We start from the raw sequence: 112319 nt of genomic DNA, 5'->3' as shown, positions 1-112319 counted from the left end.
CCGGGGCGAGCTTACGGAGGTGAAGCCCTATCCCTCGGGCCACATCTACATGTCGCTCAAGGACGAGAACGCGAAGATCGAGAGCGTCGTCTGGAAGAGCGCCGTCTCGCGACTCGGGCTGAAGCCGGAGAACGGGCTGGAGGTGATCGCCACCGGCCGCGTCTCCACCTATGGCGATCGCTCGAAGTACCAGCTCATCATCGAGAAGCTGGAATATGCCGGCGAGGGCGCCTTGCTGGCCCGGATCGAGCGGCTGCGGCTGGCGATGCTGAAGGAAGGCCTCTTCGACGCCGACCGCAAGAAGCCCTTCCCGCTGCTGCCCGATGTCATCGGCGTGGTGACCAGCGAGCGCGGCGCGGTCATCCAGGACATCCGCACGACGCTCGCCCGGCGCTTCCCGCGCCACCTGATCCTCTGGCCGGTCCCGGTGCAGGGGGAGGGCTCGGCCGAGAAGATCGCCGCGGCCATCCGCGGCTTCTCGGCGCTGCGGCATGGCGGGCCCGTGCCCCGGCCGGACGTGCTGATCGTGGCGCGCGGCGGCGGCTCGCTGGAGGACCTGATGGCCTTCAACGAGGAGGTCGTGATCCGCGCGGTGGCCGAATGCACCATCCCGCTGATCTCGGCCGTCGGCCACGAGACCGACACGACCCTCATCGACTTCGCCTCCGACCGGCGCGCGCCCACCCCTACCGCCGCCGCCGAGATGGCCGTGCCCTCCCGCGTGGAGCTGGCGGCCGACATCGCCCAGCGCGGCTCGCGCATCGCGAGCCGCATCGCCGCCGTGATGCGCGAGAGCCGGCTGCACCTGCACCGCGCCGCCCTCGGCCTGCCCGACCTGCCTTCGATGGTGAACCAGCTCCGCCAGCGCCTGGACGACCGGGGCGAGCGGCTGCGCGTGGCGCTGCCCGGCTTCGTCCAGGCCAAGCGCCAGGAGGTGGCCCGGCTGGGCGCGCATCTGCGCCACCCGCGCGAGGCCATCGCCACCGGCCGCAATGCCAGCCAGGCGCTGGACCAGCGCATGAACGCCGCCTGGGCGCGGGCCCTGGCGCGGCGGCAGGCGGCCCCGGCCCTGGCCCGGCTTTCCCCCGCCCCGGTGCTCGGGCTGATCCGCGAGCGCGCCGCCCGCGTGGAGGGCCTCGCGGCCCGGCTGGAGGCGGTCAGCTACAACGCCGTGCTGGCGCGCGGCTTCGCCCTCGTCCAGGGCGCCAGCGGCCAGACCATCACCGCCGCCGCCGAGGTCGCGCCCGGCGCGCGGTTGACCCTGACCTTCCAGGATGGGGCCGTCGACGTCTCGGCCACGCCCGCCAAGCCGGTGCAGGGGCTGCTGTTTTGAAGCGTCGCGCGGCCTTGGCGCTGCCGGCGCTGCTGCTGGCCCGCCCGGCCGCCGCGCTGGAATGGCGCGGCAATCCGGCCCAGGGAGCCATGCTCCTTGGCCGGGGGGCGGCCGGGGCGCGGCTGGCGCTGGACGGGCAGGCGGTGCGCGTCTCGCCGGAGGGGCTCTTCGTCCTGGGCTTCGGGCGCGATCATGGCGCCCGTTCCACCCTGACCGAGAACGGCGCGGCCCGGATCCTCGAGGTCGCGCCGCGCCGCTGGGACGTCCAGCACATCAACGGCCTGCCGCCCGCCCAGGTGACACCGGACCCGGCCATGCTCCAGCGCATCCTCGCCGAGCGCGAGCGGCTCGCCGTGGTCCGTGGCCTCGATACCCCTCGCACCGACTTCGCGTCCGGCCTCGCCTGGCCCGCGCGAGGGCGGATCAGCGGGGTCTATGGCAGCCAGCGCATCCTGAACGGCCAGCCCCGCCAGCCGCATTCCGCGCTCGACATCGCCGGGCCGGTCGGCACGCCCATCCAGGCGGCCTGTTCCGGGCGCGTGACCCTGGCCGCCGAGTTCCATTTCTTCGGCAAGCTGCTGGTGCTCGACCACGGGCATGGGGTGAACACCCTTTATGCCCATCTCTCGGCGATCGAGGTCCGCGAGGGGCAGGAAGTCCGGGTGGGCCAGCGGATCGCCGCGATGGGCGCGACCGGGCGCGTCACCGGGCCGCATTTGCATTTCGGGCTGAGCTGGTACCGGCTATGGCTGGACCCCCAGCCGCTCCTCAGCTGACGAACGGCATTCTGTCAGAGGTTTCAGCTTTGGGGGAAACGCCGCAAAGCGCCATTCGGCGTTAACCCCTAGGGCGCGGCGACCTGGGTGTCGACAAAAATATTAACAGATATTCATCTTCCTTCGCTATGCTGTCTGTTCAGCTTCGGTTAATGTGGGGCCTCCATCGCGAGGCCAAGTCGCGACATAAATTCGGCTGGCCTAATCCCTTCAGCGAGGATGGTTCGGGACATTCATGAACGTGATTCATCAGGAACCGCCCAAGCTCGACCAACGGGAAGAGCCGCAGGCTTCCGCATCCTCGGCCGAGACCACCGCGGCGGTGGGTCCCAAGCGCCGGCTTCTCCCTTGGCTCGGTCTCGCGGTCCTGCTGGGGGGCGGCGCCTATTACTACCTGAATCATGTCGAGCAGGCGGCCCCTGCCGGGGCGGCGACCACCGCCGCGCTGCCGGCCGGCCAGTTCCAGCTGAATGAGAACGAGATGCGCGCCTTGCGCATCGAGCCCGTCGCCGCCCGCGAATTCCGCCCCGAGCGCATCGCCGAGGGCCGCATCGCCTATAACGACGACCGCTCCACCCCCATGCTCTCGCCCTATACCGGGCGGGTGATACGCGCCTTCGCCCGCGTCGGGGACCGCGTCCAGGCCGGCGCACCGCTCTATGAGATCGAGACGCCGGACGTGACCGGCGCCGCCAACGACCTGCTCGGCGCGCTGGACAACGTCCAGAAGGCCAATGTCGCCTTGGCCCAGGCCCGGCGCGAGGATACCCGCCAGGCCTCGCTCTTCTCCGCCCGCGCCACCTCGCAGCGCGAGGTCGAGCAGGCGCGCGCCGCCTCGGCTTCGGCCGAATCCGACCTGCGCAGCGCCAATGCCCAGGCCGAGGCCAATCGCGACCGCCTGCGCGTGCTGGGCCGCACGCCCGAGCAGATCGCCGAGATCGAGCGCACCCGCCAGGTCAGCGGCGTCATCACCGTCACCGCGCCGCTTGCCGGCACCGTCACCCAGCGCCGCGCCGGTCCCGGCCAATGGCTCACGGCCGGGCAGGGCGATCCCGTCTTCACCATGGCCGACCTCTCGACCATGTGGCTCGTGGCCAATGTCCGCGAGATGGACGTGCCGCTGATCCAGGTGGGCCAGCGCGTGGACGTCACCATCGGCGCGCTGCCCGACCGGCACTTCGACGCGCGGATCGTGCGCACCGCCGCCGGCCTGGACGCGACCACCCGCCGCCTGACCGTGATGGCCGAGGTCGCCGATCCCAATGGCGAGCTCCGCCCCGAGATGTTCGCGACCTTCCGCATCGAGGTCGGCGAGGCCAGCACCTCTCCGGCCGTGCCCTCCAGCTCCGTCATCTTCCGCGGTGCCGAAGCCAATGTCTGGCTTGCCTTGCCTGACCGCCGCTTCGTCATGCGGCGCATCACCCCGGGCATTCGCTCGGGCGATCTGATCGAGGCTCGCGAAGGCCTCACCGCCGGTGACCGGGTGGTGACCGGGGGTGCTCTCTTCATCGACCGCGCCTCTCGCATCGACTGAGAGAGCAACCGTAGTATGCGTCAGCTTGTCGCCATCTCGCTCCAGCAGCGGGCGCTGGTCATTCTCATGTTCATCGTCTTCGTGGCGGTTGGCGCCTATAGCTTCCTCAAGCTGAACATCGAGGCCTATCCCGACCCGGTTCCGCCGCAGGTCGTGATCATCACGCAGAACCCCGGCGCCTCGGCCGAGGAGATCGAGCGCTACGTTTCCATCCCGGTCGAGCTCGCCATGGCGGGCCTGCCCAACATGAACTCCGTCCGCTCGACGAGCCTCTTCGGCCTCTCCGACGTGCGCGTACAGTTCACCTTCGCCTTCACCTATGAGCAGGCGCTGCAGCAGGTGCTGAACCGCCTCGCCACCCTGCGCGACCTGCCGGACGGCGCGAATCCGACCATCAGCCCGCTCTCGCCCATCGGCGAGATCATGCGTTACCGCGTGGTCGGCCCGCCCGGCTTCTCGTCCGACGATCTCAAGACGCTGCAGGAATGGGTGCTCGAGCGCCGCTTCAAGCGCGTGCCGGGCGTGGTGGACGTCACCAGCTTCGGCGGCCGCAGCAAGTCGTACAACGTGACGATCGACCTTTCCCGCCTCAACGCCTACGGGCTGCAGCTGCCGGCGGTGATCGAATCCGTCCGCTCGGGCAACAACACCGTCGGCGCGGGGACGATCAATATCGGCCCGCAGGCGGCCGTGGTGCAGGGGATCGGGCTGATCCGCAGCATCGAGGACATCCGCAACATCGTCCTCACCGCCTCGGCCGACGGCACGCCCGTGCTGCTCTCCGATGTCGCGGCCATCGAGATCGGCAGCCTGCCCCGCCTGGGCATCGCCGGTCATGAAGGCGACGACGACGTGGTGCTGGCCACGGTGCTGATGCGCCGCGGCGAGCAGACCCTGCCCACCATCCGCGGCGTCCAGCAGGAGGTCGAGCGGATCAATGCCGGCGGCGTGCTGCCGCCCGGCGTGCACGTGGTGCCCCTCTACGACCGCGAGGACCTGGTGAAGGTCGCCACCCACATGGTGGTGCACAACATCATCGTCGGCGTGGTGCTGATCCTGGTGATCCAGTGGCTCTTCCTGGGCGATCTGCGCGGCGCCGTGGTCGTCGCGGCGACCATTCCCTTCGCCTTCTTCTTCGCCGTGCTGGTGATCCTGGCGCGGGGCGAGAGCGCCAACCTGCTCTCCATCGGCGCGCTTGATTTCGGCCTGCTGGTGGATGCGACCATCATCATGGTCGAGAATATCTACCGCCACCTGGCGCTCGCCCGACGAAACCCGCATCTCTATGCGAATCCGCAGGCGGCGGGCGGGCTGTCGGGCATTTCGCTGACGGTGCTGCGCGCGGGCAGCGAGGTGGGCAAGCCCATCCTCTTCGCGCTGCTCATCGTCATCGTGGCCTTCATCCCGCTCTTCACGATGGGCGGCATCGAGGGGCGCATCTTCGGCCCGATGGCCAAGACGTATGCCTATGCCATCGGCGGCTCGCTGATCGCGGCCTTCACCATCGTGCCCGCGCTCTCCGCCGTGCTGCTGCGCGAGGACAGCCAGGAGCGCGACACGCCGCTCGTGCGCGCGCTGCGCTGGGCCCATGGCAAGATGTACGTCCTCGCCATGGCGGCGCGGGAATTCGCGCTGGTCGTCGCGGCGGTGCTCGTCGCGCTGTCCATCTTCGTGCTCTCGCATCTGGGCGCCGAGTTCCTGCCGACGCTGGAGGAGGGCAATCTCTGGGTCCGTGCCACCATGCCGGGCACCATCTCGCTGGAGGAAGGCAATCCCACCGTCCAGGGCATCCGCGCGACGCTGATGGAATTCCCCGAGGCGATCACCGTCACCTCGCAGCAAGGCCGCCCGGACGACGGCACGGATTCGGCCGGCTTCTTCAATGCCGAGTTCTTCGTCCCCCTGCGCGCGCCCGACCAGTGGACCACCGCGCACAACCGTGACGGCCTGGTCGCCGCCATCAACGAGCGACTGTCGCAGCGCTTCCTCGGCGTGCAGTTCAGCTTCGCCCAGGCCATCAGCGACAACGTGCAGGAGGCCGCCTCGGGGGTGAAGGGCGCCAATGCCATCAAGGTCTATGGCCCCGACCTCGACGTCCTGACGGCGCGCGCGGAGCAGATCCGCGTGCTGCTGACCCAGGTGCGCGGGCTGACGGACGTGGCGATCTTCCCCACGCTGGGGCAGCCGACCGTCTCCGTCACCATCGACCGGGCGCGCGCCGCGCGCTTCGGCCTGCAGGTGGACGACATCAACGAGGTGGTTCAGGCCGCCATCGGCGGGCGCGAGGCCGGTCGGCTCTACGAGCCGGGCGGGGACCGCAACTTCCCCATCACCGTGCGCATGGCCGCGCCGTATCGCAACACCATCGAGGCGATCCGCCGCATCCCCGTGGGCGGGGCGCGCGGCGCGACGCTGGCCGATGTCGCGGAAATCCGCCTCTCCTCCGGCACGGCCTATGTCTATCGCGAGGAGGGCACGCGCTACGTGCCCATCCGCTTCTCCGTGCGCGGCCGCGACCCGTCGAGCGCGGTGCAGGAGGCGCAGGCGCTCGTCGCGCGACAGGTCCAGCTGGAGCCGGGCTACCGGCTCGACTGGCTGGGCGAGTTCCGCAACCTGCAGGAGGCGGTGGCGCGGCTGCTGGGCATCGTGCCCGTCGCGCTCATGATCATCATGGTCCTGCTCTACGTGCAGTTCGGAAATGTGCGGGAGATGCTGCTCGTCATGGCGATGGTTCCCCTCTCGCTCGTCGGTGGCATCATGGCGCTGGGCGTGGCGGGGCTGAACTTCTCCGTGCCGGCGGCCATCGGCTTCCTGGCCCTCTTCGGCATCACGGTCATGGAGGGGATCATCATGCTCTCGCACTTTAATCACCTCCGGCATGAGGGCATGGCCTGGAAGCCCGCGCTGGACCAGTCCGGCCAGGATCGCCTGCGCCCGGTCTTCATGACCTGCTTCGCGAGCTTCTTCGGATTGCTGCCGATGGCGCTGGCCACCGGCATCGGCGCGGATGTGACCAAGCCGCTGGCGATCGTGGTGGTGGGCGGCATCGGCCTCGTGCCGATCTTCATCCTGGTGATCTTCCCGGCGCTGATCGACCGGCTGGGCCGTCCGGGCGACCTTGCCCGGCAGGAAGCGGCGCTGGCCGCACGACGCGAGAGGGCGGGACTTCCGGCATGAGACATTTCGTTGTTCTGGCGGCCCCCATCCTCGCGATGGTGTGCTCGGCCGCCCCGGCCCTGAGCCAGACGCCGGCCCGCGCCCCGGCCGCCGTTGGCGCCGGCATGCAGCCGCTTCCCTTGCCCGGCCAGACCCGCGTGCTGACCATGGGCGAGGCCGAGCGCCTGCTGATCGAGCGGAACCTGACCGTGATCGCCGCCCAGCGCGGCATCGACATCGCCCGCGCCCAGCGGCTCGTCGCCTCCTCCCTCCCGCCGGCCCAGCTCAGCGTCAGCAACATGCCCGGCGAGTTCAACGAGACCCAGCGCAACGGCATCCGGGGCGCGCGCTTCCATGGGCCGGACAACAACGTCAATGTCGGGCTGCAGGTTCTGGTGGAGCTCGGCGGCAAGCGCGAGCTGCGCACCCGCTACGCCAATGAGAACATCGCGGTGGCCGAGGCGCAGGTGCTCGATGCCCTGCGCAACCAGATCTTCGCGCTGCGCCAGAACTTCATCGCCGCTCTCGCCGCGCGCGCCAATCTCGAGGTCGCGCTGGCCAATCGCGGCAGCCTCGACCGCACCGAGGCGCTGCTGCGCCGCCAGCTCCAGGACGGCGCGCTGCCCGAGGGCGACCTGCTCCGCTTCCAGGCGAGCCGCGTGCCCTTCGAGGCCGACGTGACCACCGCCGCCCAGGCCTATGCCGCCGCGGTGGCGCAGGTGGCCGTGTCCCTGGCGCTCGACGCCGCCGCCTCCGTGCGGGCTCCGGGGCCGAGCCGCGACCCGATGCGCGTGGCCCTGCCGGCTCTGGCCATCGACGTGCGCGGCCGCTTCGACACCGTGCCCGATATCGGCGTCTCGCGCGGCACGCTGGGCGATGCGGTGCAGAGCCGCGCGGATGTGGTCGTGGCCTCGCGCCAGGCCTCGGCCGCCGGCGCCAATACCAGCCTTACGGAAGCGCAGCGCTGGCGCGACGTGACGGTCAATGGCGGTTGGGGACGTACGCGGCTCTCCCAGGACCTGCCGAACTCCGAGCAGCCCCTGATCGCCAGCAACCAGTTCACCCTCGGCCTGTCGGTGCCGCTGTTCACCAGCCGCATCACGCGCGGCAATATCGGCGCGGCCCAGGGCCAGCAGGCGCAGAGCGAGGCTCAGGCGCAGAACGCGCTGCTCCAGGCCCGTGCCGATTTCGCCACCGCCTGGTCCGCCTATGAGCAGGCGCGCGCCCTGCTGCGCCTCTACACCGGCGGCGCGCTGAGCCGAGCCGAGCTGGCCTATCGCAGCTCCGAACAGGCCTATCTCGCCGGCGGCCGCAACCTGCTCGATGTGCTGGACGCGCTGCGCACGCTGAACGCGACGCGGGTGGCGGCGAACAATGCGCGGGCGCAGTACCTGACCGCGCTGGCGCAGCTGGAATTCGCCACCGGTGTGGGCGGATTGTCGCCGCGCCTTTGAGGCAGCGTTCTTCTCCGGCCGGGGAAGAACTCGTCTGACGCGCAGACGGGGTTACTCCCATGACGCGGAATGCAGACCGGGTGTCCGATGAAGGCTTTGCCGTAAAGTCGCGCCGATTACTGGGAGAAGCGCTCGCTTCGGTTGTGAAAGCCTGACAGCCTGTGTTTCTCGGTTGTGGCGCCACGCGCCCCTTCCGCACAGACAGACGGGGCGTCGCATGCACACCATCCTGATGATCGGCGGCGGCCTTGTCCTGCTGGCGGGCCTCCACGTCGCGGGGCGCGCGGTCGATGCGCCGGCCACCACGCTGAAGCTCTTCCTGCTCATCTGGCTGGTCGTCACGGGGGTGAACATGTGGATCGGCGTCAGCCGCGCGGGCTATTCCGTGATGCAGGAGCTGCCGATCGCGCTGGTCGTCTTCGCGGTGCCGGCTTTGGTGGCGCTGGCGCTGCTCTGGCGACTCAGGAGCTGAGCTCGGCGGGGGCGCGGCCAGAACATCATCGCGGCCAGAGGCAGCAGCCAGACGACCCGCGCCTGATAGCGATGATGCGGCATCGAGAGCGCGCCGGTCGCCAGGGCATTGCCCGTGAGCCCGACGAGGAGGCAGAGCAGCAGCCCCAAGGCGCGCGGATCGCGCGTCCGATGCGCCCGCCGCCAGGCGAGCAGCACGAGGGGCGTTGCGAGCAGGAGCACGATCGAGAAGAGCGGATTGAACATCCGCCCGATCGGTTTCAGCGCGTCGCGCCCCTGCAGCGAGGCCTCGAACCGCGCGAGCTCGGCCGAGGGAAAGCCCTTCGCGATCTCCGACCCGGCGCTCATTCCCATATCGTGACGCGAGAGCGTGTCGCCGATCTGGTTGCGCCGGAGCTGGGCGACGAAGTTGGCGAGGCCGTTGCGCATCACCGCCAGCGGCTCGCGCCGCAGGGTTTCGGCGATGATCGCGCTGGCCTCGGGCGCCAGGATCATGCCGCCGAGGAAGATCGGCGTGCCGTCGGGTGCGCGGTTCACCGGGCTGTCCGGCATCCAGAGGAAGACGTCGGAATTGGTCGCGAGCCGTCCGGCGAAGGCGCAGAGATACCAGCCGGATTCGGGGCAGCGCGCCGCGATGGTGCGCGCGCCCGGCCCGTCCGCGATCAGCCGCGCGAGGAGAAAGGTGCTGCCATAGGGCGAGAGCGCCAGCCGCCCATGCCCGACGAGGTTGGTGCCGAGCAGCAGCGACACCGCCCCCGCCAGTGGAACTGCCACGCGCAGGACGGCGCCCCCTCCGGCGCGGAGCATCGCGGCGAGCACGACCAGCGCGAAGATCACCGGCAGGTTGGACAGATGCGCGGCCGTCGCCACGCTGCCCAGCAGGATCAGCCAGGCGCGCTCGGCGCGGCCCAGCCGGTCCCATCCCCAGCCGAGCAGAGCCGCGCAGAGCACGGCGACCGGCGTCAGGATGTCGGGCATCACCAGCGCGACCGACCAGGGCGCGGCGGTGAGGAGGGCCAGCGCCGCGCAGACCGCCACATGTCGCCACGCCGTCGCGCGCCCCAGCACCCGCGCCAGCAGCCAGACGAGATGCGAGACGATCACCCCCTGCGCGACCACCGTGCCCCAGAGCGTGACGTGCTGGTGGAAGACCCAGGCGAAGGGCCCGTAGATCCAGGGCTTGTCCCAGATCATCAGCGGCTGGACCGTCTGCGCCAGGAAGGCGCCGCTGTCGCTGAAGAGGAGGGGGATAGCCGTTCAGGAAAGCCGGCCAGATGAGCAGCAGGCCGCCCGCGAGGACGGCCAGGGCGGCACTCACCACCGATCGGCCGCGGCGTCGTCCCCGGCCTTGGCCTCGACCCAGCGCGTCTCGCCGGAGGCGAATTCCTCGCGCTTCCAGAAGGGCGCCTTGGTCTTCAGCCAGTCGATCAGGAAGGCGCAGGCTTCGAGGGCCGCCGCGCGATGCGCGCTCGCCGTCAGCACCAGCACGATGGGCGCGCCCGGCTCCAGCCGGCCGACCCGATGGATAACGGTGCAGCCGGTCAGCGGCCAGCGCTTCTGCGCCTCGTCGACGAGGCGGCCCATGGCCCGCTCCGTCATCGCCGGATAATGCTCGAGCACGAGGGCGCCGAGCGCGTCGTCGGCGCGGCACAGCCCCACGAAGCTCGCGATGGCGCCCACATCCGTGCGGCCCTGCGACAGCAGCGCGGATTCCGCCGCGAGGTCGAAGGGCGCTTCCTGCACGGCGATGCGGGCCATGGTCAGCCGCCCGTGACGGGGGGGAAGAAGGCGACCTCGTCGCGATCGGCGACGGCATCCCCGGCGGTGGCGAAGTCCTGGTTCACCGCCGCGCGGATCGCGGAAGGATTGGCGAAGGCCTCGGCATGGCGCGGGCTCAGCGAGGCGACATGCCGCATCAGGGCGCCGATGGTGCGGACGTCCTCGGGCAGCGCGATCTCCTCCCCCGCCGCTCCGACCTTCTCCCGAACCCAGGCGAAATAGAGCAGCTGCATGGGATCAGCGCGGCGTCGGAACCTGCTGGACGTCGCCGCCCGGGCCGATGATCGTGGTGGTGTTGCCGTCGCGGATGGCGACGCCCGAGCCCTGGGGCGAGATCGTCGTCTGCACGCGGCTGCTGCCGCCGGTGGTGGTGACCGGACCCTGGGGCGTGAAGATCGTCTGGCCGTCGACGCGGGGCGCGTCGGTACGGTTCGCGCGCGGCGGCAGGGCCGGCGGCGGATCGAAGGCGGGCTGGGGCGGTATTCCGGTCACGACGGGATCGGCCGGGGCGGCGCTGCCGCGGGCGCGGCGAGGGGGCGGAATCTCCTCGCCGGTGCGGAAGCCGCGCAGGGCCTCTTCGGGATTGGCGAGGGTGGCGCGCGGCGCCTCCTCGCGCGGCCAGACGTCGCCGGGCTCGGTCCGCAGGGCCGGGAGCACCTCGGCCGTGCCGCGATTCTGGATGCGCTGAACCGTCAGGCTGTCCGTGGGCATGGCGGGGCGCATGCCGCCCCAGCTCGGCCCATAGCTCTGGGACATCCAGCCCGTCGTCGAGGCGAAGCCCGACTCGAACCGCGCGCAGCCGGACAAGGCCATGCCGAGACCCAGCAAGAGCACCGCTTTCGGTCCCGAACTCATCAACCGCATCATCAAACTCCCGAAACCCCGTCGCAATGCAACATGCGCTCAGGTGCCCACAGTCTCAAGGTCTCGCCCCGGGACCCTTCGTCGAATCCATCGCTGCGGCAGCCTCGCGCTCCGAGACGTGATGTAGGCCGGCAATCCAATAATCCCAGCCCGTCACAAGCGTGAGACCCGCTGCAGTCCAGAGCATGATTTCCCCGATCAGCGAGACCGGCAGGAATCCGAGGCCCACGACCTGCGCGCCACTGTCGCCGGCAATGAGCGTGCCGAGCGCGCCCATCTGAAAACCGGTCTTCCACTTGGCGAGCGACGTCACGGGAAGGCCGACATTCAACCCGGCCAGATATTCGCGCAGGCCCGAGACCAGGATCTCACGCAGCATGATCACGATCGCCGGCAGCAGTGACCAGTTGGGCAGGCGCCCGAAGCCGGCCAGCAGCATCAGCGCCGCGCCGACCAGCAGCTTATCGGCGATCGGGTCCAGCATGCGACCGAAATCGGAGACGATCTTGCGGTTCCGCGCGATCTTGCCGTCGAAATAATCGGTGATGCCGGCCGCGCCGAAGACGACGCATGCGGCGAAGTCCGCCCAGGGCGCGCTGATCGCGACGCAAAGGACCAGAAGGGGGATCGCCAGGATCCGCGAGATGGTCAGGAGGTTTGGAAGGTCGGTCGGCACGGCCCCTATGTAGCTTGCCCTGAGCCAGGGTGGAAATGCTGGTGAATCCGGCGGGCCAGGGCGGGGCCGACGCCGGGGCATTGGGCGAGGTCCTGCTCGCCCGCATTGCGCACGCCGCGCGCCGATCCGAAGTGATTCAGCAGCTCGCGCTTCACCTTGGGGCCGACGCCGGGGACGTCGTCGAGCTCCGAACGGGTGAGCGCCTTGGCCCGGCCGGCGCGGTGGGTGTTGATGGCGAAGCGGTGCGCCTCGTCGCGAAGTCGTTGCAAATAGTAGAGAACCGGGTCGCGCGGGGGCAGCTGGAAGGCCTCGCGGCCGGCCATGTGGAACCATTCGCGCCCGGCATCGCGGTCCACGCCCTTGGCGATGCCGACCAGCGGGACGTCGTCCAGGCCGAGGCCGGCCATGATCTCGCGCGCCGAGGAAAGCTGGCCGATGCCGCCGTCGATCACCACCAGGTCGGGCCAGCCGGGCTCGGCGCGGGCGGGGTCTTCCTTCAGGGCGCGGCCGAATCGGCGCTCCAACACCTCGCGCATCATCGCGAAGTCGTCGCCCGGCGTGAGCTGCGACTTGATGCTGAACTTGCGATAGGCGCCCTTGTTGAAGCCGTTCGGCCCGCCGACGATCATCGCGCCATAGGCGTTGGTGCCCATGATGTGGCTGTTGTCATAGACCTCGATGCGCTCCGGGCGCTCCGGCAGGTCGAAGAGCTTCTGCACCCCGTCCAGCAGCTGTCCCTGGGCGGTGGATTCGGCGAGCCGCCGTTCCAGCGCCTCGCGGGCATTGGTCTCGGCATGCTGGACGACGTCGCGCTTGTCGCCGCGCTGGGGGCGATGGAGTTCCACCTTGCGGCCGGCCTTCAGGGCCAGGGCCTCGGCGATCAGCGGCGCCTCCTCGACCTCGTGGCTGAGCAGGACCAGGGGCGGAGGCGGCAGGTCGTCGTAGAGCTGGGCGAGGAAGCTGCCCATCACCTCCTCGGGGGTGATGTCGGTGCGGGCATGGGTGAGGAAGTAGGGCCGGTTGCCGTTGTTGCGGCCGCCACGGAAGAAGAAGACCTGCACGCAGGACTGCCCGGCCGCCATGTGCAGCGCCACCACGTCGGCATCGCCCACGCCGTCCATGTTGATGCGGCTGTTGCCCTGGATCTGGGTGAGGCCGCGGATGCGGTCGCGCAGCGAGGCCGCGCGCTCGAATTCCAGGGCCTCGGCCGCCTGTTCCATCTCGGCGGCCAGGCGCTTCTGGATGGTCGGCACCTCGCCGGCGAGGAACTGCTTCGCCTCGGTGACCAGCGCGCCGTATTCCTCCCTGGAGACACGTTCGACGCAGGGCGCCGAGCAGCGCTTGATCTGGAAAAGCAGGCAGGGCCGGTCGCGCGTCTCGAAGACCGTGTCGCGGCAGGTGCGCAGCAGGAAGACCCGCTGCAGGGCCGTGATGGTCTGGTTCACCGCCCAGACGCTGGCGAAGGGGCCGTAATAGGCCGCGCCCTTGCGGCGCTCGCCCCGGTGCTTGGCGATCTGCGGGAAGGGGTGGTCGTCGCTGACCAGCAGCCAGGGATACGACTTGTCGTCGCGCAGGACGATGTTGTAGCGCGGCCGCAGCTTCTTGATGAGGTTGGCTTCGAGCAGCAGCGCCTCGACCTCGGAGGAGGTGGTGATGACCTCCAGGCGGCGGGTCTCGAACACCATGCGGCGCAGTCGCTCGGGCAGGCGCGCGGTCTGGGTGTAGCTGGTGACGCGCTTGCGCAGCGCCCGCGCCTTGCCGACGTAGAGCGCGTCGCCCTTGCCATCGAGCATGCGGTAGACGCCGGGCGACAGCGGCAGCGACGGGAGCGCCGCCTCGATCACGGCCAGGCCGTTCGTTTCCGTCTTGGGCTCGGAGCGGTCGTCAGGGCCTTCCATGCGCGATGGCATATCGGTCGGGGGTGGTTCGCTCAAGGCTTGGAACTATCCCCGATCCCTGTGGATAAAGCTGTGGGAGACAAGGTGCCCATGGCGGCAACCTCGGCCTTTATCCTGGGGTTAGGTCGATATGCCTGAATCGAAAGCATTTTTCTAACAGGCTGGTTTAATTGGATTTCTTCGTTTCACCTCTTTGCTCAGAGGTTGGAATGTGGAGAATCTGTTGCAGAATCAAGGCTTCCCGTACTCGCTTCCGGAGCGGTGGATGAATCTGAGCCGCGACAAGCGAGTTTGCTTGACTCTGCCTTCCAGGCCGGGGGTGGTGCCGGAAAACGGCCCTTGTCAAAAAATGGTAGCTTTAGCGTCCCGCAACCTGAATGCCGCCCCGCAGGATCGTCATGGATGGTCCGGTTTCCGCTCGGGAGGCCCGTTTTTCCCCAACGGTGATTCTATCCCCGATCTTTGTGGGTAAGGCTGTGGGACACAGCGCCGGAGGCAGCGGAACGCCACGGATGAACTGGCATTTAATCGATGTGCTGAAATACCGGGCACCGCTGCAACGCGATGATCCGGACGGGATAAGAGCGCGGAACAGAAAGGGATCATCCGAAATCGGGCGCGGATGATCCAGACAAATCCAGGTCAGCCCCCGGAATTTGTCAGGGCTGGGCCGGGCGCGACTCCTCCTGCCCGTGGCTTGACGTGCCGCGGCCCCCAGAGTCCCGCGCTGGCGCGATGGCAGCGACGTCGGTCGGCCCCGCCAGCCATGCGCTTGGCGCGGTCGGTCGGGAAAACCAGCGATCTATCCCCCGTTTCTGTGGGTAAGCTTGTGGGGCATGCCGCCCCAGGCGCCGCAATGCGGCCTCAGCCCTGGGTTTGAATCGATCTGCCGGATATGCGGGCAGCCGAGCCCATGCATGATCCCGGCGCCGCGCCGACACGGCATCGATCCCGACGGAAGTGCCAGGACCGGCGCGATCACGCGTGGATCAGGGATTTTGCCAAGGCGCTTTCCTGCGCAACGACCTATGCGGAAGCATTTGGCAGCACGAGAAAAACTGTCCCCGAAGCCTGTGGATAACCCTGTGGGCATGGTGGTGACAGCCGGTGTAAAGCGGCGGTTACACTGCGCTTTCCAGAGACTGAGCGATTTTCGGGCAATGGTTTAAGCCATTGATCTTGCCCGAATAAAAAATCACGCCGCGGCGGCGGGACTCGGCGGGGTCGGCGAAAAATCCCGACGAATCAAGGATCACCGCGACCGAAGGCTGCGGTGGATAAAATCCAGGACTGGTGAATCCGCGCTTGACTCGGTCTGAGCCGCGGGCCGCGGAAGGCTACTCGCGGCTCCGCTCGATCGTCACGCCAACCGTTTCGGTATCCGCGAAGGCGTCGGGCTTCTCGATCGAGACCCGCGCCGTCCGGACCCGGGGATCCTCCATGGCGGCGGCGGCGATGGTCTCGGCCAGGGTCTCCACCAGCAGCACATGCCCGCGCGCCACGGCCTCGCGGGCGGCGTGGACGACACGCTCGTAGTTCACGACGCGGCCGAGGTCGTCGGGGCCGATGCCCACCTCCGCGCTCTCATCCACCACCGCGAGGTCGATATGCACCCGGATGCGCTGCGGCCCGAGCTTCTCATGCGCATAGACGCCCAGGCGCGCCTGCAACTCCAGCCCGCGGACGAAAACCTGCCGGAGCTTGAGAATGCCGTTCGAGGGCAGGGGAAGGGGCGGGGTCACGCCGTTCATGTCAGGTTCCGATGCACAGCAGCGCGTGTTGCGGCGCAACATAGTCCGCGCCGGTCATTCCGCCATCCCCCCGGCGCCGCCGCCGGGCGCCCATTGCAGATGCTGGCCCCCGTCGAGGGTGAGGATCTGCCCGGTGATCGAGGGCAACGCCACCAGCGCCACCACGGCCGCGCCGATCTCCGCCGGGGTGGTGCCGCGCTGAAGCGGGACCGAGGCGCATTGGCGCTCGAACTGGGCTGCCGTCTGGCGGGGGCTGGGCAGGGTCGGGCCGGGGCCAATGCCGTTCACGCGGATGCGGGGCGCCAAAGCGAGGGCCATCTGCTGGGTCAGGGCCCAGAGCCCGGCCTTGGAGACGGTATAGGTCACGAAATGCGGCGTCAGCGAGAGCACGCGCTGGTCCAGCATGTTGATCACCACGCCCTCGGCCGGCGCTTGCAGGGCGCGGGCGAAGTCCTGGATGAGGACGAAGGGTGCGCGGAGATTGGGCTCCAGATGCGCGTCCCAGCCCTCGCGGGTGGCGTCGTCCCATTCGTCGCGCTCGAAGGCGCTGGCATTGTTCACCAGCACGCCAACGGGACCGAGCTCGGCGCGCACGCGGGGCAGCAGCGCGGCGACCTCGGCCTCGCGCATGAGGTCGGCCTGGAAGATGGCGCAGCGCCGGCCCAGGCGCGCGATCTCGCCGGCCAGCGCCCCGGCCTCCTCGACCGAGCTGTTGTAATGGAGGGCCAGGTCGAAGCCCGCCTCGGCCAGAGCGAGGGCGATGGCACGGCCCAGCCGCTTCGCGCCCCCGGTGACGAGGGCGACGCGCGGAATGTCTTCGCGGATGGGGAGGAGGCTCACCTCGCCTTCCTGCGGTCTCAGGCGGCGTTCGGCAAGAGCATCGCCGTGTAGCCGCCGCGCGCGACGCCGGCCAGCGCCTCGGCCACGCGGGGATCGGTGAGGGCGGCGAGCTCGCCGGCGTAGTCGTAGCCTGGAGCGCTGCCGGGGAATCCGCCGGACGTCGCGGGATGGAAATAGAGCTCCGTCACGCCCTCGGGCAGGTGCGGCAGCACGCCGAGCAGCCGCTCGGCGGTGAAATGGCCCGACCAGGCGAGGCCGACCACGCGATCGGGCGCGACCATCCCCAGTCTCGCGGCGCGGCGGCGCAGCACGCGGCACCAGGGGCGGATCGCCCATTCGCCCGTGCCGGGGGCATCGGCCTCCACCGCGCGGACGAGGTGACCCGGCTCCCAGGGCAGGCGCAGGCAGGGCACCCCGGCCGCGGCGCGCATCAGGGCGGCGGCGATGTTCGGATGCAGGTGGTAGTGCTTGTGGGCGTTCACATGGTCGCAAACGAGGCCGGTCTCGCGGAAGCGCGCCACCTGGGCGGCAACCTCGGCCACCAGCTCGGCGCGGGCCGCGCGCGAGATCGCGAGCGTCAGCCCCATCCCGGCCATGTCGTCGCGGAAGCGGCCGTTCTTCTGGGTCAGCGCGGGGATGCGCGCGGCAGGGAGGGTGGGCACGCCATCCGTCAGCGTCAGGTGCAGCCCGACCGCGAGGTCCGGATTGGCGCGGGCCACCCGCACGCCTTCCTCGAAGCCGGCCTCGCCGGTCATGAGGCTGGCCGCGGTCAGCACGCCCTCGCGATGGGCGCGCTCGATGCCCTCATTGGTCTCGGCGGCGAGGCCGAGGTCGTCGGCATTGAGGATGAGGCGCCTCATCGCGCGTCCTCGACCATCTCGCCCTTAGGGCCGATGCGGTAGTTGCGGCCCCGCCAGGCGACCTTTCCCCGCGCCAGGGCGGTCAGCCAGAGGGCGAAGGAGAGCAGGTCGCGCGCCGGCAGCCAGGCCCAGCGCCGCCATCCGCCGGTCACGCCCAGCGAGGAATCGACGCCCGAGGCCAAAGCGAGGCGCGCCGCCAGCGCGATCGCCAGCGCGCCCAGCGTCCAGAAGCCCGGTGCGACGAGGAGCGCGAGCAGCGCCCAGGGCAGGGGATGGGTGAGGCCGAGGCCCAGAAATCCCGGAAAATTCAGCAGCCGCAGGGTCCGCGCCCAGCGCAGCTCATGCGCCCAGAGCGCGCCGAGCGTCGGCTCATGCATCACATGCACCGGGATGACCGGCGAAATTTCGACGCGCAGCCCAAGTCCGCGCACTGCCGCGCCCAGCGCATGGTCGTCGGCGAGCAGCGGCAGCAGGGGTTCGAAGCCGCCGATCCGCTCCAGGGTGTCGCGCCGCAGGGCCATGGTCGCGCCATAACAGCCCTGGGCCTTGCCGAGGCTTTCGCCCAAGGCGGCATTGGGCAGGAAGTGCCAGTCGATCCCCAGCGCGGCCAGGTGCGACCAGGGGCCCCCATCGGCCGCCTCGCCGCGATAGAGGCAGGTGACGAGGCCGGTGGCGGGATCGGCCAGGGGGGCGGTCACGGCCGTCAGCCATTCGGGCGGGCAGCGCATATCGGCATCGGCGACGACCAGCGCGCCGTGCTCGGCCCCGGCCGCCAGATGGACGAGCTGCGAGACTTTGCGATTGGCGCCCAGCACGGCGCCGCCGGCCAGGAAGCAGGAGGGGGTCGGGCTTGCCGCCATGGCCGCCTCGGCGACAGGCCGCGCCGCATCGGCGGGGTCGGCGGCGCCGAAGCGCACCTCCCAGGAGGCGGCGTGGGACTGCCCCAGCGTCGCGGCGAGGTTCGCGGCCAGGCCAGGCTCATCGCCGTGCAGCGGCTTGAGCACGCTGGCGGCCAAAGCCGGGCCCGCCGGGGCGGGGGTGGCGGCGAGGCGGCGCAGCGCGCGGCGCGCGGCGAAGGCCTGGCCGGCGCCGGCCAGCGCCAGAAGCATGGGAGGGATCGCGAACCAGGACACATGTGGGATATCGCGCAGGCCGGGGCGCTGCGGTAGTGTCCCGCGCGTGAAACGCTCCGCTTCCACCCTGCTTCTGGCTTTGGGCCTTGCTCTCTCGGCCTGCGCCGGACCGACCGCCACCGATCCGCGCGACCCCTGGGAAGCGACCAATCGCGAGATCTTCGACTTCAACCTGCGCCTCGACGATGCGGCCATCCGTCCCGTGGCCTCGGCCTATCACGATGGAGTTCCCGATGGCATGCGAACGGCCATCCGCAATTTCCTGAGCAATCTGAACGAGCCGGTGGTCTTCGCGAACAATGTCCTGCAGCTGCGTCTGCTGGATGCCGGCCACACCCTGATGCGCTTTTACATCAACACGGTCGGCGGCGGGCTCGGCTTCTTCGACATCGCCACGCCCAACGGGCTCACGCGGCGCTCGGGCGATTTCGGGCAGACGCTCTATAGCTGGGGCGTGCCGGACGGTCCCTTCCTCATGCTGCCGATCATGGGCCCCACGGTGATCCGCGACGCCATCGGGGACGGGATCGACGCGGCGGCCAATCCGATCGGGCTGCTGACCGGCTCCATCTTCGCCAGCGCCCCGGCCCATATCATCGGCGCGTCGCGCGGCGCGCTGAGCGGCATCGACCTGCGCGCCGAGAACATCGACACGCTGGACGCGCTGCGGGCCGACAGCCTCGATTTCTACGCCCGGCTGCGCAGCGTCACCCGCCAGCGCCGCGATGCCGAGCTCGGCCGCGTGGACACGCCCGAAGGCGCGACGATCGTGCCGCTGGACGATCCGGGCGCGGAGCCCCCATCCGGGGCGGCCATGCCGGGCACGGCGGCCGCAGTGCCCGCGGAGCTGCCGGGCATCCATGTCACGGCGCCGCCGACGGCACGGCGGGGCCGGGCGCGCGAGCGGACGCCCGATCCCGCCTGGGCGCGCAACATGCCGCCGGGCGCGCGCTTCTAGAGAAATTCCGATCAGGCTGCCGCGCCTGATCGGGCGAGGATGCCCGAGGCCAACAGGCCAGAGCTGTTGAAGCGAGCCCGTTCGACTCGGAAGAAGCTCCAGCGCCTCAGCGCAGCTGGAAGCGGATGGGCACCTCGATCCAGGATTCGATCCGCTGCCCATCGCGGCTTGACGGCTCGAAGGACCAGCGCCGGACGGCGGCGAGCGCGGCGCCGTCCAGGATGTCATGGCCGCTGGAGCGGTGCAGGCGCACCTCCCTGGTCTCGCCATCCGTGCCGACCAGGGCGCGGATGAGGGCGGTGCCGGTGATCCCGCGTTCGCGCGCGACGAGCGGATAGTCCGGCGGCGTGGGCGTTCGGCGGAAGCGCGGATTCGTGACGACAGGCGGGCCGGAGGGCACGACGGGCGCGGCGGGGGCGGGGGCCGCCGCGGGGGCGGTGGGCGCCGCATGGGATGGCGCGGGCGCGGCCCGCCGCTCGCGCGGAGGCTGCGGCGGACGAGGACGAGGAGCCGGCGGCAGAGGGGGCGCGACGGCCTCGGGGCGGATCGGCGGAGGTGGTTCAGGCGGGGGCGGTTCGACCGGTGGCGGGGGGGGCTCCGGCTCGGGAGGCGGCGGCTCGGATTCGGGCTCTGCCTCGGGGGCTGCGGCCGCGGCCTCGGGGGCCTGGGTCGCCACCGATTCCAGCGTGAGCTCGATCGCCATCGGTTCCTCCGCGCGTTGGGGCTCGCGCGAGGTGGCCGCCCAGGCCAGCAGCCCAAAGCCCGCCAGGTGCAGCGCCAGCGCGCCGGCCAGCGCCGCCGGATGGATCGCCGGGCCGGGGGCCGGGGCCGCCGTGACGGCCGGGCCGGCCGGAGAGGCGAGGGCCGCGTCGAACATCAGCGCGCCGGCTGTTCGGCGAGCAGCGCGACCCGCGAGAAGCCGGCGGCCGAGACCGCGCCCATCGCCGCCAGCACGTCGCCATAGGCGAGGCCGCGATCGGCGCGGACCTGCACCGTGCGGTCGGTACCGGCGGCGGCCAGCACGCGCATCCGCGCCGTCAGCGTGCCCGCCTCGATCGGCTCGTCGCGCAGGAAGGCGTTTCCTTCCCGGTCGAGGGTGAGGACGATGGGCTCGGTCGGCGGCGTGGCCGGCGCGGCGGCGGCGCTGGGCAGCTGCACCGGCACGGCGGAGAGCATGAGCGGCGCAGCGACCATGAAGACGATCAGCAGCACGAGCATCACGTCCACGAAAGGCGTCACGTTGATCTCCGAGAGGGGCAGGGCGCCCGCCTCGTCATCGCCTTGCGGCAATCCGGCCATCGCCATGGCTCAATCCCCCGCCATGGCGGGCGCGCGGCGGGCCTCGCTGAGCGCGTCGGCCAGGCGGGCGATGGCGGCCTGCCCGTCGCCGCGCAGCCGCGCGCCGGCCACGACGAAGCGGTTATAGGCCATCACCGCCGGGATCGCGGCGGCCAGGCCGATGGCGGTGGCGAGCAGTGCCTCGGCGATGCCCGGCGCCACCACGGCGAGGCTGGTGTTGTTCGAGCGCGCGATGGCCGTGAAGCTGTTCATGATGCCCCAGACCGTGCCGAAAAGGCCGATGAAGGGGCCGGAGGAACCGACCGTTGCCAGAAAGGGCAGGCCGGTTTCCAGCGGCCGCATCGCATCGCCGAGCGCGAGGCGCATGGTCTCGCGCAGGCGTTCCTTGCGGGTGAGGCGGTCCTCGTCCGGATCGAAGCGGAGCGCGGCGCCGGCCTGAAGCACCTGCCGCCCGAGGCCGGCTTCCAGTGCCCCGCCGTGCCCGGCGCGGCCGGCGGCGTCGAAGGCGGCCATGTCGCGCCGCAGCCGCCGCAGCCGGAAGGTCTTGTCCAGCAGGATGGCCCAGACGGCGAGGCTGGCGGCGGCCAGGGCCAGCATCACCGCCTTCACCACAATGTCGGCCTGGAGGAACAGGGCGACCAGCGAGAAGTCATGAGCTTCGTTCATGTTCGGATCTTCCTCAGAGCGCGCGCGACAGGCCGGCGAAGACCCCGCGCCGCAGGCCGTATTGCGGCGCGCCGACGCCGATGCCGGTGCCGTCGCGCAGCTGGTAGCTGCGGTCGAGGAGGTTCAGCACGTCCAGCCGCGCGGTCCATTTGCCGCCGCCGGCGAGGGTGAATTCCTGGCTCAGCCCCAGGTTCACGGTGACATAGGGCGTCACCACCTGGCTGTTGGCGAAGCCGCGCCGCATGCCGCTGCCATAGACCAGCGTGGAGGAGACGTTGCCGCCCTCCCACACCGTATAGGCGACGCCGGCCGAGCCGGTGATGAGTTGGTCGTGATCGGTGCGGACGAACTTCTTCTGCACCTGCGCCAGCTCGGCCTGGCTCCAGAAATACTGGTTGGAGACGAGCCCGCGACCCTCGGAGCGCGACAGGGTCAGGTTGCCATAGGCCAGCAGCGGTCCCTGCCGCCATTGCGCGGAGAGCTCCGTCCCGAAGACCCGGCCCTCGCGGTAGTTATAGGGCGAGAAGATATAGGCGCTGCCGAACTGCCCCAGGTCCTGCATATCGCGGACCGAGCGGTAGAAGGCCTCGCCGCCCAGCGTCAGATGCTCGCCGACGCGCTGGCGGATGCCGAGGTTGAAGTAATGCGCGCGCTCGGGGCGCGCCGGGCTGGCCTGGAGCACCTCGGGCGCCAGCGTTGTGCCGACATAGCGATACAGCGCGGGATTGGTGAGCAGCTCGGAGGGCGGCGGCGTGAAGTAGCGCGCATAGCCGGCCGAGATGGTCGTGGCCTCGCTCGGCCGCCAGACGAGGTTGGCGCGCGGGCTGAGCTGCGAGGCGTTCACCTGCTGGTTCATCACATCGAAGCGCGCGCCGACGTTGAGCGTGAGCTCGTCGGTCAGGCGCCATTCGTCCTGGGCATAGACGCCGTAGAGCTGGCCCTCGATCCGCCCGCGTTCCTGGATGGTATAGGGCGCGTCGAAGGTCAGGCCCGCCGCGTTCACCGGCAGCACCGTGCTGTTGGCGATGTTGCGCGTGACGTCCGTGGAGGCGAAGAAGCCGAAGCGCAGCGTATGCGCCGCGGCGACCCGCCAGGAGGCGTCGCCCTGCAGGCCGAGCGAGGTGTTGCGCTTGCGCGTCTCGGCCGCCGAGCCGGAGAGCACCATCTCACCCAGGGTATCCGGCACATAGCTCAGCGAGGTCTGGCGCAGGAAAGCCGAGACCTGCACGTCCAGCGTGTCGCGCGAATGCTGGAGCGCGAGCACGCCGAAACTGGAGCGTTGCCACTGCCGCGCGCGCAGGTTCGCGCTGTCATAGCTGTTCTGGCCGAAGGCGGTGAACTGGGCCGGCTGGCCGGGGACATTGGGCACCTGGAAGCGCGACTGGTTGGTGCCGCCGAGGAAGGCGAGGCGCGTGCGGTCGTCCAGCAGATAGGCCATGTTCACAACGCCACGGACCTGCTGCGTCTCGTTGTGGATCGAGTTGGGCGAGCTGGTCGGATTCTCGAAGCCGCGGTCGCTGCGCAGGTAGCTGCCGGTCACATAGTATTCGAAGGGTCCGACCGCGCCGCCATAGGCGAGGCTCGGCTGGATCTGGCCGAAGCTGCCGCCATAGAGGCTGGCGCTGCCGCCCGGATCCTGCGCACCGGAGCGCAGCGTGATGTCCACGATGCCCGCCGTCCGATAGCCGAACTGGGCCGGCAGCGCGCCGGTGATGAGCTCCACGGAGCGCATGCCGCGCGCGTCGAAGAGCTGGCCGAAGCCGCTGATGGCCTCGGGGATGATTACCCCGTTGATGCGGTATTGCAGGTTCCGGTGGTCGCCGCGGACGTGGAGGTCGCCCTGCGCCTCCTGCACCACGCCCGGCGCCTGGAGCAGCACCTGGTTGAGCGAGGCGCCGCCGCCCTGGGGCAGGCGCTCGATGGTCTCGCGGTCGATGCGGGTGACGCTGGCGCCCAGCGCCGGGGCGATACCGGTCCGCGCCTGCTCCAGCCGGGAGGACTGCACGACGATGGGATCGAGCTCATAGGTCGTGGGGGTGTCGGCCGCCTGGGCTGCGGCCAGGCTGGGGATCAGCGCGAACGGCAAGCCACGTACCAATATATGAACCACTCTTCACCTCTTCATCGGTAGAACTGTATACGTCTTCATAAAAATGAATAAATACAATAACTTAACCAATGAAAGCCGAGGTGGGGCCGGCACGCAAGCCGCAAAATCAAGGCATGAAAAAACCCGCCTGACCGGGCGGGTCAGGCGGGTTGATGGGGAGGCGTGAAAGCGGAGGGCTAGGCGGCCAGCAGGCGGGCCGTGCGCGTCTCCAGCTCCTGCATCACGCGCGGCACGCCGCCGTCGCGGATGAGGGCCGAGAACTCCGAGCGGCGCGAGGCGAGCTCGCTGATCGTGCCCGTCAGATAGACGTCCACGATTCGCGGCGGATTGTTGCCGCGCAGCAGGTAGGACAGCACCACCGGCTCGCCATCGGTGCGGTTCAGCCGCGTGCGGACCAGGGCGTCGCCATTGGGCAGGGTCTGGGTGCCGAGGGTGGTGAAGCTCTCGCCCGAATAGCCGTCGAAGCGCGCGGCATAGGTCGCGATGGACCAGCGCGTGAAGGCCTGGGACAGCGCCTGCTGCTGGTCCGGCGGCAGGCCGGCCCAGTTGGAGCCGGTCGCGATGCGCGTCATGGCCGCGAGGTCGAAGGCCTGGCCCATGACGGGCGTCAGGCGGTCATAGCGGCCGCGCGGGCCGAGGCTGCGGGCATTCCGCATGACCTCGAGCAGAGTCGCGTGGAAACGCTCGACCACATCGGCGGGCGCCGTCTGGGCGAAAGCGGGCGTCGCGAGGGCCAGGAGCCCGGGGGCGACGAGGAGGAGGCGTCGGGTCTGCATGCGCGACATATAAGGGCTTTCGTGATCTGGACCATGGCTCTTGCCTCGGCCACAAGACTGCCATGCGCCCCACGACGATCTTGATCACCGGTGCCACGGGTTTCCTGGGCGCTTCCCTCGTGCGGGCCGTGCTGGCGCAAGGCCATGCCGTGCGCGCCCTCGTCCGGCCCAAGGCGCCGCGCGAGACCCTGGCGGGGCTCGATATCTCCTACGCCCTGGGCACCATCACGGACGGCACCAGCCTCCAATACGCCATGGCCGGGGTGGGCGGCGTGATCCATGCGGCGGCGGATTACCGGATCTTCGTGCCCGATCCGGTCCGCATGCGGGCGACCAATGTCGGCGGAACCGAGGCCGTGATGATGGCGGCGATGAAGGCGGGCGTGCCGCGCATCGTGCACGTCTCCTCGGTCGCGACGCTGAAGCCGCGCGCCGACGGCTCGCCCGCCACCGAGCGCGATGCGGCCACGCCCGACGAGGCCATCGGCCCCTACAAGGCCAGCAAGACCGAGTCCGAGCGGCTGGTGGAACTCCTGGTGCGCAACGAGGGGCTGCCGGCGGTGATCGTGAACCCCTCCACCCCCATCGGCCCCTATGACCGCCGCCCGACGCCCACCGGCCGCATCATCCTGGAAGCCGCGCGGGGAAAGATGCCGGCCTATGTCGAGACCGGGCTGAACCTCGTGCATGTGGCCGATTGCGCGGCGGGCTGCGTGGCCGCGCTGGACCATGGCGAGATCGGCGAGCGCCACATTCTCGGCGGCCAGGACGTGACGCTGGCGCAGATGCTGGAATTCATCGCCCTGGAGCGGGGCCATCGCCGGCCCTTCCGCATCCCGCGCGCGCCGCTCGTGCCGCTCGCCTATCTGTCGGAGATGATGGCGCTGGTGACGGGCAAGGAGCCCATGCTGACGCGCGACGGGCTGAAGATGTCCGGCCACCACATGTTCTTCTCCGCCGAGAAGGCGCGGCGCGTCCTCGGCTTCCAGTCCCGCCCCTGGCAGGAGGGCGTGATGGACGCCATCCACTGGTTCGAGGCGACGGGGATGCTGTGCCGGTGATCTGGATCGGGCTGGCGGCCTGCCTGGCCTGGGCCGTGCTGCTCTTCGGTCGCGGCTTTTTTTGGCTCGCGCGCGACGATGATTCCGATGCCGAAGGCCTGCCTGAACCAGCGATCTGGCCGGCCGTCTGCGCCATCGTCCCCGCGCGCGACGAGGCCGAGACCATCGCCGCCACGGTGCGCGGGCTGGTCATGCAGGACTATCCCGGCCCGCTGCGGATCGTGGTGGTGGACGACCGCAGCTCCGACGGCACGGGCGAGCTGGCGCGCGCCGCCGGCGACGGCCGGCTGACCGTGGTCACCGGCACGGGCAAGGTGGCCGGCTGGTCGGGCAAGCTCTACGCCCTGCAGCAGGGTCTGCGGGCGGTGGAGGCCGAGGCGCATGAATTCCTGCTCTTCACCGATGCCGACATCGCGCATGCGCCCGACAGCCTGCGCCGCCTCGTGGCCCGCGCGACCTCGGACGATCGCGACCTCGTCTCCCTGATGGCGCGGCTGCGCTGCGACAGCGCGGCCGAACGCTGGCTGATCCCGGCCTTCGTCTTCTTCTTCCAGATGCTCTACCCCTTCCGCTGGTCCAACGACCCGCGCGCAAGCACGGCGGCCGCTGCCGGCGGCTGCGTTCTGCTGCGGCGGACGGCCTTCGAGGCGCGCGGTGGACTGCTGCCCATCAAGGGGCGGATCATCGACGACTGCTCGCTGGCTGCCCTCGTGAAGCAGGGGGGCTCGCGCATCTGGATCGGCCTGACCGATCGCGTCCGCTCGCTGCGCGCCTATGACGATCTCGGCACCATCCGCGCCATGGTCGTTCGCACCGCCTATGCGCAGCTGCTCTATAATCCGCTGATTCTCCTGGGCATGGTGGCAGCGCTGAGCCTCGTCTATCTCGCCCCGCCCTTGCTCGCCGTCTTCGGCCAGGGCTGGGCGCGGGGGCTCGGGCTGCTCGCCTGGGGCGCCATGGCGCTGGCCTATGCGCCGATGCTGCGTCGCTTCGGGCTCTCGCCGTGGCGCGGGCTGGCGCTGCCGGCCATCGCCACCACCTATCTCGCCTTCACCCTCGCTTCCGCCCGCGCCGAATGGGCGGGCAAGGGCGGCCTCTGGAAGGGCGAGCCCCTGTCGCGCGAATGACACAGCCCAGATACAACTTGGCGCGGCCTTCCGGCACCGGGCCGAAATGGCCTATTCATTCCGGCTGGGGTTCCGATTTCTGAGCGGAAACAAGGGGTATGCCGCGTTGAACATCATGCCGATCCTGCCCGGGACCGCCGACCAGGCGATCCAGGGGGGCTCGTCCGGTCCGGACAATGCGACGCTGGAGCAGGCCATCGGCAGGACGGCCCGGCACCTGCTCGCGCAACAGCGCCCTGACGGCCATTGGGTCTTCGAGCTCGAGGCGGATTGCACCATCCCCGCCGAATACGTGATGCTCCACCACTTCTTCGGCCGCATCCAGCCGGAGAAGGAGGCGCGCATCGCGCGCTACCTGCGCCGCGTGCAGGCCGAGCAGCTCGGCAACTGCGCCGGCGGCTGGCCGCTTTTCCATGGCGGTCCGCTCGACATCTCCTGCTCGGTGAAGGCCTATTTCGCGCTCAAGATGATCGGCGATTCCGCCGACGCGCCGCATATGGTGACCGCCCGCAAGGCCATCCTGGCCGCCGGCGGCGCCGAGCGCAGCAACGTCTTCACCCGCTCGACGCTGGCGCTCTTCGGTGCGGTGCCCTGGCGCGCCGTGCCGATGATGCCGCCCGAGCTCATGCTGCTGCCGCGCTGGTTCCCTTTCCACGTGAGCAAGATCAGCTACTGGGCACGCACCGTGCTGATCCCGCTGACCGTGGTGATCGCGCGCCAGCCCAAGGCCCAGAATCCGACCGGCGCGGGGATCGAGGAGCTCTTCACGACGCCCCCGGAGCAGGTGAAGGAATGGGCCGGTGGCGCCCACCAGGCCGAGCCCTGGGCCTCGCTCTTCAAGGGCCTGGACGGCGCTTTGCACCGCGCCCGCACGCTCTTCCCGCGCACCCACCGCATGCGCGCCGAGGCCGCCTGCGAGCGCTTCGTCACCGAGCGCCTGAACGGCGCGGACGGGCTGGGCGCGATCTACCCGGCCATGGCGAACGCCATCATGATGTATTCCTGCATGGGCGTGGCGGAGGACGATCCCCGGCTGCTCACCGCCTGGTCCTCCATCGAGAAGCTGGTGCAGGAGCGCCCCGGCGGAGCCGGTCAGGAGCATCTCGACGAGACCTACGTCCAGCCCTGCCTCTCCCCCGTCTGGGACACCGCGCTGGTCAGCCACGCATTGCTCGAGGCCGGTGGCGAGGAACAGCACTCGGCCGTCGCGCGCGGCCTCGACTGGCTGACGACCAAGGAGATCACGGACGTCCGGGGCGACTGGTCCTGGCAGCGGCCGAACCTCAAGCCCGGCGGCTGGGCCTTCCAATACGAGAACGCCCATTACCCCGACGTGGACGACACCGCCGTGGTGGTGCTCGCCATGGACCGCTTCCGCAAGGAGGCCGGCAACGAAGCAGGCACCTATGACCCCGCCGTGAAGCGCGCCACCGACTGGACGGTCGGCATGCAGTCCAAGGGCGGCGGCTGGGGCGCCTTCGACGCCGACAACACCTTCCACTACCTCAACCACATCCCCTTCGCCGATCACGGCGCCCTGCTCGATCCGCCGACGGCCGACGTCTCGGGCCGCTGCCTCGCCATGCTGGCGCAGCTCGGGCGCGGCGACGAAGCGACGTCCAAGGCCGCCATCGAATACATGCTGCGCGAGCAGGAGGCCGATGGCTCCTGGTATGGCCGCTGGGGCGTGAACTACGTCTACGGCACCTGGTCGGCGCTGACGGCGTTGAACGCGGCGGGGCTTCCGCACGGCCATCAGGCCATGCGCCGCGCCGTCGCCTGGCTGGTCGAGAACCAGAACGAGGACGGCGGCTGGGGCGAGGATGGGATGAGCTACCCGAGCCGCGGCGGCACGCGCGCGGACAAGCGACAGGAGGCGCCGTCCTCGGCGAGCCAGACGGCCTGGGCGATCCTGGCGCTGATGGCGGCCGGCGAGGCGGATCATCCGGCCGTGCAGCTCGGGGCCGAATGGCTCACGCGCCACCAGAAGCCCGATGGCGACTGGCCCGAGGAGGACTATACGGGCACCGGTTTCCCGCGCGTCTTCTACCTGCGCTACCATGGCTATCGCCGCATCTTCCCGCTCTGGGCGCTGGCGCGGCTGCGCAACCTGCGCACCTCCAATACCCGGCGGGTCACCCACGGACTCTGACGTTGCGCGCGCATCGCCAGTCACGATCGGACTTTCATTGACCACCTACGATGTCCTGGTCATCGGCGCCGGCGCGGCCGGGCTGATGTGCGCCATCCGTGCCGGCCAGCGGGGCCGGCGCGTGCTGCTGATCGACCATGCCGAGGAGGCGGGGAAGAAGATCCTCATCTCCGGCGGCGGGCGCTGCAACTTCACCAATCGCGACGTTCGGCCCGAGCGATTCCTCTCGGCCAATCCGCATTTCGCGCGCTCGGCGCTCTCGCGCTACACGGCGCGGGACTTCCTCGCCCTGATCGAGAAGCACCGCATCGCCTGGCACGAGAAGACGCTGGGCCAGCTCTTCTGCGACGGCTCGGCCAAGCAGGTGGTGGCGATGCTGCTGGCCGAGGCGGAGGCGGCCGGGGTGGACGTCGCGCTCGACACCCGCGTCACCGACATCACGCGCGGCACGGCCTTCACCATCTCCACCGACCGCGGCGTGCTGGAGGCGGCTTCCGTGGTCCTGGCGACGGGGGGCATCTCCATCCCCAAGATGGGCGCGACGGGCTTCGCCTATGACATGGCCGAGCGCTTCGGGCTGAAGCTGGTCGAGCGCCGCCCGGCGCTGGTGCCGCTGGCCTTCGGCGGCGAGGAGCTCGAGCTGATGCAGCCGCTGGCCGGCGTCTCGCTCCCGGTGATCGCCAAGGCGGGCAAGGCGAGGTTCCCCGAGGCGATGCTCTTCACCCATCGCGGGCTGTCGGGCCCGGCGATCCTTCAGGCCAGTTCCTATTGGCGCGAGGGCGAGGCGCTCACGCTGGATCTGCTGCCCGGGCAGGACGCGGTCGCGCTGCTGCTGGCCGCCAAGCGCGCGCGGCCCAAGGCCGAGCCGCGCACGGTGCTCGGCGAGTTCCTGCCGGCGCGTCTCGCCCAGGCCCTGGCGGAACGGCACCTGCCCGGCATCCGGATGGCCGATCTGCAGGACCGCCCGGTGATCGCGCTGGCCAATCTGATCAAGGCCTGGACGCTCACCCCCGCCACCACCGAGGGCTATGCCAAGGCCGAGGTGACGCTGGGCGGCGTGGATACGGACGGGCTGTCGCAGCAGAACCTGATGGCGAAGGAGGTGCCCGGCCTCTTCGTGATCGGCGAGGCGGTCGACGTCACCGGCTGGCTTGGCGGCTACAATTTCCAGTGGGCCTGGGCGAGCGGATGGGCGGCGGGCGAAGCCGCCTGACTACAGGTGCGCGACGGTCAGCGCGCCGCTCCATTCCTTGTTGAGGTACTCCACCACCAGCCGCCGGTGGCAGCGATGCGCGGTCGCCTCGGAGCAGAGCAGGCAGGCGCCGTCGAGGAAGGACGGCTTCAGGGCCTTCTCGACCTTCCGCTCCTTCATCAGCGCGGAGAAATCGCGCGAGAAGACGTCCCAGTCGCCCTTATCCGTCTTGAAGAACTTCATCAGCTCTTCCGTCGGCGCCAGGATCGGCTCCGGCACGTAGTCCATGCCGTTGATGGTCTTCAGGAAATAGGCGAGGTCGTCCGCCTTGGCGAAGCCGGCGAGCTGCGAGGTGTTGTGCAGCCGCACGTCGATCACGCGCTTCACCTTCGCCGCCTTCAGGCGCGCGAAGAAGTTCTCTGCCGTCGTCTTCGTGAAGCCGATGGTGGCGACGGCGACCGTCATCCCGCGAGCTCTCGCGAGCGGGCGGTGGCGGCCTCGATGGCCTCTTCCATGATGGCGGGCCAGGCCTCGGGGCGCATGAGCACGGCCAGGGCGCGCTCCGTCGTACCCTTGGGGCTGGTCACGTTGACGCGCAGCGTGGCCGCATCCTCCGTGCTCGCGGCCAGCAGCGCGCCGGAGCCCGAGACCGTGGCGCGCGCCATCCGCCGCGCTAGGTCCGGCGGCAGCCCCTGCGAGATCGCGGCCTGCTCCATCACCTCGGCGAGCAGGAAGACATAGGCGGGGCCGCCGCCTGAAACGGCCGTCACCGGGTCGATCAGCGATTCCTGCTCCACCCAGGCCGACTCGCCCACCGCGGAGATCAGCGTGTCGCAAAGCTCGCGCTGGGCGGGCGTCACGCCCAGTCCGGCATAGGCGACGGTGAAGCCCAGCCGCACGGCGGCCGGCGTATTGGGCATGGCGCGGACCACATGCGGCACGCCGCCGAGCAGCGCCTGCAGGCCGCCCACCGTCTTGCCGGCCATGATCGAGAGGAAGACCGTCTCGGGATTCACCAGATGCGCCAAAGCGGGCAGGGCGTTCGGCGCCTCCTGCGGCTTGGTGGCGAGGATCACGGCGGCCGGCGTGAAGTCCCTGGGGATCTCGGCGAAGGAGGTGACGTGGCGGATGCGCCCGGCAAACCCGGCGACGGCGGCCGGATGCGGCTCGACCACGACGGTCTCGGGGGGCAGGCCCTGCTCCAGCCAGCCGGCGAGCATGGCGCCGCCCATCTTGCCGCAGCCGATGAGAAGAAGGGGAGGGAGGGACATGTGCGGCGCTTCCTGGTGGCTTTGCCCTAGTTTAGAGCGCCGCGCGGCGGATGCGAGAGGGCGTTTCTCCCTCCCGACCTTCAGGCCTCGCCCACGCAATCCAGCATCGCGGCCTCCAGCGCCTCGCCCGGCGCCTTGCCGCCCCAGAGGACGAATTGGAAGGCCGGGAAGAAGCGCTCGCTCTCGGTGATGGCGATATCGACCATGTCCTCCAGCGACTCCGCCGAGGCGCCGGGCGCGCCGCGCAGCAGCACGGCATGGCGGAAGACGGGCACGCCCTCGTCGGATTCCAGCCCGAAATGGCCGATCCACAGGCGCTCATTGGCCAGAGCCAGCAATTCGAAAAGCGGGGCGCGGCGCTGGTCGGGCACCTTCACATCGAAGGCGCAGGAGAAGTGCATGGCGCTGATCTCGGGCGCCCAGGAGAAGAAGAGGGTGTAGTTGCACCACTTGCCCGGTGCCTCCGCCGCCATCTCGCCGTCCGAGCGACGCTCGAAGGTCCACTCATTGGCGATGACGATCTGTTCCAGCACATCGAGCGGGTTGGTTGCGCGTTCGTCTTCAGCAACCTCTGCCAGCATTACGGACATGTGGCACTCCCCTATGGGCCCGGTTGGGTGCGCGAGCCCCGCCCCGGGCGGGCTGGACTCACGAGTGGCGAATGGATCGCCGGATGTCGCGTGTCGCCCCCTGGAACCTCCCCCAAGGCCCAGGGATTGGGGTGGATCATACGATCCAACACCACCTGTAGGCTAGGCGACCAAAATCCCGTGTCGCAAGTCCTTCAAATGCGAAGAAGCTGTGAATAACTGTGTCGCCGGCCCGATCAGTCAACGGGTAGGAAGATGAAGACCACGGCCATGACGAGGCAGCCCATCGCGGCGAAATAGGTCCAGCGCAGCTGTTCGCCCAGGAAGGTCACGCTGAAGACGGCGAAGACGCCGAGGGTGATGACCTCCTGCATGACCTTGAGCTGCTGGCCCGTGAAAGTGCCGTAGCCGATCCGATTGGCGGGGACGGCCAGGCAATACTCGAAAAAGGCGATTCCCCAGCTCACGAGGATGGCCACATACATGGGCCAGGACGGCGCCTTGAGATGCCCGTACCAGGCGAAGGTCATGACGATGTTGCTGCCGACCAGCAGCAGCGGAGTCATCCAGTAAACGTTCATGTCATCCCCAGGGCTATGGGTTCGGCGGGAGCGAGCTTTCGCGGCGGAGGCGGCAGGCGCTTCAGCAGCCAGAGCATGAGGCACATCGCGGGCAGCGCGGCCGCGGTGGTCAGCAGGAAGAAGTTGCGCCAGCCCATCGCCTCGGCCAGCTGCCCCGACCACCCGCCGAGAAAGCGCAGCGGCACGGCGGCCAGCGAGGAGAGCAGCGCATATTGCGTGGCGCTGAAGGCGCGGTTGGTCAGCGCGGTCAGATAGGTGACGAAGGCGGCATCCGCGAGGCCGTCCGTGAAGTTCTCGACGCCGACCTGGGCATAGAGCATCCCCATGTCGCGTCCGGTCGAATAGAGCGCGACGTACATCAGGTTGGACAGCATCTGCGCCAGCCCGGTGATGACCAGCGCGCGGCCCGTGCCGATGCGCGCGACGAACCAGCCTCCCGCCAGCACGCCGACCAGCGTCGCCACCAGCCCGAAGACGCTGCCCACTGCCGCGACCTCGCCGCGCGTGAAGCCGATTTCACGGTAGAAGGGCGCGGTCATGATGCCGGCCAGAGCCTCGCCGAGCTTGAAGAGGGCCACGAAAAGCAGGATCGCCAGCCAGTGGCGGCGCTTCATGAAATCGGCGAAGGGATCGATCACCGCGGTCCGCATGCGCCGGCCCCAGCCCATGGGCTCGGGCGGCGGCGCGGCGGGCTCGGGGGCGAGGAGTACGGCGACGAAGCCGACCGCCACCAGGGCCGCGCAATAGGCGAAGGCGCCCGACCAGCCGATGACGGCCACCAGCGCCAGCCCGCCGCCGCTGGCCGCGAGCAGGGCGAAGCGATAGCCCCAGACGTAGCAGGCGAAACCGTAACCCTGGGATTCCTCCTCCAGGATCTCGATGCGATAGGCATCCACCACGATGTCCTGGCTGGCCGCGAGGAAGGCTACCACCACCGCCACGCCGGCCGTCAGCGCGGCGGATTGCGTGGGGTCGGTGAGGCCGAGCGCCAGGATGGACAGGATGAGCGGCGGCTGGATGCTCGCGAGCCAGCCGCGCCGGCGGCCCAGCCGGGCCAGGATGGGTGGCCGGGCATGGTCGATCACCGGCGCCCAGAGGAATTTCAGCGAATAGGACAGCCCGATCAGCGCCGTGAAGCCGATCGCGGCCAGCGAGATATTGGCCTCGGAGAACCATTGCCGCAGCACGAAGCCGGTGAGCGGCAGGGGCACGCCCGCGGCAAAGCCGAGGGCGAGCATGACGAGGAAGCGGCGGTCGCGGAACAGCTTCGCAATCTGCATGGCCGAATGGCTATCAGCCCGCGCGCCGCGCCGCTACACGCTTGGGGTATGGAACCCGCCCGCTTCTTTCTGATCCGTCATGCGCTGGTGGAGGCGACCGCCCGCGCCACGCTCTACGGCAATATGGACGTGCCGCTGTGCGACCTGTCGTTGAAGGGCGAGGTGGCGCTCTACCGCTGGCTGGCGGCGCGCCTGCCGCGCCCGGCGCATTGGGTGACGAGCGCGCTGGTCCGCACCCAGGCGACGGCCAGGGCCATCTTCGCCGCCGGCTATCCCGACCGGGATCTGGCCATCGAGCCCGACCTCGCCGAGCAGTCGCTGGGCGAGTGGCAGGGCCTCACCCATGAGGTGGTGGTCGAGCTGTTGCGCCACCCCGCGCACCCCTTCTGGCCGCACGCCGCCGTCGAGCAGCCGCCCGGCGGGGAGAGCTTCGAGGATCTGCGCGCGCGCGTCGCCCCCGTCATGGACCGCTTGGCCGAGGCGCATCGCGGCGAGGACGTGGTGATCGTCGCCCATGGCGGCTCCATCCGCGCCGCCCTGGCGCATGCGCTGGCCCTGGACGGGCACCAGGCCCTGACCTTCTCGATCAAGAATCTCTCGCTGACCCGGCTGGAAAAGCACGGGTCGGACTGGCGCGTGGTGTCGGTCAACGAGGAGCCCTGGATCATGCCCGACGTCGAGTGAATCCGGCCTCGGGAGAGCCCTTGGCCCTTTTCCCTTCCTCCGCGGGGATAGCTGAGCTAGAATCACGTAATTGCTTAGGGTTATCGGGGGAAGCTCATGCGCCTTGTCATCCTGGCCGCGTTGGCGGCTCTTTCGGCCTGCGCGGGGGCGCCGACCGGAAACGCGCCGCAGGCGCTCGTCGACCGTTCCGCTCTCACCGTTCAGGAAATCCTGAGCGAGGAGAATGACCGGCTCGACGCCGCCAGCATGCTGCGCCGGGCGCGCGGCGCGCTGGTCTGCCCCCGCACCTTCAGCGCGGCCTTCTTCGCCGGCGGCGAGGGCGGCGATTGCGTGCTGGTCGGCCGCGACGCGGCGGGCTCCTGGTCCTCGCCGGCCTTCTACGCCACGGGCACGGGCAGCATCGGCTTCCAGGCCGGCATCCGCGACAGCCAGACCCTGCTGCTGCTCATGAGCGAGAAGGCCATGAACGCGGCCATCCAGAACCAGTTCCGCTTCGGCGCCGATGCCTCGCTGGCCATCGCCCATGTCGGCGGCACGGTGGAGGCGGCGACGACGACCAATCTCGGCGCCGACATCCTGGCCTTCTCCCGTTCGCGCGGGCTCTTCGCCGGGCTGGCGCTGGGCGGCACGGTGATGGATCCGCGCCCCGACTGGAACGCCGCCTATTACGGCCGCCCGGTCGAGCCGCGCGACATCGTGGTCAGCATGTCGGTCCACAATCCGGGCGCCGACCCGCTGCGCGCCGCGCTGATGCGCTTCGGCGGCGCGCCGACCGCCGCCGCCCCGGTGGCGGCTCCCGCCGAGGCCCAGCCGATCGCCTCCTCCCGCGCCGCCGCGCGCGGCAATGTCGGGCGCATGCCCCTGCCGCCGCCGCCGCCGCATCGGTGAGACCCGGCGCCGGGGACGCAATTCCCCGGCCCGCCGAGTTGGGCTAAAGCTGCGCTGTGCCGGACGTTCCGCCCTTCTGGAAGACCAAGACCCTCGACGCGATGACCAGCGCCGAGTGGGAGAGCCTGTGCGACGGCTGCGGACGCTGCTGCCTGCACAAGCTGCGCGAGGACGACACCGAGCGCCTGCACCACACCGAGGTCGCCTGCCGGCTGCTCGACACCGACACCGCCCGCTGCTCCGACTATGCCAACCGGCGCGCCCGCGTGCCCGATTGCATCCGTCTGACGGCCAAGCGGCTGAAGGACATCGACTGGCTGCCGCCCACCTGCGCCTATCGCCTCCTCGGCGAGGGGCGGGACCTGCCGTCCTGGCATCCGCTGCTCTCGGGCGATCCTGACAGCGTGGTCCGCGCCGGCGTCTCCGTGCGCGGCCGCGTGATCAACGAGCGCCAGGCCGGCGCGACCGAGGACCATATCGCCACCTGGCCAGGAAGTTGGCCCCGAAAGGCGGGCAAGCGCCCGGCCATCGGATCACTGCAAGGAAACGAGCCATGAAGAATGCCCTGTTCGGCGGCGTGAACGCCGCTGTCCTCACCGCCATGACGGCGGATTTCGCGCCCGACCTCGACCGGATGGCCAAGCACGCGAAGTGGCTGCTGGCCAATGGCTGCAACGGCCTGGGCATTCTCGGCACGACGGGCGAGGCGAACAGCTTCGGCCTGCATGAGCGCAAGCAGATCCTGGAAGGCCTCATCGCCCGCGGCGTGCCCGCCGGCGTGATGATGCCGGGCACGGGCTGCGCCAGCCTGACCGACACGGTCGAGCTCACGCTGCATGCCAAGGCGCAGGGCTGCCGCGGCGTGCTGCTGCTGCCGCCCTTCTACTACAAGGCCCCCTCGGATGACGGCCTCTTCGCCTATTTCTCGGAAGTGGCCACGCGCGTCGGCTCGGGCATCGCCCTGTACCTCTACAACTTCCCGCAGCAGTCCGCGGTGCCCTTCAGCCTCGACCTCATCGGCCGCCTGCTGAAGGCCTTCCCCGGTGTGTTCAAGGGCGTGAAGGACAGCTCGGGTGACTATGCGAACATGAAGGCGATGATCGACGCCTTCGCGGCGCAGGGCTTCGAGGTCTATTCCGGCTCGGACGAATTCCTCCAGAAGATCCTCGCCGAGGGCGGCGCGGGCTGCATCACGGCCGCGAGCAACGCTAATTCGCATTGGGGCGGCATCGTCTATGCCAAGCGCACGGGTCCCGAGGCCGATGCGGCCCAGGCGATGCTGGCCGCGACCCGCAAGGCCGCGACCGCCTTCCCGCTGATCGCCAATCTGCGCGAAGTGATCGCGCGCAGCACGGGCGATGACGGCTACCGCAACATCCGCCCGCCGCATTTGCCGCTCGACAAGGCGACGGCCGACAAGTGCTGGGCGACCTGGGTCGCGACGGGCGCGATCCCGTTGCCGGGCATGGCCGCCACCGCCCAGGCCGCGGAGTAACCGGCATGTCGGACTCCCTGCGCTGCCGCGCCCCCGCCGTCCCGGTTACGCTGATCGACGACGACAAGGTGCGCGTCATCCGCTGGGAGTTCGAACCCGGCGCCGAGACCGGCTTCCACCGCCACGGCTGGCTCTATGTCGTCGTGCCGATGATGGATGGCACGCTGCTGATCGAATATCCCGACGGCACGACCAGCACCTCGGAGCTGAAGGCCGGCGTGGCCTATCACCGCATCGCCGGCGCCGAGCACAATGTGATCAATGCGGGCCCGGCGACGCTGCACTTCGTCGAGACGGAAGTGAAGGCGTTTCCGGGCTAGAGCATCACTCGATCAGACGGAATCGTCTGGTCGGGTAAAGATGCTCGAAAAACAAAGAGCTAGAGATTTCGAAGTGAGCCCTTGCGAACGGAAAAGGCTCTAGCGGCCGGTCAGCCGAGGCGCAGGCCCCGGCGGCGGATGAAGTCGCCCCAGGTCTTGCTGTCGCTCTCGAACATCTGCCGGATGGAGGCGGGCGACCCCTCCATCGGGGCGAGGTGCATCTGCGCCAGGCGCTGCCGCACGGTGGGGTCGCGCAGGGCCACCTGGAGCGCGGCGTTCAGCCGCAGGGTCGGTTCCTCGGCCAGTCCGTCCGGGCCGACCAGCGCGTACCAGCCCGGCATGGTGGGCGCCCGCACGCCCTCCTCGGCCAGCGTCGGTACCTGGGGCAGTTCCGGCAGGCGCGCGTCGAGCAGCACGGCGAGCGGCACGATCGCGCCGTTCAGCACCTGCGGCAGCGCGGTTCCCACCACGGTCAGCATGGTGTCCGTCTCGCCGCTCATGAGGCTGGCGAGCGGGGAGACGGCGCTGTAGGGCACGTGGGTGAGGCGGATATCCGCCGCCTCGGCGACCATCTCCATCGCCAGATGCGTCGAATTGCCGTTGCCAGCGCTGGCGAAGGTGATCTCGCCCGGCCGCGCCCGCGTGCGCTCGAGGAACTGCGCCACCGTCCTGATGCCGCTCTTGTGGCTGGCGACCAGGATGAAGGGCGTGTTCACGACCGGGCCGATATAGCTGAAGTCGCGCGCCGGATCGTAGGGCAGGTTCGCATAGAGGTAGGGGTTGAAGGCGAGCATCGACACGCCCGCCAGCAGGACCGTGTAGCCGTCCGGCCGCTGCTGCTTCAGATAGGCGGCGGCGAGATTGCCATTGGCCCCCGCGCGATTCTCGATGACGACGGGCTGGCCGAGCTCGCGCGCCATCGGTTCCACCAGCAGGCGCGCGATCACGTCGGTCAGCGTGCCGGCGGCGAGCGGGACCACCATCCTTACCGGCTGGTTCGGAAAGCCGGTTCGCGCCTGTGCATGGGCCGTGACGGGGGCAGCGAAGGCGGTGCCGGCGATGAGCTGGCCCAGGTGACGCCTGTTCATGGGGATATCTCGCCTTCCGCTGGAACGTTGATATAATAAAAACAGACTGGACTGTTCGTAAAATACCGTCAACGCGGCCATCTCCTGATCGCCGCGGCTCCGAGGAGCCGGTTGAGGCCATGGAAGGACGGCACGTCATGAGCGGCCTGGCAGCGGCAGGGGCCACGGGCGGCAAGCAGGCGCTCCGCTCGACGCGGATGCGGCGGCGGCTGTGCGAGGCGGCGATCGCGGTGCTCTGCGAGGTCGGGTACGAGGCCCTCAGCACGGGCATGATCGCGGCGCGGGCCGGCGTCTCCCGCGGCGCGCAGACGCACCATTTCGCCACCAAGGCCGACATGATCGTCGGTGCCTTCGAACATCTGCTGGGAAGCTGGGAGGAGGCGCGGGTGGCGGCCTTCGGCGGCCCTGAGCTGAAGGACGTGTCCTTCGAGGTCTATCTCCGCTTCGTCTGGCGCGAGATCTTCAGCCAGCCCAGCTACGTGGCCGCGCTGGAACTCATGCTCGCCGCGCGGGTGGACCGGGAGCTCGGCGAAAGGCTGCGCGCATTGCTGGCCTCCCCGACAGGGGAGCGCAACCTGCGCTGGCGCCAGCTGCTGCGCTTCCCCGACGAGAAGAAGGAGGAGCAGTTCCAGTACATGACGCTCTGCCTGCTGCGCGGCATGGCGGTCCATTCCAGCTTCAATCGCAGTGACGCGATGAACGAGACGGTCCTCGAGGCCTGGATCGAACTGGCGAAGACGCTGATCGCCGCGGAGGCGACGGGGGGGAAGGCGTAACGCCCCTACCGCCCGAACCCCTCATACCCCCGCCGCAGCGCATCCCCGCGCCCATCCCGCGACACGTCCCACAGCGCATTGTCCACCGCGAGCCGCTGCCCGCCGTCCCGCTGGACGGGCCGAAGGTTCATCGCCGCGCGGCTGCGCGTGCCGACCCCGAAGAAGTCGAAGGGCACGCGGATATAGATGCCCTTGTCGAAGCTGCCCTCGCCGAAATCGCGGCGGTTCGCCGTGGTGAAGCTCGCGAAGCCGCCCACCTCGATGCCGCTGTCGAAGCGCCGCCCCATCTCGATCGTCCCGCCCCAGTCGCCGGCCAGGTAACGCCCCCCGCGCACCACCGTGTAGAGGTTCCACCAGGGCAGGTCGGCATAGACCGAGACATGCCCCGTCGCGACGGAATAGCCGAGCGTGCCGAGCCGCTGCCCGTAATCGCGCTGCGCCACGTAGTTCACGTCGAGGCCCACCGCCCAGCTGCGGTCGTGCGGCCGCCACAGCACCTCGGCGGAAATGCCGCCGAACATCGGCTCCAGCAACCCGCCCGAGACGCGCGCGAAGACGTCGGGTGCGGGGTTCCAGAGACGTTCCAGGTAAAGTGCGGGAAGGGTCGGCGTATGGGTGCGGGCGTATCGGGCGTAGTCGCTGCGGACATGGGGCAGGCGGCTGTCGCTCGGCAGCCCGCCATCGAGATTGCCCGCGATCGCCTGGGCCACGCTGCCCGCCAGCGCGACATTCCACCCCAGCTCCATCCGCGCCCCCGCCGTGACGCCGGCCTGCCAGCGCAGCGAGGTCCGCGCATCGCCCACCTGGAGGTTGAGCTGCGGCGCGATCCCCCAGGAGAAGCGCGGAGGGATGGTGCGGATGGCGCTCGCGCCCAGCGGCTCGGCGTAGGCGGGGAGAAGCTGCGTCGCGTGCAGGATCTCCTCCGCGCTGCCGCGCGCGCGGGCCAGGTTCTCGAAGGCCTCGCGCAGGGTGACGATCCGCGCGACCACCGCGCCGTCACGCTCCCAGCTGATGTGCAGGCGCTCCACCTCCGGCGGCAGGACCGGCTGGGCCGCGCGCACCACGCGGCCCGTCACCTGGGCCAGGGTACGGTAGCGCCCGCCCGAGACGTCGATGCGCGCCTCCTCGCCGCGCAGCTCGAAGGCGATGGGCAGGAAGCCCGCCTCGCGCAGCGCGGGGAACAGCCGGCGCGCGAGCAAGGCGTTGCGGCTGGCCTCGCCCTCCGCATCGTCGCGGCCGAGGCGCAGCGTGCCCTCGTAGCCGGCGGCGGCCTGCAGCACGCGCTCGCCCAGACCCGGGCGTGGCGGCGCGGGCGGCTCCAGGGTTTCGGCCACGGGATTGGGGCGCGGCAGCATGGGCGGCGGCGGGCGGCGCGGCAGGTCCGGCGGTTCGTCGGGATTGAGCCGCAGCGAGGCGCGCAGCAGCAGGTCGGTGCCGTGGACGAGGGAGAGCCCGACATCCACGTGCCGGTTGGGCTGCCAGTTGATCCCGGCATTGAAGCGGCTGGCGGCCTCGCCGCGCAGATTCGTGGTGCGGGCGGGATAGCCGCCACGCTCGTCGCGCAGCGCGTCGGCGGAATATTCGACCTTGGCGCGCAGCCCCTCGAGGGTGCCGAGCGGCGTCTCGATGGCCGGCACCGACCATTCCAGCCCCGCGAAGATTCCCGCCTGGCGTCCGCGAAAGAGGCTGTTGAGTGCCACCGTGCCGCCCTGGCCGACGTTGCGCGGGCGGTTGTCGAAATAGGAATAGCCGTAGCCCAGCGGGTTGCGCAGATCGCGCCCCGTGGCCAGCCGTCCCCAGCCCATGCCGAGCGTGGCGTCGATCGACCAGAAGCGCTTGGACGCGGCGATGTACTCGCCCTGGTAGAGGCCGGTGCCGATCACGTCCTGAAGCCCGATGGCCAGCGCGGGGCGCCAGGCATTCTCCTCCCAGACGCGCAGCTTGAGGTCGAAGGCGCGGTCGGTCGCGGTGCCGCGACCGGTGGTGCCGTTGAGGCGGTCGGTGATGCGGAAGGTCGTCTCCAGGAAGGGCAAAGCCTGGAAGTTCACGAACCAGAAATTGCGCTGCCGGCGGAAGGCGAGCCCGGCCTCGATGGTGCCGTCCGGCCGGAAGCGGGCATTGGGCATCTCGACGAGGCCGACGCGGCCGAAATCGGAACCCGTGCCGGGAACATCGTCGAGCGCGTGGGCCGGCGCCGCCAGCAGCGCGAAGGCAGCCAGCGACGCCAGAGGCCGTCTCAGTTTCCGGAACCTCGCGTGATGACGGCGAGCGCCGCCGCCGAGATCGCCAGCTGTCCCGCCACCTGCGTCATGTCGCGCAGGAAGCCCCAGCTCTCGAAGGGCGAGGGGTCGTTGGGCACGATCACGAGGCTACCCGGCGGCACCGGCGGCCCGCCCTGCTGCCAGGAGCCGAGGCCCGCCGGGGCGGAGGTCCCGTTGGGCAGCACGAGGAAGGCGCGGGCCTGGTCGGCGAAGCGCTGGGTGCCGCCCGCCGCGGTCACGTAGCGCGAGGCCCGCCAGCCGGTGACGAATTGCAGGCTGCCCGGATTCTGCACCGAGCCGACCACCGTCACCTCATTGGGCCGCTTGGGCATGACCACGAGGTCGCCCGGCTCCATCAGCACGTCGAGGTCCGGCCGTCCGGCCAGGACCACGGGATTGGCCTCCACCACCATGCGCCCGGCAGCGCGGGCCTCGCGCAGCGCGGCGGCCATCTCGCGCCCGGCGGCGACGGCGCCGGCGATATCGGTGCCTTGCCGCGTCCCGACCACGGCCTGCCCGGCGGCGACCTGCATGAGCCCCGTCTCCAGTTCGCGCGCTGTGCGCTGGAAGCCTTCCTGCTGGCGGTTGCGCACGCTCTCGCGCGTGAAGACGGCCCCATAGGGATAGGCCTGCGGCGTCAGCCCGCCCGCGCGCGCGATGAGCTCGGACAGCCGCTCGCCGCGCCGGATGTCGTAGATGCCCGGCCGCTGGAACTCGCCCACCAGCGAGACCGGCCCCGTGTCGCGATCGCCGAAGCCGCGGGGAATGCGGATGCCGTCGCGCGGCGAGAGCCGCACGGCAGAGAAGTTGCGGCTGCGCAGATCGAGAAGGGTACGGCTGAGGGGGATGGCGGAGGTCTGCTCCGTCGGCTCGCGGGCGAGCTCGATGGAGGAAAGATCCGACGAGAAAGCGTCTCAGGCTGTTCCGTCTTGATCCGTGAAGCTAGATTTACCCCAGAGAACGCGCAGTTCAGCGTCCCCGGCTGTTCCAACTTGCGTCCTGCCATTCCCACACGCTATGTGGGAATGGCGTGGGGAACAGAGCCCACAGACGGAGGGTGGTATGGCTGGACTGACGGCACTTGGCCTGAAATCGAAGCTTGCCGCGCTGGCGAAGGCCCCTCCTGCCAAAGCGGTGAAGATCGGGGCAGGGGGCGGGGTCTTCCTGCTGGTGAAGCCGGGGCAGGAGGCCGGAACAGGCGCTTGGGTTCTGCGCCTTTCAATGGCCGGCAAGCGTCGTGACATGGGGTTGGGTGCTTTCCCGCTGATAGGATTGGCCGAAGCCCGCTTGGCCGCCGAGGATGCCCGCCGAGCCGCTTACAATGGCGCCGACCCCATTGCCGCCCGCGCCGAGAGGAAGGCCGCTGCTCGGCCTAAGGTAGCTTCCACAACCTTTCAGGCTGCCGCCGAGGATCTGCATCGGGCTAAGTCGGCGGAGTGGAAAAATGTGAAACACAGCGCGGAGTGGCTTAGCTCCCTGGAAAGGAACGCCTTCGCCTTAATTGGCCGGAAGTCCGTAGCCCTCATCGACACCGATGACGTGTTGCGGGTGCTGCAGCCGATGTGGACCAAGAAGCCGGAGACGGCTTCGCGGGTGCGGGGGCGGATCGAGGCCGTGCTGGATTATGCCTCTGCCACGGGCCTACGTCCGCGTGGCCTCAATCCCGCTCTATGGCGCGGGCATCTGTCTGAAGTCCTTGGCAAGCCGACCAAGCTGAAGGCGCTGGCGCGGGTTGAGCAGGACCGAGGCGACAACCAGCCTGCCCTGCCCTGGCAGAGTCTGCCTGCCTTCGAAATTGAGCTGGGCAAGTGCACGGGCATAGCCGTGCCGCTACTGCGGTTCACGATCCTGACAGGCGCCCGCAACAGTGAGGCGCGGTGCATGACCTGGGGCGAGGTGAACGAGGCGGCGGGCTTGTGGGTAGTGCCGGGTGCCCGGATGAAGGCGGGCAAGGCGCACATCGTGCCTCTTACTCCCGCGGCGCTTGCGGTACTGGCCGAAATGAGGCCGCTGGCGGGCGGATCGGACAGTTTCGTTTTCCCCGGCCGCCGCAATGGGCAGCCGCAGTCTGACAGGGCCATGTCTGACCTTGTGTGGGACATGGCTCGCGGTGGGCTGCCCGAGGGCGAACTCCCGCGGTGGCGCGATGTCGAGGGCCGGGCGATCGTCCCGCACGGCTTCCGCGCGACCTTTAAGTCCTGGGCTCTGGCTCATGGTTGGGCCGATTACCTCAGCGAAAAGGCCCTCGCTCACAGCGACAAGGACAAGGTGCGAGCTGCCTACGCCCGCGATCCGCTAGTCGAGGAGCGCCGGCCGATGATGGAGGCTTGGGCGAGATGGTGCATGGGGCAGGCAGCAGCTTCAGCAGCCCTTCGAGCATGCTGATGGAGGCCGTCGCATAAGCTTGAGGCAGGTATGGTGCATTGGGGTCGAGGGCGGGGAATGAGGGCATGAGCGTGTCCTGATGCGGCAAGGCCGGCATCGCGGATGCTCCGTCCTGCAGCATGTTCGTTAGCACCGACTGACCCCCGCGGCCCTATCCTAAGTAAGGCCGGTTTGGATAGAGCGGATCAAGATCTGCCGCAGCTGAGTTAACCGTCCTTTTACCACCCCGCAGCGGCGCGGGACGGCAGTTCGACCTGGTCAGGTGCGGGACCGATAGACCGCCCTCCCTCCAAGGTGATGCGCCAGGCTCGCACGACCGATGAGCCCGCCGCGAACCCTTCCTCGGCCCAGCCAATGGACACGAGCTGCGACAAAGTGGCGATCCCCACGCCTCGCGGGAATCTTCCTATCGTCAGGAACTCGCTGGGTTTCATGCCCATGGCATGCAGTGCTTCGTAATTACGGCGAGAAGCCATTTTCATTACTTTGCATCCTTCGGGTGCGCCGCGACGCTTAGTTTTGAAAACCATACGATTAATTAGAAAAATTCGCGTCTGAATTTCACTTTCTTGCGCCGTCCCAGCGGCCTCAGGGCACGGGCTGCGGCAACCCTCACAATTTGGAGACCATCATGGACATGAAGATCGTCGGCCCCTGGGCCGTGCGCATGCTGCTGCTCGCCCTGGGCGGCTGGCTCACTCGGGCCGGAGTTGGCGATGCGGGCCTCTGGGGCAACGTCGCCGATACGCTGGCCGGGCCGCTGGTGGTGGCCGGCACCGCCATCTGGTCGTGGCGCGCGACACGGGTGCAGGTGGAGACGCCAGCCGAGCCGGAGGCGCAGGTGCGCGCGGCGGTGACGGCCGTGGCGAACGCTGTCCCGAGCGCGGACGAGATCGCGGCGAAGGTCACCGAGCAGATGCGGCTCAACGTGCCAGGGGCACGCCGATGAACCTCCCCCTACGCCTGGGCTCCAGGGGCCCCGACGTGGCCCGCGTGCAGTCCATCCTCGGCGAGACGGCGGACGGCATCTTCGGCGAGATCACGCTCGCGGGGGTGCGGACGTGGCAGCGGGCGAGGGGGCTCCAGCCCGATGGGGTCGTGGGCCCTGCGACGTGGGAGAGGATGCAAGGGGCGTCGACGCCGTCGTCGTCACAGACGAATGGCGGGGTTGTCCCCAACTTCTCCGCCGCCCTCATCGCCAAGGGCTTCCCGCGCTGCGTCGATCCTGCCGCATGGGCCACAGCCTTCACGGCTGCTGTCGGTCGCTTCCCCGCCTTCAACCGGACCGGCTGGGCCTGCATCCTGGCGAAGGCGAACACGGAGGCTGGCGGCCTCACGCGCTGGGACGAGAACCTGTTCTACACGACCGTCGAGCAGGTCACCCGCATGCACGGCTCACGCGCCGGCCTGCACCCCGAGAAGTTCCTGCGGAACCCGCGCGCCCTGGGCGATCAGGTCTATGCGAAGTGGGGCGGCTACGACGGTCGAGGGCTGGGCGTGATCCAGCTCACCGGCCTCCCCAACCACACCGCGTTTGCCAGCGACATGGGTATGAGCCTGGGCGAGGCGCGCGGGTACATGCAGACGATCCCCGGCGCGGCGATGACGGCGCCCTGGTATCTCCAGCACTACAAGGCGGTGGACGCGGCCAACCGGGGCGACATGCGCGCCGTGCTCGCTGTGGTGGCCGGCAAGACGGTGGCCGGGATGGATGGCATTTGGGCCTCGATCCACGGCGACCAGCAGATGGCGGACTTCGAGCGGTTTAAGGCGCTGCTGGTGGGCGTGAGAGGGAAATTGATCTGTGTGTAGGTGGATTTACTGAATTATTTTTTCTAATTATGATCTTATATGACTTAAATATACCGCTTTATCTTGGGTTCCCTCCTAGTGGATGTTCGAGAATGCCAGATCCTACTTCTAGGATGCTCGTCCCAGCGATCGCGCAGGTTCTTATGGAACTGCAGAATGTCGCTAACACGTTCATATACATAAATAATATGAGAGATGATCCAGCCCTCATTCAGAGGTTAGTATTGGACGGCCTAACGCAGATCGAGCGTATGCGAATGTCGCTTTGTCTGGAGCCGCCGTTCCGGGATGAATTTTAAGCCACGATCATGCCGATCCGAACTCGGAGCAATCCGCGCCGGGCCGTTTGGGCCACGCCGGCGTGCTTCCCGGCCCGGCCGGGCATGGAGCGAGCCAGCACCTGGCTGGACGCGGAAGCAGAGTTATCGGCGGGGCTTGCACTGGCTCGAGGTCGGTAGGCGCTCTGATCGCCCGTCGGGAGTTATTGAGCCGGTTTCGAGACCGGTCCGCGGCATAAAATGCAGATCGGCATGTCGGTCTATGCCTCCAGCGGTTCATCCAGCGTCCTCCCCACACGAGAACGCTTTCATCCCAGATTAACTTTCATGTGCTCCACTTTACCTCACAATCGCTTAGGCGGTTCCTGCCGACGTTGCCTCGGTAATTCTGACCCGTATGCGCGCGTTGCGTTAAGCACGCTTCGCCCCACCTAAAATGTGGTAGAAATATTTACATTTTGTTTTTCAATCCAAATTATTCTTGATAGAAGACTGAATTAACACAATTAATTTTCTGGCACGGAATATGCTCTTTGATTTTCGCCGCATACGCGGCTAACAGGGAGCTTGTAATGTTCAATATGAATGTATTTGGTGCGGCATCTGCTGCCGCGCTTTCTTTAGCGGTCATCTTCGGATCCGGGGCCGCCTCGGCTGCGCCCGTCACCATTACTGCGACGGCCCCGAGCTGGTCGAACGTTGCCGGTGGTAGCAACATCGATTTCGACACTGCAAGCGGTGGGAACAACACCGTCACACAGGTGTTCTGGGGTAACCCTACGACCAATGCCGGTCAAAGCGGCCTGGGCTTCGATCCGTCCAACCCGCCGTCCGCCACCGTTCAGACGGACACAACCTTCCTGCTCGGCACCCTGACTCACTACAACCGGCCGATTGCCGGCGGCAGTGCAGCTTCGTCCGCCCGTCTCAACCTCGCGACGGCCATCTCCGGTGCCACTCCCTCGTCGCAGACCTTCAGCTACCAGTTCCTGATCGACGAGACGCCAAATGCCTCGCCCTGCGCCTATCCCAGCTCGACGCCCTGCGCCGATCGGATCACCTTCAACAACCTCACGACCTCGTCGTCTTTCACGATCGGCGGCGTCCCGTACACAATCATGCTGCTGGGCTTCTCGAATGATGGCGGCTCGACTCTGAGGTCTGACTTCATCAGCCAAGAGGGCGGCAACAACAGCATCGGGCTTTACGCCCGAATCACAACGCCGACCCCTGTGCCTGAGCCAGCCACTCTCGCCCTGCTTGGAATGGGGCTGATTGGTTTCGCCGCTGCGCGCAAGCGCCGCCAAGCCTAAGCGATACAAGATCGTTCGCTGTCGGCACCGCGACGTCTAAATAGGCGCTTCGAGGGGGCCAAAAGCGAGCGCCACTTTCTCTCCAATCTACCCGGCCGGGGAGACCCGTGCCGGGCTTTTTGCGTTTCGGGGGCATCTGGTGCCCCCCCCACGCGGACGCAATCCTGGTTCGGTATCGGCGAAATGGGCGGCATTCGCCTTAATAGCGGGTTCTGATGTTTCCATCAGCGTCAGCATCAGTAACAATCGGGGGCACAAACTTTGTAACAAAGCGACGGAGTTCGTATTTGAAAATTTGAGAGGCACTCATGCCAATTGCAGCCAGATACAATATAACAAAATCTTGGCAGTTATATTTAAGAGTTCCTGTCCAATCTCCCCTTTTCGATGCCACAAATCCCACCATTTTTATGCATTCCCCTAATGTTTTGGGGGTTTCCATTTTCAACGTTTCAAGAGAACCATCTGTGCCAGTCCTGGCATTTGCATCGAATAAAACGCGATAGCCCACCTCCATTAAATCCACCTTCACTGAAGGCCCATTCCCCTCCAAATACAATTCCCAATGAGTCGCTTGAATATCATCATGGCGCACAATAGTTATTTTATTAACTATATTATTCATACTTTCTTTTCCTATTACCTGATCAGCCAGATCTGGCGTAGCTAAAACACTCCCAGTATGAAATTTTTGCATTTTATTTCCAGTCATATGCCGCACGATGACTTCAGGCATTTAATTTGTCTCCTTTATTATATTGGATCAAATGATCGAATTCGGCCGTTATGGTAATCGGGAAATCGGGCCAGCGCTTGGGGATTTTTGTCTTAGGGCGATGAAATCGGTGCAGGCGCGATAGAGTTACAACGTCCCTGTCGGCCAGCTTGCTGCGGATGGTGGCGCGAGGAGCGTGGGAGGCACATAGCGCCCCTCCTCCTCGCGAGGGCGGGCGTTTTTCGTTTATGCCACTATCAAATCGGTTTTAGAGTCGCTCCATGTGGACCTGCCGGCACTGTGGTCTCGAGGTGATGTTCCGAGCCGTCGACCCGCAGGTCGATGACGAGGGCTGCTTCTTCATCTGCCCTGGCTGCCACGGCCGCAACAAGCTGATCAACGTCGGGTGTCGCGGCCCGCGAGACCCCATCGAGCTGGTCCAGCCAGATCCGTAGATCCAACGCCCGTTCCCTCGCTGGAGTGGGCGTTTTCCGTTGTGGGGCGCACGGCGCGCGGAAAAACGGGGTGGCGCGCGCGGAATGGCAGCGGCGCGCATCAAGCGCCAAAGGGCGTGGTGTTTTTGCCCATTTTACCCAGCTCAACTAAAGCAGCGACGTTTGCGTTGCATTCCCATGAACCCGACCCCTCCCGTACTAAGCTGGGTGCGTCCCTGGCAATCCGTCGTCGCGTCCAAGCTCTCTGCTGCGCAGTGGTCGGCTCTGCGCTCCATTGCTGGGGACGCCCCGCCGCGAGGCATCGACCTTTCAGCCTTTCGTATCACGACTATCAATGCGCTGCTGCGCTGGGAATTGATTGAGCCGCGCAAGGGACTGCCAGCGGCCACGGCCCTGGGATTGGCAGTTCTCGCTGAGAAGGGGGCCAGGGGCAGTTAGGCCCGCGTCGGGCTTTTTGCGTTCCAGGGCCTGCTCAGCTTCATCGCCGCCTTCCGCCGCTCCGCCACTCGTTTCCAAGTCTCGCGCGCCGTTCTGGCGGTAGGAGGACGTCCGGCTTGGTCGCGGAGGCCCTGGGCGGCAAACAGCGCAGCGGCAAGCGACCAGTCCACGTTGGGATCGTTCAGCAGCTGGGCCCCCTCGCCATGATGGGTAGTCATCCACTCAGCCAAGCTTGAGCGCTCCCATGCCGCTCCGGCCTCACGCTCCAGCTCCTCTCGAAAACGATCCATGAAGTTTCGATTGGGCCGGGTCATCTGCTGATCTGAGACACCTGCCGCGGCATCCCTCCTGCATTGCCCACGTGCTGCAGGGGCCCATCGCTCAACAGCGTCCACCCCATGGCGCGCAACCAGCCTGCCATTAGCTTACCAGGCCGCCCGACCGGCCCACGAAGACGAGTAACGCGGTGTAAATGACCTCTTCCTCTTCAGTTCGGACAACGCAGGCGAACTCCATATTATCATCGCGCGGGCGATGCGTCTGGGCGAGCGCGGTCACGGTATCGATCGCATGATCTATGGCGGCCGCGGGGCTTGGCAGCTCCATCCCCCTGTCGTCATGGACGCCAGTGCCATCCTGGCTGTCAAAAAAGAAGTGGGGCATGGGGAGCGCCTTCTTCCTGCTGATTTGGACATCCCAACGCTGCGCCGTCGCGGCGGTTTCACCAAGGTTTCTGCTGCGCGCTTAGCGCCAGCAATTGGATTAGCCTCATTGCGGCCGGTCCACATAATCCGCTGATGGTCGGCTGATGGTCACGGTCATCTTTCCTCGCACGTCGCAAACCATGCACTGAAACGGATCATGGCTGCCTACGGCCTGAACCTCGCCATATCTTCGCCTGATGCCCTGATGCCCTGATGCCCTGATGCCCTGATGCCCTGATGCCCTGATGCCCTGATGCCCCGATTCCGCGATGATCGCGACGGTTAAAAATCATCTTGCTCCGATGACAATGCTCATCTAAATGCGCAACGAACAAAAAGAGAACAGACCGTAGGAGCAAGCCGATGGCCGCAGCCACCGTCAAGTCGCGCACCCGCCCCCTCGATGACGCGATGCGCCGGCTTCTGGATCTTGCCGCCCGCGCGGCTGCGCCTGGTCGAATGGCGCGAGAGGTCGGGATCATCATCACGGAATGGCGCGCGGTCGAAGAAGGTGCCGTGGTGCGGGAGCGCATCGCGGAGCTGCTGGAGCAGCTCGACACTGGCGTCATCGACGCCGAGGAGCAGGTGGCGGACGCGGACCGGGACCAGCCGGCCGCGATGACCCAGGCGAACGCGACGCTGGCGGCGATCACCGCGTGTCGAAATGCAGCTCGCGACGCGATGTCGGCATGAGCCGGTTCGCCTTCCTAGCCTTGCCCATCCTGCTGTTCGTCGCGTCGCCGGTACCTGCGCAGACGAGATGCCGGGTGGTGGATGGCGACACCATCCGCTGCGGCGACGAGCGGGTTAGGATCATGGGCTTGGACACGCCGGAGCTGTCGGCCCGCTGCCCGCGAGAGGAGCGCCTAGCGCGTGCCGCGACGGCCCGCATGTCGGATCTCATCGCGGGCGGCGTTACGCTGCAGCCGCACGGTCGGGATCGCTATCACCGGCTGCTGGCCGTGGTGCGGGATCGGCAGGGCAGGGACGTGGCGCAGGTCATGATCCGCGAGGGGCACGCGCGGCCATATGATGGGCGCGGCAGGCGGGAGGGGTGGTGCGGTTAGACGGCGAACTGGGCTTAGAAGATCACCTTCCGGGCCCCTCGATTTGAACCGCTCGCAGGATTCGCTTTCTTTCCCCGTCACCGAGGACGATCTGCCATTTGAGGAACCCCGACGAGTATCCTTCCTCGCAGGGGGCGAGTTCTGACACCAACGGGACGCGCTGCAGCTGGCTAAAGCCACCAGGGCTGCCGATCGACACCGCTATAGCGAGGTAGGTGCTTCGGCGGATGACGGATCCAGCAGGGGCGTGGCGGCTCTCGGTGCTGAATGCGCTGCTTATGTCCACTTCAATGCGGACGTGAGGGATGATCAGCCCCTTCCAGGAATCGTTCTCCTCGAACGTGAAGCCATGGAAGGGGTGCGCGCCCTCCAGAAAGATTGCGGTGCGGGGCTTGCCAGGCGCTACCAGGACCGCTTCTTCGTAATTGTCCCGGGGGAGCACCAGGCTAAGCCCCTGCGCGTGCCCGATCGTGCCAACGGTAAACTCGGAGAGATCGAAAATCATCCTAGCGTTCCCGTCCCTGAAGCGGCTGTACAAATATGCCCCAGAATAGCTCAGCCGCCCCCTCCTGGCTGAGCTTCGCATCTCGGCTGTCCTGGCGAAGCGCGCTCATTCCCATGGGCTTCCAGAAGAGCATCTGATCGTCGCTGCCGATGGACACGCTCTCATTGTAAGAGTTGTCCGCGCCAGAATCGCTGTTCGAGTAGCCAATGTCCCCTCCAAAATGCCGACCGCTCATAAAGACGGTGCATCGAGCAAGCGAGCGGCCGTCGCGATAGGCCACCGCCGTAAAGCGGTTCGCGTCTATTCGTCTGAAGGTGCCGTCTATGCCGCTGTTGCGGGTCGCGAGCTCCGCCAGGGTATGTTCGAAAAATCGGGCGATGTAGTCGAAGGTTTCGACCCTGAAGGCGTCCTTGTCGTGCTCGGTGAATTCCTTGGCTATCCGGAGATTGCTGGACCGGGGCGAGGTCCCCAGAATGATCGGCGATGTCTCCTGCCGCGGGCGCGGGGCGGCACTCTTCTCAACTAGCTTAGCCTTCCCGCTTTCAACCCTTTCAGCTGCACCCCGCACGGCACGGGCGACCTCCAGAAAAGCTTGGTCTCGGTCCGGCCATTGTGTGACCGGTTTCCCATCGGAGGGCGTTCCAAGGAGCTTGCCGAAGGGCGCGCCGTGCCACTCACAAGCGCGCAGAATGACGGGTATGACGATAGCCTCGCCGGCCTCGTGCCGTGCCAACGCGCGCGTCATCTCTATGTCGTAGCAATAGTTCGAGTCCAAGAAGTCCGCGCTGACCAGCAGCAAGATGATGTCGTCAGTTTCAACGTGATCGTTGATGGATTGCCCGAAGTCCTGTCCGGCCCCGATCCTGCGGTCGTGCCAGGTCGTAATCACACCCTGCCGCTTCAGCAGGGACAGCTGTTTTTCGAGCTGATCCCGCAACGCCTCATCAGCGTGCGAGTACGAAAAGAAGACGGACGCCATCCCAGCGATCTCCATTACGGTCTTTGGCACAATGGTCGGTCATCGGCGCACGATTCCCAAGCCCAACCCTTGGGGCCGCTCTGCTTGTTAAACGAGGCGCCATGCGGGCGTCCGGCAGATGTAGCGGGCATTCTAAGGCGTCTCAGACTGCGCCCATTGCAGCGCGCGGACTTGGTTTTCGTCGAGGATAATCTGCGAGCACCTGTGCCCGGCGAACGCGATAGCTTTGTGAGCTTGCGCTTCGAGTGCGGTGACCTCGGCCAGTACCCTGGCTGCATTGTGAGAAGGCATCTCGATGACGTAGGCCATCGAGGGTCGACCGCCGATCCGCCGTTCAAGGAGTGGTCGAATCACGCCGCACATCTCCAGAAGTCGCTCGGACGCGATGCTAATAAGTGTCATGCCTAGGAGCTCCCTGGATTTTGGTGAAGGACGCGAGATCGATGCTTGCGAGGCGCGGATTAGCGCCGAGATACGGCCAGCCTAGGGGAAAAGCTTCCGCATCGTTTCCGGGTCAAGATCGCCAGTAGCGGGCAACAGATTCGCCCGCTGGAACTCCTGCACCGAGGCGCGTGTCGCAGGCCCGAAATTGCTGTCCACTGTCCCTCGTTAGAGCCCTAGCGCAGCAAGCCGTCGTTGCACGGTTCCCATGTTTGGACCGGCGATTGCGGGCTGAACTTGTCGAACAAAATCAGCGCCGGAATTGGCCTCGCGCCATCGTGAAAGGACGATGTCAACATTGCCCACGATTCTCGCGACGGCAGCCTCACGGAATTCGGGCACCGTTCGCGACATCGCCCAACTTTGGTCATGTATTAACGAAGGAGCCCATACAAACTTGCCGTTAGCTGCGGCGAGGAAATTAGAAACTTCCAAGCCGGTCCTGATGGAGGTCGCGCACATGCCACCGGGAGAGATTACAATTAAATTGGCGAGGAAGCTAAGGCTGGCTTCTGACGAAATCCGAACTCCCGCCGGCACGAGTCTGTTTATAATGGCGGCTCTGACATCATCTTCCGGAAGGCGGCACGAGGAATCATTCTGAGAAATGCTAATGCGGACGCTGACTTCGCGAACACCGGCCAGCAGGTCGTTCTGCGAACCTAGATCTGGCTGCTGAGCTATGGATTGGCTAGCAAAGACGATCAAAAGCGCAAGCGATCTCATAGATGCGCCTCCTTGTCCTTGGAAGCGAAGGTGCGCCAGCGACACTCGACGGTCGAATCATTTGTGAGAATATTCTGCCTGTCCGGTGGCTTATACGTGCGCTTTCCTTAGCCTCACGCCGGGCCCCTCGCCATTGCCTGGGACGAAGATCACGCCGGCCGCTTCGAGGGTGTCCCCAGTGCGTGTCAGGGCTAAGAAGAGCATGGCCCCGGCTAAGATGGCCCTGTCTGGGCCGGAGGCGACGACGTGACCCGCGAAGAGCTGTATGCACTTGTCTGGTTTCAGCCCATGCGGACAGCTGCCAAGGGGCTCGGGATCTCGGACGTCGCGCTCGCGAAGCAATGCCGGTGCGCATCGCACGCCAACTGGCTCAATAGCCGGGCATCCGGCGCTCAGGGGGGGCGAGCTGGCGCTTCTTCCATCTGCCCAAGATCGTGAAGCGGATCGGGGAGGAACGGTACCGTGGCCCGCTGGGATCTGCGACGGACAGCGCTAGGCCTAGCTCGTATTGGCCGGTCGAGCGGCGGAATGCCGCAATAGCTGCGGGTGAGGAGCAAAGATTCCTTTGATGGAATCGAGCATCTGCGCACGCTTCCCTTCCCGATGAGGAACGTAACGATGCCCGAAGCTAGAGCCGCACATTCAAACGGCGTAGAGCAACTTGTCGAAAAGCTTTGGACCCCCGCCGAACTGGCGGATTTCCTCGGCTACAAGCTGAGCACGGTCATCCGCATGGCAAGCGGCGACCCGGACCGCCTCCCCCCGAGGGTGCGGGCCATGAACAAGCCGCGCTGGGTGCCGGAGGTCTGCCGGGGATGGGTGCTGGCGCAGAGTCGGCCCTACGAGCGGCCGCGTATGGGGCGGCCGAGGAAGTAGCGATATGAAAGCGGGCGACACCTTCCTCCTCACCCTGCCCGAGGTCCTGACGCGCCTGAGGTGCGGCCGCACATGGTTGATGGGCCACCTCAAGAACTACCCGACCTATGCCGGCGGCCCGACCCATATCCCCAGCCTCAGGGGCATGGCCGCCTCCGGTCCTGGCCGCGGTGCTCGCGCATGAGCTCGGCCACATTGCGGCTGGTCACTGCAAGTCGTCCCTGGCTTTCGTTATCCGGCACGGAGCGCGCTTCATCTTCCTCGCTGGGCTGATGCTCGGCGATCTGGAACTCGTGGCGCTAACGGGGATGTCCCTGGTCTTGGCAGAGATCGCGATCCGCCGGCATCTTAGCCGTCAGGAGCAGGAGGCGGACGAACGGGCCACCGCCTGTTTCGGAAGCGTCGCCCCGTTGCTGGCGATGCACGCCTGGGCCGGGCCCGCCGTTCCCTGGCGTGTGCATGCGCAGCAAATCCTCAACGGATACCCCAGGCGCCGGCCGTGGCTGGATGCGATGGCGGCGCGCGAGCTGCTGGACATGCATCGGGGTGCCAGTGGGCCGCTGAGGGCCTGCGGTTGCCGGGAAGTGGGGAGCGGGGAATGACCTCGCCGAACGAACCTGGAAACCACGCGCGCACCAGGGCGCGCGCGCGAGGTGGCAAGATTGAGATCGAAGTCTTGAAGGTGCGGCTCTCGGCCGGAAACCGCGCCAACGGTCTGGCTCTGGTGGACCTGCGGATCGGGCCGGTGGTCGCCACGTATGGCTATCAGCGCATGCGCAGGAAAGGGCGCTGGCAGGTCCATCTGCCGTTGGATCCAGACGGTGGCGAAGCCCTGCGTCTTCCCAAAGGGCTGGACGCGCAGGTTGTCCAGATGGTCCGCGACGCCGTGGAGGGGGACGAAGCCATGGCTGCAGGGATCAAGCGGCGTTGGGCGTGGTGACGTTTGGGCTATCGCGGAAGGTACTGCTTCCGGCCTGAGCTGGTGAAATAGTAGACGCCGCCCCTTGGACCGACGCAGGGGCTGCCGCGGCTGCAGGAGCCGCCACTGGCCAATGGGGCAGGGGCCACCGGAGCCGGTGTGGGTGCCAGTTGTCTCGCCTGAGGAGCCTGAACCTGCTGCCGGTCGTAACACTCGAGTCGTGCAGCTGGGTTAGCCAGCGAAGCGCAAGCGGAGAACTGGGCGTGAGCGGGGCTTAGGTTTGCCCATAGCCCGAGGGACGCCGCTAATAAGATATTCTTCATGGATGGCCTCCGCTCATTCGAGATTGGCGGCCATGATCACTGACGTCCAGGCGGTTAAGTCAGGTGCAGCCCAGCGCATGGGTTTTGGTGGTTTTGGGGGTTTTGGGGAAGGTGCAGAAACCCAGAGGACGCCTGCCGGCACCACCTGTGGTGCCTATTCTTTCCTGGTGGAGCGTACGACGCGTGCCGCTGCGTCTGTGCCGGCAGCACCGGGGGACGGACGGCCATCCAATGAGAGCGCCACCCCTTGCCATGCAAGCTTCTCCACTACGCGTATGTTCCTGCTTTGTGTGTGGATGGGAAGAGGGCACCCACCCAAGGTGATGGTTAGGAGGCCAGCGACTGCCAGCCAGGCAGCAGTTGGGGGTCCTGACCTGGGACTAGCAGGACCCCGTGCTCGGTAATGTAGCTGCCGTCCGGCCGGAAGATGTTCACCTCGCCGATGCCGAAGCGCTCCATGCGTATCTTGGACGGCCCGAAGAGCGGCACGTCATAGACGTCGACAGTCCCCTCGGGGATGTCGCATCGACCGATCAGCAGGGCCTCACCGCTCGCTTTGGAAAAGACCTTCATCAATGCGTCCAAGCGTCCCCCCGGGCGGTGCCGAGGCAACAGCCCGACATCTGATGTGGGGAAGAAAGTGGGGATTCTGTAGAATTTAGGAAATTATCAAATAAGAACAGAATGTAAATTCGGAAGGTGTCGTAGCCGAATTGCCGCAGGGGCTGGGTGAGGCGATTGGCGAAGAACTGCTCGACGGGCGAGAGCGGCTCCTCGGGAAGCAGGGACGGGGTGGGGGCGAGGCTGGTCGGCGGTGGGCTTGCTGCCTGGGCTGGGGGCGGGGGCAAAGCGGGGCCCGTGCTGCCGAGCGGGCGTCCGGCGCCGGCATCGAGCAGGCGCTGGAGGATCTCCTGCTGGGCGCTGGGCGGCAGGCTCTGCAAGGGCGCGCCGCCGGGCAAAGTCGAGGGCAGCGCGGGCGCAGACAATAAATTCGAGGGGAGGCCCTGTGGAAGGGCGATGGAGGAAAGGGCAAGTTGAGACAATGTAATGCCGAGGGCAATGGGGAGTCGCCACGATGATTTATGCGATGGCACTTATTATTTGTCCCATAGAAACATTGTATATTTGGCCGAAGTTCCGTCATGCTTGCAATCATGAGTGGCGGTTGCGCTTCCATTTCATGTAATTGCAGTCTCCGGCTGGATGCGATGCGGCGCCTCGGGCCGCGCGCGGTGGCGCTTGCGCTGATCGGGCGGGGCCACCTAGCCCGAGCGCTGATGTCGGCGCGGCTGCGAGACCGGGCGGTCCCGCCTGGCCTCGTCGCGGAAGCGCCCGCCATCGCCCCCAATCCCGGCCTGCCGGCGGCCCGGTTCCGCGCGATGGCGGGCGCCGACATCCGCCCCCTCTGGGAGGCCAATCGCTGGGCCGAGCTGCCCCGCCTCGCGCTGTCGGGCGAGGACAGGCGGATCCCCGCCTTCCTCGCCGCCTGGTTCGCGGCCAATCCGCCCTATCGCGGCCCGAACTGGGGCTGCGGCCAGGAGGCGGCGTTGCGGGCACTCCACCTCGCTCTGGCCGCGGCCCTGGCCGGCGGGCGGCCCGATGCCGGGGCGATGCGCCTGCTGGCCCGGCGCGTCGCGGCCAACCCCGCCTATGCCATGGCGCAGGACAACAACCACCCCATCTCGGAGGCCGCCGGCCTGCTGGTCTGCGGCCTCGCGACGGGGAAGGCGCGGATGGCGCGGCGGGGCGCGCGCCGGCTGGACGTGGCGGTGGCGCGCCTCGTCGCGCCCGATGGCAGCTTCGCCCAGCCCAGCCCGGCCTATCACCGCCTGCTGCTCGACGTCGTGGCGGTGGCGGAGTGGCTGCGGCGGCGCTGGTCCGGTCCGCCCGCCGCGCCGCTCACTCTGGAGCGGCTTTCGGCGGCGACGCTTTGGCTGCACCGCCTGGCCTGCCCGCGGACGGGCGCGCTGCCGCGCATCGGCCACCAGGACGGCTCCCATTTCGCCGATCTCTCCGGGGCCGGGCCGGACGATGCCCGCGCCAGCCTGGAGCGCGCCGCACGGCTCTTTTCGGGGGCCTCGGCCGGCTGGCCCGACGATCCCGGCTGCGCGGCGATGGGGCTGCCGGTTCCGGTCAACACACTCGCGCAAGCCGGCGACTGGGCCAGCCTCGGTTTCCTCGGACGCCGCAGCGGCCGCGCCCGGGCGATCCTGCGGACCGGCCCGCTGCGCTTCCGTCCCGGCCATGCGGACCTGCTGCATCTCGATCTCTGGACGGGTTCGGAAAACCTGCTGCGCGACGGCGGCACCGGCGCCTACAACCCGGCCGATCCGGGCTGGATCCCCTATTTCCAGGGGGCGGCGGCGCACAACACCATCGGCTTCGACGGCGAGGACCAGATGCCGCGCCTGGGCCCCTTCCTCTTCGCGCATTGGCCCGCGACGGGCGCGCTGCCCGATGGCGGCTGGTGGCGCGACCGCCGTGGCCGCACCCATGCGCGCGAGGTCTTCGCGACCCCCGATGGCTTTCGCGTCGAGGACCGGATCGGCGGCCCCTTCGCCGAGGCCGTGCTGCGCTGGCGGCTCCTGCCGGCGGAATGGGCGCTGACGGAGGACGGCGTGAGCGGCCCCGCGCGCCTCGTCGTCACCGCCGACGCTCCGCTCCGGCTGCGGCTCGTCGAGGGGCTCGAAAGCCTCGCCTATGGCGAGGCCTATCCGCTGCCGGTGCTCGAGGCGCGGGTCGATGCGCAGGCGCGCCGCCTGACCACGCTGATCCGGCTGACATGACGCTCGACGCGCTCCTGCGCGGGCTGTGGCGGCAGGCGTCGCGGCTCGCCTGGGTCGCGCTGCTTCTCTATGCCGGCGCGGCGATGGTCGTCTGGAACTGGCCGCGCGGCTATGTCGCCTCGGCCATCGTGGCGCCGGCCGAGACCACTGGCATCGCCACCTCCGCCTTGCTGACGCCCGCGCCCTTCCTGCAGCCCTCGCTGCTCGACCAGCGGCCGGGCGGGAATTTCGCGGTCTATCTCGCCGCGCTGCGCGCCCCCGAGGCCGCCCTGGCGCTGACGCGCGAGACCCGCCTGCCGGCCGAGCTGGAGGCTCGCCGCGCGGCGCTGCCGCTGGGGCCGCTGCGCCGGCTGCTGGGCCTGCGCATGGCGGTGGATGCTGATGACGTGCTGGACTTCCTGGAGCGGAACTTCGCCGCCACCCCCTCGCTCACCTCCGTCACCTGGACGCTGGAGCTGGTCCATCGCGACCGCGCGACCGCGCTCGACGTGCTGGAGCGCCTGCATGCCGTCGCCGAGACGCGTGTGCGCCAGACGCTGGCGGAACTCGCCGGGCGGCGCATCGTGGCGCTGGAGGCGCGGCTTCGGACCGAGCCCGATCTTTATCTCCGCAACACGCTCTACGAGCTGCTGGCGCAGCAGCAGCGCGCGGCCCTGGTGGTCGCGGCGGACGAGGCGGCGGCGGCGCGGCTGGTCTCGCCGCCGGTGGTGGAGATCCGGCCCTCGGTGCCGAACCGGCCCCTGCTGCTGATCCTGCTGGCCCTCGCGATCCCGGGCGCGGTGATCCTTGCCGCATCCTGCCGGCTGCTGCTGCAAGGGCGCGGGGAGGAGGGGTGGCCCGCGCCGGCGCGTCCGCGCATCGAACCCGTGCTGACGCGCCTGCCCGGCGACGGCGGATGCTGAGGGCCCTGCCGGCCTTGGGCGCGCTCGCCGGACTTGCCGCCGCGGCGATGCACTTTGCCGGCGCGCTCAAATCCACACCCGCCTTGGCCGCGCTGCCCTTCGACCTGACGGCGCTGGCGGCGCTCGGGCTGCTCGCGCTGCTGCCCTTGCTGATCGCGGGCGGCCGCTGGCACCTCGCGCCGGGGCTGGGACTGCCGCTCGCGGCCTGCGGGGCGCTCTGGGCCTGGTGGGGCCTGACCGCGACGTGGAGCCCCTGGAACGCCGGCGTGGCCGACCGCCTGCCGGAGATCCTGATCCTCGGCCCCGCGATGGTGATTGCCGGGCTGGTGGTGGGAGGCGAGCCCGCCGCGCGGCGCGTCTTTCTCGATGCGGTGATCCTGCTCGGGCTTTTCGTCGGCGGCTCGGTGGCCTGGGGGATCGCGACCGACGCCGTGGTGCTGGGCGGGCAGGTGGGCGCGGACCCGACGCGCGTGCGGGTGCAGTACCAGGTGGCCGGCCTGGCCATCGCCTGCGCGGCGGGGTTGGCGGCGCTGCGCGCGACGGGCGCGCGGGGCTGGCGGCGCCTGCTCTGGCTGGGGACCCTCGCCGCCCTGGGCGTCGCGGTGCTGCTGCCGGGCGGGCGCACGGCCTTCCTCGCCCTTGGGCTGACCGTCGCCCTGGCGCCGGCCCTGCGATGGGTCTTGCAGGGGTGCATGGGGCCGGCGCTGCTCTGGCTGGCCGCCGCTCCCCTTTGCGGCGGCGTGGTCCTGGCCGTGCTGCTGCTCGATCCCGAGCGGGCCGGGGAACTCGCGACGCTGGAACGGCTGACGCGCGACACGGGCGGCGTGGATTCCGCGCGCGACATTCTCTGGGCCGAGGCCTGGCGCTGGGGCGGATTCGCGGGGCTCGGGCCGGGCGGATTCCCGGTGGCGGCGGGCGTGGGCCAGGATCGCGGCCTGCATCCGCACAACCACGCGATCGAGGCGCTGGTCGAGGGCGGGGCGGTCGGGCTGGCGCTGTGGCTGGCGGCCTTCGGCGGCGGGGCGCTCTTCATGCTGTCGCGGCTGGGGCGGGTGGAGCCGGATCGCGCGGCGGCGATCCTGGCACTGACCCTTCCGCTCGCGATGACGGCCATGGTCTCGACGGATCTGGGCAACCGGATGGTGTGGTTCGCTTTGGGGCTTGGGCTGTCGCTGGGCGTGGAGGCGCGGCGTGTATGAGCGCTGGGGCAAGCGTACGCTGGATGTGACGCTGGCGGGGCTAATGCTGGCCCTGGCGGCGCCGGCCATGGCCGGGGTGGCGCTGCTGGTGCGCCTGCGCCTCGGCGCGCCCGTGCTGTTCCGCCAGGCGCGCGCGGGGCGCGGCGGCGCACCCTTCGCGGTGCTGAAGTTCCGCAGCATGCGCGAGGGGCCGGGCGAGGATGCGCAGCGCCTCACCCCGCTCGGCCGCGTCCTGCGCGCGACCGCGCTCGACGAGCTGCCGCAGCTCGTGAATGTGCTGCGCGGGGAGATGAGCCTGGTCGGCCCGCGCCCGCTGCTGCCGGACTATGCAGCGCATTACACGCCCCGCCAGGCGAGGCGGCTCGCGGTGCGGCCAGGCCTTGCCGGGCTGGCGCAATCCATGGGGCGCAACGGCGTGCCCTGGGAGGCGCGGCTGGAATGGGATGCGCGCTATGTCGAGCGCATCACCCTGCGCGGCGACCTGCGCATCCTGTGGCGCTGCGCTCGCGTGCTACTGCGTGGGGAGGGGGTGAGCGCGCCGGGCCATGCGACCATGGCGCGCTTCGACCGCCGCCCCGATTGATCAGTCGAGGACGGCGATGGCCTCGATCTCGATCAGCCATTCCGGCATGGCCAAAGCGGCGACACCGACCAGCGTGCTCGCCGGCGGCGTGCGGCCCGCGAAGAACTCGCCGCGCACCTTGCCGACGACGGCGCGCATGTTCGGATTGTAGTTCACGACATAGGTGGTGATCTTCACGACATCGGCGAAGCTGGCGCCGCCGGCGGCCAGCGCCTTGCCGAGATTGGTCATCACCTGCTTCGTCTGCGCTTCGAGATCGCCGGCGCCGACCAGTGCGCCGGTCTCGTCCATCGCGACCTGGCCGGCCGTGTAGATCGTGCGCGCGCCGGTGGCGACGGCGGCATGCGAGTAGGAGGGCGTCTTCATCAGCCCGGGGGCGGGCGGGTATTCGGTGGCGCTCATGGTTCGTTCTCCCTGGAGGTGGGACGATCCTGGACTACGGCTCCAGCTTCTTCCACAGCGGATCCTTGATCTTCGCGAGAAACGCATCGAAGCGCGCTAGCTGCTCTTCCGACACCTGCAGGGGCCGCGGCGTGCGCGGCGCGCTCTCCTCGCGCAGGATCGCCTGGACGACGGGGGCCGAGCCCAGCACCAGCCCCGGCTGGCGCCCGCCGCGCAGCTCCAGATAGACCTCGGCCAGCAGCTTCACGTCCAGCAGCGCGTTGTGGGTCGTGCGCTGCGAGAGGTCGACGCCGAAGCGCCGGCACAGCGCGTCCAGGCTGTTCTGCGCGCCCGGAAAGGCCAGGCGCGCCAGCACCAGCGAGTCCACCATCCGCGACGGATCCAGCGGCCTGCGCCCGCTGCGGACCAGCTCGGCATCGAGCTGCTTGAAGTCGAAGGGCGCGTTGTGCGCGACGATGGGGGAGTCCTCCAGGAACTCCAGCATCGCCTCCGCCACGTCGGCGAAGAGCGGCTTGCCGATGAGATCGGCGCGGGTGAAGCCGTGTACGCGCGCGGCCTCCGGCGGCACGTCGCGCTCGGGATCGATGAGCGTGTGGAAGACCTTGCCCGTGGGCATCAGGTTCACGATCTCGATGGCCGCGATCTCGAGGACGCGGTGTCCCTCGCTGGGCTCGAAGCCGGTGGTCTCGGTGTCGAGGACGATCTCACGCATGGCGCCGTGTTCCGCCCATCTGTGTTTGAACCAGGCGGCGCACGGCGGCCTCGGCATGGCGGCGCGAAAGCCCGGTGCGGATGATGACGTCGGCGCGCCGGCGCTTTTCGACATCGGGCATCTGCCGCGCCAGGATGGCGTCGAGGCGCTCCTCGGTCATGCCCTTGCGCCGCAGCACGCGCCGGCGCTGCACGGCGGCGGGGGCGGAGACGACGAGGATGCGGTCGAATTCGGAGAGGTCGGTCCGCGTCTCGAAGAGCAACGGGATGTCGAGCACGACGAGGCGCCTGCCGCGCCCGCGCTCGCGCCCGAGGAATCGGCGCTGCTCGTCGCGCACCAGGGGATGCATGATGGCCTCCAGCCGCTTGAGCGCCGCCGGATCGCCGAGGACGGCCCTGCGCAGCCTCTCGCGGACCACGCCGTCCTCGCCGGTCGTGCCCGGAAAGGCGCGCTCGATGGGGCGCACGGCGCGGCCGCCCTTGGCCTGGAGCGCATGCACGGCCGCATCGGCATCGAAGATCGGCACGCCGAGCCGGCGGAAGGCGCCCGAGGCCGTCGACTTGCCCATGCCGATGCTGCCGGTGAGGCCCCAGATCTTCACGAAGGGGCCTTCATCTGGCCGGGATATCCGCCGCCACGATCCGGCGCAGCTCCGCGTCCACCTGCGGCATCACGCCGAACCAGGCCTCGAAGCCCGGCCGCGCCTGGTGCAGCAGCATCCCCAGCCCGTCCGAGCCGCGCAGCCCGCGCGCCCGCGCGGCGGCCAGCAGCTTCGTCTCCAGCGGTACATAGACGGCGTCGGCCACCACGGCATGGGCGGGCAAGGGCGCGAGGTCGATCTCCAGCGGCGGCTGGCCGGCCATGCCGAGGCTGGTGGAATTGACCAGCAGCGCCGCGCCCTCCAGCGGGGGGCGGTCGCTCACCTCGATGGGCCCGCCGAGCGCGCGGGCCAGCTCCTCGGCGCGGGCGGTGGTGCGGTTGACCAGGGTGAGGCGCGGGCAACCGGCATCGAGCAGCGCGGCGGCGATGGCGCGCGCGGCACCCCCCGCGCCCAGCACCACGGCCGGACCGCTCGCGGCATCGTAGCCGTCCAGCGAGGCGAGGAAGCCAAAGCCGTCCGTGCAATCGCCCTCGATGCGACCGTCGCGGAAGACCAGCGTGTTCACCGCGCCGGCCCGCAGCGCGCGGGGCGACACGCTGTCGCAGACGGCGAAGGCCGCCTCCTTGTGCGGGATGGTGACGTTCATCCCGCGAAAGCCGCTCGCGGCCAGCCCGCGGATGGCGTGGGCAAAATCCTCCGGCCGGATGGGCAGGGGTACATAGGCGGCATCCAGCCCGTGCCGCGCGATCCAGGTGCCGTGCAGCAGCGGCGAGCGCGAATGCCCGACGGGCCAGCCGGTGACGCCGGCCAGCATGGCCTTTCCGGTGATCGTCATGCGGTCAGCGAGGGGACCAGGGTGGCCTGCATAGCGGCGCAGAGCGTCTCCGAGCCGTCCTCGAGGCGCATCCAGACCTCGGCGCGGGCCACGGTCAGCGTGCGGCCGGGCTTGAGCACCTCCGCGCGGGCAATGGCCATGACACCGCGCGCGGGGCGCAGAAAATTCACCTTGAGCTCGGCGGTCAGAACCTCCTGGCCGGGCGGCAGCAGGCTGAGCGCGGCATAGCCGCAGGCATTGTCGGCCAGGGTCGTCAGCACGCCGGCATGCAGATAGCCGTGCTGCTGGGTGAGCGTCTTGCGGAAGGGCGCCTCGATGACGCAGCGGCCCGGCCCGACCTCGGCGATCCGCGCCTCGATGACGCGCATGAGCCCCTGCAGGGCGAAGCTCGTCTCGATGCGCTCGCGCAGGCCGGGGGGCGCCATGTCAGAATCTCCAGCCGGTGTGGATGGCGACGATGCCGCCCGAGAGGTTGCGGTGCGACACCCGCTCCATCCCGGCTGCGCGCATCATGCCCGCCAGCGTCGCCTGGTCGGGGAACATGCGGATGCTCTCGGCGAGGTAGCGGTAGCTTTCGGCGTCCTGGGCGATACGCCCGCCGATGGCGGGCAGGGCCTTGAAGGACCAGGCGTCATAGAGCGGCGCGAGGGCGGCGATCTCCAGGCGCGAGAATTCCAGGCAATGGAAGCGCCCGCCGGGCTTGAGCACCCGGCGCACCTCGCGCAGCACGGCGTCCTTGTCGGTGCAGTTGCGCAGGCCGAAGGCCATGCTCACCTTCTCGACCGAGGCGTCGGGCAGGGGGATGTGCTCGGCGTTGTTGCACAGGAAGGACAGGCCGCGGGCGAGGCCGCGATCCAGCGCGCGCGACTGGCCGACCATCAGCATCTCGGCATTGATGTCCGAGCAGATGACGCGCCCGGCCCCGCGCTCCAGCGCCAGGAAGGAGATGTCGCCCGTGCCGCCGGCGAGGTCGAGCAGGGTGTCCGAAGGCCGGGGCGAGATGACGTTGAGGAAGATGCGCTTCCAGATCCGGTGGACGCCCAGGGACATCAGGTCGTTCATGATGTCGTAGCGCGGGGCCACGCTGTCGAAGACCTCGCGGACCAGCGAGGCCTTCTCGCCAGCGGCCACGGTACGGAAACCGAAATCGGCGGTGCGGTCGGCGTTGTCGCTCATTGGCTCAGCTATAGCGGCCCGGCGGGGAATCTGCCATGCCGGCCGGCGCATGAAATCGATGGGAAGAGGAGCGCGCCATCCCTGAGTTGCCCGAAGTCGAGACGGTCATGCGCGGTCTGGCCAAGGTGCTGGACGGGCAGGTGATCCGCCATGCCGAGACCCGCCGCGAGGGGCTGCGCTGGCCCTTCCCCGCCGGCCTCGTCCAGACCCTGACCGGCGCGCAAGTGGAGGGCTTCCGCCGGCGCGGCAAATACATGCTCATGCGCCTGGTGGAGCGGCCGAGCGTGCTCATCCATCTGGGCATGTCCGGGCGGATGGTGGCGCGCCACCGCGATGCGCCCTTCGTGCCCCGGATCGGCCCGCAGGGCGCGGCCAGCGACGCCCGCGGCCACAACCAGCCACCCGAGCTGCACGAGCACCTGATGCTGGAGACCGAGGGCGGCTGGCGCGTCGGCTTCGTGGACCCTCGCCGCTTCGGCAGCGTGGACCTGGTGCCGCGCGAGGCGGAGGACGGGCACCGCCTGCTCGCGGGCCTGGGGCCCGAGCCGCTGGAGGAGGGCTTCACGGTCGAGGTGCTGGAACGCGCTCTGGGCGGAAAGTTCACCCCGATCAAGGCGGCGCTGCTGGATCAGAAGATCGTGGCCGGGCTCGGCAATATCTACGTCTGCGAGGCGCTGTTCCGGGCGGGGATCTCGCCCACGCGCATGGCCGCCACCATCCCGGGCAGCCGGGCCGCCAAGCTGGTTCCGGCCATCAGATCCGTGCTGTCGGACGCCATCGAGGCCGGCGGGTCCACCCTGCGCGACTATGTGCGCTCGGATGGCGAGATCGGCGGCTTCCAGGACCGCTTCGACGTCTATGACCGCGAGGGCCAGCCCTGCCGGCTCTGCTCCGGGCCCAAGGGCTGCCCGGGGATCGTCCGGCTTGTGCAGTCCGGCCGATCGACCTTCTATTGCCCGAGAACGCAGCGCTAGACGCCGCAGAACCTCCAGGGAATGCCATGCCTTACGAGATGATCCTGACCGAGACGCAGGGCCGCGCCGCCATCATCCGGCTCAACCGCCCGCAGGCGCTGAACGCGCTGTGCGACGAGCTCATGGCCGAAATGCATGAGGCGCTGGTCGGCTTCGATGCCGATCCCGCCATTGCCGCCATCGTCATCACCGGCAGCGAGAAGGCCTTCGCCGCCGGGGCCGACATCAAGCAGATGCAGTCGCGCAGCTATCCGGGCGTCTATTTCGAGGACTTCATCTCGAAGTGGGAATCCGTGACCCGCATCAAGAAGCCCGTCATCGCGGCGGTGGCCGGCTTCGCTTTGGGCGGCGGCTGCGAGCTTGCCATGATGTGCGACATGATCATCGCGGCGGAGAACGCGAAGTTCGGCCAGCCGGAGATCAATCTCGGCATCATCCCCGGCGCAGGAGGCACGCAGCGCCTCACGCGGGCCGTGGGCAAGGCCAAGGCGATGGACCTCATCCTCACCGCCCGCTTCATGGATGCCGCCGAGGCGGAGCGCAGCGGGCTCGTGGCGCGCATCGTCCCGCTGGATCAGCTGATGGCCGAGGCGCTGAAGGTGGCGGAGAAGATCGGCAGCCTCTCCGCGCCGTCGGTCGCCATCGCCAAGGAGGCGGTGAACGTGGCCTTCGAGACCACGCTGGGCGAGGGCGTGCGCTTTGAGCGCAAAATCTTCTATTCTCTCTTCGCCACCGAGGATCAGAAGGAGGGCATGGCCGCCTTCGCCGAAAAGCGGAAGCCGAGCTTCACCAACCGCTAAGCGGCGCGGTGCCTCGCCGGCCTCATCAACCGCCTTGACGTTGGTGGGGCATGCGGCTTAGACCCTTGCCCTCCTGAGGCGGTCCCTTCCGCCCGCCCCTATAGAGATCGCATACAAGACACCATGGCCAATAACGCGTCGGCGCGTAAGCGCATCCGTCAGACCGAGAAGCGCACCGAGCGGAACCGCATGCGGCGTTCGCGCGTGCGCACCTTCCTCCGCAAGGTCGAGCTGGCGATCGCCGGCGGCGACAAGGCGGTGGCCTCCGAGGCCTTCAAGGGCGCGGAGCCCGAGATGCAGCGGGCCGTGACCAAGGGCGTGCTCCACCGCAACACGGTGGCCCGCAAGCTGTCGCGCCTTTCGGCGCGCATCAAGGCCCTGGGCGCCGTCAGCGCCTAAGTAAAAGCTTTCCTAACAAGTAAAGCGCGGCTCGGCCGAGAGTATAACCATGCTCTCGCCGATGTCGCGCGTCTGTCATTTGTTCGGAATATAATCGCGGCTTGTTTGTCACACCGTGGCCGGAGTTTTGGAATTGTTGTGTCGGGCCGCTTTATTTCGCCGTGTTACTCTCGCTAAACTCCCTTCCGAGACCTGCCGTTACATGGGTCCGTCGGCTGACAAGTGACTGATTTCTCTCAAGGAAGTAGATTGGGGGCGCCCCCGCCCTCCCAAGTGACACAACCGATGCGCTTCCGTGATGGAAACGTTGAGAGACTGAGGACAGGGATGGACCAGGATTCCGGCGATACTCCCCCGCCCAATGCCGGAAAGACCGCCGCGAGCTGGGCCCGGGCTCGGGCCCGACTCCGCCAGGAGGTCGGCGACGTCGAGTACCGCAACTGGCTCCGTCAGATGACCCTCGCGGGGGTCGACGACGAAACGGTGCTCATCACTCTCCCGACCCGATTCCTCCGCGACTGGGTGCGCGACCATTACGGCGACCGGCTGCGTCTGGCCTGCCAGGCCGAGATGCCGGGCATGCGCCAGGTGGCGCTGCGCGTGCAGGCGGCCGGGGTCCCGGCCGTCGAGTCCGCCGCGGAAGAGTCCACGGCCCTCGCCGAGAACGTGACCACCTCGCCGCCGCCGCCCGTCGCCGTGGCCGTAGCCGCCGCGCCCGTCGCGCTGCCGGCCGTCTCGTCGGATGCGCTGCGCAACGACTGGCTCGTGCCGCTCGACCAGCGCTTCACCTTCGACAGCTTCGTCGTCGGCAAGCCCAATGAATTCGCGCATGCCTGCGCCCGCCGCGTGGCGGAGAGCCCCGCTCAGCCCGGCTTCAACCCGCTCTTCCTCTATGGCGGCGTGGGCCTGGGCAAGACGCATCTGATGCACTCGATCGCCTGGGCGCTGCGCGACCAGGCGCCCGATCTCGCCGTCGCCTATATGTCGGCCGAGAAGTTCATGTACCGCTTCATCGCGGCGCTGCGCTCGCACAACACGATGGAGTTCAAGACGCAGCTCCGCTCCGTGCACGTGCTCATGGTGGACGACCTGCAGTTCCTGATCGGCAAGGACAACACGCAGGAGGAGTTCTTCCACACCTTCAATGCGCTGATCGACGCCGGCAAGCAGATCATCATCTCGGCCGACAAGGCGCCCAACGACCTCTCGGGCATCGAGGACCGCCTGCGCACGCGCCTCTCCGGCGGCATCGTGGCCGACCTGCACGCCACCACCTACGAGCTGCGGCTGTCGATCCTGCAGGCCAAGGCCAATCACGCGGGCGTCGAGGTGCCGGCGCGCGTGCAGGAGCTGCTGGCCCGCAAGATCGCGTCCAACGTGCGCGACCTCGAGGGTGCGCTGAACCGTCTGGTCGCCCATGCCAAGCTCTTTGGCCGGCCGATCACCCTGGATACGGTGCCGGAGGTGCTGTCGGACATCCTGCGCGCGCACGACAAGCGCCTGTCGATCGACGACATCCAGCGCAAGGTGGCCGAGCACTACAACATCCGGCTGACGGAGATGGCCTCGGCCCGGCGCTCGCGCGCGGTGGCGCGGCCGCGGCAGGTGGCGATGTACCTGGCCAAGCAACTCACCTCGCGCTCGCTGCCCGAGATCGGCCGCCGCTTCGGCAATCGCGACCACACCACGGTGCTGCATGCGGTGAACAAGATCACGGAGCTGATGGGGGAGGACCCCTCCTTCGCCGAGGACGTGACCCTGCTTCGCAAGATGCTGGAGATGTGAGGGGAAGGGGCCGGCCTGCGGCCCCTTCAACCGGCAGTTCGGCGCGAGCGCGTAATAATGCCCCGCCCGGGGCGTGAAACCTCTGCCTGTGCTTTGCCCGGACCGGCCTTGATGCTAGTGGATTGGCCATATTGCGCGGCGAATCGTGGCAGCGCCTTCGGATAGCAAGGGACCGGGAGATGAAGTTCAGCGTCGAGCGCGCCATTCTGCTCAAGGCTCTCGGGCACACGCAATCCGTGGTCGAGCGCCGGAACACCATCCCCATCCTCGCGAATATCCTGCTGGACGCGAAGGACGGCACGCTGCGCGTCACCGCGACCGACATGGAAATCGCCATCGTCGAGGAAGTGCCGGGCGTGCAGGTGGCCCGTCCGGGCCGCACCACCGCGCCCTCGAGCACGCTGTATGAAATCGTGCGCAAGCTGCCGGAAGGCGCGATGGTCGAGCTCGACCACAAGGGCGGCGACGCCCCGCTGGCGCTGCGCGCCGGCCGTTTCAGCACCAGCCTGCCCGTGCTGCCGGTCGAGGACTTCCCGTCCATGACGGAAGGCTCCATGCCGCATCAGTTCAAGCTGGAAGCGGCCAAGCTGCGCGGCATGATCTCGCGCACGCGCTTCGCCATCAGCACCGAAGAGACGCGCTACTACCTCAACGGCATCTATCTCCACACCGCCGAGGTCGATGGCCGCAAGGTGCTGCGCGCCGCGGCGACGGACGGCCATCGCCTGGCCCGCGTCGAGGAAGATCTCCCCGAAGGCGCCTCCGGCATGCCGGGCGTCATCGTCCCGCGCAAGACCGTGAACGAGGTCAACAAGCTCGCCGAGGAGACGCGCGACGAGATCGAGTTCCGCCTGTCGGACACCAAGATCAGCTTCCGCATCGGCACTGTCACGCTGACGAGCAAGCTCATCGACGGGACCTTCCCCGATTACGAGCGGGTGATCCCGCGCGGCAACGACAAGATCCTGAAGGTCTCCAAGAAGGAGTTCGCCGAGGCGGTGGGCCGCGTGGCCGCCATCTCCAGCGAGCGTTCACGCCCGGTGAAGCTCTCGATCGACCGCAACCACCTGCTGCTGACCGCCTCCAGCCCCGAGCAGGGCCAGGCGCAGGAAGAGCTGGACGAGGGTTCGGTGACCTATGGCTCGACGCCCATCGAGATCGGCTTCCAGGCGCGCTACCTGAACGACATCACGGATCAGGTCGGCGACGAGCTGGAATTCCGCTTCTCCGACGGCAGCGCGCCGACGGTGGTGGCCGATTCCAAGGACCCCGGCGCCCTCTACGTCCTCATGCCCATGCGCGTCTGACGACGCGCGACTTGTTGCGGAAGGGGCAGGAAACTCGGTTTCCTGCCGGGGAGTTCGAGGGGCGGAGCCCCTCGATGGTTTCATGCTGAATCTCACTCGCCTGCGCCTGACCCGCTACCGCTCCTATCCCACCGCCGATCTTCGTTTCTCTGCGCCGGTCGTCGTCCTTGCAGGCCCCAACGGCGCCGGAAAGACGAACCTTCTGGAGGCGATCAGCCTGCTCGCCCCCGGCCGTGGCCTGCGCGGCGCGCGGGTCGGCGAGGTGGCGATGGGCGGCGCGCCGCCCTGGGCCGTCTCCGGCCATTTCGACGACGGCATCGGCGGCTTCGAAGTCGGCACCGGCAGCGTGGAGGAGGGCGGCCCCGACCGCCGCGCCTTCCGGCTGGACGGCGCGAAGCTGCGCGTGCAATCGGACCTGGCCGAGCGGGTCGCCGCCGTCTGGATCACCCCGCAGATGGACCGCCTCTTCCAGGAGAGCGCCGGCGGGCGCCGCCGCTTCCTGGACCGCCTTGCGGTGGCGTTGGAACCGCACCTGGCGCGCGAGGTCTCGGCCTATGAGACCGCCATGGCCAACCGCAACCGCCTGCTCTTCCAGGGCCGCGAGGGCCGCCGCGCGGACCCCGCCTGGATCGGCGGGCTGGAGGATGCGATGGCGCGGCACGGCATCGCCATCGCGGCCTCGCGGCGGGCGCTGGTGGGGCGGCTCAATGCCCGGCTGGAGGCGGGCGCGGCCGGGGCCTTCCCCCGCGCGGTGCTGACCCTGCAGGACCCGGCGGCGGAACTGCTGGAGACCATGCCCGCTTTGGCCGCCGAGGACGCCCTGCGCGCGGGCTGGGCGGCCTCCCGGCCCCGGGATTCGGCCGCCGGGGCCACGCTGTCCGGCCCGCACCGGGCGGACCTGCTGTTCGCGCATGGCGAGAAGGCCATCCCCGCCGGGCTCTGCTCCACGGGCGAGCAGAAGGCCCTGCTGGTCTCGACCGTGCTGGCCCATGCCGGGCTGATCGCCGAGGCGAGAGGCTTTGCGCCCCTGCTTTTGCTGGATGAAGTGGCCGCGCATCTGGATGCGCAGCGGCGGGTGGCGCTCTTCGAGGCCCTCTGCACGCTGCCTGCCCAGAGCTTCCTGACGGGCACCGATCCGGAGGTCTTCGCCCCCCTTTCGCAAGCCGCGGAACACTGGACGGTTTCGACGGGACAGGCCTGTCGAAACCCCCTGCCGTGACCGCAGGAAAAATGCCATAATACCGCGGTCTTTCCTGAGGTTTTCTATTTCCCGATGAGCAGCGATATCCCGACCGGCGGCGACCCCCTCAACCAGGTCTCCGACGCGGACTACACCGGCGCCTCCATCACCGTCCTGCGTGGCCTCGAAGCCGTGCGGAAACGGCCTGGAATGTATATCGGCGACACCGATGACGGCTCGGGCCTGCACCACATGGCCTTCGAGATCCTCGACAATTCGGTGGACGAGGCGCAGGCGGGCTATGCCACGCGCGTCGACCTCGTGCTGAACGGCGACGGCAGCGTCACGGTCACCGACGACGGGCGCGGCATCCCGGTGGACATCCACGCGGAAGAGGGCGTCTCGGCGGCGGAGGTCGTGCTGACGCGGCTGCATGCCGGCGGCAAGTTCAACCAGAATTCCTACAAGGTCTCGGGCGGCCTGCACGGCGTGGGCGCGGCCGTGGTGAACGCGCTCAGCGAATGGATGGAAGTCCGCATCTGGCGCGGCGGGATCGAGCACTTCATCCGCTTCGAGCATGGCGACACGGTGCAGGCCGCTGAGGGTCGTCGGCCCGGCGCCGGAGCATCACCAGGGCACGCAGGTCACCTTCAAGCCCTCCGCCGGGACCTTCACCCAGGTCGAATACGACTACAACATCCTGGAACGGCGCCTGCGCGAGCTGGCCTTCCTGAACTCCGGCCTCGCCATCACGCTGCGCGACGATCGCCACGTGCCGGCGCAGTCGACCCAGTTCAAGTTCGACGGCGGCCTCGTCGCCTTCGTGGAGTGGCTGGACAAGGCCAAGGAGCCGATCTTCAAGCCGCCGATCAGCGTCATCGCCAAGGAAGGCGACGGCATCCGCGTCGAGCTGGCGATGTGGTGGACCAACTCCCCGCGCGAGGTGATGCTCTGCTTCACCAACAACATCCCCCAGCGCGACGGCGGCTCGCACCAGGCCGGCTTCCGCCAGGCGCTGACGCGCGTGGTGACGAAATACGCCGAGGATCTGGCGAAGAAGGAAAAGATCGAGCTCGTCGGCGACGACATGCGCGAGGGCCTGACCTGCGTGCTCTCGGTGAAGGTGCCCGACCCGAAGTTCAGCTCGCAGACCAAGGACAAGCTGGTCTCCTCCGAGGTGCAGCCGGTCGTGCAGATGGCCGTGGCCGACGCGCTGTCGCATTGGTTCGAGACGCATCCCAAGGAAGCCAAGCTCGTCCTCGACCAGGTCGTGCTGTCCGCCGTGGCGCGCAAGGCCGCGCAGCTCGCCCGCGACAAGGTGGGCCGCAAGAACGCGCTGGAATTCTCCACGCTCCCCGGCAAGCTGGCCGATTGCCAGGAGAAGGATCCCTCCAAGAGCGAGCTCTTCCTGGTCGAGGGTGACTCGGCCGGCGGCTCCGCCAAGCAGGGGCGCAACCGCTCCAACCAGGCGATCCTGCCGCTCAAGGGCAAGATCCTGAACGTGGAGCGCGCGCGCATCGACAAGATGCTGGCCAGCGCCGAAATCGGCACGCTCATCACCGCGCTCGGCACCGGCATCGGTCCGGGCGAGCCGGCGAAGGGCGGCTTCTCGGCCGACAAGCTGCGCTACCACAAGATCATCATCATGACGGACGCCGACGTCGACGGCTCGCACATCCGCACCCCCTGCTGCTGACCTTCTTCTACCGGCAGATGGCGGAGCTGATTCAGCGCGGCTACCTCTACATCGCGCAGCCGCCGCTCTACCGCGCCAAGCGCGGCAGCGACGAGCGCTACCTGAAGGACGACCGCGCCCTCGAGGACTATCTGATCGAGAAGGCGACGGCGAATGCGCGCATTACTCTGGGCACCGGCCGCGTGGCCGTGGGCGACGAGCTGATGGAGATCGTGGAATCGTTGCGCCAGACCACCTCGCGCATCCGCCGTCTCGCCGTGAACATCCCCGTCGAGATCATCGAGCAGGCGGCGATGGCCGGCATCCTCACGCCCGATGCCCAGCGCGGGCTCGAGGCGGCGAATGACTTCGCCCAGCGGCTCGACGCCATGGCGCCCCCCTCCGAGCGTGGGTGGAAGGTCAGCCTCGACGAGGGCGGCGTGCAGATGCATCGCATGGTGCGCGGCGTGGCCGAGCATTACACGATCACCTCCGCGGCGCTGCGCAGCGCCGAGGCCCGCTGGCTCGACGAGCGCCGCGAGTTCCTGCAGCGCGATTTCGCCGCCGGCGCGAAGCTCGCCTTCGACGGCCAACGAGTCCGAGGTGCGCGGGCCGCTGGCCGCCTTCGACCGGATCCTCGGGCAGGGGCGGCGCGGGCTGACCATCCAGCGCTTCAAGGGCTTGGGCGAAATGAACCCCGATCAGCTCTGGAAGACGACGCTCGATCCGGCCGTCCGCACGCTGCTGCAGGTGCGCGTGGACGATGCGGAAGATGCGGAAAGCGTGTTCTCGACGCTCATGGGCGACGTGGTGGAGCCGCGGCGCGAGTTCATCGTGGGCAATGCGCTGAAGGTGGCGAATCTCGACGTCTGAGGTCGCCCGTTGTGAGGTGCCAGTGAACTTGTCCCTGTGCCACAAGTTGTCACTGGCCCTCGCCGCGCTAATGGACTGATTTCGCCTGGAAATCTGGTTGACCCGCTCGGCCCTGGCGGACCGGGGAGGGCTGCGCAGCGAGGAGGGCCTGGAGCGCGGCGATCGTCAGGGGCGCAGCACCTCGTTCGAAGGCCGCGTGGTCCGGGATCAGGCCGTGCAGTCGCGCCGCGTCGTTCGGTCACGCGGCCCGGATGGTAATCGTCACGGCCCCTCGGCCTGAACCAGTTCGAAGCCTTCGTCGAGCCAGCCGGTGATGCCCCCGGCCATGATCTTCACCGGACGGCTGAGCTGGGCCAGCCGCAGCGCGCCCCGGGCGGCGCCGTTGCAATGCGCGCCCGGCACAGTAGGTGACGAAGACCGTCCCCTGCGGCCACGCCTGCATCCTGGAGCCGATGATCTTGCCATGCGGTAGGTTGACGGCCCCCGGCACGTGGCCCCGGGCGTAGAGGGCGGGGCTGCGCACATCCAGCAGCACAAAGTCGGCGCCGCGCGACAAGGCGTCGTGCACGTCCCAGCAATCGGTCTCGAAGGTCAGCCCGGCCGCGAAGTGCTCGCGGGCGAGGTCGCTGGGTGCCGGAGCGATGGCGGTCACTGCGGTGGGCATGGCGCTGTCCTGCTGCTGTCGATACCGCAGTGTCGCAGCCACCGCGCTCCGCTTGCCATTGGCATGGATGACAGAGTACAGGCATATCATGCCAAAACTGATGGGCCCCCTCGTGGCGGCTCTGCTCTACGACGGCCTCTGCACTTTCGAGTTCGGCATCGTGGCCGAAGTCTTCGGCCTGCCCCGCCCCGAGATGGGGGAGGGCTGGGTACCGCTTCGCGGCCTGCGCCGTGGAGGAGGGCCCGCTGCGCGCCCAGGGCGGCTTTACCCTGACGGCGGAGCACGGGCCGGAGCTGCTCGACCAGGCGGATATCATCGTCGTCCCCGGCTGGAAGGGCGCCGCAGCGCCGGTGCCCGAGGCCCTGTGCCAGCGCCTGCGGGACGCGCATGGGCGCGGCGCGCGGTTGGCTTCCATCTGCTCGGGGGCCTTCGTGCTGGCCGCGACCGGCCTTCTGGACGGCGGCACCGCCACCACCCACTGGCGCTATGCGGACGTGCTGCGCCAGCGCTATCCCGGCGTCGCGGTCGATCACGGCGTCTCTGTACCGTGCCCATGGGCGCATCCTCACCTCGGCCGGGAGCGCCGCCGGGATCGACCTGCTGATCGAGATTGTGCGCCGGGATTTCGGGCCGGAAGCGGCCAACTCCGTGGCCCGACGCCTGATCATGCCAGCCCACCGCAGCGGCGGCCAGGCGCAGTTCCTGGAGCGGCCGGTGCCGGTCAGCCGCCACGCGGAGGTCGCGCCCCCTGCTGGACCGGCTGCTGCGCGCCGACCTGGCTCTACCGTGGACCTTGCAGCGCATGGCGGATGACTGCCGCATGAGCCTGCGGACCTTCATCCGGCGCTTCACCGAGGCGACGGGTTCGCCGCCGGGCGAGTGGCTGGTGGCCGAGCGCGTCGAGGAAGCCAAGCGTCAGCTCACGACCGGGCATGCCAGCATCGACGCGATCGCGGAGGCCGTCGGGTTCGGCACGCCGGAGACGCTGCGGCACCATTTCCGCCGCGGCGTCGGTGTCGCGCCGAGGGAGTATCGCCTTCGCTTCGGGATAGCGCGGCAGAGCGGCCCGCCCATGCCTATGGCGAAGCGACGGCACCACCAGTCATAGCCGCCCCCGGGCCGTCTCTCCACCTCGCGGTCGGCGCGCGGAACGGCGTTGACAAGGTTGGCGTCACGACCGGCGATCCGGGACATTGTTGATGTCGCCGAGGGACAAGTTCCCTGGCACGTCCCGGCCGGAAATCAATCGATCAGGTCGGTTTCAGGAATATGTCTCCTGGCATCGCACACCAGTTGGGCGGCCGCGCCGCCCGGCCGCGTTCAGCGCAGGGTTTGCGCGATGGCCTCGCCGGCCAACCGGGCGCTCACCAGCAGGCGGTCGCGGTCATGGCCCTGGCGGGCCATGGTGGACATCCCCGTCATGACCGTCACCACGTAATCCGCCAGGCATTCGGCCAGTTCCGGACGGGTGGTGGCGATGAAATCCCGCAGCGCGATGCCCGCGCCCTCGGTCAGACGCAGCGCGGCCTCGCGCGCCTCGGGGTCGCTACAACGGGTGCCCTCGATGGCAAGGCAGCCGCCGGCCGCGGGGTCGGCGCCGTAGCGGCGCGCCGCTTCCTCCAGCACCTGCGCGAGTGCCGCGGCCAGCGGCGCGCCCTGGCGCAGGATCTCCGTGATCGGAACCCCCTCGGTGGAGGTGTAGCGGCAGAGCGCGCGCGCATAGAGCCCCGCCTTGCTGCCGAAGGCCGCGTAGAAGCTCGGCGGGTTGATGCCCAACGCCTGGGTGAGGTCGGCCACGCTGACGGCGTCGTAGCCGCGCGCCTGGAACAGCTTCTGGGCGGTGACGACGGCGCTTTCGGGGTCGAAGCGGCGGGGGCGGCCACGAGGGCGTGTTAAATTTGTAGTAATCATTACAAAATCTCTTGACGGGGTCGTTCCGAGGATTATGTAGCGATTAATACATTAAATCTCAAGGAACCCCACATGACCGATTTTCAGGGTAAGCGCGTTCTGGTGCTCGGCGGCAGCCGCGGGATCGGCGCGGCGATCGTGCGGCGCTTCGCGGCCGATGGCGCCGCGGTGACCTTCACCTATGCCGGCTCGCGCGAGGCGGCCGAGCGCCTTGCGGCCGAGACGGGGGCGACCGCCGGCCTGACGGACAGCGCCGAGCGCGACGCGGTCATCGCGCGGGTTCGCGATAGCGGGCCGCTGGACGTACTGGTGGTGAATGCCGGAGTGGGCGCCTTCGGCGATCCCCTGGAGCAGGATCCCGACGAGGTGGACCGCCTCATCCGCATCAACGTGAACGCGCCCTATCACGCGGCGGTCGAGGCCGCGCGGAAGATGCCCGAGGGCGGGCGCATCATCGTCATCGGCTCCGTGAACGGGGACCGCATTCCCTTCCCCGGGCTGTCGGCCTACGCGATGAGCAAATCGGCGTTGCAGGGCATGGCGCGCGGCTTGGCGCGCGACTTCGGGCCGCGCGGGATCACGGTGAACGTCGTCCAGCCCGGTCCGATCGACACCGATCTGAACCCGGCCGACGGCCCGATGAAGGACATCCAGCACGCCGTCATGGCGATCAAGCGCCACGGCCGCCCGGAGGATGTGGCGGGCATGGTCGCGTGGCTCGCCGGGGCCGGAGGCGGGCTTCGTGACCGGGGCGATGCACACGATCGACGGCGGCTTCGGCGCCTGACGCCAAGCGGGAAGGGGCGGCCGGAGCTCCGCCGCCCGACGCGTCAGGAAGCCGACTCCGCTTCGCGGAGTCTTTGACCGGATGGGCGGAGGCTGGCAGCCTGGGCGCAACAACAAAATGGTTGCGCCATGAAACGTCGAACCCTTCTTCAAGCCACCGCAGCCGGGGGATTGGCGGTCGCGGCGCCGGCGCTGGCGCAGCCGGCACGGGCCTCGACCCTGCGCTTCGTGCCGCAGGCGAATCTCACCGCGCTGGATCCCATCTGGACCAGCGCGATCGTCACCCAGATGCACGGCTACCATGTCTACGACACGCTCTTCGCCGTGAACGGCGCGCAGCAGCCCAAGCCGCAGATGGCCGAGGGCCACCGGGTCAGCGACGATGGCCGCGTCTGGCAGATCCGTCTGCGGGAAGGCCTGCGCTTCCACGATGGCGAGCCGGTGCGCGCCATCGACTGCGCCGCCAGCCTCGAGCGCTGGTCCAAGCGCGACGCCTTCGGCCAGATCCTCGCGGCCGTGGTGGACCGCTGGGTCGCGACCGACGACCGCACGCTGGAAATCCGCCTGAAGCGGCCCTTCCCGATGCTGCTCGACGCTTTGGCCAAGCCCGACGCTAATGTCGCCTTCATCCTGCCCGAGCGTCTGGCGCGCACAGATGCCAGCACGCAGGTCTCGGAGATGATCGGCTCGGGCCCCTATCGCTTCCAGCGGGATGAATTCGTTTCCGGCAGCCGCGTGACCTATACGCGCAACGACGCCTATGTGCCGCGCCAGGAGCCCTCGGACTGGGCCTCCGGCGGCAAGGTCGCGTATTTTCCGCGCATCGAATGGCACATCCTGCCCGACCCCGCGACCGCCGCGGCGGCGCTGCAGAACGGCGAGATCGACTGGCTGGAGCAGCCGCTGACCGACCTGCTGCCCACACTCCAGCGCAACCGCAACATCGCGGTGGAGGCGCTCAATCCCACCGGGCTCATGTCCATCATGCGGCTGAACCATCTGCAGGCGCCGTTCAACGATCTCAAGGTCCGCCAGGCGGTGGCGCTCTCGGTGGACCAGAGCGAATACATGCGCGCGACGATGGGCGACGATGCCTCGGTCTGGCGCGAGTGCCACAGCCTGTTCCCCTGCGGCACGCCGCTGGGTGTGGAGAACCTCTCCGAGCTCAACGCGCCGCCCCGCAGCCTGGACCGGGCGCGCGCGGCGCTGCAGGCCTCGGGCTACAAGGGCGAGAAGGTCGTCATCATCAATCCGACGGGACTTCCCGCTCATCGGCCCGCATGGCCAGATCACGGCCGATCGCCTGCGCCGCATCGGCATGAACGTCGAGCTGGCCGAGACCGATTGGGGGACCGTGGTCCAGCGCCGCGTCAGCCGCGCGCCGGTGGACCAGGGCGGTTGGAGCGTCTTCCACACCTATGGCTCCTCCCTGGCCTATCTCAATCCGGGCGTGTCCTCGCTGGTGAAGGGACCGGGCGCACCGGGCTGGTTCGGCTGGTACGAGAGCGCCCGCGCGCAGGAGCTGGTCCAGGCCTGGCTCGATGCGGCGGAGCCGGAACGGCAGCAAAATCTCGCCAATGAGATCAACAAGCTGGCGCAGGACGATGTGGCCACCATTCCACTCGGGCAATTCGTCATCCGCAGCGCCTATCGGCGGCGCATCACCGGACTGGCCAAGGGCAGCATGCCCTATCCCTGGGGCGTGCGCCCCGCCTGAGGTCGAAGAAACGGCGATGGAAAAAACCTTGTCCGGCGTGGCAGGATTCCAGCCATGTCGCCCGATCCCCGCCTGACCCCGGCTCCGGTCTCTCCTCCACGAGCTCGGCCGGAAGCTCGACCTCGATCTCGCCGTTCGTCTCTGGGACGGCGAGGCCATCCCCCTCGGGCAGCACTGGACCGGCGATCTCGCCATCGCTGTCCGTGATCCCAGGGCCATCACGCGGCTGCTGCGCCGCCCGCGCCTGCCCACGCTCATCGATCTGCTCGCCGAAGGGCTGATCGAGATCGAGGGCGGAACCCTGCTCGACCTCGCAGCGCGGCGAGGGGGATCGGGGAAGGCGCGGGCTGGCGCGCTCGGTGAGCAAGCTCGCGGCGGCGCGGGCGCTGCTGCCCTTCCTCTTCGGGCCCGGCGCCTCAGGCGGCGCCCAGGCCTATGCGGGTGCGCAGAAGGCGCGCGCCGGCGAGGGACGCGACGACCAGGCGCAGGTCCAGTTCCATTACGACCTGTCCAACGAATTCTATGCGCTCTTCCTCGACCCGGAGATGGTCTATTCCTGCGCCTACTATCCTGATTGGGAGGCGGATCTCGCCACGGCGCAGAAGGCCAAGCTGGAGATGATCTGCCGCAAGCTGCGCCTTGCCCCGGGCGAGCGGTTTCTCGACATCGGCTGCGGCTGGGGCGGGCTCGTCTGCCACGCGGCGCAGCACCACTGCGTGCGGGCGCATGGCGTGACGCTCAGCCAGGCGCAGTTCGATTTCGCGACGGCCAAGGTGAAGCGACTCGGCCTGGAGGACCGCGTGACGATCGAGCTGCGGGACTTCCGCAGCCTGAAGGACGTGGAGTTCGACAAGATCGCCTCCATCGGCATGTTCGAGCATGTCGGGCTCGACAATCGCGACGGATATTTCAGCCATATCAGGGCACTGCTCCGGCCGCGCGGGATCTACCTGCACCACGCGATCGCCCGGCCCATGAAGCGGAACGAGCGCGAGTTCCGCAGGAAGCGGCCGGAATTCGCCGCGCTCGTGAACTACATCTTCCCAGGTGGAGAGCTCGATCATATCGGCGGCACGACCGACGCCCTGGAGCGCAACGGCTTCGAGGTCCACGACACCGAGGGCTGGCGCGAGCATTACGGCCGCACCTGCCGGCTCTGGACGGAAAACCTATATGCCAGGCGCGAGGCGGCCGAGGCCGAGGTGGGCGCGGCCAAGACGCGCATCTGGCTGGTCTATCTCGCCGGCTGCGCTTTGGCCTTCGAGCGCGGCAGCGTGAACATCTTCCAGACTGTGGCGACGAAAAAGGCGGGCGGGGCCTCGGGCCTGCCTCCCACCAGGGGCGATCTCTACGCAAAGGCCGTTGTCTGAGGCCTGCCCCCCTTTGACATCGGCGCTTCGGGTGGTAAGGCAGCGGCCATCGGAGTGTGGCGCAGCCTGGTAGCGCACTTGTCTGGGGGACAAGGGGTCGTCGGTTCAAATCCGGCCACTCCGACCATCCGGCCCTTGATCCCCCCTGGATCGGGCCACTCGACGGCTCCCTTCATTCGAATTCCGGCGGATGCCCTTCCTCCTGAAGAGCTCGCGGCGGCCGCCGTCCTGCGTCGCGACAAAAGCGTGCGAGAGGGCGATCCGTTCGCAAAGGCTCACTTCGAAGTCTCTAGCTCTTTGCTTTTTTCGAGTATCTTTACCCGACCAGACGATTCCGTCTGATCGGGTGATGCTCTAACCTGCCCGTAGGCCCGCCTGCCGGATGACCGGCCCCCCAGAGAGCATCGTCCTGGGCCGCCCCGCGCGGCCAATTCCTCGGGCGAACTGGATGCGGGGTCCAGCCCCATCCCGCGAAGGCGCGCCTGGGTTTCCGGCTCGGCCAGAACGGCGGCGATGGCGCCATTCAGGGTCGCCACGATGGGCGCGGGCAGCCCCCGCCGGCCCGAAGACCCCGAACCAGCCGATGACCTTGTAGCTGGGAAGAGTCTCGGCGATGGCAGGCACGTCCGGCAGGAGTGGATGGCGGCCGGTGCTGGTCACGGCGATGACACGGGCATTGCCGCCCTGGACGAGCGGCAGCGCGGCGGGCGTGTCGAACATGAAGTCGATGCGGCCGGCCAGGACCTCGGCCATGGAGGGGCCGCTGCCGCGGAAGGGGACGTGCTGCATCTGCACGCCGGCCTGCATGCCGAGAAGTTCCGCGGAGAGATGGTTGGAGGATCCGTTCCCGGCGGAGCCGTAGGTGACCGTACCGCTTCGTGCTGCGGCCAGCAGATCGGCGAGATTGCGCGCCGGGTGATCGCCGCGCAGGACCAGCATGTTGATGTGCTCGATCAGCATCGAGACCGGCGTGAAGCCCCGGACGGGATCATAGGGCAGCCGGGCATAGAGATGCGGGTTGATGCCATGCGTGCCCGTGGTGCCCAGGCCGATCGCGGAGCCATCGGGCGCGGCGCGGGTCAGCCGCTCCATGCCCAGGCCGCCGCCGGCGCCGCCGACATTCTCCACCACCAGATTTGCGCGGAGCCGTTCGTTCAACCGCAATGTGACGAGCCGCGCGACGGCATCGGTCGGACCGCCGGGCGTGAAGGGGACGATGAAGCGGATGGGGCGTCCGAGCCAGGGCTCATCGGCCGATGCCCTGCGGCTTCCCAGCAAGTACGGAGTCGCCAGGCCCCACAAGGCCGCCCGCCGCGTGAGGCGGGCCCGATCGATGCTCATTCTTTCCTCCAGGCCGGCACCTGATCGGCGCCCATCCTTACTTGGGCGCCAGTTTGGGGCGGTCCGGGAGGAAAGCTAGTGGGTCACCGCCGCTGGCTCCTGGGATCGAGCGCGTCGCGCAGCCCATCGCCGACCAGGTTGAAGGCCAGCACCACCAGGAAGATCGCGAGCCCCGGGAAGATGGCGAGCCAGGGCGCGCCCTCGATGAAGCGCTGCGCCGAGTTCAGCATGCTCCCCCAGGAGGGGTTGGGCGGCTGCTGGCCAAGGCCGAGAAAGCTCAGCGAGGCCTCGGCGATGATGGCCTCCGCGATGGCCAGCGTTGCCTGCACCAGCAACGGCGGGACGATGTTGGGCAGCACATGCATCAGCCCGATCCGCCAGAGCGGATTGCCCAGGGCGCGCGCCGCCTCCACCCAATCCGTGCTGCGCGCCTCCAGGGCCATGCCGCGCGTGAGCCGCACGAAGATGGGCGAGGCGGAGATGGCGATGGCGATCATCGCATTCTCCAGCGCCGGGCCGAGGAAGGCCGCGAGCGCGATGGCCAGGATCAGGAAGGGGATCGACAGCATCGCATCGGCGACGCGGCTGATCACGATATCCACCCACTTGCCGCCGAGCCCGGCGACGAGGCCCACCGGCACGCCGATCAGCGCCGCCCCGCCGACCGCGATGACGCCCGCCATCAGGCTCGCCCGCGCGCCGAAGAGCACGCGGCTGAGCACATCGCGCCCATTCTCGTCCGTGCCGAAGAGGTGCGTGAGCGAGGGCGGCTTGCGGATGCGTGTCCAGCTCGTCTCCAGCGGGTCGAAGGGCGCGATCCAGGGGGCGAGCAGCGCGGCGGCGACGAAGATCACCACCACGACCAGCCCGAACATGGCGAGCTTGTGCTGGGCGAAGCGCCGCAGCGCACGGCGTCCAGGGCTTTCGCCGGTCTCGATGGCGAGGCTGCCGGCGGTGGCGCTCATGCCGTGCGCAGCCGCGGGTTGATGGCCATGTAGAGCAGGTCCGCCACCAGGCTCAGCAGGATGAAGATCAGCGCCGTCGTCATCACCACGCCCTGCACCACCGGATAGTCGCGGTTGAAGACGGCATCGACGACGAGCTTGCCGAAGCCGGGGATGGAGAAGATCTGCTCGGTCAGCACCGCGCCCGCCAGCAGCCGCCCGAACTCGATGGTGCCCAGCGTGACGACGGGCACCAGCGCATTGCGCAGCGCATGCTTGCCGACGACGATCCGCTCGCTCAGTCCCTTGGCGCGCGCCGTGCGCACATAGTCCTGGCTGAGCGCGCCCAGCATGGCCGCGCGGGTGTGGCGCATCAGGACCGAGGCCACGCCGGTGCCGAGCACGAAGGCCGGCATGATGGTCGTCTGGAGGCTCATCAGCGGGTCTTCCCAGAGCGGCACATAGCCGCTGGGCGGCAGCCAGCCGAGCTGCACCGAGAAGAGCAGGATCATCATGATCCCGAGCCAGAAATTCGGCGTGGAGATGCCGAAGAGCGCGATGGCGTTGATGATCCAGTCGGCCGGCCGGTCGCGCCAGACGGCGCTCAGCACGCCGCAGGGAACTCCGATCACCACGCCGATGACGAAGCTCATGGACGCCAGCTGGAAGGTGACGGGCAGCTTCTCCATCACCAGCTCGCCGACCGGCAGGCGGATGCGCCAGGAGAAGCCGAGATCGCCGTGCAGCGCGCGCCAGATCCAGTGCAGATATTGCTTCACCAAGGGCTGGTCGAGCATCAGCTCGGCGCGGATCTGCGCCAGCACCTCGGGGTCGCCGCGCTCCTCGCCGGCGAGGATCAGCGCGGGGTCGCCCGGCATGAGCTGCTGGAGCGCGAAGACGAGAATGGAGACGATGATCAGCGTGGGGATCACCTGACCCAGGCGGCGGAGCAGAAATCCCCACATGTCTGCGTCAGCCCTTGCCGCGCGCGGCTTCATGCGCGGCGGCAAGCTCGGCGTCCTTGGCCGCCGCGCTCCGCACACCCGGCAGCGCGGCCACGCGTTCGGCGAAGGTCACGAACTCCGGATGCTTCGGCACGACGCCGAACATCATTGTCCAGCCGAGCGCCACGCCCCAGAGGATATCGGCCGCCGTGAGACGCTCGCCGAGCAGCCAGGGACCCTTGGCGAGTTGGCCGCGCAGTACGTCGATGACGGCCTCGTAGCTACCATAGGGGCTCATGGAGGCCGTGCCGGGATCGCGCTTCTGGGCGTGGTCCACGATCGCCGGCTCGAAGGCCGAGCCGTAGAAGAAGAGCCAGCGCAGGAAGGGGCCGCGCAAGGGATCGCCGATCGGCGGCGCCATCTTCGCCTCGGGGAAGCGGTCGGCGAGGTAGAGGAAGATCGCGCCCTGCTCGGTGACGAGGGCGCCGTCCTCCGTGACAGCGGGCACCTTCCCCAGCGGGTTGATGGTCAGGTAGGCCGGCTGCCGGTTCTCGCCGGTGCGCATGTCCATGGCGTGCAGCTCGTAGGGCACGCCCATCTGCTCGAGCAGCGAGCGGGCGCCGCTGGAGCGCGTATTGGGGCAGTGGTGCAGCGTGATCATTGCAGCCTCATTCCTTGCAGGCGGAGAATGCCGTCTGGAACGTTCACATAGCCCTGAAGCCGCGCGGTGTGCGCGACGATGTTCTTGCGGTGCCAGAGGTAGATGCGGTGGCGGTCCTGCCGCAGCGAGATCTGCCAGATCTGGCCGTAGAGCTCGCGCCGCTTGCCTGCATCCGGCTCGCTGCGCGCCGCGTCGAGCAGGCGATCCACCTCGGGATTGGCGTAGCGGCCGTCATTCTGCGGACCGCGGGAATGGATGAAGGTCCAGCTGTTCCCGTCGGGATCGACGCGCCCGGACCAGGCGAGGAGATAGGATTCGAAATCGCCCCGCGTGGCCGCCTGGAGGCTGCTGGCGAATTCCATCGTGTTGAGGCGCAGGTCGAACCCCGCCTCGCGCACCATGGCCTGGATCACCTCGCCGGCCTGGCGCAGATCGGGGCTGTTGGGGATGGTCATCTCGACCCGCAGCGGCGTGGTCACGCCGGCCTCCCGCAGCAGGGCGCGCGCGCGCTCCAGGTTGCGCGGCTCGGGACGGAAGTCGGCGACATGGAAGGGGTTGGCCGGCGGGACCGGCTGCGCGGTGGGCGTGTACATGCCCTCATAGACGACCTGGTTGAGCGCGGTACGGTCGATCGCGAGCTCGAAGGCCTCGCGCACGCGGGCGTTCTGGCCGAGGGGCGTCTGGGCGCGGGCGCCGTTGCCGATATTGAAGGTGATCGACTGGTAGCCCAGCTCGTCGCTGACCGAGACGCGCAGGCGGTTGTTCCGCCGCACGGCCGCCACGTCATCGGGATCGATGGTCTGCACCATCTCCAACGCGCCGGACTGCAGGTTGGCGAGGCGCACCGTGCTGTCCGTGATGATCTGGTAGGTCACGCGATTCAGGTGGATGGCCGCGGCGTTCCAGTATTCGGGGAAACGCTCGACCACGATGCGATCCTGCGCCACGCGCTCGACGAAGCGGAAGGGGCCGGCGCAGACGGGGCGCGTGCCGAAGTTGCGCCCGCCGGCCTCGGCGGCCTTGGGGCTTACGATCATGCCGGCGCGGTCGGTGAGCTGGGAGAGGAAGGGCGCGGAGGGCGCGCTCAGGCGGATGCGGACCTTCAGTGGATCGACGACCTCCACCGCTTCGATGGTGTTGATCTCGCCGCGCCGGAAGCTGCCCTGCATGTTCCGGTGCCGGTCGAGGCTGTAGCGCACGGCCTCGGCGTCCATCGCCTCGCCGTCATGGAAGCGCACGCCCTCGCGCAGCGTGATGAGCAAGGTGCGCGGGTCTTCCCAGGTATAGCCGGTGGCGAGCTGTGGGACGATCTCCAGCCGCTCGTTGATGTCGAAGAGCTTGTCGCACAGGCTCGCGAAGACGATGCGGCCGACGAAGGTGCGCGCCAGCGTCGGGTCCAGGATATCGGGGTCCTCGCGCAGCCCGATGCGGAGGTTCTGCGCCTGCGCCGCGGCGCAAAGCCCCAGCACGGCACAGGTGGCGAGCAGCAGGCGGCGGATCATGCGATGGGCTCCCGGTTCGTCGTGAAGAAGCTTTGGAGATGGGCGAGCCGCGCATCGGCGGCGGCCTCCCGGATGGGCGTCGCGGCGGGCAGGCTATCCTGGAAGTGGCAGGCGGTGAGATGTGGTTCTTGCCCGGTCAGCTCCGGCATCGCTTCCGCGCAGAGCGCCTGGGCATGGGGGCAGCGCGTCCGAAAGCGGCAGCCGGAAGGCGGCGAAACGGGGGAGGGGATATCGCCCTCCAGCAGCTTCAGCGCGCCGCCCTGGCCTGGCACGGCGGCGAGCAGCGCTCGGGTATAGGGATGGCGCGGCGCGCGGAAGATCTGCTCCGCCGGCGCCTCCTCGACGATGCGGCCGAGATACATCACCGCCACCCGGTCCGCGATTTGCCGCACCACGCCGAGATCATGGCTGATGAGCACGAAGGTCAGGCCGAGATCGCGGATCAGGTCGCCCAGCAGGTTCACCACCTGCGCCTGGACGGAGACGTCGAGTGCCGAGACCGGCTCGTCGCCGATGATGAGGCGCGGCTCGCTGGCCAAAGCCCGCGCGATGGCGATGCGCTGGCGCTGGCCGCCGGAGAATTCATGCGGCCAGCGGCGCGCGAGCTCGGGGCGAAGGCCCACGCGCTCCAGCAGTTCCGCGACGCGCGCGCGCTCCCGGCCGCGATGCAGCTTGTGGAGGATCAGCGGCTCGGTGATCGCGGCCTCGACCGTCATGCGCGGATCCAGGCTGGCGAAGGGGTCCTGGAAGATGAGCTGCATCTCGCGCCGCCTGGCGCGCAGGGCGGCGGGCTTCAGGGCCAGCAGGTCCTCGCCGTCGAAGCGCAGGCTGCCGGCGTCGGGTTCCACGAGCCGCAGCGCGACGCGGCCGAGCGTGGACTTGCCGCAACCGCTCTCGCCGACGATGGCGAGCACGCCGCCCTTCGGCACCGAGAGCGACACGCCATCCACCGCGCGCACCGCGCCGCGCTTGCGGCCGAGGCTGTCGCGGAAGGGGAAGTGCTTCACCATCCCCTCGAGCTGCAGCAAGGCGTTCATGCGAGCGGCGCCCGGTGGCAGGCCGCGAAATGCTCGGGAGCGATCTCGCGCAGGGGAGGCATCGTCGCGCAGATCTCGAGCGCGAAGGGGCAGCGCGGCGCGAAGCGGCAGCCGGGCGGCGGGTCGCGCAGGTCGGGCACCGTGCCCTCGATGGAGGCGAGGCGCGGGCGCTTGGAATCCAGCCGTGGCGCCGCGCCGAGCAGGCCGATCGTGTAGGGATGCTGCGGCTCGGCGAAGAGCCGCGCGGCCGGCGCACGCTCGGCGACGCGGCCGGCATACATCACCACCACCTCGTCCGCATGGTCCTGCACCACGCCGAGATCGTGGGTGATGAGCACCACCGCCGTTCCGGTCTCGCGCTTCAACTCGTCGAGCAGCGCCAGGATCTGCGCCTGCACCGTGACGTCGAGCGCGGTGGTGGGCTCGTCGGCGATGAGCAGCCTGGGGCGGCAGGCGAGCGCGATGGCGATCATCACGCGCTGCCGCATGCCGCCGGAGAGCTGGTGCGGATACTGCTTCGCGCGCCGCGCGGCCTCGGGAATGCGGACGCGCTCCAGCATGGCGATGGCGCGCGCCATGGCGTCGCGCGGGCTGAGGCCCTCATGGAGGCGAAGCGCCTCGGCCACCTGCTCGCCGGCGGTGAAGGCCGGGTTCAGGCTGGTCATGGGCTCCTGGAAGATCATCGCGAGCTCCCGGCCGCGCGCGCTGCGCTGGCCCTCGGCGGTGAGCATTTCGCCGGCCAGGCGGATGTCGCCCAGGCGCTGCGCGTTGTCGGCCAGCAGCCCGAGGATGGCGAGCGCGGTGGCCGATTTCCCGCAGCCGCTCTCGCCCACGATGGCCAGCGTGCGCCCCGGCTCGACGCTGAAGGAGACGCCGTCCACCGCCCTCAGCGCGCCGCGGTCGGTGTGGAATTCGATGCTGAGGCTCTCGACTTCCAGCGCGTTCATTCTGTCGCTCTCGCCTCGAGGGCCGCGGCGATGACGGCCCGGTCGAAGACGCCCGGATGGTCCGCGCCGGCGAGGAAGCTACGGAACGGCACGAAGCGCTCCTGCGCGACCGCGTGCAGGCGGCGCAGCTCGGCCAGCGGATCGGGATGGTCGTCCACGCGAAGGTCGAGATCGGGATAGGGATCCCTCGATGCGACCATCAGCGCGGCCGATTGCTTGCCGCGCGCATCGCCCCCGGCGGCCTCGCCGGCCTCCATGGCGTGGATCAGCCGCAGCGCCATGGGCAGGTGATCCGCGGCGAGGAAGGCGGCGAGCGTGTCTGCGACCACGCCCGGTCCCGCCAGCATATTGCCCGCGACCGAGACATCCTTGGCCCGGACCGCGCCGCACCAGGGCACGCAAGCCGCGCCCGTGTGCTGCGCGATCGCGCCGTCGGGGCCGAGGATGTGGAACTGCCGCGCCTCGCGCCCGGCATCCGCCGCGATCAGCGCGTCGAGGATGGCCTGCGGCGCCTCGCCTGCGCGCAGCCGCTCCATGCCCCGCAGGGCCAGCATCGGATTGATCAGCGCCTGCGAGGACAGCGCGCCCACGCCGGCCTCCACGCGCGGGGCCAGCGCGCCCAGGGCGAAGAAGCGCGTCGCGATGGCGACGCCGAACTCGCCGCTGCGCGGATCGCGCGCCAGGAGGGACCATGTCATCGCCGGGGACTGTAGCGAAGGTGGTCCGGGCGCATAGAGGCGAGTTTGAGCGGCGAGGCCGGCGCGCCCGCCCCATGCCTTGCCCTTGAGCAGCCTTGCATCATCGCGCGGCGATCGAGGCACGGCCCCGTCGCGTGGCGCGGGACCGGAGGGCTGGCGGAGGCGTCGCCTCCGCCAGCGGGATCAAAGTCGCACGCGCAGCCAGTTGCCGATCTCGCCCACGAGTCCACGGCGGAAGGCGAGCACGCAGAGCACGAAGATCACGCCCTGGATCACCGTCACCCAGGCGCCGAACTCGGCCAGGTAGTTCTGCATGGTGATGATCACGGCCGCGCCCACGAAGGGCCCGAAGATGGTGCCGAGACCACCGACCAGCGACATCAGCACGACCTCGCCCGACATGGTCCAGAACACGTCGGTGAGGGTCGCGATGCCGAAGACCAGCGACTTCAGCCCGCCCGCCACGCCGGCCAGCCCGGCCGAGAGCACGAAGGCCATCAGCTTGTAGTCGTCCGTGCGGTAGCCGAGCGAGGTGGCGCGCGGCTCGTTCTCGCGGATCGACTTCAGCACCATGCCGAAGGGCGAGTGCACGATGCGATGGATCAGCAGGAAGCCGAGCAGGAAGACGCCCGCCGTCAGCCAGTACATGTTGATGTCGCGGCTGAGGTCCACGACGCCGAGGAAGTACCCGCGCGGGATGGACTGGATGCCGTCCTCACCGCCGGTGAAGGGCGCCTGGACGCAGAAGAAATAGACCATCTGCGCGAAGGCCAGGGTGATCATGGCGAAGTAGATGCCCTGCCGGCGGATGGCGATCCAGCCGATGACCAGGCCCAGCGCCGCGCCGACAAGCCCGCCGAGAATGATGGAGAGCTCAGGCGGCAATCCCCAGACCTTGGCGGCATGGCCGGTGATATAGCCCCCCATGCCGAAATAGGCCGCATGCCCGAAGCTCAGTAGTCCGACATAGCCGATGAGCAGGTTGAAGGCGCAGGCGAAGAGCGCGAAGCAGAGCAGCTTCATCAGGAAGACGGGGTAGAGGAAGAAGGGGCTGATCGCGAGGAAGGCGATCAGCACGGCGAAGGCAAAGACCTGGGCCTGGGTGAAGCCGAGGAAATAGGCCTCCTCGTTGCGGAAATCGGTACCGCTGAAACCGCCGGGTGCCGCCATGGGTCAGGCCCTCCCGAAGAGGCCGGCGGGACGCGCCAGCAGCACGATGGCCATGACCACGAAGATCACGGTGGAGGAGGCTTCGGGGTAAAACACCTTGGTCAGACCTTCGATGACGCCGAGCCCGAAGCCCGTGAGGACCGAGCCGAGGATGGAGCCCATGCCGCCGATGACGACGACGGCGAAGACGATGATGATGAGGTTCGAGCCCATCTGCGGATTCACGGAGTAGATCGGCGCGGCGAGCACGCCGGCGAAGGCGGCCAGGGCGACACCGCCTCCATAGGTCAGCGTCATGAGGCGCGGCACGTTGATGCCGAAGGCCTGGACCAGCGCGGCATTCTCGGTCGAGGCGCGGAGGTAGCTGCCGATCTTGGTCTTCTCGATCACGAGCCAGGTGGTGAAGCACATCACCGCCGCCACGACGACGACCCAGCCGCGATAGACGGGCAGGAACATGAAGCCGAGATCCCAGGCGCCGGCGAGCTGCGGCGGGATGCGGTAGGGCAGGCCCGAGCTGCCATACTGGTTGCGGAACACGCCCTCGATGATGAGGCCCAGGCCGAAGGTCAGCAGCAGGCCGTAGAGATGATCGAGCTTGTACAATCGGGCGATCATGGTGCGTTCGAGGATGACGCCGAAGGCCCCCACCAGCAGCGGCGCCAGAACCAGCGCCCACCAGTAGTTGAGCCCCACATATTCCAGCAGCATCCAGGCCGCGAAGGCGCCCATCATGAACTGCGCGCCGTGGGCGAAGTTGATGACGTTCAGCATGCCGAAGATGACCGCCAGGCCCAGCGAGAGCAGGGCATAGAAGGCGCCGTTGATCAGGCCGAGCAGCAATTGGCCGAAGAGCAGCGGTGCCGGAATCCCGAAAATATCGTCCATACTCGATCTATCCTCTGACGAGCGGGCAACGGCCCTCTTGCAGCGGCCGGAAGGCATTCTCGGCCGCGGTGGTGATGATGGTGTCCTGGCCGGACCGACCCTGCGCGCACGGCCGCCCGGCCGGCATCGCCGCAAGCCCGCCGGGGGCGAGCAGATCTCTGCGGGGCGGGCTCATGCACGGATCCTCGGCAAGGGTTGAAGGGATAAGGATGGCGCGGCTCTTGGCGGCCGCTTCCACCGCCGGCGTCAGGTGCGGATGAAGGGGCAACCGCCTTCGGCGAGCGGCCGCCAGGCGTCTTCCGCCGAGGTGGTCTGCAGCAGCTTGAGATAGTCCCAGGGCCCGCGGGATTCCGAGGGCGCCTTCACCTCCCAGAGGTAGGAGGGAACCATCATCCGCCCGTCCTGGCGCAGCGTGCCGCGCCCGAAGGCCTCATCCTCGACGGGGAGGCTCTTCATGCGGTTCATCACCTCGATGCCCGATGTCTTGGACGCGGCGACGCCCATGGCGGCCACCGCCTTGAGGTAGTGCAGCGTCGCCGAGTAGTTGCCCGCCGTGACCATGTTGGGCATGGCGCGGTTGTTGAGCCGCGGCTGGACGCGGCGGCTGAAGGCGCGGGTGCGGTCGTCCATGTCCCAGTAGAAGCTCTCGGTCATCACGAGGCCCTGGGCGCTTTCGAGGCCGAGCGCATGGACGTCGGCGATGAACATCAGCAGCGCCGCGAGCTTGGTGCCGCGCCGGGTGATGCCGAACTCCGCCGCCTGCTTGATGCAGTTGATCGTGTCCGCGCCCGCATTGGCGAAGGCGATCACCTTCGCGCGGCTGGCCTGCGCCTGCACGAGAAAGGCGGAGAAGTCCGAGGTGGCGGGGAAGGGATAGCGCACGCTGCCGGCGACGCGTCCGCCATTGGCGCGCACGAAGGTTGAGGTGTCGCGCTCCAGCGCATGGCCGAAGGCATAGTCGGCGGTGATGAAGAACCAGCTGTCGCCGCCCGCGCGCACCATGGCGCCGCCCGTCGACTTCGCCAGCATATAGGTGTCGTAGACCCAATGCGCCGTGTTCGGGCTGCATTGCGGCCCCGTGAGGTCGGCCGTGGCCGCGCCGACGTTGATGTAGACCTTGTTCTTCTCCCTCGCGACGGAGTTCACGGCGAGGCCCACCGAGGAGGTCGGCACGTCGAGGATCATGTCGACGCCCTGGTCGTACCATTGGCGCGCGATGTTCACGCCGACATCGGGGCGGTTCTGATGGTCGGCGCCGACGATCTCGATGTTGAAGCCGCGGCCATTGCCGAACTCCTGCGCCGCGATCTGCGCCATGATGACGCCGTTCGGCCCGCCGATGTCGCGATAGGGGCCGGACTGGTCGTTCATCACGCCGATCTTGATGGTATTCGCCTGCGCGCGGGCGCTGCGGAACGGCAGCGCGCCGAGGGCGGCGCCGGCGGTCGCGCCGAGAACGGCACGGCGGTCGAGGTTGGTCATCAGATTGGTCTCCCTGGATATCCGGGGCGGGCGGTCTGCGCCGCCTCGCCCCCGTGTTGCGGTGCTTAGCGAACCAGAGCGCAGCCTCCCTGGGCGATCGGACGGAAGGCCTGGTCGGCGGGCGTCGTGCTGAGCAGCTTGTAGTAGTCCCAGGCGCCGCGGCTCTCGGAAGGCGGCTTCACCTCGAAGAGGTAGGACGGGTGGATCTTGCGGCCATCGGCGCGGATGCTGCCCGCCCCGAAGGCGTCGTCCTCGGTCGGCATGGCCTTCATCTTCGCGACCGCGTCGGCGCCGCTGGCCTTGGCCGCGGGCACGCCCATCTCGGCCACGGCCTTCAGGTAGTGCAGCACCGAGGAGTAGCAGCCGGCCTGCACCATCGAGGGCTTGGCCCCACCCGGCAGCGCCAGGCGCGTGGAGAAGCCGCGCGTCTTGTCGTTGAGATCCCAGTAGAAGGTCTCGGTCAGCACCAGACCCTGCGCCGTCTGCAGCCCGAGCGAATGCACGTCGGTGATGAAGACCAGCAGACCCGCCAGCTTGGTGCGGCCGCCGCGCGTCAGCCCGAACTCCGCCGCCTGCTTGATGGTGTTGATCGTGTCGCCGCCCGCATTGGCGAGACCCACGACCTGCGCCCGGCTCGCCTGGGCCTGCAGCAGGAAGGAGGAGAAGTCGGTCGTGCCGGGGAAGGGCGTGCGCACCGAACCCACCACCCGGCCGCCCGCGCCGCGCACGAATTCCGAGGCGTCGCGCTCCAGCGCGTGGCCGAAGGCGTAGTCGGCGGTGATGAAGAACCAGCTCTGCCCGCCCGCCCGCACCATCGCGCCGCCGGTGGAGCTGGAGAGCATCCAGGTGTCATAGGTCCAGTGGATGGTGTTGGGCGTGCAGGCGCTGCCGGTGAGGTCGGAGGAGGCCGCCCCCGAATTCAGCATCACCTTGTTCTTCTCGCGCGTGATGTTGTTCACCGCGAGCGCGACCGAGCTCGTCGGCACGTCGATGAGGACGTCCACGCCGTCGCGGTCGATCCATTGCCGCGCGACCGTGGAGCCGACATCCGGGCGGTTCTGATGGTCGGCCGAAACGACCTCCACATTGATCCCGCGCTGGGTGATCCCGCTCTCCTGCACGGCCATCTGCACGGCGCGCAGCGAGCCCGGCCCGGCGAGGTCGCGGTAGAGCCCCGACATGTCGGTCAGCACGCCGATCTTGATGGTATTCGCCTGCGCGCGGGCCCGGCCCGGAAGGCCTCCGGCGAGGGGCGCCGCAGCGGCGGCGGAGAGGAGGGTGCGACGTTGAATGGTCATAGGCTCGTTTGCTCCCGTGCGGCGTCCGCGAAGGTCAGACGCTCAGATACTGGTTGAGGCGGTCCAGCGAGGAATTGAGTTCCGCGTTCGGCACCATGTCCATCACGCGGCCATGCTCCATCACGTAGTGACGGTCGGCCACGGTCTGGGCGAAGCGGAAGTTCTGCTCGACGAGAAGGACGGTGAAGCCGCGCGTCTTCAGCTCGCGGATGGTGCGGCCGATCTGCTGCACGATGACCGGCGCCAGGCCCTCCGAGGGTTCGTCGAGCAGCAGCAGCTTGGCCCCGGTGCGCAGGATGCGCCCGATCGCCAGCATCTGCTGCTCGCCGCCCGAGAGCTTGGTGCCCGGGCTGTGCGCGCGCTCCTTGAGATTGGGGAAGAGCGTGTGGATTTCGGCCACGGAAAGCCCGCCCGGCCGCAGCATCGGCGGCAGCATGAGGTTTTCCGTCACGTCGAGCGAGGCGAAGATGCCGCGCTCCTCGGGGCAATAGCCGATACCGGTGCGGGCGATCAGGTCCGAGCGCAGCCCGATAAGCTCCGTGCCATCGAACCTGATCGAGCCCGCGCGGCGGCCGACGAGGCCCATGATGGCGCGCAGGGTCGAAGTCTTGCCGGCGCCGTTGCGGCCCAGCAGCGTCACGACCTCGCCTTCGGCGATGTCGATGTCCACGCCGTGCAGGACGTGGCTCTCGCCGTACCAGGCTTCCAGGCCCTGGATCTTGAGCATGGGATCAGACATGCAGGCTGCTCTCCGGAACGCCGACGCTGGAGGGGTCGGTCCCCAGATAGGCCGCCTGGACATCGGGGTTGCGGCTGACCGAGGCGTAGTCGCCCTCGGCCAGGACCTCGCCGCGGGCCAGCACGGTGATCCGGTCGCACAGGCCTTCGACCACCTTGAGGTTGTGCTCCACCAGCAGAACGGTGCGCCCCACGGAGACGCGCTTGATGAGGGTGACGATGCGGTCCACGTCGTCATGGGTCATGCCGGCGGTCGGCTCGTCGAGCAGCATCATCACCGGCTCTAGCGCGAGGGTGGTCGCGATCTCCAGCGCGCGCTTGCGGCCATAGGGAAGCTGGCCGGCCTGCAGCGGGGCGTATTCGGTGAGGCCGACATCCTCCAGCAGCTCGCGGGCGCGGGCGTCGTATTGCTTCAGCGCCGAATCCGAGCGCCAGAAATCGAAGCTCGCGCCGCGGGCGCGCTGAAGCGCCAGGCGGACGTTCTCCAGGACCGAAAGATGCGGGAAGACGGCCGAGATCTGGAACGAGCGGACCAGGCCCAGCCGCGCCACCTCGGCCGGCTTCATGTTGGTGATGTCCCGCCCATCATAGGTGATGGTGCCGCGCGTCGGCTGCAGGAATTTGGTGAGCAGATTGAAGCAGGTCGTCTTGCCTGCCCCATTCGGGCCGATCAGCCCGTGGATGCTACCGCGGCGGATGGAGAGGTTGACGTTCTGCACGGCGAGAAAGCCGAGGAACTCCTTGGTCAGCCCCTGGGTCTCCAGAATCGTATCGCTCACTCGTCCGCATCCCCTTGGTGTCATTTCCCTGAAGCCAGTTCTTGTCCGGCCTTATCGCCTGTATGACGAGGCGGGCGATGCCTTGCAAGCATCATCGCTGGTGCCGTCACCGCCTTGAATTCAACCGGACATATTCCGCTTGGCGGCCGTGCTCGGCGTAACCCATCCCGACCCTGGATCCCCTCCACCCGTCAGCCCGCCCACGCGTGGGAAGGGGCGCCCGGGCGTCGAGCGGCTTTCGGAGGATCATGCCTTCACCTTTGCGTGGCCGGGGAGGAAAATCCCGGCAGCCCAGTTTTCCGTTGAGCCGGCGGCCCGGCAGCTTCAGACTTTCTCCTCCGCGGAGGAGAGTTCCGGCATTGGGAAAATATGAGCGGCCGCGCGCGCTCGGCGATGCGCTGCAGGTCCTCGCGAGCGCCGAGTGCCAGGTCCTGGCAGGGGGCACCGACATCTTTCCCGCGCGGGCGCATGCGGCGGCCTGGGGCGCGCCGCGTGAGGCGCATCTGCTCGACATCACCGCCATCGAGATGCTGCGCGGGATATCGCGCGAGGGAGGCGCCTGGCGCATCGGCGCGGCGACGAGCTGGGCCACGCTGCGCGATGCGGATCTGCCGCCCGGCTTCGATGCACTGCGCGAGGCGGCGCGGCAGGTCGGCGGACGGCAGGTCCAGGCGCGCGGAACTCTGGGCGGCAATCTCTGCAACGCCTCGCCGGCCGCCGATGGCGTGCCGCCGCTGCTGGTGCTGGAGGCCGAGGTGGAGCTGGCGAGCCTGCGCGGATCGCGACGGCTGCAACTGACGGAATTCATCCTGGGCAACCGCCGCACGGCGCGGGCGCAGGACGAGCTGCTGGTCGCGATCCATGTGCCCGACGCCATGGCGCGATCGCCCTCGGTCTTCCTCAAGCTGGGATCGCGCGCGCATCTGGTGATCTCCATCGCGATGGTCGCGGCCAATGCCGCCGGGCGCGTGGCGGTGGGCTCCTGCTCGGAGGTCGCGCGGCTGCTGGACGAGCGCGGGCTGGCACCCATCGACGATGTGCGCGCCACTGCCGACTATCGCCGGATCGCCGCCGCCGAGCTCGTCGCCCGCGCGCGGGAGCGGCTGGCCGCATGACCTCGCTGCAGGTGAACGGCGCGGCGCGGGAGCTCGACCTTCCCGGCCAGACCCGGCTCGCCGATGCGCTGCGCGATGCGCTCGGCCTGACGGGCACGAAGATCGGCTGCGATGCCGGGGATTGCGGGGCGTGCACGGTGCTGGTGGACGGCGCGCAGGCCTGCGCCTGCCTCACGCCGCTCGGGCAATGCGAGGGGGCGGCGGTCGAGACCATCGAGGGCCTGGCCGCGATGGCGGAGGGCCAGGCGCTGATGGCGCGTTTTCTCGCGCATGGCGCCGCGCAATGCGGGATCTGTACGCCGGGAATGCTGATGGCGGGGACGGAGCTGTTGCGCCGGAACGCTACGCCGTCCGAGTCCGAGGTGGAGGAAGCCTTGGGCGGCGTGCTCTGCCGCTGCACCGGCTACCGACGGATCATCGACGCGATCCGTGGCGTCGATGCCGTGACGGAAGCGGGCGCCGTCGGCGATCGCCTGCCGCGCCTGGACGGCCTGCCGAAGCTGGATGGCACGGAGCTCTACGGCGCCGATCTCGCCCCGGCCCATGCGCTCTGGCTGCGCGCCATCCGCAGCCCGCATGCGCATGCGCGCTTCGTCCTTGGGAAGATGGCGGATTTCCTGGCCGCGCATCCCGGCATCCGCGCGGTGCTGAGCGCGAAGGATGTGCCCGGCCGCAACGGCTACGGCATCTATCCCCATCTCAAGGATCAGCCCGTCTTCGCCGAGGAGCGCGTGCTCTATCGCGGCGATCCGGTCTGCGCCGTGGTCGGCACGCGCGCGGCGGTGGAGGCGCTGCGCTTCGAGGCCCTGCCCATCGCCTGGGAGGTGCTGCCGCCGCTCACCGATCCCGGCACGGCCCTGCGATCCGCGCCCCTGCACGCTGCGTTCCCCGATAACGTGCTGACCACGGGCTTTGTGCGCCGGGGCGATGCCGAAGCGGCGCTGGCGGCCTGCGCGCATGTGACCTGGGGCGAGTGGCGGACCGGCTTCGTCGAGCACGCCTATCTCGAGCCCGAGGCCGGCTTCGCGCGGCGGGTCCGGCCGGAGGCCGGCGAGGGCGACGTATCTGACCGCATCGAGCTCTGGTCCAGCACCCAGGCGCCGGGGATGGATCGCGAGGAGGTGGCCGGCGTGCTCGGCCTTTCGATGGACCGGGTGCGCATCATCCCCTCGGCCTGCGGCGGTGGCTTCGGCGGCAAGCTGGATGCGGGGATCCAGCCCATGCTCGCGGTCGCGGCCTGGGTGATGGACCATCCCGTCCGCGCCATCTGGTCGCGGACCGAGAGCATGGCCGCCAGCACCAAGCGCCACCCCGCGCGCATCACCGCCCGTGCCGGCTGCGATGCGGAGGGCCGCCTCGTCGCGCTCGATTTCGAGGGCCTCTATGACACCGGCGCCTATGCGAGCTGGGGCCCCACGGTTGCGGGCCGCGTGCCGGTGCATGCCACCGGGCCCTACCGCGTGCCGCATGTCCGCGCCCGGGCGCGGGCCGTGCACACGCATCAGCCGCCCTCAGGTGCCTTTCGCGGCTTCGGCGTGCCGCAGGCCGCCATCGCGCAGGAGATGCTGTGGGACCGCCTGGCCGATGCCTGCGGGCTGGACCGGCTGGAGTTCCGTCTTCGCAACGCCCTCGTCGCCGGCGACACCACGGCCACCGGCCATCGCCTGGAGCACTCGGCCGGTCAGCGCCTGTGCTTCGAGGCGCTGCGCCCCGCCTGGCGCGAATGGCGCGACAAGGCCGCCGCGCGCAACGCGGCCGGCGGCGTCCTGCGCCACGGCGTGGGCGTGGCCGGCATGTGGTACGGCATCGGCAACACCGCCATGTCCAACCCCTCCGAGATGCGGATCGTGCTGGGGGTGGACGGGCGCATCACCTTCTTCAACGGCGCGGTCGATATCGGCCAGGGCAGCAGCACGGTGCTCATCCAGATCGCGGCCGAGACGCTGGGCCTTCCGGTCGAGGCCCTGGCCCATGTGAACGGCGACACGGCGCGGACGCTGGATGCCGGCAAGACCAGCGCCTCGCGCCAGACCTTCGTCAGCGGCCGCGCCGCGCTGGAGGCGGCGGCGGATCTGCGCGAGAAGATCCTGCGCGGGAGCAACGGCAAGCTCGGCTGGGACGGCGCGCTGACGCTGGACGGCGCGCCCTTCCGCCCGCCCGAGCCCATCGAGGGCCATGGCCGCTTCGATCCGCCCACCGTCCCTCTCAATGCGAACGGGCAGGGCATCCCCTACGCCACCTATGGCTTCGCCGCGCAGCTCTGCGCGCTCGCCGTCGACGTGAAGCTCGGCACGGTGAAGCTGGAGCGCTTCGTCGCCGCGCATGACGTAGGCCGCGCCATCAACCCGACCCTGGTCGAGGGCCAGATCCATGGCGGCATCGCCCAGGGCATCGGCCTGGCGCTGATGGAGGAATACCTTCCCGGCCGCACCGAGAACCTGCACGACTACCTGATCCCCACCTTCGGCGACGTGCCGCCCATCGACTGCATCCTGATCGAGGAGCGCGAGCCGCTCGGCCCCTTCGGCGCCAAGGGCGTGGGCGAGCCGGCCCTGGTCGCGACCGCGCCCGCCATCCTCTCCGCCATCCGCGACGCGACGGGGGCCGAGATCCACCGCATTCCGGCCTTGCCGCATCGGGTGCTGGAGGCGCTAAAATCCACGGGCAGATGGTAGATCGCACCGCAATCTTCGGCGCCGCCGAGGCCGATGGCATCGTCCGTTGCGATGCCTGCCCGGTGCTCTGCCGCATTCGCCCCGGCCGGGCCGGCGCCTGCCATCGCTATGCCAATGACGATGGCGCGCTCATCCGCACCGATCCGCTGCTCCTGCTGCGCCGGACCATCGAGGCGGGCGGGCCGCTCGTCCCCTTCCTCGATGCCGCGCGGGACTGGGACGGCGGCATCGCCCCACCCGCCCAGGAGGTCTTCGTCACGGCCATCGGGGCGGGCACCACCTATCCCGACTACAAGCCCGCGCCCTTCATCGTCGGTTCGCGGCATGCGGGCGTGGACACGGTCACCGTCGTGACCGAGGGGATCTTCAGCTATTGCGGCCTCAAGGCGAAGATCGACACGGACCGCCATCTCGGCCCGGAAGCCGCGCGCGTGATGCATGAGGGCGAGCAGATCGGCCATGTCACCACGGCGGAATACGGCTCGCAGATGCTCAGCCTGGGTGGCGTGCGGCATCTGACCGGCGGCTCGAAGCGCGAGGGGACCGTCACCTGCGCGGCCCTGCTGGCGCTGTGCCGCAAGGAGGCGATCGAGGTCGCGATCGAGGGCGGCGCGACGCTCGTGCTCCAGGCCGGGGCCGCGCCCATCGTGAACGGCGTGCCCGAGCGCCGCATGCGGGTGGGCTGCGGCTCGGCCGCCATCGGCATCTTCGCCCGGCAGTGGCAGGGGCATGTGGACGAGGTGATCGTGGTGGATGACCACATCACCGGTGTCCTCACCGAGCATCAGGCCGGCAAGTGCCTGGACATGCGCCCCTCGGGCATCCGCGTCCGCGGCCGGCGCTCCACGCCCGGGCGCTATTTCCAGGTGGCGCATCCCGGGATGGGCTGGGGCGGCACCGACATTTCCGACCCGCTGACCATCATCGAGAGCATCGACCCCCGGCTCGCCTGGCCGGGGCTGCGCCTGCTGCTGACGACCACCACCGGCGAGGACTCGCTGTATCTGGAGTTGGACGCGGCCCTGCGTCCGGTCCCCGCGCCCATGCCGCGCGCCGTCGCGGACACCGTCGCGCGCATCGGCGAGAATTGCGAACCGGCTTTGACCTCCCTCCTCTTTGTGGCGGGGGCGGGGGGATCGCTGCGCGCCGGGGTCACGGAAAACCCCATCCTCCTGACCCGCGGCGTCCAGCGCGGCGAGGTGCGGGTGACCATGGGGGGCGCGCCCTGCTATCTCTATCCGGGTGGAGGGATCACCATCATGACGGATGTCCTGGCCATCCCGGACCGGGCCTTCGGCCATGTGCCGACGCCGGCCCTGGTCGCGCCGCTCGAATTCACGCTGCGCGCCGATCTCTACGCCGCCCTTGGCGGCCATGTGGACCAGGCGCTGAGCCTGGAGGCGCTGCTTGCCCAATACGGCCAAGGCGCGACCCATGAGGACTGGCCCGCCGGAAATCCCTGGCCCGGCGCGCCGGGATGAGCGACGGCCCGCCGCCGCACCGCGCCCTGTTGCCGGACGGACGCCTGCATCTGCAGGACGGGCCGATCGATCTGGTCATCGGCCTGGAGGGAGACCGCGCCGCCGTCCTGGCGGCGCGCGAGGCCGCCTGGCGGTCCCTGCACGGCGTGCTGGCCGGGCTGATCGAGGAACTGCCGCTGTTGCGCGCGCCTTTGCTCGGCCGGCTGCCGGAACTGCGCCACCCCGTCGCCCGCCGCATGGCCGAAGCCGCCTGGCCGTATCGGGCGCAATTCGTGACGCCCATGGTCGCCGTGGCCGGCGCCGTTGCCGAGCATGTGGTGGCTGCCATCGCCGCCATTCCCGGCATCTCGGTGGCGCATGTGAACAATGGCGGCGACATCGCGCTCCACCTCTCGCCCGCCAGCTGCCTCAGGGTCGGGTTGATGGAGGGACCGGAGGCGGCGGGGCCCGATGGCCTCGCGGTGATCCGGGGGGATGGCGCGGTGCGCGGCATCGCGACCTCCGGCTGGCGGGGGCGGAGCTTTTCGCTCGGCATTGCCGATGCGGTGACGGTGGTGGCCCTGGGGGCCGCGCAGGCCGATGCGGCCGCCAGCATCATCGCTAATGCCGTGGATGTGGAGCATGCCGCCGTGATCCGCCGGCCGGCCGAGAGCCTCGATCCGGACAGCGACCTCGGCGGCCTGCCGGTCACCGTCGACGTCGGGGCGCTGCCGCCGGAGCTGGCGGCCATGGCGCTGGACCGAGGCACGGCTTGCGCCGAAGCCCTGCTGGGCCGTGGCCTGATCCTGGGCGCCTGCCTGAGGCTCCAGGGCCAGGTGCGGCTGTCCGGCCTGCTGGCGCTCGGAGATGAAGTCTCCGCGTCCCATTCATGACACAGGATCGGGTTACCAGGAATCAATGCCTTGGACCGTTTTGCGGATGTTCAAGGCTCCGTGAAACCATCTAGCTTGCCGACAGCGAGGAGACACCGATGAAGACGTTTGATCCGAGGCTTCGGCGCCGGCTGCTGGTTCTGAACCTGGCGGCCTTGGGCGGAACCGTCGCCTCCGGTGATGCCTCGGCGCAGGGCGGCAAGACGCGCCAGCAGCCCGCCCCGGCCCGCCCTCCCGGCACGGGGACCAGCGATTCCGACCCGAACGACCCCCCCGGCCAGGGCCGCGGCGGCAGCGGCGGCGGCTCCGGGACCAGCGATTCCGACCCGAACGATCCCCCCGGCCAGGGGCGCGGCGGCAGCGGCGGTCGTTCCGGGATGAGCGATTCCGATCCCAACGATCCTCCCGGCCAGGGTCGCGGCGGCAGCGGCGGGCGTGGGACCAGCGATTCCGACCCCAATGACCCGCCGGGTCAGGGCCGTGGCGGCAGCGGGGGTGTCACGGACAATGATCCGAACGATCCGCCAGGGCGCGGCCGGGGCGGATCGCGCCAGCCCCAGGGCCCGACCGACAATGACCCGAACGACCCGGCCGGCCGTGGGCGCGGCCCGCAGCAGCCCTCGCCGGGCGGAAAGACCCCCCAGCGGCCGCCCCAGCAGCGCCCCGGGATCAGCGATTCCGATCCGAACGATCCGCCGGGCCAGGGCCGTGGCGGCTCGCGCCCCGCGCAGCCCTCGGGGCCGACGGACAATGATCCGAACGACCCGCCGGGTCGCGGTCGTGGGCCCAATCCCGGCCGGAAGATCTGAACCGGCCAGGGGTTTAGGCCGGGGGATTAGGCCGGGGGCTTAGCCCCGGTCCAGCGGCTCCAGCGCGTCGCCCACGCAGACGCGCCCGCCCTCCAGCACCTCGGCCTGCACGCCGAGATCGGCATGGCCGAAATGCTCAAAGAGGGTGCGGGGCGGGCGGGCGTCGCGCTCGGCGGTGGCGGGGTTCACCTCCGTCGCCGGGCAGCGGACGATCCGCTTCCAGACCCGCAGCCGCGCCTGTCCGAGCTGGATCTCGCGCCCCATCAGGGCGAAGTCGCCCCATTCGGCGCCGCCGGACACATATATATTGGCGCGGAAGCGCAGCGGATCGAGCCGCATCCCCGCCGCCCGCTCCAGCGCGGCGAGGCTCGCCAGCGAGATGATCGACACGGATTTCTGCGGAATATCGGTGAAATTATAGCCAGGCGCGTCCACGAGTCGCAGGCGGCCGCGCGCCTCCTCGGCCATATAGGCGGTCATATAGTCCTCGGCCTCGGCCCGGCCCGCGGGCGTGCGGACGTCGACCGACAGGGTTTCGCCGTCCGGCTTGTGGATCGTCAGATGGCCGGTCCTGGGGTCATAGGCGGTGTGCAGCTTCACCAGCCGGGCATTGGCCGCGAGGCAGGCGAAATGCGTCTTGCGCATCCAGACCGGGGCGGCCGGGTCGAAGGGGGCATCGCCCTGGGCGAAGGCGAAGCGGCGGTCGTGGGGGAGGCACTCGCCCGGCGTGAGGGAGACGTCCTCCAGCGCTTCGGCCGAGAGACCCTTCACGGGGTATCGATAGATGTGTTCGACGCGCATGACTTCTTGTGCTCCTACCCCAGTGATCACCCTTGAATCACACTATCCCTCATTCCCACAATGAGATGCGACAGGCGCAGCCCGATCGGGGGCGCCTTGAGACATCGTCGCCTCGAGAGGGACAGCAAGACCTATGGATCTGGAAAAATTCACCGAACGCGCCCGCGGTTTTCTTCAGGCGGCGCAGACCATCGCCATCCGCGAATATCACCAGCGCCTGACGCCCGAGCATCTGCTCAAGGCGCTGCTCGATGACGAGCAGGGCGCGGCCTCGGGGCTGATCGGCGCCGCCGGCGGCGATGTGAATGCCGTGCGCGGCGCCGTCGAGGCGGACATCCGGAAGATTCCCGCCGTGCAGGGCGGCAATGCCGGCCAGGCGCCGCAGCTCACGCCCGAGCTGGTCCGTGCGCTCGACGCCGCGCAGCAGGCCGCGACCCAGGCCGGCGACGCCTATGTGGCGCAGGACCGCATGCTGCTGGGCCTGGCCGCCGCCGCCAGCCCGGCGCAGGCCGCGCTCAAGGCCGGGCGGATCACCGCCCCCGTCCTGGAGGAGGCCATCACCCGTCTCCGCAAGGGCCGCAAGGTGGACGCGCCCAGCGCCGAGGAGAGCTTCGACGCCCTGAAGAAGTATTCGCGCGACCTCACCGAGGCGGCGCGGGCCGGCAAGCTCGACCCCGTGATCGGCCGCGACGAGGAGATCCGGCGCACCATCCAGGTGCTCGCCCGGCGGACGAAGAACAATCCGGTCCTGATCGGCGAACCCGGCGTGGGCAAGACGGCGATCGTGGAAGGCCTGGCCCTGCGTATCGCCCGTGGCGACGTGCCCGAGGCGTTGAAGAATCAGCGCGTCATGTCGCTGGATCTCGGCGCCATGGTGGCCGGAGCGAAGTATCGCGGTGAATTCGAGGAGCGCCTGAAGGGCGTCCTGAAGGAAATCGAAGATGCGGCCGGGCAGGTCATCCTCTTCATCGACGAATTGCACACGCTGATCGGCGCAGGCAAGGCCGATGGCGCGATGGATGCTTCCAATCTGCTCAAGCCGGCCCTGGCGCGGGGCGAGCTGCATTGCATCGGCGCGACCACGCTGGATGAATACCGCAAGCATATCGAGAAGGACGCGGCCCTCGCACGGCGCTTCCAGCCGGTGCTGGTGGGCGAGCCGAGCGTGGCGGACACCGTCAGCATCCTGCGCGGCATCCGCGAGAAATACGAGCTGCATCATGGGGTTCGCATCACCGACGGCGCGCTGGTGGCGGCCGCGACGCTCAGCAATCGCTACATCACCGACCGCTTCCTGCCCGACAAGGCGATCGACCTCGTGGACGAGGCCGCGAGCCGGCTGCGCATGGAGGTCGACAGCAAGCCCGAGGAGCTGGACGAGCTCGATCGGCGCCTGCTCCAGCTCAAGATCGAGCGGGAGGCGCTGAAGCGCGAGGAGGATCAGGCTTCGAAGGACCGGCTGGAGAAGCTGGAGGCGGAACTCAGCGAGCTGGGCGAGAAATCGGCGGCCATGACCGCGAGCTGGGAGTCCGAGAAGGGGCAGGTCGTCGAGAGCCAGAAGCTCAAGGAGCAGCTGGACCAGGCCCGCACCGAGCAGGATCTCGCCGAGCGGCGGGGTGACCTGAACAAGGCGGCCGAGCTGCGCTACGGCACGATTCCCGCGCTGGAGAAGCAGATCGCCGATGCCGGGAAGACCGGGGCCAAGCTCGTCAACGAGGCGGTGACCGAGGAGGGCATCGCCGCGGTGGTGAGCCGTTGGACCGGGGTTCCGGTCGAAAAGATGCTCGAGGGCGAGCGGGCCAAGCTGCTCCGGATGGAGGATGAGCTCCGGCGGAGGGTCGTGGGCCAGGAGGAGGCGCTGGAGGCGGTGTCCAAGGCCGTGCGGCGCGCCCGTGCCGGGCTGCAGGACCCCCATCGGCCGATCGGCAGCTTCCTGTTCCTCGGCCCCACGGGCGTGGGCAAGACCGAGCTGGTGAAGGCCGTGGCCTCGTTCCTCTTCGATGACGACCGCGCCATGACCCGCATCGACATGAGCGAATTCATGGAGAAGCACGCGGTGGCCCGGCTGATCGGCGCCCCTCCGGGCTATGTCGGCTATGAGGAGGGCGGCACGCTGACGGAGGCGGTCCGCCGGCGGCCCTATCAGGTGATCCTCTTCGACGAGGTCGAGAAGGCGCATGAGGATGTGTTCAACATCCTCCTCCAGGTGCTGGACGACGGGCGGCTGACGGACGGGCAGGGGCGGACGGTCGATTTCCGCAACTGCATCATCGTCCTGACCAGCAACCTGGGCTCGCAGGCGATCGCGGAGCTCCCGGAGGATGCGGATGTCGAGATGGCGCGGCCGGCGGTGATGCGGGCGGTGCGCGAGCGCTTCCGGCCGGAATTCCTGAACCGCCTGGACGAGGTGGTGCTGTTCAGCCGCCTGGCGCGGCAGGACATGGGCCAGATCGTGGATATCCAGCTGCAGCGGCTGCGTGGCCTGCTGGACGAGCGGAAGATCACGCTCACCCTGGACGCCGATGCCCGGGATTGGCTGGCCGAGGCGGGGTATGACCCCATCTACGGGGCCAGGCCGCTGAAGCGGGTGATCCAGCGCAACCTCCAGGACCGTCTGGCGGGGCTGTTGCTGGAGGGCGCGGTCAAGAATGGCGACTCGCTGGAGGTCGGCGTGGGCGATGACGGCCTCGAGGTTGCGGTCAAGGAGGCCGCCGGCATTTAGGTCCTCATGACCGTTATGCGCGAGTAACATGCTGAAGGGCTTTACAGTTCTGTGTCGCTCTCATAAAAGCCGCTTCACCGGACGAGCACTGAGGCGCTTCGGACGGTGGGCTGGCTGGGGCGCTGAGGTGCTTCGGTTGGTTGTCTTGGGTGGGTTGACGTGGCTGAGGCAACTCGGCTAGGAAGCCCTCCCGCTGCTCAGGGGCAACTCTGGTGGTAACGGTCGGTGGGATGCAAGTCCTGCTGCGTTGTTTTACATTCGAATCTGTTGATGCAGATGAGTATAGTGCGCGTTTATATTGATGCCATGGTTTGGTGTTGATGTTGAGCGGATTGGCTCTTGGATCTGGATGCGTGGTTGGCGCTGCTGGGCTTAGGTTTGGTTGGTGTTGGCTGCGGGTTTTTGGTTTGGGCTGATTTGGTGATGTCGATGCTGGGCGTGGAAGTAGGGTTTAGGATGGTGGGTTGGCCTGATCTTCGGATTGGGTGATGAACCTGAGAGTTTGATCCTGGCTCAGAGCGAACGCTGGCGGAATGCTTAACACATGCAAGTCGCACGGGCAGCAATGTCAGTGGCGGACGGGTGAGTAACGCGTAGGAATGTGTCCTAAGGTGGGGGATAACGTCGGGAAACTGGCGCTAATACCGCATATGTCCTGAGGGACAAAGCAGCGATGCGCCTTTGGAGCAGCCTGCGTCCGATTAGCTTGTTGGTGAGGTAAAGGCTTACCAAGGCGACGATCGGTAGCTGGTCTGAGAGGATGATCAGCCACACTGGAACTGAGACACGGTCCAGACTCCTACGGGAGGCAGCAGTGGGGAATATTGGACAATGGGCGCAAGCCTGATCCAGCAATTCCGCGTGGGTGAAGAAGGTCTTCGGATTGTAAAGCCCTTTCGACGGGGACGATGATGACGGTACCCGTAGAAGAAGCCCCGGCTAACTTCGTGCCAGCAGCCGCGGTAATACGAAGGGGGCTAGCGTTGCTCGGAATGACTGGGCGTAAAGGGCGCGTAGGCGGCACACACAGTCAGGCGTGAAATTCCTGGGCTTAACCTGGGGGCTGCGTTTGATACATGTGAGCTAGAGGATGGAAGAGGCTCGTGGAATTCCCAGTGTAGAGGTGAAATTCGTAGATATTGGGAAGAACACCGGTGGCGAAGGCGGCGAGCTGGTCCATTACTGACGCTGAGGCGCGAAAGCGTGGGGAGCAAACAGGATTAGATACCCTGGTAGTCCACGCTGTAAACGATGTGCGCTGGATGTTGGGTGACTTAGTCACTCAGTGTCGTAGCTAACGCGATAAGCGCACCGCCTGGGGAGTACGGCCGCAAGGTTGAAACTCAAAGGAATTGACGGGGGCCCGCACAAGCGGTGGAGCATGTGGTTTAATTCGACGCAACGCGCAGAACCTTACCAGCTCTTGACATCTGTCGGACTTCGCAGAGATGCGTTGGTGCCCGCAAGGGAACGGCAAGACAGGTGCTGCATGGCTGTCGTCAGCTCGTGTCGTGAGATGTTGGGTTAAGTCCCGCAACGAGCGCAACCCTCGCCTCTAGTTGCCAGCATGTTTGGGTGGGCACTCTAGAGGAACTGCCGGTGACAAGCCGGAGGAAGGTGGGGATGACGTCAAGTCCTCATGGCCCTTATGAGCTGGGCTACACACGTGCTACAATGGCGGTGACAATGGGAAGCCAGGTCGCGAGGCCGAGCGGATCCCAAAAAGCCGTCTCAGTTCGGATTGCACTCTGCAACTCGGGTGCATGAAGGTGGAATCGCTAGTAATCGCGGATCAGCATGCCGCGGTGAATACGTTCCCGGGCCTTGTACACACCGCCCGTCACACCATGGGAGTTGGTTTTACCTTAAGTGTCTAGGCTAACCGCAAGGAGGCCGGTCACCACGGTAGGGTCAGCGACTGGGGTGAAGTCGTAACAAGGTAGCCGTAGGGGAACCTGCGGCTGGATCACCTCCTTTCAAGGATACCTGACGATCGTGGATGGTTCGCTGTCCTGGTATTGTCGGGTTCCGACAAGACTAAAATGCTTGTTCATGCCTACCGGCAGGAGCCTGGTTGTCCCGGATGGGATGGCTTGGGTGAGAGCGAATGAACCCTATAGACGCGCTTTTGCTGATATTGCCGGGTCGATCTGACCGGGTCTGCGTGCGATGCCGCGGAGAGAGCAATCTTTCTGGGCGCTGACCGCGTATCCTGGTTTGGAGAGCTTGGTTTGACTGGCTGGGTTGACTAGCCTTGGGGCTCCGGTCTGTCTGAGAGGTCCTGGTTGGTTCTCTCGGCTGGGTCTTGGGCTTTGGGCCAGTAGCTCAGTTGGTTAGAGCACACGCTTGATAAGCGTGGGGTCGGAGGTTCAAGTCCTCCTTGGCCCACCAAAGCCTCGGAGGTCTTTTGCGGCGTATGCCGCGGGGTTTCGGGGGCGTAGCTCAGTGGTAGAGCACCTGCTTTGCAAGCAGGGGGCCGTCGGTTCGATACCGACCGTCTCCATACTGTGTGAACTGGTGTTCGGAAGTTTTGCCTCGAGGGTCGAGTGGCTTTGGTCATTCCCTGGAGGGCGCGCACGTGCCTCTGCACGACAGATTTCGCGATCCGGCGAAAGGCCCCAGAAGGGTCTGAGCCGGGGAGCGGTGTTGTTTGACAGGTGAATCGGAATGGTTGGTCACGACGTATCGTGGTCGCTGAGCTGCGCGAGCGGCTTGGGGATTGGGATGCGGCGTGAACAAGTGAAGTGAATAAATTGAGTAGTAGCTGAGCATTTAGTTTGGGCTGCACAGAACGTGCGTGGGGCTTGGTCCTGCGTGTGGGTATGTGTGGTTCTGATGAGCGCGATAAGAGCGTTCGGTGGATGCCTTGGCGCCAAGAGGCGATGAAGGACGTGGCACGCTGCGATAAGCTGCGGGGAGATGCGAGCAATCGTTGATCCGCGGATTTCCGAATGGGGAAACCCACTCGAAAGAGTATCCGCACCTGAATACATAGGGTGTGGAGGCGAACCCGGGGAACTGAAACATCTCAGTACCTGGAGGAAAAGACATCAACAGAGATTCCCCTAGTAGTGGCGAGCGAACGGGGACCAGGCCAGTGACTTTCGATCAATAAGCCGAGCAGTCTGGAAAGGCTGACCAAAGTGGGTGATAGTCCCGTAGGCATGATGTGGTCGAGAGTACTTGAGTAGGGCGGGGCACGAGAAACCCTGTCTGAACATAGGGGGACCACCCTCTAAGCCTAAATACTCCTTGGCGACCGATAGTGCACAAGTACCGTGAGGGAAAGGTGAAAAGCACCCCGACGAGGGGAGTGAAAGAGACCTGAAACCGGACGCTTACAAGCAGTCGGAGCACCCTTGAGGTGTGACGGCGTACCTTTTGTATAATGGGTCCGCGAGTTCGTGTTGGCAGCAAGCTTAAGCCGTTAGGCGTAGGCGAAGCGAAAGCGAGTCTGAATAGGGCGTTCAGTTGCCGGCATGAGACCCGAAACCGAGTGATCTAGCCATGGCCAGGCTGAAGGTGCGGTAACACGCACTGGAGGGCCGAACCCACGCCTGTTGAAAAAGTCGGGGATGAGCTGTGGCTAGGGGTGAAAGGCCAATCAAACTCGGAAATAGCTGGTTCTCCGCGAAATCTATTGAGGTAGATCCTCGTCTGAACACCACCGGAGGTAGAGCACCGGAAGGGCTAGGGGGGCCCAAAGCCCTACCAAACCCTACCGAACTCCGAATGCCGGTGAGTGATGGGCGGGAGACAGACTGTGGGTGCTAAGGTCCATAGTCGAGAGGGAAACAGCCCAGACCACCAGCTAAGGCCCCCAAATGATGGCTAAGTGGGAAAGCATGTGAGACGGCCAAAACAACCAGGAGGTTGGCTTAGAAGCAGCCATCCTTTAAAGAAAGCGTAATAGCTCACTGGTCTAATAGCTGTCTTGCGGCGAAAATGTAACGGGGCTCAAGCCATCTGCCGAAGCTGTGGATTACACGAAAGTGTAGTGGTAGCGGAGCGTTCCCTAGGCCTGTGAAGGTGAACCGTGAGGTTTGCTGGAGGTATGGGAAGTGCGAATGCGGACATGAGTAGCGATAAAGAGGGTGAGAAACCCTCTCGCCGAAAGTCCAAGGGTTCCTGCGCAAGGCTAATCCGCGCAGGGTGAGCCGGCCCCTAAGGCGAGGGCGACAGCCGTAGCCGATGGGAATCAGGTGAATATTCCTGAGCCCGCCAGAAGTGACGGCCATGAAGTTCTATCACCCCTTATTGGATTGGGGTGGTGGTTGGATTGGTCCGGGAAATAGCTCTGGCATCGGACCGTACCCTAAACCGACACAGGTGGACAGGTAGAGTATACCAAGGCGCTTGAGAGAACTATGCTGAAGGAACTAGGCAAATTGCTCGCGTAACTTCGGGATAAGCGAGACCCATGCTTGCGCAAGCAGGTGTGGGTGGCACAAAGCAGGGGGTGGCGACTGTTTAGTAAAAACACAGGGCTCTGCGAAATCGAGAGATGACGTATAGGGTCTGACGCCTGCCCGGTGCCGGAAGGTTAAAAGGAGATGTGCAAGCATCGAATTGAAGCCCCGGTAAACGGCGGCCGTAACTATAACGGTCCTAAGGTAGCGAAATTCCTTGTCGGGTAAGTTCCGACCTGCACGAATGGCGTAACGACCTCCCCACTGTCTCCAGCATAGACTCAGCGAAATTGAATTCCCCGTGAAGATGCGGGGTACCCGCAGTTAGACGGAAAGACCCTATGAACCTTTACTGCAACTTCGCAGTGGCGCCAGGAAGGGACTGTGTAGGATAGGTGGGAGGCTTTGAAGCATGGGCGCTAGCTTGTGTGGAGCCAACCTTGAAATACCACCCTGTGCCTTTTTGGCGTCTAACCGAGCCTGGTTATCCCGGGCCGGGACCCTGCGTGGTGGGCAGTTTGACTGGGGCGGTCGCCTCCTAAAGTGTAACGGAGGCGCGCGATGGTGGGCTCAAGCCGGTCGGACATCGGCTGTTGAGTGCAAAGGCATAAGCCCGCCTGACTGTGAGCGTGACAGCGCGAACAGAGACGAAAGTCGGCCTTAGTGATCCGGTGGTCCCTCGTGGACGGGCCATCGCTCAACGGATAAAAGGTACTCTAGGGATAACAGGCTGATCTCCCCCAAGAGTCCACATCGACGGGGAGGTTTGGCACCTCGATGTCGGCTCATCGCATCCCGGGGCTGGAGCAGGTCCCAAGGGTTCGGCTGTTCGCCGATTAAAGCGGTACGTGAGCTGGGTTTAGAACGTCGTGAGACAGTTCGGTCCCTATCTGCTGTGGGTGTTGGAGACTTGAGAGGATCTGTCCCTAGTACGAGAGGACCGGGATGGACATACCTCTGGTGCACCAGTTGTCACGCCAGTGGCACCGCTGGGTAGCTAAGTGTGGACGGGATAACCGCTGAAAGCATCTAAGCGGGAAACCCACCTCAAAACCAGGTCTCCCTGAGGGCCGTGATAGACCATCACGTTGATAGGCCGTCTGTGGAAGTGCAGTAATGCACGCAGCTAAGCGGTCCTAATCGCCCGATAGGCTCATCATTCTACACGTGCAGTCCTCGTAAGAGGACACCGCACGCAGCACCAAACCCCACTACCACTCAATCACATCACCAAAACCAACCATTCCAACACCACCTGAACCCTTTCGGTTCGGTGGCCTGGTGCCTATCGCGGAGTTGAAACACCCGATCCCATCCCGAACTCGGCCGTGAAACACTCCTGCGCCTATGGTACTGCCGCTCAAGCGGCGGGAGAGTCGGTCAGCGCCAGGCCACCCAACCGAAAGTCAAACATCCCACATCACGGGGACCCTTAACCCCGCACAGACACCCCCGCGGGGTGGAGCAGCCCGGTAGCTCGTCAGGCTCATAACCTGAAGGTCACAGGTTCAAATCCTGTCCCCGCATCCCAACTTCGCCCGATCACAAAACGCCCCGACAGAAATGTCGGGGCGTTTTGCTGTTCAGGCCCTCGTTAGCCAGCGGCCAGCTTGTTGAGCTGACGATCCACCCGATCGAGCTCCTGCTGACGGAAAGCCAGTCCAGCGGACGCCTCGGCCTGCAGACGGTTCCATTCGGCCGTGAAGTTGCCCACGAAGGCAGCGGAGAGTTCCGGATCCATGGTCGCGGACGCGTCGGCCACGCCACTGCCGGCCGAGCGCCTGCGCGCCATGGCGGCGGAGCAAGGCATCGCGCTGGACGGCCCCGTCGCGGCCTATTGCGGCGGCGCGGTCGCGTCGACGCTGCTCATCGCGGCGCTGGATGAGATTGGCGTCGAGGCCGCGCTCTAACCCGGCGCCTGGTCGGAATGGACGTCCGACAAGTCGCGCCCCGTCGAGGCGTGACGCGAAAGGGGAGCCCCTTGGGGCTCCCCTTCCAGATCAGGCCACAACGGCCCGGTGCAGCAGCCGGTGCTGCCCGCCGAAATCGCCGACGCCGCGATGCTGCACCAGCCGGTTGTCCCAGATCAGCGCCGAGCCCTGCTCCCAGCGGAAGCGCGTCTGGATCTCCGGCGACTTGATCACGTCGAAGAGCAGGCTCAGCACGGCCTGGCTCGCCACCGGGGTCAGGCCGACGATCCGCGTCGCGTAGAGCTCGTTGACGAAGATCTGCTTCCGCCCTGTCTCTGGGTGCGTCTTGATCACAGGCGTCTCGATGGGCGGGTTCTCGGCGCGCTTCTGCGCGAGCAGCTCCGGATCATGGCCGTAGGCGTAGGTGAGGAATCCCTGCGCGTCGAAGGACTGGATGGCGGTCAGCGTCTCCAGCCAGGCGGCGAGCAGCGGGTCCAGCAGATCGTAGGCCGCGGTGGCATTGGCGAAGATGGTGTCGCCGCCGTTGTCGGGCACCACCTCGCCGTAGAGCGCGGTGAAGCGCGTGGGCTCGGGCTGGAAGGCCTGGTCGATGTGCCAGATGTAGTTGGCACGCGTCTTCTTGGTCTTGGAATCGATGGTGTTCATCGCCTTGTTGACCTGCGATTTCGGTGTGTGCGGCGTGCCCATGTATTGCGGGTTGCCGAAGAGCCGCACGACATCCACGAAATCCGCGGCGTCGAAGCTGCCTGGCGCGAAGACGAGGAAACCGCGCGAGAGCAGCTGGTCGTAGAGGAACTGCCGCACCTCGGCATTGCCGAGATGCGTCGTGCGGAAGCCCTCCACCCGCGCGCCCAGGATCGGGCTGTAGGGGATCAGCTTCACGTCGCCGACCTGCTCGGCGCCGCGCAGCCAGGGCGCGACGTCCAGCACGCGGGAGGGATCGATCAGCGGCGCGGCGGGGCGGTTTTCAAGGGTGGAGGCACTCATGGGCTTGGTCCTTTCGGGGTAAGGCGGGCGGGCGCCCGCGCGACGAGCTTGGCGCCCGCATCGCGGTGAAGGCCGAGGCAAAAGGGAACGGCGGCGGCGGAGATGAGTCCCACCGCCACGAAGGCCGTGGAGAAATCGCCGAGGCCCGGCGACTCATGGCCTTGGATCCCCATGGAGGCGCTGAGCACCAGCGCGCCGATCGAGATGCCGATGGCCATGGAGAGCTGCTGGAAGGTGTCGTGGAAGCTCGTGGCCGCGCTCATCCGCGCGGGCGGCACGTCGGCATAAGCGAGGTTGCCGTAGACGTTGAACTGCAGCGACCGTGCGAAGCCGCCGATGACGAGGACGAGGTAGATCAGCAGCTCCGGCCAGCCCGGCCGGAACAGGGCGCAGGCGGCGAGGCTGATCGCGCAGA

105 protein-coding genes, 4 tRNA genes, 3 rRNA genes and 5 pseudogenes (1 of these 117 running past the window's edge) are annotated in these 112319 nt (G+C 68.3%); 58 read left to right on the top strand and 59 right to left on the bottom strand.

Going from position 1 to position 112319, the window contains the following annotated elements:
- The 6 genes from xseA to ACO057_RS13240 form a co-directional block, all read left to right on the top strand.
- On the top strand, window positions 1-1333 hold the 3' portion of the coding sequence (xseA, locus tag ACO057_RS13265; protein WP_421992435.1) for an exodeoxyribonuclease VII large subunit. 98 nt of this gene lie to the left of the window's left edge; 1333 of the gene's 1431 nt are visible here — the last part of the coding sequence; its start codon lies beyond the left edge, outside the window; the stop codon is at window positions 1331-1333.
- Window positions 1330-2109 carry a M23 family metallopeptidase gene (locus ACO057_RS13260; protein ID WP_421992433.1) on the top strand — a complete coding sequence of 260 codons (780 nt, stop codon included), beginning with the start codon at window positions 1330-1332 and terminating at the stop codon, window positions 2107-2109. Before xseA ends, ACO057_RS13260 begins: the two co-directional genes overlap by 4 nt.
- A gap of 235 nt (window positions 2110-2344) precedes the next feature.
- Window positions 2345-3643 carry an efflux RND transporter periplasmic adaptor subunit gene (locus ACO057_RS13255; RefSeq protein ID WP_421992431.1) on the top strand — a complete coding sequence of 433 codons (1299 nt, stop codon included), beginning with the start codon at window positions 2345-2347 and terminating at the stop codon, window positions 3641-3643.
- 15 nt (window positions 3644-3658) lie between these two features.
- Window positions 3659-6820 carry an efflux RND transporter permease subunit gene (locus ACO057_RS13250; protein WP_421992429.1) on the top strand — a complete coding sequence of 1054 codons (3162 nt, stop codon included), beginning with the start codon at window positions 3659-3661 and terminating at the stop codon, window positions 6818-6820.
- Window positions 6817-8253 (top strand): TolC family protein, encoded by a 1437-nt coding sequence (locus ACO057_RS13245; RefSeq protein ID WP_421992427.1) that lies wholly within the window; start codon window positions 6817-6819, stop codon window positions 8251-8253. The genes ACO057_RS13250 and ACO057_RS13245 overlap by 4 nt, the downstream gene beginning before the upstream one ends.
- 217 nt (window positions 8254-8470) lie before the next feature.
- On the top strand, window positions 8471-8725 hold the full coding sequence (locus ACO057_RS13240) for a hypothetical protein (protein ID WP_421992425.1): 255 nt from the start codon (window positions 8471-8473) through the stop codon (window positions 8723-8725).
- Here ACO057_RS13240 and ACO057_RS13235 read toward each other — a convergent pair.
- From ACO057_RS13235 to hpnI, 10 genes are all read right to left on the bottom strand, one after another.
- Window positions 8632-9918 (bottom strand): hypothetical protein, encoded by a 1287-nt coding sequence (locus ACO057_RS13235; protein ID WP_421992423.1) that lies wholly within the window; start codon window positions 9916-9918, stop codon window positions 8632-8634. The two genes, ACO057_RS13240 and ACO057_RS13235, sit on opposite strands and share 94 nt — an antisense overlap.
- 120 nt (window positions 9919-10038) lie before the next feature.
- Window positions 10039-10482: a molybdenum cofactor biosynthesis protein MoaE gene (locus ACO057_RS13230; protein ID WP_421992421.1), complete on the bottom strand. Its 444-nt coding sequence runs from the start codon at window positions 10480-10482 to the stop codon at window positions 10039-10041.
- Window positions 10483-10484: 2 nt separating this feature from the next.
- Entirely contained in the window at window positions 10485-10736 is a 252-nt protein-coding gene (gene moaD / locus ACO057_RS13225; RefSeq protein ID WP_421992419.1) for a molybdopterin converting factor subunit 1, read from the bottom strand.
- 4 nt (window positions 10737-10740) lie between these two features.
- Window positions 10741-11358 (bottom strand): hypothetical protein, encoded by a 618-nt coding sequence (locus ACO057_RS13220; protein WP_421992417.1) that lies wholly within the window; start codon window positions 11356-11358, stop codon window positions 10741-10743.
- Window positions 11359-11422: 64 nt separating this feature from the next.
- Window positions 11423-12043: a CDP-diacylglycerol--glycerol-3-phosphate 3-phosphatidyltransferase gene (pgsA, locus tag ACO057_RS13215; protein WP_421992415.1), complete on the bottom strand. Its 621-nt coding sequence runs from the start codon at window positions 12041-12043 to the stop codon at window positions 11423-11425.
- Between the two features lie 5 nt (window positions 12044-12048).
- Window positions 12049-13941 carry an excinuclease ABC subunit UvrC gene (uvrC, locus tag ACO057_RS13210; RefSeq protein WP_421992413.1) on the bottom strand — a complete coding sequence of 631 codons (1893 nt, stop codon included), beginning with the start codon at window positions 13939-13941 and terminating at the stop codon, window positions 12049-12051.
- A 1337-nt stretch (window positions 13942-15278) separates the two neighbouring features.
- A complete protein-coding gene (gene folB / locus ACO057_RS13205; protein WP_421992411.1) occupies window positions 15279-15692 on the bottom strand; it encodes a dihydroneopterin aldolase in 414 nt (137 codons plus the stop codon).
- A gap of 54 nt (window positions 15693-15746) precedes the next feature.
- The gene (locus ACO057_RS13200; protein ID WP_421992409.1) at window positions 15747-16532 is read right to left on the bottom strand and encodes an SDR family oxidoreductase; all 786 of its coding nucleotides are present in this window, start codon (window positions 16530-16532) and stop codon (window positions 15747-15749) included.
- A 17-nt stretch (window positions 16533-16549) separates the two neighbouring features.
- Entirely contained in the window at window positions 16550-17392 is an 843-nt protein-coding gene (hpnK, locus tag ACO057_RS13195; protein WP_421992407.1) for a hopanoid biosynthesis-associated protein HpnK, read from the bottom strand.
- Window positions 17389-18525 (bottom strand): bacteriohopanetetrol glucosamine biosynthesis glycosyltransferase HpnI, encoded by a 1137-nt coding sequence (hpnI, locus tag ACO057_RS13190; protein ID WP_421992405.1) that lies wholly within the window; start codon window positions 18523-18525, stop codon window positions 17389-17391. Before hpnI ends, hpnK begins: the two co-directional genes overlap by 4 nt.
- Before the next feature lie 46 nt (window positions 18526-18571).
- Here hpnI and ACO057_RS13185 point away from each other — a divergent pair, with 46 nt between their 5' ends.
- A complete protein-coding gene (locus ACO057_RS13185; protein WP_421992403.1) occupies window positions 18572-19483 on the top strand; it encodes an MlaA family lipoprotein in 912 nt (303 codons plus the stop codon).
- A 106-nt stretch (window positions 19484-19589) separates the two neighbouring features.
- Here ACO057_RS13185 and ACO057_RS13180 read toward each other — a convergent pair whose 3' ends face one another.
- The 5 genes from ACO057_RS13180 to ACO057_RS13160 form a co-directional block, all read right to left on the bottom strand.
- Complete coding sequence (locus tag ACO057_RS13180) at window positions 19590-20360, bottom strand: energy transducer TonB (RefSeq protein ID WP_421992401.1); 771 nt, start codon at window positions 20358-20360, stop codon at window positions 19590-19592.
- Window positions 20360-20788 (bottom strand): biopolymer transporter ExbD, encoded by a 429-nt coding sequence (locus tag ACO057_RS13175; protein ID WP_421992399.1) that lies wholly within the window; start codon window positions 20786-20788, stop codon window positions 20360-20362. Before ACO057_RS13175 ends, ACO057_RS13180 begins: the two co-directional genes overlap by 1 nt.
- Before the next feature lie 3 nt (window positions 20789-20791).
- Window positions 20792-21448, bottom strand: a complete 657-nt coding sequence (locus tag ACO057_RS13170; RefSeq protein WP_421992397.1) for a MotA/TolQ/ExbB proton channel family protein — start codon at window positions 21446-21448, stop codon at window positions 20792-20794.
- A gap of 13 nt (window positions 21449-21461) precedes the next feature.
- Window positions 21462-23534 (bottom strand): TonB-dependent receptor, encoded by a 2073-nt coding sequence (locus ACO057_RS13165; RefSeq protein ID WP_421992395.1) that lies wholly within the window; start codon window positions 23532-23534, stop codon window positions 21462-21464.
- 200 nt (window positions 23535-23734) lie between these two features.
- On the bottom strand, window positions 23735-24334 hold the full coding sequence (locus ACO057_RS13160) for an ABC transporter substrate-binding protein (protein WP_421992393.1): 600 nt from the start codon (window positions 24332-24334) through the stop codon (window positions 23735-23737).
- 62 nt (window positions 24335-24396) lie between these two features.
- Here ACO057_RS13160 and hpnA point away from each other — a divergent pair, with 62 nt between their 5' ends.
- From hpnA to ACO057_RS13140, 4 genes are all read left to right on the top strand, one after another.
- A complete protein-coding gene (gene hpnA / locus ACO057_RS13155) occupies window positions 24397-25395 on the top strand; it encodes a hopanoid-associated sugar epimerase (RefSeq protein WP_421992391.1) in 999 nt (332 codons plus the stop codon).
- Entirely contained in the window at window positions 25392-26522 is a 1131-nt protein-coding gene (locus ACO057_RS13150; RefSeq protein WP_421992389.1) for a glycosyltransferase, read from the top strand. The genes hpnA and ACO057_RS13150 overlap by 4 nt, the downstream gene beginning before the upstream one ends.
- A 115-nt stretch (window positions 26523-26637) precedes the next feature.
- Window positions 26638-28674 carry a squalene--hopene cyclase gene (shc, locus tag ACO057_RS13145; RefSeq protein WP_421992387.1) on the top strand — a complete coding sequence of 679 codons (2037 nt, stop codon included), beginning with the start codon at window positions 26638-26640 and terminating at the stop codon, window positions 28672-28674.
- A gap of 37 nt (window positions 28675-28711) precedes the next feature.
- Window positions 28712-29887 (top strand): NAD(P)/FAD-dependent oxidoreductase, encoded by a 1176-nt coding sequence (locus tag ACO057_RS13140; protein ID WP_421992385.1) that lies wholly within the window; start codon window positions 28712-28714, stop codon window positions 29885-29887.
- Here ACO057_RS13140 and ACO057_RS13135 read toward each other — a convergent pair whose 3' ends face one another.
- The 5 genes from ACO057_RS13135 to ACO057_RS13115 all read right to left on the bottom strand — a co-directional run bounded on the left by ACO057_RS13135 (window position 29888) and on the right by ACO057_RS13115 (window position 33588).
- Window positions 29888-30331, bottom strand: coding sequence for a DUF488 family protein (locus ACO057_RS13135; protein WP_421992383.1), 444 nt, complete (start codon window positions 30329-30331; stop codon window positions 29888-29890).
- Window positions 30328-31137, bottom strand: coding sequence for a pyrroline-5-carboxylate reductase (gene proC / locus ACO057_RS13130; RefSeq protein WP_421992381.1), 810 nt, complete (start codon window positions 31135-31137; stop codon window positions 30328-30330). The genes ACO057_RS13135 and proC overlap by 4 nt, the downstream gene beginning before the upstream one ends.
- Window positions 31138-31217: 80 nt before the next feature.
- Window positions 31218-31718 carry a YbjN domain-containing protein gene (locus ACO057_RS13125; RefSeq protein WP_421992482.1) on the bottom strand — a complete coding sequence of 167 codons (501 nt, stop codon included), beginning with the start codon at window positions 31716-31718 and terminating at the stop codon, window positions 31218-31220.
- A 245-nt stretch (window positions 31719-31963) separates the two neighbouring features.
- Window positions 31964-32293, bottom strand: coding sequence for a DMT family protein (locus ACO057_RS13120; RefSeq protein WP_421992379.1), 330 nt, complete (start codon window positions 32291-32293; stop codon window positions 31964-31966).
- A gap of 11 nt (window positions 32294-32304) precedes the next feature.
- Window positions 32305-33588: an AmpG family muropeptide MFS transporter gene (locus ACO057_RS13115; RefSeq protein ID WP_421992377.1), complete on the bottom strand. Its 1284-nt coding sequence runs from the start codon at window positions 33586-33588 to the stop codon at window positions 32305-32307.
- Between the two features lie 48 nt (window positions 33589-33636).
- Here ACO057_RS13115 and ACO057_RS13110 point away from each other — a divergent pair, with 48 nt between their 5' ends.
- The 5 genes from ACO057_RS13110 (at window position 33637) to ACO057_RS13090 (ending at window position 36975) form a co-directional block, all read left to right on the top strand.
- Window positions 33637-34272 (top strand): histidine phosphatase family protein, encoded by a 636-nt coding sequence (locus ACO057_RS13110; RefSeq protein ID WP_421992375.1) that lies wholly within the window; start codon window positions 33637-33639, stop codon window positions 34270-34272.
- A gap of 96 nt (window positions 34273-34368) precedes the next feature.
- Window positions 34369-35160: a lipid-binding SYLF domain-containing protein gene (locus tag ACO057_RS13105; protein ID WP_421992373.1), complete on the top strand. Its 792-nt coding sequence runs from the start codon at window positions 34369-34371 to the stop codon at window positions 35158-35160.
- A gap of 56 nt (window positions 35161-35216) precedes the next feature.
- Window positions 35217-35717, top strand: a complete 501-nt coding sequence (locus tag ACO057_RS13100) for a YcgN family cysteine cluster protein (protein ID WP_421992371.1) — start codon at window positions 35217-35219, stop codon at window positions 35715-35717.
- Window positions 35714-36655 carry a dihydrodipicolinate synthase family protein gene (locus ACO057_RS13095; RefSeq protein WP_421992369.1) on the top strand — a complete coding sequence of 314 codons (942 nt, stop codon included), beginning with the start codon at window positions 35714-35716 and terminating at the stop codon, window positions 36653-36655. The genes ACO057_RS13100 and ACO057_RS13095 overlap by 4 nt, the downstream gene beginning before the upstream one ends.
- Window positions 36656-36660: 5 nt before the next feature.
- A complete protein-coding gene (locus ACO057_RS13090; protein WP_421992367.1) occupies window positions 36661-36975 on the top strand; it encodes a cupin domain-containing protein in 315 nt (104 codons plus the stop codon).
- A 110-nt stretch (window positions 36976-37085) separates the two neighbouring features.
- Here the strand turns inward: ACO057_RS13090 and ACO057_RS13085 are convergent, their stop codons facing one another.
- A complete protein-coding gene (locus ACO057_RS13085; protein ID WP_421992365.1) occupies window positions 37086-38063 on the bottom strand; it encodes a Bug family tripartite tricarboxylate transporter substrate binding protein in 978 nt (325 codons plus the stop codon).
- 137 nt (window positions 38064-38200) lie between these two features.
- On the opposite strand from ACO057_RS13085, the gene ACO057_RS13080 reads away from it, so the two are divergent.
- Window positions 38201-38839 carry a TetR/AcrR family transcriptional regulator gene (locus ACO057_RS13080; RefSeq protein ID WP_421992363.1) on the top strand — a complete coding sequence of 213 codons (639 nt, stop codon included), beginning with the start codon at window positions 38201-38203 and terminating at the stop codon, window positions 38837-38839.
- A 5-nt stretch (window positions 38840-38844) separates the two neighbouring features.
- Here ACO057_RS13080 and ACO057_RS13075 read toward each other — a convergent pair whose 3' ends face one another.
- Together ACO057_RS13075 and ACO057_RS13070 are read right to left on the bottom strand one after the other, a co-directional pair.
- The gene (locus ACO057_RS13075; protein ID WP_421992480.1) at window positions 38845-41040 is read right to left on the bottom strand and encodes a YjbH domain-containing protein; all 2196 of its coding nucleotides are present in this window, start codon (window positions 41038-41040) and stop codon (window positions 38845-38847) included.
- A 35-nt stretch (window positions 41041-41075) separates the two neighbouring features.
- On the bottom strand, window positions 41076-41897 hold the full coding sequence (locus ACO057_RS13070; RefSeq protein WP_421992361.1) for an SLBB domain-containing protein: 822 nt from the start codon (window positions 41895-41897) through the stop codon (window positions 41076-41078).
- 265 nt (window positions 41898-42162) lie between these two features.
- Between ACO057_RS13070 and ACO057_RS13065 the strand changes: the two genes are divergently transcribed.
- The 4 genes from ACO057_RS13065 to ACO057_RS13050 all read left to right on the top strand — a co-directional run bounded on the left by ACO057_RS13065 (window position 42163) and on the right by ACO057_RS13050 (window position 46888).
- The gene (locus ACO057_RS13065) at window positions 42163-43485 is read left to right on the top strand and encodes a tyrosine-type recombinase/integrase (protein ID WP_421992359.1); all 1323 of its coding nucleotides are present in this window, start codon (window positions 42163-42165) and stop codon (window positions 43483-43485) included.
- A gap of 631 nt (window positions 43486-44116) precedes the next feature.
- Entirely contained in the window at window positions 44117-44434 is a 318-nt protein-coding gene (locus ACO057_RS13060; RefSeq protein ID WP_421992357.1) for a hypothetical protein, read from the top strand.
- Window positions 44431-45297, top strand: a complete 867-nt coding sequence (locus ACO057_RS13055; protein WP_421992355.1) for a peptidoglycan-binding domain-containing protein — start codon at window positions 44431-44433, stop codon at window positions 45295-45297. Before ACO057_RS13060 ends, ACO057_RS13055 begins: the two co-directional genes overlap by 4 nt.
- Window positions 45298-46147: 850 nt before the next feature.
- A complete protein-coding gene (locus ACO057_RS13050; protein ID WP_421992353.1) occupies window positions 46148-46888 on the top strand; it encodes a THxN family PEP-CTERM protein in 741 nt (246 codons plus the stop codon).
- 199 nt (window positions 46889-47087) lie between these two features.
- Here the strand turns inward: ACO057_RS13050 and ACO057_RS13045 are convergent, their stop codons facing one another.
- From ACO057_RS13045 to ACO057_RS13035, 3 genes are all read right to left on the bottom strand, one after another.
- Window positions 47088-47624 carry a hypothetical protein gene (locus ACO057_RS13045; protein WP_421992351.1) on the bottom strand — a complete coding sequence of 179 codons (537 nt, stop codon included), beginning with the start codon at window positions 47622-47624 and terminating at the stop codon, window positions 47088-47090.
- Between the two features lie 868 nt (window positions 47625-48492).
- Entirely contained in the window at window positions 48493-48810 is a 318-nt protein-coding gene (locus ACO057_RS13040) for a hypothetical protein (protein ID WP_421992349.1), read from the bottom strand.
- Between the two features lie 106 nt (window positions 48811-48916).
- On the bottom strand, window positions 48917-49159 hold the full coding sequence (locus ACO057_RS13035) for a DUF6894 family protein (RefSeq protein ID WP_421992347.1): 243 nt from the start codon (window positions 49157-49159) through the stop codon (window positions 48917-48919).
- A 404-nt stretch (window positions 49160-49563) separates the two neighbouring features.
- On the opposite strand from ACO057_RS13035, the gene ACO057_RS13030 reads away from it, so the two are divergent.
- A complete protein-coding gene (locus ACO057_RS13030) occupies window positions 49564-49893 on the top strand; it encodes a hypothetical protein (RefSeq protein WP_421992345.1) in 330 nt (109 codons plus the stop codon).
- Window positions 49890-50267 (top strand): thermonuclease family protein, encoded by a 378-nt coding sequence (locus tag ACO057_RS13025; RefSeq protein ID WP_421992343.1) that lies wholly within the window; start codon window positions 49890-49892, stop codon window positions 50265-50267. The genes ACO057_RS13030 and ACO057_RS13025 overlap by 4 nt, the downstream gene beginning before the upstream one ends.
- 22 nt (window positions 50268-50289) lie before the next feature.
- Here ACO057_RS13025 and ACO057_RS13020 read toward each other — a convergent pair whose 3' ends face one another.
- The 5 genes from ACO057_RS13020 to ACO057_RS13000 form a co-directional block, all read right to left on the bottom strand.
- Entirely contained in the window at window positions 50290-50772 is a 483-nt protein-coding gene (locus tag ACO057_RS13020) for a hypothetical protein (RefSeq protein WP_421992341.1), read from the bottom strand.
- Between the two features lies 1 nt (window position 50773).
- Window positions 50774-51751: a toll/interleukin-1 receptor domain-containing protein gene (locus ACO057_RS13015; RefSeq protein WP_421992339.1), complete on the bottom strand. Its 978-nt coding sequence runs from the start codon at window positions 51749-51751 to the stop codon at window positions 50774-50776.
- 132 nt (window positions 51752-51883) lie between these two features.
- The gene (locus ACO057_RS13010; protein WP_421992337.1) at window positions 51884-52153 is read right to left on the bottom strand and encodes a hypothetical protein; all 270 of its coding nucleotides are present in this window, start codon (window positions 52151-52153) and stop codon (window positions 51884-51886) included.
- Between the two features lie 81 nt (window positions 52154-52234).
- Window positions 52235-52351 carry a peptidoglycan-binding domain-containing protein gene (locus ACO057_RS13005; RefSeq protein ID WP_421992335.1) on the bottom strand — a complete coding sequence of 39 codons (117 nt, stop codon included), beginning with the start codon at window positions 52349-52351 and terminating at the stop codon, window positions 52235-52237.
- A 9-nt stretch (window positions 52352-52360) separates the two neighbouring features.
- Window positions 52361-52918 carry a hypothetical protein gene (locus ACO057_RS13000; RefSeq protein WP_421992333.1) on the bottom strand — a complete coding sequence of 186 codons (558 nt, stop codon included), beginning with the start codon at window positions 52916-52918 and terminating at the stop codon, window positions 52361-52363.
- A 618-nt stretch (window positions 52919-53536) separates the two neighbouring features.
- On the opposite strand from ACO057_RS13000, the gene ACO057_RS12995 reads away from it, so the two are divergent.
- From ACO057_RS12995 to ACO057_RS12980, 4 genes are read left to right on the top strand one after another with little or no spacing between them, the layout of a single operon-like run.
- Entirely contained in the window at window positions 53537-53794 is a 258-nt protein-coding gene (locus tag ACO057_RS12995; protein WP_421992331.1) for a hypothetical protein, read from the top strand.
- Window positions 53795-53798: 4 nt separating this feature from the next.
- Entirely contained in the window at window positions 53799-53978 is a 180-nt protein-coding gene (locus tag ACO057_RS12990; RefSeq protein ID WP_421992329.1) for a hypothetical protein, read from the top strand.
- Window positions 53965-54396: a M48 family metalloprotease gene (locus tag ACO057_RS12985; protein WP_421992327.1), complete on the top strand. Its 432-nt coding sequence runs from the start codon at window positions 53965-53967 to the stop codon at window positions 54394-54396. The genes ACO057_RS12990 and ACO057_RS12985 overlap by 14 nt, the downstream gene beginning before the upstream one ends.
- Window positions 54393-54734, top strand: coding sequence for a hypothetical protein (locus ACO057_RS12980; protein WP_421992325.1), 342 nt, complete (start codon window positions 54393-54395; stop codon window positions 54732-54734). Before ACO057_RS12985 ends, ACO057_RS12980 begins: the two co-directional genes overlap by 4 nt.
- 629 nt (window positions 54735-55363) lie before the next feature.
- Here ACO057_RS12980 and ACO057_RS12975 read toward each other — a convergent pair.
- The gene (locus tag ACO057_RS12975; protein WP_421992323.1) at window positions 55364-55609 is read right to left on the bottom strand and encodes a hypothetical protein; all 246 of its coding nucleotides are present in this window, start codon (window positions 55607-55609) and stop codon (window positions 55364-55366) included.
- Window positions 55610-56244: 635 nt separating this feature from the next.
- On the opposite strand from ACO057_RS12975, the gene ACO057_RS12970 reads away from it, so the two are divergent.
- Genes ACO057_RS12970 through ACO057_RS12955 form a run of 4 tightly spaced genes read left to right on the top strand, consistent with a single transcriptional unit; the run spans window position 56245 to window position 60506 of the window.
- Window positions 56245-57822, top strand: coding sequence for a heparinase II/III family protein (locus tag ACO057_RS12970; protein ID WP_421992321.1), 1578 nt, complete (start codon window positions 56245-56247; stop codon window positions 57820-57822).
- Window positions 57819-58724: a hypothetical protein gene (locus ACO057_RS12965; RefSeq protein ID WP_421992319.1), complete on the top strand. Its 906-nt coding sequence runs from the start codon at window positions 57819-57821 to the stop codon at window positions 58722-58724. The genes ACO057_RS12970 and ACO057_RS12965 overlap by 4 nt, the downstream gene beginning before the upstream one ends.
- A complete protein-coding gene (locus tag ACO057_RS12960) occupies window positions 58718-59923 on the top strand; it encodes an O-antigen ligase family protein (RefSeq protein WP_421992317.1) in 1206 nt (401 codons plus the stop codon). Before ACO057_RS12965 ends, ACO057_RS12960 begins: the two co-directional genes overlap by 7 nt.
- Window positions 59916-60506: a sugar transferase gene (locus tag ACO057_RS12955; protein ID WP_421992315.1), complete on the top strand. Its 591-nt coding sequence runs from the start codon at window positions 59916-59918 to the stop codon at window positions 60504-60506. Before ACO057_RS12960 ends, ACO057_RS12955 begins: the two co-directional genes overlap by 8 nt.
- Here ACO057_RS12955 and ACO057_RS12950 read toward each other — a convergent pair whose 3' ends face one another.
- Genes ACO057_RS12950 through ACO057_RS12925 form a run of 6 tightly spaced genes read right to left on the bottom strand, consistent with a single transcriptional unit; the run spans window position 60507 to window position 64232 of the window.
- Window positions 60507-60908, bottom strand: coding sequence for a RidA family protein (locus ACO057_RS12950; RefSeq protein ID WP_421992313.1), 402 nt, complete (start codon window positions 60906-60908; stop codon window positions 60507-60509).
- A gap of 34 nt (window positions 60909-60942) precedes the next feature.
- Window positions 60943-61620, bottom strand: a complete 678-nt coding sequence (gene dnaQ / locus ACO057_RS12945; protein ID WP_421992311.1) for a DNA polymerase III subunit epsilon — start codon at window positions 61618-61620, stop codon at window positions 60943-60945.
- Complete coding sequence (gene coaE, locus ACO057_RS12940; protein ID WP_421992309.1) at window positions 61613-62221, bottom strand: dephospho-CoA kinase; 609 nt, start codon at window positions 62219-62221, stop codon at window positions 61613-61615. Before coaE ends, dnaQ begins: the two co-directional genes overlap by 8 nt.
- Before the next feature lie 10 nt (window positions 62222-62231).
- The gene (locus ACO057_RS12935) at window positions 62232-63056 is read right to left on the bottom strand and encodes a shikimate dehydrogenase (protein WP_421992307.1); all 825 of its coding nucleotides are present in this window, start codon (window positions 63054-63056) and stop codon (window positions 62232-62234) included.
- The gene (locus tag ACO057_RS12930; protein ID WP_421992305.1) at window positions 63053-63481 is read right to left on the bottom strand and encodes a PaaI family thioesterase; all 429 of its coding nucleotides are present in this window, start codon (window positions 63479-63481) and stop codon (window positions 63053-63055) included. The genes ACO057_RS12935 and ACO057_RS12930 overlap by 4 nt, the downstream gene beginning before the upstream one ends.
- A gap of 1 nt (window position 63482) precedes the next feature.
- Window positions 63483-64232: a class I SAM-dependent methyltransferase gene (locus ACO057_RS12925; RefSeq protein WP_421992303.1), complete on the bottom strand. Its 750-nt coding sequence runs from the start codon at window positions 64230-64232 to the stop codon at window positions 63483-63485.
- A gap of 77 nt (window positions 64233-64309) precedes the next feature.
- On the opposite strand from ACO057_RS12925, the gene mutM reads away from it, so the two are divergent.
- The 8 genes and pseudogenes from mutM (at window position 64310) to ACO057_RS12885 (ending at window position 73505) form a co-directional block, all read left to right on the top strand.
- The gene (gene mutM, locus ACO057_RS12920; RefSeq protein ID WP_421992478.1) at window positions 64310-65206 is read left to right on the top strand and encodes a bifunctional DNA-formamidopyrimidine glycosylase/DNA-(apurinic or apyrimidinic site) lyase; all 897 of its coding nucleotides are present in this window, start codon (window positions 64310-64312) and stop codon (window positions 65204-65206) included.
- 26 nt (window positions 65207-65232) lie between these two features.
- Window positions 65233-66006, top strand: a complete 774-nt coding sequence (locus ACO057_RS12915) for an enoyl-CoA hydratase (RefSeq protein ID WP_421992301.1) — start codon at window positions 65233-65235, stop codon at window positions 66004-66006.
- Between the two features lie 123 nt (window positions 66007-66129).
- Window positions 66130-66405, top strand: a complete 276-nt coding sequence (gene rpsT / locus ACO057_RS12910; protein ID WP_421992299.1) for a 30S ribosomal protein S20 — start codon at window positions 66130-66132, stop codon at window positions 66403-66405.
- Between the two features lie 327 nt (window positions 66406-66732).
- Window positions 66733-68190: a chromosomal replication initiator protein DnaA gene (dnaA, locus tag ACO057_RS12905; protein ID WP_421992297.1), complete on the top strand. Its 1458-nt coding sequence runs from the start codon at window positions 66733-66735 to the stop codon at window positions 68188-68190.
- Window positions 68191-68369: 179 nt separating this feature from the next.
- Window positions 68370-69497, top strand: coding sequence for a DNA polymerase III subunit beta (gene dnaN, locus ACO057_RS12900; RefSeq protein WP_421992295.1), 1128 nt, complete (start codon window positions 68370-68372; stop codon window positions 69495-69497).
- Between the two features lie 82 nt (window positions 69498-69579).
- Window positions 69580-70716, top strand: coding sequence for a DNA replication/repair protein RecF (gene recF, locus ACO057_RS12895; RefSeq protein ID WP_421992293.1), 1137 nt, complete (start codon window positions 69580-69582; stop codon window positions 70714-70716).
- A gap of 54 nt (window positions 70717-70770) precedes the next feature.
- Window positions 70771-73225, top strand: a pseudogene (gene gyrB / locus ACO057_RS12890) (DNA topoisomerase (ATP-hydrolyzing) subunit B).
- Between the two features lie 97 nt (window positions 73226-73322).
- Window positions 73323-73505 (top strand): hypothetical protein, encoded by a 183-nt coding sequence (locus tag ACO057_RS12885; RefSeq protein ID WP_421992486.1) that lies wholly within the window; start codon window positions 73323-73325, stop codon window positions 73503-73505.
- Here the strand turns inward: ACO057_RS12885 and ACO057_RS12880 are convergent.
- Window positions 73487-73627, bottom strand: a complete 141-nt coding sequence (locus ACO057_RS12880) for a hypothetical protein (RefSeq protein ID WP_421992484.1) — start codon at window positions 73625-73627, stop codon at window positions 73487-73489. The genes ACO057_RS12885 and ACO057_RS12880 overlap by 19 nt on opposite strands.
- Window positions 73628-73670: 43 nt before the next feature.
- A pseudogene (locus tag ACO057_RS12875) lies at window positions 73671-73889 on the bottom strand (rhodanese-like domain-containing protein); the annotation flags it as partial.
- 230 nt (window positions 73890-74119) lie between these two features.
- Here ACO057_RS12875 and ACO057_RS12870 point away from each other — a divergent pair.
- The gene (locus ACO057_RS12870) at window positions 74120-74713 is read left to right on the top strand and encodes a DJ-1/PfpI family protein (protein WP_421992291.1); all 594 of its coding nucleotides are present in this window, start codon (window positions 74120-74122) and stop codon (window positions 74711-74713) included.
- Window positions 74692-74997 (top strand): helix-turn-helix domain-containing protein, encoded by a 306-nt coding sequence (locus tag ACO057_RS12865; RefSeq protein WP_421992289.1) that lies wholly within the window; start codon window positions 74692-74694, stop codon window positions 74995-74997. The genes ACO057_RS12870 and ACO057_RS12865 overlap by 22 nt, the downstream gene beginning before the upstream one ends.
- A 212-nt stretch (window positions 74998-75209) precedes the next feature.
- On the opposite strand, the gene ACO057_RS12860 is transcribed toward ACO057_RS12865, so the two are convergent.
- The gene (locus tag ACO057_RS12860; RefSeq protein ID WP_421992287.1) at window positions 75210-75800 is read right to left on the bottom strand and encodes a TetR/AcrR family transcriptional regulator; all 591 of its coding nucleotides are present in this window, start codon (window positions 75798-75800) and stop codon (window positions 75210-75212) included.
- Between the two features lie 72 nt (window positions 75801-75872).
- Here ACO057_RS12860 and bdcA point away from each other — a divergent pair.
- The 4 genes and pseudogenes from bdcA to ACO057_RS12840 all read left to right on the top strand — a co-directional run bounded on the left by bdcA (window position 75873) and on the right by ACO057_RS12840 (window position 79800).
- Window positions 75873-76587 (top strand): annotated as a pseudogene (gene bdcA / locus ACO057_RS12855) (SDR family oxidoreductase).
- Window positions 76588-76715: 128 nt separating this feature from the next.
- Window positions 76716-78303, top strand: a pseudogene (locus ACO057_RS12850) (ABC transporter substrate-binding protein).
- 359 nt (window positions 78304-78662) lie between these two features.
- The gene (locus ACO057_RS12845) at window positions 78663-79673 is read left to right on the top strand and encodes a class I SAM-dependent methyltransferase (protein ID WP_421992285.1); all 1011 of its coding nucleotides are present in this window, start codon (window positions 78663-78665) and stop codon (window positions 79671-79673) included.
- A 50-nt stretch (window positions 79674-79723) separates the two neighbouring features.
- Window positions 79724-79800, top strand: a tRNA-Pro gene (locus tag ACO057_RS12840).
- 227 nt (window positions 79801-80027) lie between these two features.
- On the opposite strand, the gene ACO057_RS12835 is transcribed toward ACO057_RS12840, so the two are convergent.
- The 14 genes from ACO057_RS12835 to ACO057_RS12770 form a co-directional block, all read right to left on the bottom strand.
- Entirely contained in the window at window positions 80028-81014 is a 987-nt protein-coding gene (locus tag ACO057_RS12835; RefSeq protein WP_421992283.1) for a Bug family tripartite tricarboxylate transporter substrate binding protein, read from the bottom strand.
- 83 nt (window positions 81015-81097) lie between these two features.
- A complete protein-coding gene (locus ACO057_RS12830) occupies window positions 81098-81979 on the bottom strand; it encodes an ABC transporter permease (protein WP_421992281.1) in 882 nt (293 codons plus the stop codon).
- Entirely contained in the window at window positions 81976-82923 is a 948-nt protein-coding gene (locus ACO057_RS12825) for an ABC transporter permease (protein WP_421992279.1), read from the bottom strand. The genes ACO057_RS12830 and ACO057_RS12825 overlap by 4 nt, the downstream gene beginning before the upstream one ends.
- 7 nt (window positions 82924-82930) lie before the next feature.
- The gene (locus tag ACO057_RS12820; RefSeq protein WP_421992277.1) at window positions 82931-83563 is read right to left on the bottom strand and encodes a glutathione S-transferase family protein; all 633 of its coding nucleotides are present in this window, start codon (window positions 83561-83563) and stop codon (window positions 82931-82933) included.
- Window positions 83560-85065, bottom strand: a complete 1506-nt coding sequence (locus ACO057_RS12815) for an ABC transporter substrate-binding protein (RefSeq protein WP_421992275.1) — start codon at window positions 85063-85065, stop codon at window positions 83560-83562. The genes ACO057_RS12820 and ACO057_RS12815 overlap by 4 nt, the downstream gene beginning before the upstream one ends.
- Window positions 85062-86102, bottom strand: coding sequence for an ABC transporter ATP-binding protein (locus ACO057_RS12810; RefSeq protein ID WP_421992273.1), 1041 nt, complete (start codon window positions 86100-86102; stop codon window positions 85062-85064). The genes ACO057_RS12815 and ACO057_RS12810 overlap by 4 nt, the downstream gene beginning before the upstream one ends.
- On the bottom strand, window positions 86099-87049 hold the full coding sequence (locus tag ACO057_RS12805) for an ABC transporter ATP-binding protein (protein WP_421992271.1): 951 nt from the start codon (window positions 87047-87049) through the stop codon (window positions 86099-86101). The genes ACO057_RS12810 and ACO057_RS12805 overlap by 4 nt, the downstream gene beginning before the upstream one ends.
- Window positions 87046-87747: a DUF1028 domain-containing protein gene (locus tag ACO057_RS12800; RefSeq protein ID WP_421992269.1), complete on the bottom strand. Its 702-nt coding sequence runs from the start codon at window positions 87745-87747 to the stop codon at window positions 87046-87048. Before ACO057_RS12800 ends, ACO057_RS12805 begins: the two co-directional genes overlap by 4 nt.
- 183 nt (window positions 87748-87930) lie before the next feature.
- The gene (locus ACO057_RS12795) at window positions 87931-88917 is read right to left on the bottom strand and encodes a branched-chain amino acid ABC transporter permease (RefSeq protein ID WP_421992267.1); all 987 of its coding nucleotides are present in this window, start codon (window positions 88915-88917) and stop codon (window positions 87931-87933) included.
- Between the two features lie 3 nt (window positions 88918-88920).
- Complete coding sequence (locus ACO057_RS12790) at window positions 88921-89805, bottom strand: branched-chain amino acid ABC transporter permease (RefSeq protein ID WP_421992265.1); 885 nt, start codon at window positions 89803-89805, stop codon at window positions 88921-88923.
- 246 nt (window positions 89806-90051) lie between these two features.
- Window positions 90052-91287 carry an ABC transporter substrate-binding protein gene (locus ACO057_RS12785; protein ID WP_421992263.1) on the bottom strand — a complete coding sequence of 412 codons (1236 nt, stop codon included), beginning with the start codon at window positions 91285-91287 and terminating at the stop codon, window positions 90052-90054.
- A gap of 65 nt (window positions 91288-91352) precedes the next feature.
- On the bottom strand, window positions 91353-92585 hold the full coding sequence (locus ACO057_RS12780; RefSeq protein WP_421992261.1) for an ABC transporter substrate-binding protein: 1233 nt from the start codon (window positions 92583-92585) through the stop codon (window positions 91353-91355).
- A gap of 34 nt (window positions 92586-92619) precedes the next feature.
- Window positions 92620-93324 carry an ABC transporter ATP-binding protein gene (locus tag ACO057_RS12775; RefSeq protein WP_421992259.1) on the bottom strand — a complete coding sequence of 235 codons (705 nt, stop codon included), beginning with the start codon at window positions 93322-93324 and terminating at the stop codon, window positions 92620-92622.
- Complete coding sequence (locus ACO057_RS12770) at window positions 93317-94102, bottom strand: ABC transporter ATP-binding protein (protein WP_421992257.1); 786 nt, start codon at window positions 94100-94102, stop codon at window positions 93317-93319. Before ACO057_RS12770 ends, ACO057_RS12775 begins: the two co-directional genes overlap by 8 nt.
- Before the next feature lie 359 nt (window positions 94103-94461).
- On the opposite strand from ACO057_RS12770, the gene ACO057_RS12765 reads away from it, so the two are divergent.
- The 5 genes from ACO057_RS12765 to ACO057_RS12745 all read left to right on the top strand — a co-directional run bounded on the left by ACO057_RS12765 (window position 94462) and on the right by ACO057_RS12745 (window position 101054).
- Window positions 94462-95217, top strand: coding sequence for an FAD binding domain-containing protein (locus ACO057_RS12765; RefSeq protein ID WP_421992255.1), 756 nt, complete (start codon window positions 94462-94464; stop codon window positions 95215-95217).
- Entirely contained in the window at window positions 95214-97892 is a 2679-nt protein-coding gene (locus ACO057_RS12760; RefSeq protein WP_421992253.1) for a molybdopterin-dependent oxidoreductase, read from the top strand. The genes ACO057_RS12765 and ACO057_RS12760 overlap by 4 nt, the downstream gene beginning before the upstream one ends.
- Window positions 97886-99373: a 6-hydroxynicotinate reductase gene (locus ACO057_RS12755; RefSeq protein ID WP_421992251.1), complete on the top strand. Its 1488-nt coding sequence runs from the start codon at window positions 97886-97888 to the stop codon at window positions 99371-99373. The genes ACO057_RS12760 and ACO057_RS12755 overlap by 7 nt, the downstream gene beginning before the upstream one ends.
- Complete coding sequence (locus ACO057_RS12750) at window positions 99370-100245, top strand: UPF0280 family protein (protein ID WP_421992249.1); 876 nt, start codon at window positions 99370-99372, stop codon at window positions 100243-100245. The genes ACO057_RS12755 and ACO057_RS12750 overlap by 4 nt, the downstream gene beginning before the upstream one ends.
- Window positions 100246-100343: 98 nt before the next feature.
- Complete coding sequence (locus ACO057_RS12745; RefSeq protein WP_421992247.1) at window positions 100344-101054, top strand: hypothetical protein; 711 nt, start codon at window positions 100344-100346, stop codon at window positions 101052-101054.
- A 39-nt stretch (window positions 101055-101093) separates the two neighbouring features.
- Here the strand turns inward: ACO057_RS12745 and ACO057_RS12740 are convergent, their stop codons facing one another.
- Entirely contained in the window at window positions 101094-101855 is a 762-nt protein-coding gene (locus tag ACO057_RS12740; protein WP_421992245.1) for an MOSC domain-containing protein, read from the bottom strand.
- Between the two features lie 133 nt (window positions 101856-101988).
- On the opposite strand from ACO057_RS12740, the gene clpB reads away from it, so the two are divergent.
- The 7 genes from clpB to ACO057_RS12705 all read left to right on the top strand — a co-directional run bounded on the left by clpB (window position 101989) and on the right by ACO057_RS12705 (window position 110513).
- Window positions 101989-104577 (top strand): ATP-dependent chaperone ClpB, encoded by a 2589-nt coding sequence (gene clpB / locus ACO057_RS12735; protein WP_421992243.1) that lies wholly within the window; start codon window positions 101989-101991, stop codon window positions 104575-104577.
- Window positions 104578-105067: 490 nt separating this feature from the next.
- Window positions 105068-106554: ribosomal RNA gene (locus ACO057_RS12730) — 16S ribosomal RNA — on the top strand.
- Between the two features lie 337 nt (window positions 106555-106891).
- Window positions 106892-106968 (top strand) — tRNA-Ile (locus tag ACO057_RS12725).
- A gap of 40 nt (window positions 106969-107008) precedes the next feature.
- Window positions 107009-107080, top strand: a tRNA-Ala gene (locus ACO057_RS12720).
- Window positions 107081-107410: 330 nt separating this feature from the next.
- A 23S ribosomal RNA gene (locus tag ACO057_RS12715) occupies window positions 107411-110147 on the top strand.
- 116 nt (window positions 110148-110263) lie between these two features.
- Window positions 110264-110378 (top strand): 5S ribosomal RNA (gene rrf, locus ACO057_RS12710).
- The 16S, 23S and 5S rRNA genes sit together here with 3 tRNA genes alongside, the layout of an rRNA operon.
- Window positions 110379-110439: 61 nt before the next feature.
- Window positions 110440-110513, top strand: a tRNA-Met gene (locus ACO057_RS12705).
- A 67-nt stretch (window positions 110514-110580) separates the two neighbouring features.
- Here the strand turns inward: ACO057_RS12705 and ACO057_RS12700 are convergent.
- Window positions 110581-110727, bottom strand: a complete 147-nt coding sequence (locus ACO057_RS12700) for a hypothetical protein (RefSeq protein WP_421992241.1) — start codon at window positions 110725-110727, stop codon at window positions 110581-110583.
- Here ACO057_RS12700 and ACO057_RS12695 point away from each other — a divergent pair.
- Window positions 110726-110896: a hypothetical protein gene (locus tag ACO057_RS12695; RefSeq protein ID WP_421992239.1), complete on the top strand. Its 171-nt coding sequence runs from the start codon at window positions 110726-110728 to the stop codon at window positions 110894-110896. The genes ACO057_RS12700 and ACO057_RS12695 overlap by 2 nt on opposite strands.
- Before the next feature lie 90 nt (window positions 110897-110986).
- On the opposite strand, the gene ACO057_RS12690 is transcribed toward ACO057_RS12695, so the two are convergent.
- Window positions 110987-111904, bottom strand: a complete 918-nt coding sequence (locus ACO057_RS12690) for a TauD/TfdA dioxygenase family protein (RefSeq protein ID WP_421992237.1) — start codon at window positions 111902-111904, stop codon at window positions 110987-110989.
- Window positions 111901-112319 (bottom strand): annotated as a pseudogene (locus tag ACO057_RS12685) (MFS transporter); the annotation flags it as partial. The gene ACO057_RS12690 and the pseudogene ACO057_RS12685, both read right to left, overlap by 4 nt.

Source organism: Roseococcus sp., assembly GCF_965227005.1.
GTDB lineage: Bacteria > Pseudomonadota > Alphaproteobacteria > Acetobacterales > Acetobacteraceae > Roseococcus.
Note: the sequence above shows the minus strand (reverse complement) of the source record. Positions and strands in the feature narration are given on the sequence as shown.

Coding starts and splice junctions, on each gene's coding strand:
- ACO057_RS12755 (WP_421992251.1), top strand. CDS start 97,886: ATGGTAGATCGCACCGCAATCTTCGGCGCCGCCGAGGCCGATGGCATC.
- ACO057_RS12750 (WP_421992249.1), top strand. CDS start 99,370: ATGAGCGACGGCCCGCCGCCGCACCGCGCCCTGTTGCCGGACGGACGC.
- ACO057_RS13220 (WP_421992417.1), bottom strand. CDS start 11,358: ATGAGTTCGGGACCGAAAGCGGTGCTCTTGCTGGGTCTCGGCATGGCC.
- ACO057_RS12790 (WP_421992265.1), bottom strand. CDS start 89,805: ATGGACGATATTTTCGGGATTCCGGCACCGCTGCTCTTCGGCCAATTG.
- ACO057_RS12700 (WP_421992241.1), bottom strand. CDS start 110,727: ATGGATCCGGAACTCTCCGCTGCCTTCGTGGGCAACTTCACGGCCGAA.
- ACO057_RS13255 (WP_421992431.1), top strand. CDS start 2,345: ATGAACGTGATTCATCAGGAACCGCCCAAGCTCGACCAACGGGAAGAG.
- moaD (WP_421992419.1), bottom strand. CDS start 10,736: ATGCAGCTGCTCTATTTCGCCTGGGTTCGGGAGAAGGTCGGAGCGGCG.
- ACO057_RS12820 (WP_421992277.1), bottom strand. CDS start 83,563: ATGATCACGCTGCACCACTGCCCCAATACGCGCTCCAGCGGCGCCCGC.
- ACO057_RS13170 (WP_421992397.1), bottom strand. CDS start 21,448: ATGAACGAAGCTCATGACTTCTCGCTGGTCGCCCTGTTCCTCCAGGCC.
- ACO057_RS12865 (WP_421992289.1), top strand. CDS start 74,692: ATGGCGGATGACTGCCGCATGAGCCTGCGGACCTTCATCCGGCGCTTC.
- ACO057_RS12950 (WP_421992313.1), bottom strand. CDS start 60,908: ATGAGCGCCACCGAATACCCGCCCGCCCCCGGGCTGATGAAGACGCCC.
- ACO057_RS12975 (WP_421992323.1), bottom strand. CDS start 55,609: ATGAAGGTCTTTTCCAAAGCGAGCGGTGAGGCCCTGCTGATCGGTCGA.
- ACO057_RS12740 (WP_421992245.1), bottom strand. CDS start 101,855: ATGCGCGTCGAACACATCTATCGATACCCCGTGAAGGGTCTCTCGGCC.
- ACO057_RS13080 (WP_421992363.1), top strand. CDS start 38,201: ATGAGCGGCCTGGCAGCGGCAGGGGCCACGGGCGGCAAGCAGGCGCTC.
- ACO057_RS13120 (WP_421992379.1), bottom strand. CDS start 32,293: ATGACTCCGCTGCTGCTGGTCGGCAGCAACATCGTCATGACCTTCGCC.
- dnaN (WP_421992295.1), top strand. CDS start 68,370: ATGAAGTTCAGCGTCGAGCGCGCCATTCTGCTCAAGGCTCTCGGGCAC.
- proC (WP_421992381.1), bottom strand. CDS start 31,137: ATGTCCCTCCCTCCCCTTCTTCTCATCGGCTGCGGCAAGATGGGCGGC.
- ACO057_RS13025 (WP_421992343.1), top strand. CDS start 49,890: ATGAGCCGGTTCGCCTTCCTAGCCTTGCCCATCCTGCTGTTCGTCGCG.
- ACO057_RS12825 (WP_421992279.1), bottom strand. CDS start 82,923: ATGTGGGGATTTCTGCTCCGCCGCCTGGGTCAGGTGATCCCCACGCTG.
- ACO057_RS13050 (WP_421992353.1), top strand. CDS start 46,148: ATGTTCAATATGAATGTATTTGGTGCGGCATCTGCTGCCGCGCTTTCT.
- ACO057_RS12810 (WP_421992273.1), bottom strand. CDS start 86,102: ATGAACGCCTTGCTGCAGCTCGAGGGGATGGTGAAGCACTTCCCCTTC.
- hpnK (WP_421992407.1), bottom strand. CDS start 17,392: ATGAGGCGCCTCATCCTCAATGCCGACGACCTCGGCCTCGCCGCCGAG.
- ACO057_RS12830 (WP_421992281.1), bottom strand. CDS start 81,979: ATGAGCGCCACCGCCGGCAGCCTCGCCATCGAGACCGGCGAAAGCCCT.
- ACO057_RS13095 (WP_421992369.1), top strand. CDS start 35,714: ATGAAGAATGCCCTGTTCGGCGGCGTGAACGCCGCTGTCCTCACCGCC.
- ACO057_RS13235 (WP_421992423.1), bottom strand. CDS start 9,918: ATGATCTGGGACAAGCCCTGGATCTACGGGCCCTTCGCCTGGGTCTTC.
- ACO057_RS12960 (WP_421992317.1), top strand. CDS start 58,718: ATGCTGAGGGCCCTGCCGGCCTTGGGCGCGCTCGCCGGACTTGCCGCC.
- ACO057_RS12795 (WP_421992267.1), bottom strand. CDS start 88,917: ATGGCGGCACCCGGCGGTTTCAGCGGTACCGATTTCCGCAACGAGGAG.
- ACO057_RS12775 (WP_421992259.1), bottom strand. CDS start 93,324: ATGTCTGATCCCATGCTCAAGATCCAGGGCCTGGAAGCCTGGTACGGC.
- ACO057_RS12925 (WP_421992303.1), bottom strand. CDS start 64,232: ATGAGCGACAACGCCGACCGCACCGCCGATTTCGGTTTCCGTACCGTG.
- ACO057_RS12835 (WP_421992283.1), bottom strand. CDS start 81,014: ATGAGCATCGATCGGGCCCGCCTCACGCGGCGGGCGGCCTTGTGGGGC.
- ACO057_RS13000 (WP_421992333.1), bottom strand. CDS start 52,918: ATGAGATCGCTTGCGCTTTTGATCGTCTTTGCTAGCCAATCCATAGCT.
- ACO057_RS12800 (WP_421992269.1), bottom strand. CDS start 87,747: ATGACATGGTCCCTCCTGGCGCGCGATCCGCGCAGCGGCGAGTTCGGC.
- ACO057_RS12745 (WP_421992247.1), top strand. CDS start 100,344: ATGAAGACGTTTGATCCGAGGCTTCGGCGCCGGCTGCTGGTTCTGAAC.
- dnaA (WP_421992297.1), top strand. CDS start 66,733: ATGGACCAGGATTCCGGCGATACTCCCCCGCCCAATGCCGGAAAGACC.
- ACO057_RS12995 (WP_421992331.1), top strand. CDS start 53,537: ATGCCCGAAGCTAGAGCCGCACATTCAAACGGCGTAGAGCAACTTGTC.
- ACO057_RS12990 (WP_421992329.1), top strand. CDS start 53,799: ATGAAAGCGGGCGACACCTTCCTCCTCACCCTGCCCGAGGTCCTGACG.
- ACO057_RS13010 (WP_421992337.1), bottom strand. CDS start 52,153: ATGACACTTATTAGCATCGCGTCCGAGCGACTTCTGGAGATGTGCGGC.
- ACO057_RS13015 (WP_421992339.1), bottom strand. CDS start 51,751: ATGGCGTCCGTCTTCTTTTCGTACTCGCACGCTGATGAGGCGTTGCGG.
- ACO057_RS13245 (WP_421992427.1), top strand. CDS start 6,817: ATGAGACATTTCGTTGTTCTGGCGGCCCCCATCCTCGCGATGGTGTGC.
- ACO057_RS12815 (WP_421992275.1), bottom strand. CDS start 85,065: ATGATCCGCCGCCTGCTGCTCGCCACCTGTGCCGTGCTGGGGCTTTGC.
- ACO057_RS13125 (WP_421992482.1), bottom strand. CDS start 31,718: ATGCTGGCAGAGGTTGCTGAAGACGAACGCGCAACCAACCCGCTCGAT.
- ACO057_RS12760 (WP_421992253.1), top strand. CDS start 95,214: ATGACCTCGCTGCAGGTGAACGGCGCGGCGCGGGAGCTCGACCTTCCC.
- ACO057_RS13160 (WP_421992393.1), bottom strand. CDS start 24,334: ATGCAGACCCGACGCCTCCTCCTCGTCGCCCCCGGGCTCCTGGCCCTC.
- ACO057_RS12860 (WP_421992287.1), bottom strand. CDS start 75,800: ATGATTACTACAAATTTAACACGCCCTCGTGGCCGCCCCCGCCGCTTC.
- ACO057_RS13085 (WP_421992365.1), bottom strand. CDS start 38,063: ATGAACAGGCGTCACCTGGGCCAGCTCATCGCCGGCACCGCCTTCGCT.
- ACO057_RS13110 (WP_421992375.1), top strand. CDS start 33,637: ATGGAACCCGCCCGCTTCTTTCTGATCCGTCATGCGCTGGTGGAGGCG.
- ACO057_RS13115 (WP_421992377.1), bottom strand. CDS start 33,588: ATGCAGATTGCGAAGCTGTTCCGCGACCGCCGCTTCCTCGTCATGCTC.
- ACO057_RS13230 (WP_421992421.1), bottom strand. CDS start 10,482: ATGGCCCGCATCGCCGTGCAGGAAGCGCCCTTCGACCTCGCGGCGGAA.
- ACO057_RS13175 (WP_421992399.1), bottom strand. CDS start 20,788: ATGGCGATGGCCGGATTGCCGCAAGGCGATGACGAGGCGGGCGCCCTG.
- ACO057_RS12785 (WP_421992263.1), bottom strand. CDS start 91,287: ATGACCAACCTCGACCGCCGTGCCGTTCTCGGCGCGACCGCCGGCGCC.
- dnaQ (WP_421992311.1), bottom strand. CDS start 61,620: ATGCGTGAGATCGTCCTCGACACCGAGACCACCGGCTTCGAGCCCAGC.
- ACO057_RS12805 (WP_421992271.1), bottom strand. CDS start 87,049: ATGAACGCGCTGGAAGTCGAGAGCCTCAGCATCGAATTCCACACCGAC.
- ACO057_RS13020 (WP_421992341.1), bottom strand. CDS start 50,772: ATGATTTTCGATCTCTCCGAGTTTACCGTTGGCACGATCGGGCACGCG.
- ACO057_RS12695 (WP_421992239.1), top strand. CDS start 110,726: ATGGTCGCGGACGCGTCGGCCACGCCACTGCCGGCCGAGCGCCTGCGC.
- ACO057_RS13065 (WP_421992359.1), top strand. CDS start 42,163: ATGGCTGGACTGACGGCACTTGGCCTGAAATCGAAGCTTGCCGCGCTG.
- ACO057_RS12930 (WP_421992305.1), bottom strand. CDS start 63,481: ATGGCGCCCCCCGGCCTGCGCGAGCGCATCGAGACGAGCTTCGCCCTG.
- recF (WP_421992293.1), top strand. CDS start 69,580: ATGCTGAATCTCACTCGCCTGCGCCTGACCCGCTACCGCTCCTATCCC.
- uvrC (WP_421992413.1), bottom strand. CDS start 13,941: ATGGAAGGCCCTGACGACCGCTCCGAGCCCAAGACGGAAACGAACGGC.
- ACO057_RS13180 (WP_421992401.1), bottom strand. CDS start 20,360: ATGTTCGACGCGGCCCTCGCCTCTCCGGCCGGCCCGGCCGTCACGGCG.
- ACO057_RS13055 (WP_421992355.1), top strand. CDS start 44,431: ATGAACCTCCCCCTACGCCTGGGCTCCAGGGGCCCCGACGTGGCCCGC.
- ACO057_RS13035 (WP_421992347.1), bottom strand. CDS start 49,159: ATGCCCCACTTCTTTTTTGACAGCCAGGATGGCACTGGCGTCCATGAC.
- ACO057_RS12935 (WP_421992307.1), bottom strand. CDS start 63,056: ATGACGATCACCGGAAAGGCCATGCTGGCCGGCGTCACCGGCTGGCCC.
- ACO057_RS13090 (WP_421992367.1), top strand. CDS start 36,661: ATGTCGGACTCCCTGCGCTGCCGCGCCCCCGCCGTCCCGGTTACGCTG.
- ACO057_RS12690 (WP_421992237.1), bottom strand. CDS start 111,904: ATGAGTGCCTCCACCCTTGAAAACCGCCCCGCCGCGCCGCTGATCGAT.
- shc (WP_421992387.1), top strand. CDS start 26,638: ATGCCGATCCTGCCCGGGACCGCCGACCAGGCGATCCAGGGGGGCTCG.
- hpnA (WP_421992391.1), top strand. CDS start 24,397: ATGCGCCCCACGACGATCTTGATCACCGGTGCCACGGGTTTCCTGGGC.
- rpsT (WP_421992299.1), top strand. CDS start 66,130: ATGGCCAATAACGCGTCGGCGCGTAAGCGCATCCGTCAGACCGAGAAG.
- ACO057_RS13250 (WP_421992429.1), top strand. CDS start 3,659: ATGCGTCAGCTTGTCGCCATCTCGCTCCAGCAGCGGGCGCTGGTCATT.
- ACO057_RS12915 (WP_421992301.1), top strand. CDS start 65,233: ATGCCTTACGAGATGATCCTGACCGAGACGCAGGGCCGCGCCGCCATC.
- ACO057_RS13030 (WP_421992345.1), top strand. CDS start 49,564: ATGGCCGCAGCCACCGTCAAGTCGCGCACCCGCCCCCTCGATGACGCG.
- ACO057_RS12965 (WP_421992319.1), top strand. CDS start 57,819: ATGACGCTCGACGCGCTCCTGCGCGGGCTGTGGCGGCAGGCGTCGCGG.
- ACO057_RS13040 (WP_421992349.1), bottom strand. CDS start 48,810: ATGACCCGGCCCAATCGAAACTTCATGGATCGTTTTCGAGAGGAGCTG.
- ACO057_RS13105 (WP_421992373.1), top strand. CDS start 34,369: ATGCGCCTTGTCATCCTGGCCGCGTTGGCGGCTCTTTCGGCCTGCGCG.
- clpB (WP_421992243.1), top strand. CDS start 101,989: ATGGATCTGGAAAAATTCACCGAACGCGCCCGCGGTTTTCTTCAGGCG.
- ACO057_RS13060 (WP_421992357.1), top strand. CDS start 44,117: ATGGACATGAAGATCGTCGGCCCCTGGGCCGTGCGCATGCTGCTGCTC.
- ACO057_RS13045 (WP_421992351.1), bottom strand. CDS start 47,624: ATGCCTGAAGTCATCGTGCGGCATATGACTGGAAATAAAATGCAAAAA.
- ACO057_RS12970 (WP_421992321.1), top strand. CDS start 56,245: ATGCGGCGCCTCGGGCCGCGCGCGGTGGCGCTTGCGCTGATCGGGCGG.
- ACO057_RS13240 (WP_421992425.1), top strand. CDS start 8,471: ATGCACACCATCCTGATGATCGGCGGCGGCCTTGTCCTGCTGGCGGGC.
- ACO057_RS13135 (WP_421992383.1), bottom strand. CDS start 30,331: ATGACGGTCGCCGTCGCCACCATCGGCTTCACGAAGACGACGGCAGAG.
- ACO057_RS12780 (WP_421992261.1), bottom strand. CDS start 92,585: ATGACCATTCAACGTCGCACCCTCCTCTCCGCCGCCGCTGCGGCGCCC.
- ACO057_RS12980 (WP_421992325.1), top strand. CDS start 54,393: ATGACCTCGCCGAACGAACCTGGAAACCACGCGCGCACCAGGGCGCGC.
- folB (WP_421992411.1), bottom strand. CDS start 15,692: ATGAACGGCGTGACCCCGCCCCTTCCCCTGCCCTCGAACGGCATTCTC.